Raw genomic sequence first — 109218 nt, 5'->3', positions numbered from 1 at the left:
CGGGCCGATGAACTGGCCCGCGTGGTGGCGGACCGCCTGAACCGCATCGAGGCCCAGGCCGCCCAGGCGGCCGGCAATGCCGGCGAGGGCGCCACCGTGGGCGTGGGCGCCTGGCAGGGTGAGCGCGCGCGCGAGGGCGGCCTCATGCTGTTCCGCACCAGCCGCGGCGTCACCCACCGCCACATCCTGGACGCCGACGTGCTGAAGAGTGTGGAGGCCCGCCGCCTGGACGCCATGGCCGACTTCCTGAAGACGGTCTTCACCGACGCCGCCACCCTGACCTACCGCGGCCGCACCACCCGCACCATCGTCGGCCCCACTGGCCTGATGGACGCGGTGCTGGAACAGGGCCGCCAGGGCCTGGCCATCCAGCGCTACAAGGGCCTGGGCGAGATGAACCCGGACCAGCTGTGGGAAACCACGCTGGACCCCAAGATCCGCTCGCTGCTGCAAGTCAAGGTCACCCACGTGGACGAGGCGGAAGAGGTGTTCTCCACCCTCATGGGCGACATCGTCGAACCCCGCCGCGACTTCATCCAGGAAAACGCGCTGAAGGTGGCGAACCTAGACGTGTAAGGCTGCAGGTTTTGTGAGCTGACCCATAAAATGAGAAAGTTTGACCCATAGCGTGAGAATCGGCAGTTTTTCTCACGGCTATGGGTCAGATGAGGCGTTGCTCAGTCGACGACCAGATTTCCCAGAAACTCCACACACGTCGGTCACCATCAAGCGATCACGGGCACGGGTGCAGGCGACATAAAACAAGTGCCGCTCGGTTTCATTGATCGCTTCCAGGTCGGCGACGCCGCCGATGGCAGCCAGCCGCGTGAGTTGACCCATAAAACGAGAATCTATGACCCATAGCCGTGAGAATTGGGGCCTCACGCTGTGGGTTGGGGTCTCCGAGGCCGGTTCTTCGCCGCCATACTCATTGCGGCCGAAGAGAACGCCGGGGAAGTCGGCGCTCACGGCATGGGTTCGGAGCCGGCGGGCTGACGCCCGATTTTTGTCGTGGGGCCTGCATCCACCAAGTCTGGCCGGGCGTAAGGCGTAGGACGCCAATCCGTAGCGGCCAGATTCCGGGAGACACGCCATGCGCCACCTTATCGCCGTTGTTTGGACTTTGAGCTTGGGCTTGGGGACGGCCCAGGCGGCCACCGTGATCGTGACGCAGAAGAACCACGCCTTCGTGCCGAGCAAGATTGAGATCGCCGTAGGTGACACGGTTATTTTCCGGAACGAGGATACGGTGCCGCACCAGGTCGTTTCCCACACGCCGGCATTTCAATTTGACCTAGATCTTGAGCGCCCCGGCGAGGAGCGGTCCCAGGTTTTCACCCAGTCGGGGGTGATCGTCGTTGGCTGCGATCTCCACAGCACTATGGAAGTAATCGTCACCGTTACACCCGGCCCCGCGAGCAAATAGGCGAGGCGCTGTCTCTCATCGGAGGCGGCGCATGGCACCGGAATATAGGACCGGCCCAGTGGGCGCACCCGTTGGTGAACCGCCCTTGGGCTCCAGGCTGATGGCTAAAACCAGCTTGCCGCCAGCCAGGACCTTGCCGGCGACCGGCAGGACCCGCCCTGGCGCTATCAGTCCCACCGGTTGCGGGGGGGCGCCATCGGCGATCAGCCATAGTTCGAGATCCCGATCGGATGGTGTGGTCACGCCCGCCAAAGCCACAGGCTCCAGCACCCGCCCCCTGCCTTCCACCAGCCAGCCGGCGCGGCCATCGCCGATGGCCGTCAAAATCGCCATGTAGCGGGGGCCGTCATCACGCAGGGCTGCAGGTATGGTCAATGTGATGGCCAGCAGTCCGGCGACGGCGCCCGTGGTCATCCACCGCCAGACAGGTGGGGCGTCCCACTGTCGCCTCAGCCAGGCCCGCCATCCGGATTCTGCCGCCGCTGGAAGCTGCGCTTCAATTCTCCGCCATAGCGTCGGCGGCGGCGGTACAGCCGGCACCGCCGCCAGCAGGGGGGCCAGCAGCCTTTCCCAATCGGCCACCGCGTAGCGCAAGGCGCCGTGGCTCGGCAGGGCCTCCGCCACCACCTTGGCCTGCTGGGCGCCCAAAGTGCCCAGCACATATTCGCCGGCCAGAAGATCCAGTTCGTCAAAATCATCTGGAATCATGCCGCCAAACACTCCTTCAAAGAAGCGAGCCCGCGCCTTATCCATGACTTGACCGTTCCCAGGGGAATGGCCAGGTGCTCGGCCACTTGCGCGTGGGACAGGCCGTTGATGAAAGCCAGGGTGATGGCGCGGCGGCCTTTGTCATCCAGGCGTTCCAGACAGCGCCGCAACCGTACGGCGTCACGGGCGGTTTCCAGGTGCTCCAGGGGGCTGGGGCTTTCATCGATGCTATCGGGGATGGCGTCCGTCAAGGTCTCGCGTCCCAGGCGCCTGGCCATGTCCAGCGCGCGGTAGCGGACGATGGAGGCCATCCAGCCGCCGCCCGAGCCCATGGCCGGGCTGAAGCTGGCGGCGTTCCGCCAGATCTGCACAAAGGCGTCCTGCACGGCATCGGCCGCCGCATCCGGGCGACGCACGATGCGGAGGGCCAGGCCGTACAGGCGGGGCGATTCCCGTTCATATAGGTGCCGCAGGGCCACGCGATCGCCACCGGCGACCTGCCTGATCAGCGCGTCCAGCGCACCCCCGGCCGCCAGGTCCCTCGGTGTCATGCCGCCCCCGTCACCGGGATTGGGGTGGCAGGATGCCGCCACCGCGTCGTTCCCCATCAGTCGGCCCCTTCGCGATCCGTTTCTTCGTCGTCCGCCCCCTGGAATGCCCTTCGGCGCAAGGAGGCCTCGTTCCACACCATTACGACGCGGGGGCACTTTTGGATGCGCACGTGCTGCATCCAATCAACCGGTCCAGGCGTATGGGCAGGAAACCACCGCAACACCAGGGAGCCTGCTCCGATGAAGTTCCGTTTATTGATCACCTTGTTGGGGGGGATGCTGGCATGCGGCCTGCCGGCGATGGCCGCATCCGACATAGGTGCCGGCGGCAAGTTGACGGCAACTGGCGGCGTGACCCAGCTTGAAGGAGCGGCCGGCGGCGGTCTGACGCCCTGGGCCCTCATCGGGGGCTATGACACGGGCGATCAGGTCCGGCCCAATGCCTTCTACACGCGGGTGCAATCAGGCAGCTATAACCTCAACGCCTATGGGGCCATGGTCGGGCTGTATGACCGCGTGGAGCTGTCCTTCGCCCGCCAGTCCTTCGATACGGAGGACGTCGGCGGCCTGTTGGGGTTGGGCAAGGGATACACGTTCAACCAGAACATTATCGGCGCCAAGATCCGCGTCGCCGGCGACGCTATTCTTGATCAAGACAGTTGGCTGCCGCAGGTCGCCGTCGGTCTGCAATACAAGCATAACGACAGGGGCGCCATCCTGCAGGCGATCGGTGCCCGCCACGACAGCGGCACGGACTTTTATGTCTCCGCCACCAAGCTTTTCCTGGCCCAAAGCCTGCTGGTGGACGCCACTGTGCGGTTCACCAAGGCCAACCAGATCGGCATTCTCGGCTTCGGCGGCAAGGACGACGACTACCACGTCGAACCGGAAGGCAGCGTCGCCTACCTTCTGTCTCGCAACTTCCTGGTGGGCGCCGAGTATCGCAAGAAGCCTGACAACCTGGCCATCGCCCATGAGGACGACTGGTACGACCTGTTCGTCGCCTGGGTTCCGACCAAGAACGTCTCGCTGACCCTGGCCTTCGCGCCGCTGGGCAACATCGTCATCCGCGACCATCAGAACGCGGCCTACCTGTCACTTCAGGTCGGATTCTGAGCACCGTCACCCAAAAGGAAATTCAAATGAGCCATCCCGCCCGCCTGACCAAACCCATGGCCATCCTTTGTCTCGCCCTGTCCCTCACCGGCGTCGTGACCGGGCCCACGGCCCGGGCCGACGAGGCCACCTTCCAAGCATTCGGTGGCAAGGCCGGCCTGCAAAGCCTCATGGAGGATTTCATGGCCAACCTGTTGGCAGACCCCCGGACGCGGCCCTTCTTTGAAAAGGCTAACCAGACGCGCGTCAAGGCGCAGCTGGTTGACCAATTCTGCCAGGCTCTTGGAGGGCCATGCCAATACAAGGGCTTGGACATGAAATCCGCCCACCAGGGCCTGCCTCCCATCACGCGGGAGCATTTCAACGCCCTGGTGGAAGACCTGCAGGATGCCATGGATAAGCACAAGGTCCCGTTCAGCGCCCAGAACAAGCTACTGGCCGAATTGGCCCCGCTGCATCGCGATATTGAGCACTAAGCCAATCGCCGTGCTACCGAGTGCCGGCCTTCTCGCCTTGGCGGCGAGGAGGCCGCTAGGGTCGCGGCGGGGTGGAGGCGGCCAACCCTTCCGCCCCTGGCCGGCCTGACGACCAATAGGGGAAACAGGTCAGCCGACGGACACCAGCAAAAGGCAGCCTCTTTGGCTGACAGCGGTGGCATGCCAGGTCGTGTGCCGCGCGACATGGAAATCGCCAGCCTCCAGATTAAGCTCGCCGAAACGCAGGTCCCCTTCAATCACCAGGCATTCCTCATCGCCACCGATATGGGCATGGGATTGATAGGGCGCGCCCGGTTCCATGCGGATGAGCATGGTGCGGCGTCCCGTACGCGCGTCCACGCGCAGAAGCTTGGATCGGACTCCCGGTGATAGCGCCAGCCAGACGCCATCTTGGTGACGCACGGTGTCGGTTCCGGGTGCTGCCGCTTGGTCCGCCGCCTCACGGTCGATGCGGGCGAGGATGGTATCCAACAAATCGGCGGGCGGCGCCTCCGCCAAAGCCAAATCCAGGGCCCCCAGTCGCGATTCGATTCGCGCCATATCCTGGGCGGCGATCCGGGACAGGCGCGACCGGCGGTCACCCCGCATCACGCCCAACAGATAGTCGGCGATATCGACATCCGCGCTTTTCACGCCAAGCACTCCTTGAGCTTCAGGACGGCGCGACGGACCCAGCTTTTGACCGATCCCAAGGGCGCGCCGACGCGCTCAGCCAGTTCTTCGAAAGTCAAACCCTGAAGATACGTCAATAGCACCAGTCGTCGCGACCGTTCCGTCAGCAACCCGAGGCAGCGCTCCAGGTCCAAAGCCAGCCCGGGATCCGGCTGTTGGGCCAGCCGGCCATCAACGGCCGCCAGAACGGCCTCGTCGTCCAGGGACATGGTGTCGCCAATGGGTTTATCCAAGAGCGACAGGACATGGTTTCGGGTGAGTACGGCCATCCAAGCGAAAGCGCTGCCGCGCGTGGGATCGAACAGCGGCGCCTTTTGCCAGATGCGAACGAACACGTCCTGGAGCAGGTCCGTCGCCCGGTCGCGATCACGCGTCAAGCGCAGGCAAATACCGTAAAGGATCGGCGCCGCCGCCTGGTAAAGGGCCCCGAAGGCGGCACGGTCGCCCGTGGCTGTAGACAAAAGCAGGGCCGTGACGGCCGATGCCTCATCAATCGCCTGAGCGCTGGAAGACTGTGGCATGGGCTGAGCATTTCCGGCGCATCAATGGATAGCCAACTATAATATATCTTTCGGGATAGGCAATTACGCGCCACGCTCGGCCGCTGGATATAAATCTTTCAATGCCATTTTTCGTGACGTCACCGTGCATCCGAAGCTGCCCGTCGTCGGTAAAGCTTCCATGTGGTCCGGTCAGGGCCGCAACAATTAACCCGGGATGCATTATGCCGAGTCACAAAGCCTTCTTCGCCTTGGTCATGGCCGCTGGCATGACCACCGTGTTTGTCGCTGGCCAGGGTCAGGCCGCCACCATCGTGGTGATCGAGAAGGACCGGGCCTTGGCGCCCACCCATCTGCAAATTGTTCAGGGCGATACTGTCGTGTTCCGAAATGAGGATGGCATGCCGCACCGGCTTACCTTGCGCGCTGCCGGACGGACCTGGAGCCTTGATATCCAACGCCAGGGACAGGAGAGGACACAGGATTTCGCTGAGGCGGGGCATATTGACGTGATGTGCGATTTCCATCCGCAAATGACCATGACCATTGATGTCGTCAAAGACATCCCGGGACAGGCTCCGGGGCGGTATTGAGCCCGCTGCGGATGGCGGCTCAGCGGGAACTGGACTGACTAACCTGACGGTCCTGGAACGAATGCGCACGGCGAAGGGGGCGGACATTGGCCACACCGGCCCACTCCAACCGCCCCGGGATGCGCATCCCGGGGCGTTTTCCTTTGGTGCGGTCGAGCCTCACGCCAGCTGCAATTCTACGTCGATGTTGCCGCGGGTGGCCTTGGAGTAAGGGCAGAGCTGGTGGGCTTGCTCGATCACTTGGTTCGCCACGGCGCGGTCCAGGCCGGGCAGGCTGATGGTCAGGCGGGCCTGCAGGAAGAAGGCGTCGCCGCCCTTGCCCAGGTCGACCTCCGCATCCACGGCGGTCTCGCCCGGCAGGCTGATCTTCAGCAGCTGGGCGGCGCGGTTCATGGCGCCGATGAAGCAGGCGGACCAGCCGGCGGCGAACAGCTGTTCCGGGTTGGTGCCGGGGCGGCCGGAACCCGGGGGCGACAGGGTGACGTCCAACTGGCCGTCGCTGCTGCGGGCATGGCCGTTGCGGCCGCCCTGGGTATGGGTCTTGCCGGTGTACAGGACGGTGTCGATCTGGCTCATGGTCTGGATTCCTTCAGGGATGGGGGTGAAAAGCGGGGAGGATATTTAAATCGTGTCCGATCTAATCGGACGATCGGAAGATGGCTCGGGCGGCGCCCGTTGTCAACATATCCGATTAGATCGCGTACGATTTTTCCTTGGAAAAGAAAGCCCCCTCGGATGCGAGCCTTGGCCCGGTCTGACGGGGCGTTGATCGGAGGCGTAAGGGCGGCGGGGGCGGGGCTTCAGCCGTGGCGGCGGGCGTAGGCCAATTCTGCCGCCAGTTCGGCGACGATCTGCGCCGCTGGCAGGAAGCGGGCCAGCGGGGCACCCTGGCCGGCCCATTGCGCGCCATAGCCGGTGTCGCCGGCGGCCTTGGCGGCGGCGTTCAGGGCCTTGCCGGCGTTGTAGGTCACCGGATAGGCCGGCACCGCGTCCGGCGGCAGGCGTTCGCCGAGGCGCGTGAAGGCGTTGGCCAGGCTGCGCGCCGGCCGGCCGGAAATGGCGCGGGTCATGGTGGTGTGGTGAGCCGCCGCGCCCTTCAACGCGGCGCGATAGCCGGCGTCGGCCGCCGATTCGTCGGCGCCGACGAAGGCGGTACCCAACTGCGCCGCGCCGGCACCCAGGGCCAGGACGGCGGCGATGCCGGCGCCGTCCATGATGCCGCCGGCGGCGATGACCGGCACGGCCAAGTCGCGCGCCAGCAGGCGGGTGAGGGCCAGGGTGCCCAGCCGGTCGTCCGGGGCGTCCGGATCGAACACGCCGCGATGGCCGCCGGCCTCATAGCCCTGGGCCACCACCGCGTCCATGCCGGCCGCCACCGCCTGGCGCGCCTCATCCAGGCTGGTGGCGCTGGCGACCAAGGTGATGCCGGCGGCGCGCAGGGCGCGGATGCGGCCGGCGTCCGGCAGGCCGAAATGAAAGCTGACCACGGCCGGCCGTTCCTCCAGCAGCATGGCCAGCATGGCGTCATCGGTGCGGAAGGTGGGGTAGATCTCGCGCAGTTCGGCCGGCGGGCTGGCGCCGAAGCGGTCGAACAGCGGTCGCAGATGCTCGATCCAGGCGGCCTCGCGTGCGGCGTCGCGCCGGGCCGGCTGGTGGACGAACAGGTTGACGCCGAAGGGGCGGCTGCTCCGCTCCCGCACCGCGCGGATCATGGCGCGGGCCTGGTCGGGCGTGCTGGCGCCCAGGCCCAGGGACCCCAAGGCACCCGCCCCCGACACCGCCGCCGCCATGACGGGGGTGGAGACGCCGGCCATCGGGGCCTGGATGAGGGGGATGTCGATCTTCAGCAGGTCCAGCAGGCGGCCTGCGGCGGCGGGGGTGGACATGGATGTCTCCTATCCGGAACGGCTGAGGAAAAGCGGTCGGGGGAAAAGATATACCGAGAATGCCTCATTTGGCATTCCCGGTCGTGCCGTCAGGTCATGGGATCAGGCGATGGCCGCCTTGCTCCGGCGGTACTCCGGCACCGGCAGGCCGCCCCAACCCCAGTTTTCCAGCGGCACCTCCTCGATGACCACGAAGGTGCTGTCCAGCGGCTTGCCCAGGACCTGCAGCATCAGCTCGCTGGCGCCCTTGATCAGGGCGGCCTTCTGTTCCGCCGTGGTGGCGTCGGCGCCGGGCGTGGTGCCTTCGCGGGTGATCTGGATGGTGACGACAGGCATGACGGCTCTCCCACCTTTGAGTATTCGGTGTTCGGGATTAGTGACCAGCGCTCTGGCCGCCGTCGACGTGCAGGATCTCGCCCGTCACGAAGGGGGCGTTATCCAGGTAGAGGATGGCGTTCACGATGTCGGCCATCTCTCCCATGCGGCCCACCGGATGCTGCTTGCCCAGCCACTCGTGGGTAGACGGGTCGTGCATCGGGGTCTTGATGATGCCGGGGGAGACGGCGTTGACGCGGACGCCCCGGCTGGCGAACTCGATGGCCAGCGACTTGGTGGCCGCGTTCAGCCCGCCCTTGGTCAGCGAGGCCAGGACCGAGGGGACGCCGGAATTGGCGTGGTCCACCAGGCTGGTGGTGACCTGCACCACATGGCCGCCATTGCCTTGCTTCAGCAGCTGGGCGATGACCAGCCGGGTGATGTGGTGGAAACCGTTCAGGTTGGTGGACAGGACGCGGGCGTAGTCCTCGTCCGTGTAGTCGGTGTAGGGCTTGGCGATGAAGATGCCGGCGTTGTTGACCAGGCTGTCGATGCGGCCGAAGCGCTCCAGCGCCGTGGCGACCACGCGTTCCGCCGTTTCATGGCTGCCGATGTCGCCGGCCACGGTGGCCACGTTCGGATTCTGCGAGGGCTGGATGGTGCGCGAGGTGGCGACGACACGGTAGCCCTGGGCGATGAGGCCGGCGACGGTGGCGGCGCCGATGCCCTGCGAGGCGCCGGTGACGATGGCGACTTTTCCAGTGGTGCTCATGACGGGAACTCCTTCGGGATCGGTGGCGGGCGATCGTCTCTGTCGACGACGTTGCCCTGTGGATGACCCGAAAGATGCGCCCCGCCTGGTTGCGGGTGAACGCCCGGCCGGCGGCAGACATTCGTGCGCCGCGCGGAAGAGTGCCGTGTTTAAAGGGACTTGAGAGGCGGCGGGCACAGCTGGGCGAAATGGGCCCGCAGGCGCGGCACGGCATAATCGACGAAGGCGCGCACCTTGGGCACGGACAGGCGCCCCGGCGGCGCGATCAGGTGCACCGGCACCGGTTCATGCTCATCCCGATCCAGGATGACTTTCAGGCTGCCGGCCGCCAGCTCCGCCGCGATGTGGTAGGAGAACAGGCGGGTCACGCCCCGCCCTTCCACCGCCGCCGTGGCCGCCGCGCGGATGGTGTTGACCACCAGGCGGGGGGTGAAGCTGACGGTGCGGGGCACGGCCGACCCGGGCGCCGGCGGGAAGCTCCATGTCTCCAGCCCGAAATGGGTCATGGCCACGATGGCATGGCGGGCCAGGTCCGACGGCTGTTCGATGGCCGGATGGCTTTCCAGGTAGCTGGGCGAGGCCGCCACCACCCGGCGCACCTCCCCCACCCGGGTGGCGACCAGCGCCGAGTCCGCCAGGTGGGAGATGCGTAGGGCCAGGTCCATACCCTCATCGATCAGGCTGACCGGGTGGTCGATCATGTTCAGGCGGACGGACACCTCGGGATAGGCGTCCATGAAGCCCGCCAGGATGGGGCCCAGCACATTCTCCCCCGCCGCCACCGGGGCGGTGACGGTCAGCAGGCCGCGCGGGGCCGAGCGTTCGCCGGCGGCCAGCATGTCGGCTTCGTCCAGTTCGGCCAGCACGCGGCGGCAGGCGGCGGCATACCGCTCCCCCGCCTCGCTCAGGTGCAGGGACCGCGTGGTCCGGTGCAGCAGGGCCGTGCCCACGTGCCCTTCCAGGAAGGCGATGGCCCGGCTGACGGCCGCGGCCGAGCGGCGCATGCGGCGGGCGGCGCCGGCCAGGCTGCCCTCATCCACGGCGGCCACGAACACCCTCATCGCGTCGATACGGTCCATGGGCAAGCTCTGGCAGGCGGGTGGGGTTGGCTCCCACGATAGGGCCGGAACGCAACGGTTGGAATGGGGCATCGTCCGGGGCGCTTATGCTATTGATGCGCCCGACGCTTTCGTCCCTTGGGAGCCCCGTGCCGCCGTGACCACCCTGATCCTGTTCATCGTCCTGGCCTTCGCCTACCGCTTCGCCATGCTGGCCGTCTCCATCCGGCATGAAAAGGCACTGCGCGCCGCCGGTGCTGTGGAGCACGGCGCCCGCAACACCCTGGCGCTGACCATCGCCCACATCGCCTTCTACCTGTCGGCGACGGTGGAGGGGCTGGTGCGCGCCGCGCCCATCGATGCCGTCAGCGGCTTCGGCTTCGCCATCTACCTGTTCGGTGCCGCCATGCTGCTGGTGGTTGTTCGGCTGCTGGGCCGGCTGTGGACGGTGAAGTTGCTGATCGCCCGCGACCACCACCTCGTGACCCACCCGCTGTTCCGCCTGGTGCGGCATCCGAACTATTTCCTGAACATCCTGCCGGAACTGGTGGGATTCGCCCTGACGCTGCATGCCTACTGCACCCTGGTCGCCGGCCTGGTCGTCTATCTGGTTCCCCTGACCATCCGCATCCGGCAGGAGGAACGGGCCATGCGCGAGACCTTCGCCGCCTACTGATCCGGTGCGCCGGGGAAAAATCGCTGGACCCAGGGACGCGTCGACCCCACCTCCATGGGCGCAAGGCCATTGGGATGGGATCAGAGGAACAGCATGACCGTGGGCGATGCTCCCAATACCCATGCGGCCAACATCCACGCCGCCGACGCCCCCCGGCCCCACAAGGTTTCCGATATCCTGCAGGCCCTGGCGGCGGATGAGACCAGGGAGCGGGTGGCCATCGGCGACCTGCTGACGGCGCTCAGCGACCGCGCGGTGGGGGCGCTGATCTTCGTCTTCGCCCTGCCCAACGCCCTGCCCATGCCGCCCGGCACCTCCGCCGTACTGGGCCTGCCGCTGGTGTTCCTGACGGCGCAGCTGGCCTTGGGGCGCAAGCCTTGGCTACCCCGCTTCATCTCCAGCCGGTCGCTGGCGCGCAAGGACTTCGCCGCCATGATGGCCAAGGTGGCGCCCTGGCTGGCCAAGGCGGAACGCATGCTGAAGCCCCGCCTGGGCGTGCTGGCCCGCCCACCGGTGGAACACGCGGTGGGGCTGGTCTGCTTCCTGCTGGCGCTGATCCTGTTCCTGCCCATACCGCTCGGCAACATGCTGCCGGCCGTGGCCATCAGCCTGGTGGCCCTGGGGGTGCTGGAACGGGACGGGGTGTGGGTGCTGCTGGGCCTGGGCACGGCGGTGACATCCGTGGCCGTCGTCTGGGGCGTGCTGGTCGCCCTGCTGAAAAGCGGGCTGTTCCTGCTGGAACATACGCTGGGGATGTGAGCTCAGGCGGTGCCGGCGGCCGACTTCTCGATCCGGCTGATATGGTCCAGGCCGGGCAGAATTTCCGACCGCACGAATTCCACCCGCTTCATCGGGCCGCCGCCGCCGTGGGGGAAGCGGGCCTTCCACAGGGCCATCTTGACCGCCAGGCCGCACAGCACGCCGCCGATGGTGACATGGTGGGCGGACAATTGGGCGCGGACGGAGCGGAAGCTGTCGGCGTTGATGTCGTGCCAGAAATCCTTGCTGCGCCGGTCAAAGGCTTCGAAGCGCCCGGTGATGGAGGTGGTGATGCCCGTCAGCATGCGCATGACGTCGCTGATCATCTTCATCAGCAGACGATCGCGGGTGATCATCTCGCTCTTGGTCGCCTCGTTCACCCAGGCCATGAAGCGCTGCACTTCCGGCACCAGACCGTCCAGGCAGCTGCGGAAATAGGCCAGCGACAGGAAGACGTCGCCGTATTCCTCCAGGAAGTTGGGGATGTCCTGCAGCTGGATGTTCAGCTTCTGCGACAACAGGGTCAGGTTGCGCAGCGCCTCTTCCCGGTCGGGGTTGGCCAGCAGCTGGAACAGGTCGGCGATGTCGTTGATGGGGCGCTGTTCCGACCCGTAGACCTGCTGGATCAGGGGCAGGGTGAAGTCGCGCATATAGGTGGTCAGCTCCAGCCGCTTGCCGGCGGACAGGCGCAGGTAGTTGACGTCCTCCACCGGGATGCCCAGGCGGCGCAGCTCGATGCGCAGGCTGTAGACGTCATAGCTGTTCAGTTGGGTCAGCCGGTGGATCTGCGCCATGTCGGTGCGCATTTCCTTGGCGTGCGAGGGGTACATGGTGGCCAGGTGTTCCGGGTTCACCTGGCCGCTGCCGGCCGACCGGTCCTGGAACACCTCCACCACCGTCTCCAGCCGCGCGTTCTTGATCAGCCGCGCCCGCTTCAGGCCCGGCGTCTGTACCGGGATCATGCCCAGCGGCAGGATGTGCAGCGCGTCGCGGTCATCGTCGGCGAACGGGCCATCGTCGCCCGCCGGCGAGATCGTGGGCGGGAATTCCTCGGCGGCGGCCTCGCTGTCGGAAGGGGCGGGTGAAGACGTCAACGGGGCGGGATCCGGGAGGGCAGCGGTGTAGCGGTAACGGCGCCCTGGGTCGGCCGCCTCGACCCTGCGTCAGGTATAGACGACGCGGGGTGTGGTCAAGGGTGCCCGCACAAGGATTTGGGCGGCGCCGGACATGCCCGCCCTGTGTTGCACCCACCCCCGGACTTGGGATGGTACCCCACCCCCCTGGATATTTGCGCGGGGGCCTCGGCCTCGCATACAGTGGGCCACAGGTACAAGGTGTGGGCCTTGGGATCATTTCTCCAATGAGCTGCTTTGTGAACAGATGGGCCGGGTCGGTGCTATGCGCCAGTCGGTGATGGGCGCCCTTGCCGGCCTGGCGGCCCTGCAACTGGGGCTGGCGGTCGTGGACATGCGGACGGCCTGGGTCCAGGCGCGCGACGCGCAGGACGGCCACGCCCTGGTGCTGGCCGCGCGTGGGCTGGCGGGTGCGCTGGATGTCCAGTCGGCGCAGTGGACCGCGTCATACCTGGCCTTGCGGGCGCCGGGGACTTTGCCCGCGCCCCCCGCCGTCCCCCCCCCTGCAGCAACCCCTAGCGCGGATGATCTGGCGGAAAAACGGCGGCAGGCGGACCAGGCATTGGACGCGGCGCTGGAGGCGCTGCCCGCCAATGCCGCGCTGGATAACGCACGCCAGCGCCTGGCCGGGATACGCCAGGAACTGGCGGGGCCGCGCCGCGCGGTGGACCAGATGCTGCATCAGGCCGGCGGCGACCGTGACCTGCCCCTGCTGCGCAACTGGCTGGCGGGGGAAAAGGCGCTGGCCACGGCGGAAGGCCGTTTGGCGCGTGGGGTCGTGGCCATCGCTGCCCGCAGCCTGCCCAGCGCCGACGCCGTCCTGGCCGGCGACGCGCTGGCGGCCCGCCGCGACGCCGACCTGGCGTGGGCGGACGCGCTGACCCAGCCACCCGCCGCCACGACCGCCCCGCTGTTGGACTGGCCCGCCCCTTCTCGGCCCGACGATGGCTTGGCCGTGGCCATGGCGCGTTTCACCGCCGCCTTGAATGGCCGGCGGGCGCCGGAGGAGGTGGTGGCGGCGCTCACCGGCATCGGTGCCGTGGCCGGCGGGGCGCTGGACCGCTGGGCGGCGGTGCCCGTTCCCGCTGCCGGCTGGGCGGCGGTCAAGGCCGGCGCGCCGCTGACCTTGGCGGCCCTGTTGACGCTGGCCATCCTGGGAACCTTGCGCCAGGGCGTGTTCCTTGCCGTGTCGCGCACCGCCCGGCTGATGCGGGACCTGGCGGAGGGGCAGGTGGCCCAGGCGCCGGCGCTGCTGCCCCGCCTGGGGCGCGACCCCCTGGTGGCGGAACTGCATTCGGCGCTGGCCCTCTATTGGTCCCACGCCCGCCGCATCGAACGGGAGACCCAGCGCCGGGAACGGGCGGAGCGGCTGCTGACGGTGGAACGCAAGGTGTTGGGCATGACCGCCGGGCGCGCGGCCCTGTCGGCCGTGCTGTCGGCCCTCTGCTCCGGCATGGAGGCGGAGCTGGAGGGCGGGCTTTGCTCCATCGTGCTGGTGGATGCCGAACGGCGCCACATCCAGACCGGCGCCGCCCCCAGCCTGCCGCCGGCCTTCGTGCGTGCCGTCGACGGGACGGAGGTGGGGGCGTCCGTGGGGTCCTGCGGCACGGCCATCCACCGGGGCGAGCCGGTGATCGTCACCGACATCGCCAGCGACCCGCTGTGGCGGGAGTTCCGGCAGGCCGCGGCGGAGGCCGGCCTGGCCGCCTGCTGGTCCCTGCCTATCCTGGCCGGTGACGGTCATCCCCTGGGCGCCTTCGCCGTCTATTTCCGCACCCCGCGCTCGCCCGAGGGCTGGATGCTGGACCTGGCGCGCCGGGCCAGCCGGCTGGCCACCGTTGCCATATCGGCGGAGCGGGCGGCGGAAGAGGTGGAGCGGGCCAAGGCCGCCGCCGAGCTGGGCAACCGTACCAAGACCGAGTTCCTGGCCAACATGAGCCATGAGCTGCGCACGCCGCTGAACGCCATCATCGGATTCGCCGAGGTGCTGGAGAACGACCTGCGCCGCGTGCCCGACCAGGCGACCAACACCGGCTATGCCGGTGACATCGTGGCCAGCGGCCGCCACCTGCTGGCCATCATCAACGACATCCTGGATGTTTCGAAGATGGAGGCGGGCAAGGTCGAATTGCGGGAACGGGTGTGCGATGTGGGCGCCCTGGTGGCGGGGTGTGAGCGCATCGCCCGCGCCCGCGCCATGGAAAAGCGCATTGACCTGGTGGTGGCCATGGCGCCCGGCCTGCCCCCGCTGTTGGCCGACGACGTGAAGATCAAGCAGATCCTGCTGAACCTTCTGTCCAACGCCGTGAAGTTCACGGACCCGGGCGGCACCGTATCGCTGACCGCCACCATCAATCCCGAGGCCCAGTTGGTCATCGCCGTTACCGACACCGGCATCGGCATCGCGGCGGAAGACCTGTCCAAGGTCTTCGTTCCCTTCCAGCAGATCGACAACGTCTACGCCCGCACGACGCAAGGCACGGGGTTGGGCCTGTCGCTGTCCAAGGGGATGGCCGAACTGCACGGCGGCCGGCTGGACATCGCCTCGCAACTGGGCCAGGGCACCACCGTCTCCCTCATCCTGCCCAGCCAGCGCCTGCTGACCGGCGGTGCCGGCGAGGACGGCCGTCCCAGCTTGCCCCCCGGCGTGATGGCGGCGGCGTTGGGGGACAAGGGCGCGTAAAGAATTACGTGGCCGCCGGCGCCTGATGATCGAGGGAAGGTCAAACGAAAAGGCCCGAAAGCGCAGGGCTTCCGGGCCTTTCCCCCGTCGCTTCCGCGACGGACCAGGTTTGGAAAAACCTTAGATGTAGTAGGACGCCAGCGGCGAGAAGCCGTTGAAGTTCACCGCCGAGTAGGTGGTGGTGTAGGCGCCGGTCGCCAGGATGTCGACCTTGTCGCCGATGCGCAGGTCCACCGGCAGGCGATACTCCGTCTTCTCGTACAGCACGTCGGCGCTGTCGCAGGTGGGGCCGGCCAGGATGACGGGCTCAGCAGCGCCGCCATCATGGGGCGTCTGGATCTTGTACTTGATGGCCTCGTCCATGGTTTCGGCCAAGCCGCCGAACTTGCCGATGTCCAGATAGACCCAGCGGCGCTCGTCACGGTGCGACTTGCGCGAGATCAGCACCACTTCCGACCGGATCACGCCGGCGTTGCCCACCATGCTGCGGCCCGGCTCGATGATCGTCTCGGGCAGGCGGTTGCCGAAGTGCTTGCGCAACGAGGCCTCGATGGCGTTGCCATACTCGCCCTCGCTGGGGATGTCCTTCAGGTAGCGGGTGGCGAAGCCGCCGCCCAGGTTCACCATGCGCAGCATCACGCCCTTGTCTTCCAACGCATGGAAGATCTCAGCGGTCTGGGCCAGGGCCTTGTCCCACTGGGTCAGGTCGCGCTGCTGCGAGCCGACGTGGAAGGACACGCCGTAGGGCACGACGTTCATGGTGGCGGCGGCCAGCAGCAGCTCCGTCGCCATCTCAGGCTCGCAGCCGAACTTGCGCGACAGGGGCCAGTCGGCACCCTCGCCCGAGGTCAGGATGCGGCAGAAGACGCGGGCGCCGGGGGCATGCTCCGCGATCTTCTCCAGCTCTTCCATGCTGTCGAAGGCGAACAGGCTGATGCCCAGGGCGTGGGCCCGGGCGATGTCCGACGCCTTCTTGATGGTGTTGCCGAAGCTGATGCGGTCGGCCGTGGCGCCGGCGGTCAGGCAGTACTGGATTTCCGGGATGCTGGCGGTGTCGAAGCAGGACCCCCGCTCGACCAGCAGCTTCAGGATTTCCGGCGCCGGGTTGGCCTTCACGGCGTAGAAGATCCGGGCCTCGGGCAGGGCGTCGTGCAGGTTGGCGTAGTTGTTGGCGACGACGTCCAGGTCGACCACCAGGCAGGGCGTGGCGGGCGTGTTCTCAGCGAAAAAACGAGCGATCTTCTCGGTCATCGATGACTCCGAGGCCAAAAGGCATATCAGGGGATGGATCGGGAATGGGGGCTTAACCGGGCAATGGCCCGGGTCCGTTCAAGCGTGCCAATAAAGCGGCCGGCCCGAACGGGTCAGATACTGGAGATATGCCCAGGCGGCGCCAGAAGCGCGCAAACCACCGGCCCGGTCTGACTGCAGACCGCCTGATCATGGCCCATCCGACTCTGCATCAGAGTGGGGGCGGGGGATCGAGGAAAGGCGGGCGCATGCCCACCGACAACAACATCAACCATCGTAGCCTCCAATTCGCCGCCTTGCTTAAGGGACGGACGAGGATACGCGTTACGTCGTTGCATAACCCTCGGGTGGAACCATTCCGCCCGGGGCCATAGGCACGTGCGCTGCGACTGAGCGCTATATAAGATGGAAAGCCGGGGTTGCACAGCGATTTTTTTTGGTGAACGTCGCCCCTGCGACTTCATGGCCGAATATCCCGCACCGCATGGCTTTGACCTCTAATTCCGCTTGGCGCCCTGCGGGTTCCAGCCTGGGTGCCGTCCTGGGCACAAATCTCAATTTCGCCACTTTTGCGGCCCAAATTGGCCATGTCGCGCTGGCCTTATGCGCATAGAGGACGACGCGACATGATCCCCTGCCGGGGTCGGAAGCACTCCCGCCCGGTCTCCCCCGACCGGCCTACCGGAGGTGTCCTCTCCAGCCTGCCCCGGCTGGTCTACCAAACGGCCACCGCACCTGCCCCCCGCGGTGGCCGTTTTCTTTTAATCGGTTCCCTCAGATGCCGGGCGCGGGCATCCGCCCGCTGGGCTTGCACTGCAATGGTGTGGACGTCTCACGCGATTGCTTCCGGGCGCCGTTGAATTGGGCAATTGATCCAGCGCTTTGTGCCGCCGCCGCCTGCGGCCTATAGTCGGGACCCCTTCGACTCCGGCGCCCAGGGCCCATGACCGCACCTCAGCTTTTTACCGGCCGCGACCTGCTGTGCTTGCGCGGTGGGCGCCTGGTGTTCCAGGACCTGGACTTCCAGCTGGCGGCCGGTGGCTGCCTGACCCTGGTGGGACCCAACGGCAGCGGCAAGTCGACGCTGCTGCGCCTGATGGCCGGCTTGCTGAAGCCCTTGCGCGGCACCATCGCCTGGGACGGCGTGGCCTTGGGCCAGGATCCGGAGGCCCACCGGGCCCGCCTGCATTATGTCGGCCACCTGGACGCGGTGAAGGCCAGCTTCACCTGCCGCGAGATGCTGGCCTTTTGGGCCGGCCTGCGCGGCGGCGGCGGGGTGGATGCGGCCTTGGCCGCCTTCGCCATCGACACGATCGCCGATGTGCCGGGCCGTTTCCTGTCCGCCGGCCAGCGCCGACGCCTGTCGCTCGCCCGCCTGGTGGCGGCACCCGCCCCCCTTTGGCTGCTAGACGAGCCCACCGTGGGCCTGGACCGTGCCTCGGTCGCGCTGCTGGAGGGCGCCATCGCCCGCCATCGGGCCGGCGGCGGGCGGGTCGTGCTGTCCACCCATATCGACCTCGCGACTCCGGACGGCGATATCCTGGACTTGGCCGCCTTCGCACCCCTTGAGGATGATGAAGCTGAGGCGGAGGACGCCGCCTGATGCTGCGCCTCATCCTGCGTGACCTACGCCTGGTGCTGCGCCAGGGCAGCGACGCCACCGCCGCCCTGATGTTCTTCGTGCTGTGCGTGGTGCTATTCCCCTTCGGCGTGGGGCCGGAGCCCAACGTGCTGACCCGCATCGCCCCCGGCGTGCTGCTGATCGCGGCCCTGCTGGCGGCGCTCTTGTCGATGGAGCGGCTGTTCCAGGGTGATTTCGAGGATGGCAGCCTGGAACTGCTGCTGCTCTCGCCCCTGCCGGCGGAGGGGGTGGCCATCGCCAAGGTGGCGGCCCACTGGCTGGTGACGGGCGTGCCCCTGATGATCGTGGCGCCCCTGCTGGCCCTGCTGCTGCGCATGCCGGTGGACCAACTGGGCCTGCTGGTGGGCACGCTGGCCCTGGCGACGCCGCTGCTCAGCCTCATCGGCGCCGTGGGGGCCGCCCTGACCCTGGGCGCCCGGCGCAGCGGCGTGCTGCTGCCCCTGCTGGTGCTGCCGCTCTACATCCCCGTGCTGATCTTCGCCGCCGCCGGCCTGGACGCCGGCCTGTCCGGCCTGTCCCCCCGGCCGCACCTGCTGCTGCTGGGCGGCATGCTGTGCGGCGCGCTGGTTCTGGCCCCGCTTGCCATCGCGGCGGCGCTGCGGGCGGCACATGAGTGAGCAAGGCTGAAGTCAGATACACATTGTGTATTTGGGCGTGTTATGATGGCCCCAATAGAGAGGGCCATCATGACCAAGCCATCCGTGGGAACCCATGCGAAGCCCGTGAACCTGCGCATCCGCGAGGATGTTCGGCGGGTGATAGATCGTGCGGCCGGCTTGCGCGGCAAAACCCGGTCGGACTTCATGATCGAGGCGGCCTATCGCGCCGCTGAAGACACGCTGCTGGACCAGGCGCTGGTGCGGGTCGATGTCGATAGCTATCGGCACTATCTCGCCCTTCTAGACCAGCCACCCGGCGGTGAAGGGTTTGAGCGCCTGATGAAGGCACCCAAGCCTTGGGAAGTATGATGGCGGAGCTTACGTGACGCTGACAGCGCCAACACCGCTGGGCGAAACGCACGACCTCGACCAATTCCAAAGCGGCCATGACACGCTGGACCATTGGCTGCGGCGGCGCGCCCGCGCCAATCAGGTCAATGGCGCTTCCCGCACCTATGTCGTGGCCGAAGGCCGGCGGGTGGTCGGCTATTACTGCCTCGCGTCCGGGGCGCTGGACATATCTGACGCGCCTGGCGCTATCCGGCGCAACATGCCCGATCCTATTCCCATGGCCGTACTCGGCCGGCTGGCCATCGATCGGACCTGGCAGGGCAGAGGCCTGGGTACCGCGTTGTTGCAGGACGCAGTGCTGCGCAGCTCGCAGGCCGCATCGATCCTGGGGATACGCGGTCTGCTCGTCCACGCGATCTCGGATGCGGCTAAGGCGTTTTATGAGCGCTACGGCTTCGTGGGCACGCCCAACCATCCGCTGACGCTCGTGCTGTCGCTCAAGGCCCAAGGTAACTAAGGGGCGATCATTCGCCCCCTACACCATTGGGCCTGATCCATATCAATTTACAGTGTATCCCGATGGCAAAGGCCGGAGGGCGTGATACATAACGGGGGCCATGCATCGCTTCGCCAACCCCGCCCGCTTCCTGAGGATCGCCAACGCCGTGCTGCCGTGGGCGGCGGGTCTGTCGGCGGTCTGTTTCGCGGCCGGGCTGTATCTGGGCCTTTTCGCGTCGCCGCCGGATTATCAGCAGGGCGATACCGTGCGCATCATGTACATCCACGTGCCCGCCGCGTGGATGAGCATGTTCACCTACAGCACCATGGCCGTGGCCGCCGCCGCCGCGCTGGTGTGGAAGCATCCGTTGGCCGAGGTCTACGCCAAGGCGGCCGCGCCCCTGGGCGCCGGCTTCACCGCCCTGTGCCTGCTGACCGGGTCCCTGTGGGGCGCGCCCATGTGGGGCACCTGGTGGGTGTGGGACGCGCGGCTGACCAGCGTGCTGGTGCTGTTCTTCCTGTACCTGGGCTACATGGCCCTGGTGGATGCCTTCGACGATCCGGCGCGGGGGAACAAGGCCGGCAACATCCTGTTGCTGGTGGGCGCTGTGAACGTGCCCATCATCAAGTTTTCGGTGGAGTGGTGGAACACCCTGCACCAGCCGGCCAGTGTCTTCCGCCTGGGCGGACCCACCATCGCCGCCAGCATGCTGTGGCCCCTGCTGCTGATGGCCGTGGCCTTCCAGAGCTATTTTTTCGCCGTGGTCATCCTGCGCATCCGCGCCGGCCTGGCCGCCCGCCGGGTTCAGACCCTGCGACTGGGGCAGGCCAACTGAGCCGGCCGTTGGGGCTTGGGCCGATGGGACAAGAAGACCGAAGGCGGTCATTCCGGGGGCGTGATAACGTAATGGTCGTGCCAACTTCGCGGTCCTTCCGGACCGTCCGGCAGTGGTTGAGAGTGTGATGGACGGGTTCCTGTCGATGGGCGGATACGCCGCCTATGTCTGGTCATCCTACGGGGCCGCGGCCGTGGTCCTGGTGGGCCTGCTGGTGCTGAGCCTGACCGGCCTGCGCCGGGTGGAACGCACCCTGGCCACGCTGGAGGCGGCCAAGCCGCGCCGCAAGCGCGAGCCCAAGGCGGCCCCAGCCCCCACGGCCACCCCTGCCGCCGAGACCACACCATGACCCGCAAACGCCGCCGCCTGATGATCCTGGCGCTGGCCCTGCTGGGCCTGGGCACCGCCACCGCGCTGACCTTGTCGGCCTTCCGCGACAACATCGTCTTCTTCTACAGCCCGTCCGACCTGGCGGCCAAGCCGCCGGGCGGGCGCACGGTGCGCATCGGCGGGCTGGTCGAGGCCGGCAGCCTGAAGCGCGAGGGCGGCATGACCGTCACCTTCCAGGTGACCGACACCGCCAAGTCCCTGCCCGTCACCTACACCGGCATTCTGCCGGATCTGTTCCGCGAGGGGCAGGGCGTGGTGGCCGAGGGCAGGCTGGGTGCCGACGGTGTGTTCTCGGCGACCGAGCTACTGGCCAAGCACGACGAGAAATACATGCCGCCCGACGTGGCCGACGCCCTGAAGCGCGCCGGCCACCCCGGCAAGCCGGGTGACGCGCCGGTCTCGGCGGGGGAGGAGCACCAGACCTCCACCCTGCGCACCAATCCCTGACGACAAGACTGCGGACGACGGCCCATGATCCCCGAGCTTGGACACTACGCGCTGGTTCTGGCGCTGGTCGTCGCCCTGGTGCAGTCGGTCATTCCCCTATGGGGCGCGGCGCGGCGCGACGCCGCGATGATGGAGGTGGGGCGCACGGCGGCCTACTGCCAGTTCGCGGCCCTGGCGCTGGCTTTCGGCGCGCTGACCTACGCCCATGTCGTGTCGGACTTCAGCGTCCTGAACGTGGTGGAGAACAGCCACACCGACAAGCCCATGCTGTACAAGGTGGCCGGCGTCTGGGGCAACCATGAGGGCTCGCTGGTCCTGTGGGTGTTCATCCTGGCCCTGTTCGGCGCGCTGGTGGCCGCCTTCGGCCGCAACCTGCCGGCATCGTTGCGGGCCCGCGTCCTGGCGGTGCAGGGCATGATCGGCGTGGGCTTCCTGTGGTTCATGGTCGCCACCAGCAACCCCTTCACCCGCGTGGATCCGGCACCGCTGAACGGCCATGACCTGAACCCCCTGCTGCAGGATCCGGGGCTGGCTTTCCATCCGCCCTTCCTCTACCTGGGCTATGTCGGTTTCAGCCTCTGCTTCTCCTTCGCCGCCGGCGCGCTGATCGAGGGGCGGGTGGACGCCGCCTGGGCCCGCTGGGTGCGGCCCTGGGCCCTGATCGCCTGGTCGTCGCTGACGCTGGGCATCGCCATGGGCTCATGGTGGTCATACTACACCCTGGGCTGGGGCGGCTGGTGGTTCTGGGACCCGGTGGAAAACGCCAGCCTCATGCCCTGGCTGGCCGGCACGGCGCTGCTGCACTCCGCCATCGTGGTGGAAAAGCGCGACACGCTGAAAAGCTGGACCATCCTGCTGGCCATCGTCACCTTCACCCTGTCGCTCATGGGCACCTTCCTGGTGCGGTCGGGTGTGCTGACCTCCGTCCACGCCTTCGCGTCCGACCCGGCGCGCGGCGTTTTCATCCTGGCGCTGCTGGTGGTGGCGACGGGCGGCAGCCTGCTGCTCTACGCCCTGCGGGCGCCCATCCTGAAAGCTGGCGGCCTGTTCGCGCCCATCAGCCGCGAGGGCGGGCTGGTGCTGAACAACCTGCTCCTATCCACCGCCTGCGCCACCGTCTTCCTGGGCACCCTTTATCCCCTGTTCATGGATGCGGTCGGCGGGGGCAAGATTTCCATCGGCCCGCCCTTCTTCAACGCCACCTTCGTGCCCCTGATGGTGCCGGTGGTGGCGGTCATGGCGATGGGCCCCCTGCTGTCGTGGAAGCGGGCGGACCTGGCCGGCGTGCTGGAGCGGCTGAAGATTGCGGCCCTGGTGGGCGTCTTGGCCGCCCTGGCCGCCCTGTGGCTGGCGGGCACCAAGCCGGTGCTGGCCGTGCTGGCCCTGGGCCTGGCCGGCTGGGCCGTCATGGGCGCCGTGGTGGACGTGGCCGACCGCATCCGCCTGTTCCGCATGCCCCTGGCCGACAGCCTGTCCCGCGCCCGCCATTTGCCACGGGGCGCCTGGGGCACCGCCATCGCCCACGCCGGGCTGGGCGTGGCCGTGGCCGGCATGGTCGGCACCTCCGCCTGGACGACGGAGGCCATCCAGGTGCTGCACATCGGCCAGTCGGTGGACGTGGCCGGCTACAGCTTCCGCCTGGACAGCGTGGCGGAGGCGCCGGGCCCCAACTACACCGCGCGCCGCGCCGTGCTGACCGTCACCCGCCATGGCGACTTCGTGGCGACCCTGGCGCCGGAGCAGCGCTTCTACCCCGTCACCCGCATGACGACGACGGGGGCTGCCATCCACACCAATTTCTTCAGCGACCTCTATGCCGTGGTGGGCGAGCCGGCGCCGGACGGCACCGGCTACAACACCCGCTTCTACCGCCATCCCCTGGTGCCGTGGATCTGGGTGGGCTCCATCCTGATGATGGCTGGCGGCCTGGTCAGCCTGTCCGACCGCCGCTTGCGCGTGGGCGTGCCGCTGAAGCGCGCCGTGCCGCGCGCCGCCGCCGCCATTCCGCCGGCCCCCGCCGAATAAGGTCCCCCGCATGCGCCGCCTGATGTTCCTGATCCCCCTGGTGCTGTTCCTGGGCCTGGCCGGTTGGTTCGCCGTGCGCCTGAAGCAGATCGACCGGGGCGACACGCCCGATCGCCTGCCCTCCGTCATGATCGACAAGCCGGTGCCGGCCTTCGACCTGCCGCCCCTGGTGGAGGGGCAGCCGGGCGTGGCCTCCGCGGAACTAGGGGACGGCAAGGTCCGCCTGGTGAATTTCTGGGCCAGCTGGTGTGCGCCCTGCCGCTCGGAACACCCCATCCTCATGCGTCTGGCGGGGCAGGGGGTGGACATCCGCGGCATCGACTATAAGGACAAGGCGGCGGACGGCCAGGCCATCCTGGCCCGCGACGGCAACCCCTACGCCGCCGTGGCCCGGGATGAGAGTGGCCGCACCGCCATTGACTTCGGCGTCTATGGCGTGCCGGAAACCTATGTCATCGACCGCCAGGGCCGCATTCGCTACCGCCAGGTGGGGCCCATCACCCCGCAGGATTTGCAGAACCGCATCCTGCCGCTGATCAATGAGCTGTCGAAATGAGGCGGGTGCAAAGGATACGCGCGGTGTTTGACCGTAACCGCTCAAACACCGCCCCTCAGGCGCCGGGCGCCTGCATCCGCGGGCTTGGCTTGTCCTCAGTTTCCAGTCCACTGCGTTCCCCGGAAACTTCCGGCGGCCCCCCTGTTTACACGTCCAAGGGGTGGGGCCTACAGCGGCACAAGTTGAAACTTCGTGCCGCTGACGCGAGGCGGGCATTGGCAGCGTTGGTCCTGACGGCCACGCTGCTGTCCGGCCCCTTGGCGCGCGCCGTGCAGCCGGACGAGATGCTGCCCGACCCGGCCATGGAGGCGCGGGCGCGCGCCATCTCCAAGGATCTGCGCTGCCTGGTCTGTCAGAACCAGTCCATCGACGATAGCGACGCCCCCCTGGCGCGTGACCTGCGCCTGCTGTTGCGCGAACGGCTGGTGAAGGGCGACAGCGACGCTCAGGCCGTGGCCTTCCTCACCGACCGCTACGGCGATTATGTCCTGCTGCGCCCGCCGGTTCGGCCATCGACCTACCTGTTATGGTTCGGGCCCTTCGCCCTGCTGGTCGTGGGCGGTGGCATCCTGCTGTGGCGCGGCCGGCACGGCACGGTGGGGGCCGAGGCGGTGGCGCCGCCCCTGTCGGCGGAGGAAAAGGCCCATCTGGCCCTGCTGATGGATGACAAGGACGAAGGGAAGGGGCGGCCATGATGGCGTTCTGGATCGCCGCCGCCCTGCTGACGGCGGGCGTCCTGCTGGCACTGCTGCGCCCGCTGATGGTCGCGCGCAAGACGGAGGCCGCCGGTTCGCCCGAGGTCGACATCTACAAGGACCAACTGGCGGAAATCGAGCGCGACGTGGCGCGCGGCCTGCTGACCGACGACCAGGCGGCCGCGGCGCGGACGGAGGTCGGCCGGCGCCTGCTGGCGGCCGATGCGCGTGCGAAGTCGGCGCCGGTGGCGCCCGCGATGCCGGCGAAGCCCTCCCGCAAGCTGGCCACCGCGCTGCTGGCCGCCGTGCCGCTGCTGGCCATGGGCATCTACCTGCGCCTGGGCAGCCCCGACCTGCCGGGCCAGCCGGCGGGCGGGCGCACCGACCAGACCGCCGGCGTCCAGGCCCAGGCGGTGCTGAAGACCCTGCAGGCCCGGGTCACCGAGAACCCCAAGGATCTGGAGGCGTGGAAGGCTCTGGCCACCGCCCAGGGCATGACCGGCCAAAACGACAAGGCCGCTGCCTCCTGGGCCAAGGCCGTGGACCTGGCCCCCGACGACGCCAACCTGCAAGCCTCGCGCGCCGAGGCGCTGGTGCTGTCGGCCGACGGCGTGGTGGGGCCGGAAGCGAAACAGGCCTTGGGGCGGGCCCTGGCCCTGAACCCCAAGGAGCCGCGCGCCCGTTATTACGACGGCCTGGCCACGCGTCAGGCGGGCGACCTCAAGGGCGCCATCACCCGCTGGTCCGCCCTGCTGGCGGAAAGCCCGGCCGACGCCCCCTGGGTGCCCTTCCTGCGCGGACAGTTGGGTGAGACGGCGACCGAGGCGGGCATGGATCCGGCGGCGGTGACGCCGCAACCCCTGCCGCCCGCCAACCCAACGCCTGCACCTAATGCCGGTACTCCGGGGCCGACAGCCGACGACATGGCTGCCGCCTCCACCATGTCCAGCGGCGATCGCAACGCCATGATCCAGGGCATGGTCCAGCGTCTGGCCGACCGGCTGAAAGCCCAGCCCGACGATGCCGAGGGCTGGTCGCGCCTGGCCCGCGCCTATCGTGTGCTGGGGCAGAACGACAAGGCGGCGGAGGCCGAGGCCAACGCCAAGCGCTACGGCGGCGGCACCGCCGGCGCGCCCACCGGCGCCGTTCCGCCCGGCATGCCCGACCCCGCCACCATGACGCCGGAACAGCGGTCGGCCACGGTGAAGTCGCTGCTGGCCCAGTTCCAGGCGGCGGCGGAGAAGGAACCGGACAAGCCCGAGGGCTGGGCCCGCCTGGCCCAGGCCTATGAGGCGACGGGTGACGTGGCCAAGACGCGGGAAGCCTGGGCCAAGGCCGTGGCCGCAGCACCCGATGATGGCGAGATCAACCTGGCCTATGCCCGCGTGCTGCTGCCGGCCGACGGCGGCCATCCGCCGCCCGCCTTCTTCACCGCCCTGCGCGTGGTGCTGAAGTCCTCCCCCAACAATCCCCAGGCCCTGTGGTACCTGGGCCTGGACGCGGCGGAGGGGGGACGCAAGGCCGAGGCCAAGGATCTGTGGGGCCGCCTGTTGCCCTTGCTGCCCGAGGGCTCCGACGACCGCAAGGAGCTGGAGGGCCGGCTGAAGGCGCTGGGTTCCTGAGGCGTTTAGCGACTTGGCCTACAGGGGTAATTCGAAGGTGCGGGGCAGGGTGCCGTAGGTGCGACATCCTATCCCTCGGGTTGGTGCCAAGGGCGGTGCAAACCGGGGATGAATGACCTAAAGTGCGGGTATTGCCCCGTTTCGCTGGCGCCGCCCTATCCATGCGGCATACGGCCCCGTCTCAGGATCCCCTTTCCGCGATGAACGAATCGTCCCCCTTGCCTTCCGCCGCCGGTCTGGCCGGCGTGGTGGATGAGCATCTCCGGTGGATCGGTCAGTGGCACCGCGCGGCCTTCTTCAGCCTGGGCGACGGCGCCCCCCTGCCCACGCCGGTGGCTTTTCCCGCCTGGGTTCGGGGCGCCTCCGGCAGCGAACTGGCGGACCAGCCGGCCATCGACCGCCTGATCTCCCTGCACGACCAGATGCACCGTATGGCCCGCCTGGTGCACATGCGCGCGGTCGAGGGCCAGCCGCCGTCACTGCAATCCTACGAAGCGGTGATCGAGAAGTTCGACGAGTTCATGTTGCTGCTGCGCCGCATCGAGCGGGCGTTCAGCGTGGCCGGCAGCGGCATCGACCCGCTGACCGGCCTGCGCAACCGCACCGGCCTGCGGGAAGAAATGGAGCGCGAGGTCAACCGCTACCGCCGTACCGGCCGCCCTTTCTGCGTGGCGCTGTGCGACCTCGACAAGTTCAAGTCGGTCAACGACACCTATGGGCATGAGGCCGGCGACCGCGTGCTGATGGCCGCGGCCGGCGCCGTGAACCAGGGCATCCGCAGCTTCGACGAGGCCTTCCGCCTGGGCGGCGAGGAAATCCTGATCCTGCTGAAGGACGCCACCATCATGGACGGCTACGCCGTGGTGGAACGCCTGCGCCAGGATATGGAGACGCTGTCGGTCGCCATCGGCGGCGGGCGCGCCATCCGCTTCACCGCCAGCTTCGGCTTGGCCGAGGCGCGGCCGGATTGCGATCCGGAAGATCTGGTGGCGGAGGCGGACGCCGCCCTCTACACCGCCAAGCGCCAGGGCCGCAACCAGGTGGTGCGCGCGACCCCGCCGGTGTGAGCCGGGCCTGGCGACTTATCCGCGCCCGGGGCCCGCGCACCTGCCATGAGGCTTGACCGCTTGGTCAGGATCACCCGCCTGGGGTAACCGGTCGCCTTATTCGGGCGGTCGGACCTTATTCCTTGCGTCGCCATGGTGGCGCTCGGCTGCCGGGTCCGCTAGCTTGGAACCAATTCCACCGTTTAAATTCCTGGTCTTGCCGCCCATGCGCACCGTCCCCGAATTCCCCAACCTGTTCGTCGCCGACCACCCGCTGATCCAGCACAAGCTGTCGCACATGCGGGATAAGCGGCGGTCCACCATGGGCTTCCGCCAGCTGCTGCGCGAGATCGCGCTGCTGATGGGATATGAGCTGACGCGCGACCTGCCGTTGACCACGGAACGGATCGAGACGCCGTTGGTGGAGATGGACGCGCCCGTGATCGAGGGCAAGAAGGTCGCCGTCGTTCCCATCCTGCGCGCCGGCCTGGTGATGGCCGAGGGCCTGCTGGAGCTGATGCCCGGCGCGCGCGAGGGCCACATCGGCCTGTACCGCGACCATGAGACCAAGCAACCGGTGGAATACTTGGTGAAGCTGCCGGCCGCGGCCGGCCGCACCTTCATCCTGGTCGACCCCATGCTGGCCACCGGCAACTCCGCCGTGCACGCGGTCGACGTGCTGAACCGCCACGGCGTGGCCGACGACCAGATTCGCTTCATGGCCCTGGTGTCGGCGCCGGAAGGCGTGCGCGTCTTCCACGACGCCCACCCCGAGGTGAAGGTCTACACTGCCGCCCTGGACAGCCACCTGACCGACGACGCCTACATCGTTCCCGGCCTGGGTGACGCGGGCGACCGACTGTTCGGGACGAAGTAGTGTCCGTTCCCGCTCGAGCCTGCCCTTCCTCAAGCCTGCCCTTCAAGGTGATCCGGACCTGAGAGCCGGGGGAATCAGCCGGGTGTCGCTGCGACCGGGAACGGTGTCATTGTTCATGGCTGATTTGCCTTGCCGACCGAGTTGCGGGGCCGGCCGAATTGCGGGAAGGATCGTTCACGCCCCTGTGATCATGACCACCGTGTCCATGGTGCATGAACAGGTGCATCAACGGACAGGCCAGCAGCAGCAGATAGGGAAGCAGGCCGAAGACATGGGCCCGGTGCCCGGTGAAGAGGAAAAAGGCCGCCACCGCGGCGAAGCCAAACAGCACGATCCCGCTTCGGGTTTTCCACCAGGGGGCCTCCCCATTCCTATAGTCCATGGCGGCCTCCTTCTCTTGCCTGCGTTACATCGAACCCATCATCGGCCCGGCCATGAGGTCATCGGCCGTCTTCTTTTGCTCCGCATCCAGGGCGGCATATAGCGGTTCGGCGGCGGCACGGATGGATTTGAGGGCTTCGAGATGGGCGGAAAGCATTTTTTCATGCTGGGCCAGCCGCTCCGGCCAAGTGGCCGTGGCGGCGCCCATCATGCTCCCATGCATCATCCGCGCGCCTTTCGCCGCCGCCCGGACGGCGTCGGCGAAGGCGCTCCAGACCTTGCCCTGGGCGTCCGTGATATGCAGTTCCGTTTTCAGGAACGCCAAGCGCCCCTCCATGTGGTCGCCCGTCATCATGCCGGCCATGCCACCCATGCCGCCGGACATCATGCCTGGCATCATCCGGCACTCACCGTTCATCGACGCCCCTGCGGTGTCGCCACCGGGCATGGCCATGCCGGTCTTGGCCGGAGACGGCTGAGCGGCTACGGCCGGGGGCTGGCCGGGATGATGCGCGGTATGGTCTTCGGCATTGCCCTGGGCCAGGGCCCACGGTGCTGGAGCGCATGCCATGGAAGCGGCCAATAGAGCGCTGCGAAGGACACGATGCGGAAAGCGCTGCATGGGATTTCTCCAGTCGCAGGTGCAGTACATGAACAATGCCGCACCGTGCTCAACCTTTCCTTGATTCAACTCAATGGGAGGCCGGCCCGGTTCACTGGCTAAGACCGGACCGTCCGCAAGCGCAGTGCGTTGCCGATCACCGATACGGAGCTCAATGCCATCGCGGCCGCGGCGATGACGGGGCTCAGCAGGATGCCGAAGAAGGGGTAGAGCACCCCGGCCGCGACCGGCACGCCCAGCGCGTTGTAGATGAAGGCCAGGAACAGGTTCTGGCGGATGTTGCGCATGGTGGCCCGGCTAAGCGCCCGCGCCCGCGCGATACCGGCGAGGTCGCCCTTCACCAGCGTCACGCCGGCGCTCTGCATCGCCACGTCGGTGCCGGTGCCCATGGCGATGCCGACATCGGCCTCTGCCAGGGCCGGCGCATCGTTGACCCCGTCGCCAGCCATGGCGACGATGCGACCCTCGCCCCTCAGCCGCCGCACGACGGCGTTCTTGTCCTCCGGGCTCACCTCGGCCACCACCTCATCGATGCCTAGGCGGCGGGCCACGGCCTGGGCCGTGGTCTTGTTATCGCCGGTGAGCATGACGACGCGCACGCCATCCGCTTTCAACATTTTCAATGCGTCGGAGGTGCTCTCCTTCACCGGATCGGCCACGGCGATGATGCCGGCGACCCGGCCGTCGATAGCGAGATACATGGCCGTCGCCCCGTCCCGGCGCTGTGCGTCGGCCTCTTCGGCTAGGCCGCCCACGGTGATGCCCTCCGCCGCCATCAGCTTCGCATTGCCCAGGGCGACGCGGCGGCCGGCGATGGTGGTGCCGACGACGCCCTGGCCGGTCACCGAGCTGAAATCGGCCACCTCCTGCAAAGGCAAACCCTGATCATGGGCGGCGGTCACTATGGCCGCCGCCAGGGGATGTTCGCTGCCTCTCTCAAGCGACGCCGCCAGGGCCAGCAGTTCGGACACCTCAATGCCCGGCGCCGGTACGACGGAAGTGACCTTGGGCCGGCCGACGGTCAGGGTTCCGGTCTTGTCGACCACCAGCGTATCGACCTTCTCGAAACGCTCCAGCGCCTCCGCGTTCTTAATCAGCACGCCTTCCGTCGCCCCCCGGCCTACGCCGACCATGATGCTCACGGGCGTTGCCAAGCCCAACGCGCAGGGACAGGCGATGATCAGCACGGAAACCGCGGCGACCAGCCCGTACGCCAGCGGCGGGCTTGGACCCCATATTGCCCAGGCCGCGAAAGACAGGATGGCGGCGGCGATCACCCCGGGCACGAAATACCCGGATATGGCGTCGGCCAGCCGCTGGATGGGGGCGCGGCTGCGCTGTGCCTCCGCCACCATCTGGACGATACGGGCCAGCACGGTGTCGGTTCCGACTTTGTCTGCCCGCATCACCAGGCTGCCGGTGCCGTTCAGCGTGGCGCCAATCAGGCTGGAACCTGTTTCCTTTTCCACCGGCATGGACTCGCCCGTCACCATGGATTCATCCACGGACGACCGGCCCTCCAACACCGTGCCATCCACGGGCACCGACTCGCCGGGCCGGATCCGGAGGTGGTCGCCTACCCGCACCTGCTCCAGCGTGATTTCTTCATCGTTGCCGGGGGCGACGCGGCGGGCCGTCTTCGGTGCCAGATTCAGCAGGGCGCGGATGGCGCCTCCCGTCCGCTCCCGGGCGCGCAGTTCCAGCACCTGCCCGAGCAGGACCAGGACCACGATGACCGAAGCCGCCTCGAAATACACCGCCACCGTCCCGCCCGGGCCACGGAACCCCTGGGGGAAAAGGTCCGGCGCCAACGCGGCGATCAGGCTGTAGAGATAGGCGGCACCCGTCCCCATGGCGATGAGCGTGAACATGTTGAGGCTGCGGATGCGGACCGACGCCCACCCCCGGGCGAAGAAGGGCCAGCCGGCCCACAGCACGACCGGCGTTCCGAACAGGAACTGTATCCAGGCATTCAGCCGGGCATCCAGCAAATGGGTCAAACCGATGCCGGGCAAGTGGCCGCCCATCTCCAGCAGCAGGACGGGCAGGGTCAGGATTCCGCCTACGACGAAGCGGCGCTGCATGTCCTGAAGTTCGGGGCTTGGCCCGTCGTCAAGGGAGACCTTCAGCAACTCAAGCGTCATGCCGCAAATTGGGCAGTTGCCCGGCCCTGGCTGGCGGATTTGCGGATGCATCGGGCACGTATAGATCGCACCGGGCTGTATCGGTGCTCCCGTCTTCATCTCAGTCGCCGAGACATACTTGCCGGGATCGGCGTGGAACCTGGCGAGGCAGCCGTTCGAGCAGAACCAATAGGTCGTGTCTCCGACCTGAGCCCGGTGGGCGGTTGTCGCGGGGTCCACGGTCATACCGCAGACCGGATCCTTGACGCCCACGCTATCGCGCGGGGGATGGTGGCCCCCTTCTCGCCCGGAAGGCTGATGACCCGTCTGAGGGGACCCTGTCGACATCGCAGTCTGCCCATGATCATGCATCGCTGACCTTCCTGCCGGTGGGGCGGCACGTGACGTCTCACATCGGGGCCATCCTGCATTGCCCGATGGGCATGGTCATTGCGTTCAATCAATCGTTCCGCAGGGAAGCCGTGTCGCGCTTGGCCGTGTCGCTCTTGGGGGGCGCTCAAGGCCGTATGAAGGAACGCACAGGACAATAGGTGTCCATTCCCGATGTTCCATCGGCTGTCTTCGCGAGCATGTCGGACTGGAAACCGGGCGCCGCGAAGGGCCCGGACGGGCCGCCAGCGCCTGAGCGGCTTATTCAGCTGGCGGGATCACCAGGATCTTGTCGATGCGGCGGCCATCCATGTCCACCACCTCGAACCGGTATCCCGCGTGGCTGATGCCTTCGCCCACGCGGGGCAGGTGGCCCAGCTTGAACAGCAGGAAGCCGGCCAGGGTCAGGTAATCGCCACCATCGCGCAGGCCCGGCAGATCCAGGACGTGCGACGCCTCATCGATGTCCATGCGGCCGTCGATAAGCATGGAACCGTCCTCCCGCCGCACGAACTCATCCTCGTCCACGTCGTGGGCTTCCGGCAGGTCGCCGGCGATGGATTCCAGGATGTCGGTCAGGGTGACGATGCCCTCGGCGCTGCCGTACTCGTCCACCACCAGGGCCATCTGCTGGCCGGATGAGCGGAACAGTTCCAGCAGGCGCATGACCTGGGTGCCGTCATGCACGATCAGGGCGGGGTTGGCCAGCTTGCCCAGATCCGGCGTCTCGCCCGCCAGAACGGCGTCCAGAACGGCCTTGGCGTGCAGCACGCCCACCACCTCGTCCAGGCTGCCGCGGCAGATGGGGAAGCGGCTGTGGTGGCTTTCCTGTATTTCCTTGGTCAGCTGGTCCACGTCGTCGTTCAGGTCCAGCCACATGACGTCCAGGCGCGGGGTCATGATGGCGCGCGCCGGCCGGTCGGACAGGCCCAGCACGCCCTCGATCATACGCTTCTCCTCCGGCTCAAACACGCCGGCGGCGGTGCCTTCTGCGATCAGGCTTTTCACCTCTTCCTCGGTGACGGCGTTCTCCGGCTTGCCGGCGGCACCGAACAGCTTCAGCACCAGTTCGGTGGCGGCACCCAGGAACCACGCCACGGGAGAGGCGACGCGCGACAAGCCCAGCAGGAAGGGCGCGGTCAGCACGGCGATGCGCTCGGTCGCGAACAGGGCCAGGCGCTTGGGCACCAACTCACCCACGATGAGCGACAGCAGGGTGATGCACACCACCACCAAGGCCACGGCGATGCTGTCGGCGTGCGGCACCAGGGCCGGGATGGTGGCCAGGCTTTCCGCCAGTGGTCCCGACAGGGTGGCGCTGCCGAAGGCGCCTTCCACGATGGCGATCATGGTGATGCCGATCTGCACCGTGGACAGGAAGTGCGAGGGGCTCTCCTGCAGGGCCAGGGCCGTGCGGGCCCCGCGCTGCCCCTTCTCCGCCAGCGCGGTCAGCCGGCTGCGCCGGGCGGACAGGACGGCCAGTTCGGACATGGCGAAAAAGCCGTTCAGCAGGATCAGCAGAACCAGGATGGCGACTTGCAGGTAAAGCATCAGGGCGGCGTCTGAGCCTGTCGGGGAGGGAAGGTACACGCGGCACGATAGCATGGACGGACAGTCTGTCGCGTCCCACCATCACAGGGGCAGCTAAGTTTTACGGCTTATGCCTTCAAAACGGCGACGGGACCAAGGGCGCGGCCATGACGTTTTCGCGACCATCGCCCCGTCTGCCGCAAGTGTCTTGATTCCCGACCGGACTCGTATTATCTCCGCTAGCACTCACCGGGGTTGAGTGCTAACAGCAGGCTCAGCCCCATAGCTTTTGCCTTTTAAGGGAGAGACCCTATGAAGTTCCGTCCGCTGCACGACCGCGTGGTGGTGCGCCGCGTCGAAAGTGAGCAGAAGACCGCCGGCGGCATCATCATCCCCGACACCGTCAAGGAAAAGCCCCAGGAGGGCGAGGTCGTCGCCGTGGGCCCCGGCGCCCGCGACGAGCAGGGCAAGCTGATCGCCCTGGACGTGAAGGCTGGTGATCGCGTGCTGTTCGGCAAGTGGTCCGGCACCGAGGTCAAGATCGATGGGGCCGAATACCTCATCATGAAGGAATCCGACATCCTGGGCATCGTCGCCTGATTGGATGACCGGGCTGGCCGACCCTGACGGGTCGCCGCCCTGTCGTGTTCCCCTCAAAGCCATCGCGGGCCTCATGAGGCCCCGGAAATTCAAGGAAGAGAGATTATGGCTGCCAAGGAAGTGAAGTTTGGCGTCGACGCGCGCAACCGCATGCTGCGCGGCGTGGACATCCTGGCCGACGCCGTGAAGGTGACCCTGGGCCCCAAGGGCCGCAACGTCGTCATCGAGAAGAGCTTCGGCGCCCCGCGCATCACCAAGGACGGCGTCAGCGTCGCCAAGGAGATCGAGCTGGCCGACAAGTTCGAGAACATGGGCGCCCAGATGGTGCGCGAAGTGGCCTCGAAGACCAACGACATCGCCGGTGACGGCACCACCACCGCCACCGTGCTGGCCCAGGCCATCGTGCGCGAAGGCGCCAAGGCCGTGGCCGCCGGCCTGAACCCGATGGACGTGAAGCGCGGCATCGACCTGGCCGTGACCACCGTTATCAACGACATCAAGAGCCGCTCCAAGAAGATCTCGACCAACGCCGAGATCGCCCAGGTCGGCACCATCTCCGCCAACGGCGAGGCCGAGATCGGCGAGATGATCGCCCGCGCCATGGAAAAGGTGGGCAACGAGGGCGTCATCACGGTGGAAGAGGCCAAGAGCTTCGACACCGAGCTGGAAGTCGTCGAGGGCATGCAGTTCGATCGCGGCTACCTGTCGCCGTACTTCGTGACCAACGCTGACAAGATGACGGCCGAGCTGGAAAGCCCGTACATCCTGCTGCACGAGAAGAAGCTGGGCAGCCTGCAGCCCCTGCTGCCGGTGCTGGAAGCCGTCGTGCAGTCCGGCCGCCCGCTGCTGATCGTGTCGGAAGACGTGGAAGGCGAGGCGCTGGCCACCCTGGTGGTGAACAAGCTGCGCGGCGGCCTGAAGATCGCCGCCGTGAAGGCCCCGGGCTTCGGCGACCGCCGCAAGGCGATGCTGGAGGACATGGCCATCCTGACCGGCGGCCAGGTCATCTCCGAAGACCTGGGCATCAAGCTTGAGAACGTGTCGCTGGACATGCTGGGCACCGCCAAGAAGGTGGTGATCACGAAGGACGCGACCACGATCGTGGACGGCGTCGGCGCCAAGGCCGACATCGAGGCCCGCATCGGCCAGATCAAGGCGCAGATCGAGGAGACCACCTCGGACTACGACCGCGAGAAGCTGCAGGAGCGTCTGGCGAAGCTGGCGGGCGGCGTTGCCGTCATCCGCGTCGGCGGCGCCACCGAGGTCGAGGTGAAGGAGCGCAAGGACCGCGTTGACGACGCCATGCACGCCACCCGCGCCGCGGTGGAAGAGGGCGTGGTGGCCGGCGGCGGCACCGCCCTGCTGTACGCGACCAAGGCCCTGGACGGCCTGAAGCCGGCCAACGACGACCAGCGCGTGGGCGTGGACATCATCCGCAAGGCCCTGCAGGCCCCGGTGCGTCAGATCGCCTTCAACGCCGGCACCGACGGTTCCATCGTCGTCGGCAAGCTGCTGGACCAGTCCAGCGCCGACTTCGGCTACAACGCCCAGACCGGTGAGTTCGGTGACATGTTCGCCTTCGGCGTCATCGACCCGACCAAGGTGGTCCGCACCGCCCTGCAGGACGCGGCCTCCGTGTCCGGCCTGCTGATCACCACCGAGGCGATGGTCGCCGAGAAGCCCGAGAAGAAGGCCGCTCCGGCCGGCGCCCCGGGCATGGGTGACATGGACTTCTAATTCGTCCCCCAGACGAATCGGAAAGAGAGGGCCGTCCCTGGGCAACCGGGGGCGGCTCTTTTCTTTTGGCCGCACTCTTTCAGCGGGCTTGGCAGATGCAGACCGGTGGAGTTTCATTTGTAGGCCCCAACCCCCGCGCGACAGGCGGTGCGCCCATGGCCTTGCTCGACGGTTTCACCCATCACCGCATCGCCACCGGTACGGTGGACATCCACGTGGCCCAGGGCGGCGAGGGGCCGCCCCTGTTGCTGCTGCACGGCTTTCCCGAGACGCACGCCATGTGGCGCCTGGTGGCGCCGGATCTGGCGCGACGATACACGGTTGTCGCCGCGGACCTGCGTGGCTACGGCGACAGCGACAAGCCGGCGGACGCAGGCGACACCGGGCACGCGCTCTATTCCAAGCGGGCGATGGCGGCGGACATGGTGGCGGTGATGACCGCCCTGGGCCATCCCCGCTTCCGCCTGGCGGCGCACGACCGGGGCGCCCGCGTGGCCCATCGCTTGGCGCTGGATCATCCGGAGACGGTGGAGCGGCTGTGCCTCATGGACATCGTGCCCGGTTCCGTCGTCTACGGCACGGTGGACCAGCGGGTGGCCACCGCCTATTGGCATTGGTTCTTCTTGATCCAGCCGGCGCCCTTTCCGGAACGGCTGCTGGGTCTCGACGCCGAATTCGTGCTGACCAGCGCGCTCCGCGGCCTGTCGCCCCATGCCGGCCAAGGAGAGGCGTCGCCTTTTCCACCGGCGGTGATGAAGGAATACCTGCGCTGTTTCCGGGACCCCGCGACCCTGCACGCCATGTGCGAGGACTACCGCGCCGGCGCCGGCATCGACCTGGCGCACGAGGCGGAGGACCGGCGGCTGGGCCGTCGCATCCACTGCCCGACGCTGGTCCTATGGGGGAAGAAGGGCCTCGTGGGCCGCGCCTACGACCCGCTGGCCGTGTGGGGGGAGGTTTGTCGCGACCTCAAGGGCGAGGCCCTGGACTGTGGCCACTTCCTACCCGAAGAGCGCCCGCAGGATGTCCTGCGCGCGCTCTTGGATTTCATGGGTTAGGGGATCAGGCTAGGGGATTGGCACCGCCCTTATTCCCCTTTTTCCCTGGCTCCGACCGGGGCGCCGGGGATGTCCGGGGAGCGTAGCGGACTGGACGGCGAGGAGAAGCCAAGGGAGGCTCGGATGCGCCGCCCGGCGGTTGACGGGGTGCGTGGCTCAATGCACCCGCTGGGGTTCCATGTCGTGCTGGCGGACGGAGGCCAGCGCCACTTCGGGGGAGGCAGCCACGGCCAGCGGCGTGCCGTCGGCGGCGTGGATGGCATAGCCCAGGATGCCCTGGGTCACCACCGGCTTCACATAGGCCAGGACGTTCACGCCGAAGGCGGCGAAATCCTGGGTGGACAGGTGGCGCAGGGCGTCGGGACTCAGTGTCTGGAATTCGGTGTCGAAGCTGTCGGTCATGATGTCACTCGCTTTTCGCAACGTGAGGAAAGACAGGCTTTTGGAAGCCCTGTCAGGGTGAAGGCGGAAAATGGCTCGATCTGGGATCAACCGGGGTTTTTATCGGGCGAAACGTCGATGGTTTGTGGCTCGGGCGTGCCCTCGGCGGCGCCGCTGATCTTGATGGTGCGCACCTTGGGTTCCGGAATGGGCCGGCGCAGGTCGATGTGCAGCAGGCCGTTGTCCAGGCTGGCGCCTAGAACCTCGATGCCGTCGGCCAGGACGAAGCTGCGCTGGAACTGCCGGGCGGCGATGCCGCGGTGCAGATAGATGCGCGACTTGTCGTCCTGCTGGCGACCGCGGATGATCAACTGGTTGTCTTCCGTCTGCACCTGCAGGTCATCGAAGGTGAAGCCGGCCACGGCCAGGGAGATGCGCAAGCCGTCGTCGCCGACCTGCTCGATATTATAGGGGGGATAGCCCTCGGCGGCGGATTTGGAAATCCGGTCGAGCGTGCGTTCGAACTGGTCGAAACCCAGCAGGAAGGGGCTGTTCAGGAACGAGACACGGGTATTCATGATGGCGGCACTCTCCTCCAACGAGCGAGTATGCGGGGGCGGCCTCCGCGCCGGGCTCGATGGGAACCCGGTGCCTTCGGCCCGCTGCTCGGCGGCCCGGAACGGCACCGCCTCACGACATACATGGGTACCGTCTCCGGCGCTTCAAGACAAGCGCCAGCACGGGTGCACAGGCTGTTGGGGGGCTGCGCCCGGATGGCACGTCCCCCTTGTGACGGCCGTCATGGCGGGTGGAGACATGCCTTTCGGCCAGGGGAAAGGGTAGGGAGTCAGATACCCCCAGAAACTGTGGATAAGTCTGTGAAAGGGTGGTGCCGGGGCCAGGAGTCCCGGGGTTCTGCGCTCTTTGCCCAAGAAATAGGCAATAAAAGTAAGTTATTGGAATCAAAAGATATTAATGACAATACGTTTGCGCCACCGGGGGTATTTCCTTATTGCGAAGGGCCATGGCGGACCCTGATTCGCCCTTGACAGACTTGTGGACCGCCGCGCAGCAGGTGCCGCGCCGGGGAGAGGGGCGATTCCTTGAGGCTAGGCCCTCTGTCGGGGGATTCGAGTCGCGTCGGCACGCGTCTTCCCTGCCGTTGGTAGGGGTTTATCTCCGGCGTCGCGCTTGATCAGCCGCCGGGGTCATGACACAAGCATTGCCAGCTACCATTCAGGCTTACCGCCTTTTTCGAGGTGACCCATGCGTCGTCTGTTCTTGGCCCTTGTTCTCGGTCTGCTGGTCGTGGCACCCGCCGGCGTGGTCGCACGGTCCGCCTGGGCCCAGTCGGGGGGGTTCGGCTTTGCCGATGAGACACCCATCACCCTGAACGTGGCCGAGATCGAGGTGGTGAACGACTACGTGTCGCCCATGAAGCCGCCCAACATCGAATACCAGCTGCAGCTGACCCCGGCCGAGGTGGTGCGCCTGTGGGTGCAGGACCGGCTGAAGGCTGCCGGCTCCAGCGGCAAGGCGCGGGTCGTCATCAAGAACGCCAGCATCGTGGAAGTGAACCTGCCACGCACCACCGGCGTGAAGGGCTGGTTCACGACCGACCAATCGCAGCGGTATGACGGCCGGGTGGAGGTGGAGATCCAGGTCGACATGCCGGCCAAGGGCTATGCCGGCAGCACCTCGGTGGTGGTGACCTCCAGCCAGTCGGTGTCCGAAGACGTGACCCTGAATCAGCGGGAAAAGACCTGGTCGCAGCTGGTGCGCGACATGGCCCGCGACATGGACGCCCAACTGGCCAAGGGCATCCGCGACAACCTGTTCGCGGCGATGATTTTGTAAGATGCCCTCATAAGACGCCCTCAAGCGCCGGGCGCGTCCGCGGGCTTGGCTTCCTCCCTTTCCAGTCCGCTCCGCTCCCCGGAAAGGTCCGGCGGCCCGGTCGGGGCCACTGGAAAAATTGGAGGTAGCTGGCCGCTAGGCTCAAATAAAAATGGCCGGTGGCGCTGGGGGCGCCGCCGGCCATTTTTATAGGGATTGATTCGTTGGTGCTAGGGCCCTGGCCTCAGAACATGCTGCCGGCCGGGCTGGGATTGCCGATCATGGCCAGGAACTCGCGGCGGGTGCTGGGATCGTTGCGGAAGGCGCCCAGCATGCGGCTGGTGACCATCGATACGCCGGGCTTGTGCACGCCGCGGGTGGTCATGCACTGGTGCGACGCCTCGATCACCACGGCCACGCCCAGGGGCTGCAGCACCTCGTCGATGGTGTTGGCGATCTGCGAGGTCATCTTCTCCTGGATCTGCAGGCGCTTGGCGTAGACCTCCACCACCCGCGCCAGCTTGGAGATGCCGACCACGCGCGACCGGGGCAGGTACGCCACGTGGGCCACGCCGATGATGGGCACCATGTGGTGCTCGCAATAGCTTTCGAAACGGATGTCGCGCAGCACGACCATCTCGTCGTAGCCGTCGGTCTCCTCAAACGTGCGGGCCAGCAGCTCCATGGGGTCGGACGCATAGCCGGCGAAGAACTCCTCATAGCTGCGGACCACGCGGTCGGGCGTGCCCAGCAGGCCCTCGCGCGTGGGGTCGTCGCCCGCCCAGCGCAGCAGGGTGCGAACCGCCTCTTCCGCTTCCTCCCGGCTGGGGCGGCCTTGGGCGACCACGGTGCGGCGCCCGTGGACCGGCCCGGCCACGATCTTGTCGGCAGGGGTGTTTTTGGCGTGGGTCACGGTGTTTCTCCCTCGGGCGGGCTGGCTTGGTGGTGACGGGGCGTCTAGGCCCTGATTCGGGACCATAGGGTCAGGTTCTGTACAAGCACCGCGCAGGGCCGTCTGTGACAGCGGCCGGCTGGTCTTGCACCTTTATCTACGAGCGGACGGGGCTGTCAGTTCAGCGCCCCGCGTTCATGGGGGCTATCCAGCGAGAAGGCCGGGATGCGCACGTCAAACCGGCTGCCGTCCGTACGTTCCATCTGATAGCTGCCGACCATGATGCCCGACGGCGTGCTCAGCGGCGTGCCGCTGGTGTATTCAAAGGATTGCCCGGGGCTCAGCACCGGCTGCTCGCCCACCACGCCGGCGCCCCGCACTTCCTGCACCCGGCCGCGGGCATCGGTAATGTGCCAGTGGCGGCTGCGCAGTTGCACCGTCTCGCCGCCGGTGTTCTCGATTCGCACGGTGTAGGCCCAGACGTAGTGACCTTCCCCCGGGGACGATTGGTCCTCCAGGAATTCGGGGCGCACGCTGACCCGGATGGCATGGGTGGTTTCACTGTACATGGGTCATGTCTTTCAGGGCGTTCTTCCCGTGCCGCCGGCCGGCGGCTGGTTCGCCCAGCGCCTGGTTGGTCCGCGACAAAATCTCCTGTCCCATCCTTCTTAGGCCTGTTCGCCGCCAATCTCCAGGGTCTTGGGCGGCAGGGAGGGCGGCAGGGAGGAAGGCGTCCCGGGGGCGTCCCCGGGACGTCCGAGGGTGGCTACGGGCCACCTGCGTGCGAGGCGGTGGCCCCAGCATTGCCGTAAGCGGGATGCCGACCCCGAAGCAGCGGGGATCAGGTCCTAAAAAACACGCTTGCGCCCGGGGGGGCTTGGCCTCATATAGGCCCTCAGGTGCAACTACCGACGGCGCGTTACATGTACGCCAGCCTCCTCCTTCGACGACGATCCTCCGGTCGCCTGCCTTGCGGGCGACAGGGTCGTATAACGGCCGGATGCTGACGCGTCGCCCCATTCCTGGCGACGCCCCTCGGTTCCGGTCTCTAGGCGCCCACCGCGCCACTGTTTTAGAGAACCGGGACACCCCAATCGTATGATCCTGACGACTGAGCTGCCGGCGCACGCCGGCGCCATCGAACGCCTGCTCGACACCGCCTTCGGACCGAAGCGCAAAGCCAAGACCGTTTACCGCCTGCGCCGTGGCGTCGCCCCCGTGGCCGACCTGTGCATGGTGGCGCTGGATGAAGAGGCGCCGGGCTACTCCGCCGCCCAGCCGCGCCTGGTGGCGTCCATCCGCTACTGGCCGGTGATGGCCGCCGACGGCACCATGACCCTGATGCTGGGCCCCATCGCCGTGGCCGAGGATTACCGGTCCGCCGGCCTGGGTGGCCAGCTGATCCGCGCCAGCCTGGCCCGGGCCGAGGCGCTGGGCTATGCCAGCGTCCTGCTGGTGGGCGACGCCCCCTATTACAACCGCTTCGGCTTCACCCGCCAGCCGGTGCTGGGCCTGAAGCTGCCCGGCCCGGTGGAACTGGACCGCTTCCTGGGCCTGGAGTTCATCCCCGGCTCGCTCAGCAACGCCCACGGCATGCTGGGCCGCGCCCCGGTGACCCGCACGGCCGTCCCCGCCGCTACGACGGTCGAGGCCGCCGCCGCCGCCGAAACCGGCGTGGCCAAGCTGGCCCGCCCGCGCCGGAGGGCGGTTCGCTGACCCGTCCGGTCCCCCGGCCAATTGCAACGGCCGGGACCCCGATTGATGTGCCCCTGAGGGTCGATGTTTCCCGCGTTTCCAAGCGGCGGCCCTACTGCCGCTTGAACGCCGCCCCGGAAAGCCCTATAAGCTCCTTCCCGGCGCGGGTGTAGCTCAATGGTAGAGCAGAAGCTTCCCAAGCTTACGACGAGGGTTCGATTCCCTTCACCCGCTCCAGTTCCGGCCGACCGGAACCCGCTGCCTTCTGGTGGCGCAATCTTCCCCGATGAGACCATTTCGCGGCCTGCAGGCCCCCGGCAGCGGGGCTGTCGCCTCACTGCCGTCACGGTTCCTCCCCACATTACAAGTGTGTAACCCGTTCGAGGCTCGGTCGCTTTCCCGTTGAATCGCCGAGCCAGTGGGACAATATGGAAATCGCGGCCCATGGGGGTCGCCTGGGTTTAACCTGGGATCATTCGAGGAACGTCATGGCTATTGGACCCTACAATCGTTTTGCGTCGAGCACCGGCGCTTACGACCGGGCCCTGTTCGATGAGGGCCTGCGCCAGCACATGCTGCGCGTTTTCAACTACATGACTGTCGGCCTGATCGTCACCGGCCTTGTCGCCTTCTTCGGGGCCCAGTCCCCGGCCCTGGTGGCGGCCATCTTCGGCACGCCCCTGAAGTGGGTGGTCATGCTGGCGCCGATCGGCTTCGTGTTCGCTTTGTCGGCCGGCATCAACCGCATGTCGTCGGGCACGCTGCGCACCGTCTTCTTCGCCTACTGCGCCGTCATGGGCCTATCGCTCATGAGCCTTTTCCTGGTGTTCACCGGCGCCAGCATCGCCCGCGTGTTCTTCATCTCGGCCGCCACCTTCGCCGGCGCCTCGCTGTATGGCTACACCGCCAAGCGCGACCTGACGCAGTTCGGCTCGTTCCTGATCATGGGCGTCATCGGCCTGGTCATCGCCAGCCTGGTCAACATCTTCCTGGCCTCCAGCGCCCTGCAGTTCGCGGTGTCGGTGCTGGGTGTGCTGATCTTCACGGGCCTGACCGCCTATGATAGCCAGCGCATCAAGGAGATGTACGCCGAGTCCTGGGGTGTCGAGGCTAACACCAAGCTGGCCGTCATGGGCGCGCTGAGCCTGTACCTCGACTTCATCAACATCTTCATCTCCCTGATGCAGCTGATGGGCGCCCGCCGCAACTAAGCGGAACCCACCGTCAACGGGAAGGTTGTGGGGCCGTCCGGGAAACCGGGCGGCCCTTTCCTTTTGGCGCCGCCGCCGGTCATGATCGGGCGGGTCCCGTCCGCCGCCCCCAGAGGTTCGCCGCCATGATCTTCCTCTACACCGATTTCGGCTGGTCCGGCCCTTATGTCGGTCAGATGCGGGCGGTGCTGGCGGCCCGTGCGCCGTCGGGCACCACCGTCATCGACCTGATGCACGACGCCCCCGCCTTCGATCCTCTGGCCGCCGGCCGCCTGCTGGCCGCCATCCTGCCGGCCACCCTGGCGGCCCTGCCGCACACCACCGTGCCGGCCGTTTTCCTGGCCGTGGTCGATCCCGGCGTGGGCACGGCGCGCCGGCCCCTGGCCGTGCGGCTGTCCGGCGGGCAGGGCCGCCCCCAGGGGCGCCCCGTCTGGTTGGTGGGGCCGGACAACGGGCTGTTTCAGCCGCTGATCGCTGATACCACCACCACCGGCGGCCTGGTCGAGGCGTGGGAGGTCACCTGGCGGCCCGAAGCCCTGTCAGCCTCCTTCCATGGCCGCGACCTGTTCGCGCCCGTGGCGGCCCTGGTCGCCGTAGGGCAGGAGCTGGGGGACTGGGCCCGCCCCCTGGCCCTGGCCGACCTTGTCGGCGCCGCCCCCTTGTACGGAACGGGGGATGGCGGGGCGGCCGACAATGGCCGCATCCTTTACATCGACAGCTATGGCAACGGCTGGACCGGCCTGCGGCCCGCCGGGGTGCTGGACGGCGGCGTCGCGCCCGACGCCCGGCTGTGGGTGGGTGGTCCCGGTGGCGGCCGGGCGGTGGAACCCGCCCGCACCTTTGGCGCCGTGCCGCCGGGGACGGCCTTCTGGTACGTGAATTCCAGCGGCCTGGTGGAAATCTCGGTGAACCAGGGCCGCGCCGACGCGGCGCTGGGCTTCACCCTGGGCTCCCCCATCGGCGTGCGCGCGCCTTACATCAAACTATAGGCGGTAAACGATAGGTGGCATGAGGCTTCGACTCATGCCGTAGGACGCGACTGCGCCCGCCGGAGTTTTGCGGAGAGCGAAAGCGGACCGCAAAACGAGGACAGCCAAGGGCCCGGATGGGCCTGCCGGCGCTTGAGGGCGAAAAACTAATGCGCCGTGGGCACCACCGTCGCCTCGTCCATCAGGGCCAGGAAGGGCAGGTCGCTGGGCTGGTTGCCATAGCCCCAGCGCCGGCCGTAGGGGCCCGTCTCCTCCATCCACAGGGCCAGGCGCCGGGCCTTCTCGGCGCGCACGCAATTGCCGGCCACCATCTCGCCCGTCAGCAGGCCGTCCTCGCCCACCGCCATCTCGGTGCCTAGCAGGTCATGCACCGGCAGGTCGGCCAGCAGGACCGGCATGTAAAGGGTGAGCGCGCCGGTGGCCACCAGGATGCGGTGGCCTTGATCGGCGTGGCGCATCAGGGTATCGCGCAAGGGGGTATGCCAGCGGACCCAGGCCCCCATTTCCGCCGCCGCTTCCCGCGCCCGTTCCAGCGGCACGCCCGCCAGGCAGCGGCGCAGCAGCCGGCGCTTGAAGGCCGTCTTGAAATCGTCGTCCGCGTCGCTGGCATCACCGCCTTTCACCAGGGTTTCCCGGCCAGGCAGGTGGCGGCCAGCCAGGGGACGAACCGGGAACCGGCGCGACGCGGCCCCGGCCACACTGCCCGCCAAATGGCGCCGCAGGGTGTCCCCCCCCGCCACCCGCGCCAGGAAGGGCAGCAGGCTGTCACCCCGCGCCAGGGTGCCGTCGAAGTCGAACACCGCCAGGCCCGGCAAGTCGCTTTCCTGGGAAATGTCGCCCGCGCGGGCGGCGGCCACGGGGGCGGCAGTCTTGTGGGCGGTGGACTGGGACATGGGTGGCATGAGGCTCTGTGACAGGCGGATGGGGCGCAACCCCCGGTTCATCCGCGCCATAAAACGGGGTGGGCGGCTTCCTCTCAAGGGTTTTTCGCGTTAAGTGTCGGCCTTTCCGCTCAAGACCGACGGCAGCCCCATGATCACCACCCCCACCACCCTTGCCGCCGCCACCCAAGGTGCGGCCAAGCCCTACAAGATCATCATCGACACCGACCCCGGCCAGGACGACGCCGTGGCCATCCTGCTGGCCTTGGCCAGCCCCGAGGATGTGGAGGTGCTGGGCATCACCGCCGTGGCGGGGAACGCGCCCCTGCCGTGGACGGAGAAGAACGCCCGCCGGGTGTGCGAGCTGGCGGGCCGGCCGGACGTCAAGGTGTATGCCGGTTGCGACCGGCCCATGGTGCGCCTGCTGCACACGGCGCCGGAGGTGCACGGCGATACCGGCCTGGACGGCCCGGTCCTGCCCGAGCCGACCATGCCGCTGCAGGCGCAGCACGCGGTGGATTTCATCATCGAGACAGTGATGCGGGAGGAGCCGGGCACCGTCACCTTGTGCCCGCTGGGACCGCTGACCAATGTCGCCCGCGCCCTGGTGAAGGAACCGGCGATATCCGCCCGCCTGCGCCAGATCGTGCTGATGGGCGGCGCGCAGATGGAGGGGGGCAACTCCACCCCCTGCGCCGAATTCAACATCTATGTCGACCCGCACGCCGCCGACATCGTCTTCAAGTCGGGCGTGCCCATCGTCATGTTCCCGCTGGACGTCACCCACCAGGTCCTGACCGCGCGTCGCCATATGGACCGCATTCAGGCCGTCGGCAACCGTGTGGCCCAGGCGACGTATGAGATGCTGGACTTCTACCAGCGGTATGACGAGCACAAGTACGGCACCGACGGCGGTCCGCTGCATGATCCCTGCGTCATCGCCTGGCTGATCCGGCCGGGCATCTTCGAGGGCAAGACCGTGAATGTGGAGATCGAGACCGGCAGCCCGCTGACCACGGGCCAGACGGTCATCGACCGTTGGAACACCACCGGCCGGCCGCGCAACGCCACCGTCATGCTGAAGGCCGACAGCGACGCCTTCTTCGACCTGCTGGTCGAACGGCTGAAGCGCTTCGGCTGAGCCGCTTGGCGCTTCCGGGCGCGGTGCTGCCCGGAAGCGCAATTTGCGGCTGCACGATATTTGCCACGATATTTGCATGGTTGTCCTCCTCGGCGAAGGGAGCTTCGCCACCCTTGGGCATTGGAGGGCATGAGGATGACCGCGATTTTCGCCACGGATGGTGGGACAGCCACCCACCAGACGGCCGGCGCCAATGGCGCCACGGCGGCCGAGAAGAAAGCCGCCAACCAGAAGACCGACAGCGATTTCGCCACCCTGCTGCGGGGTGGGGACGATGATCCCAAGGCGACGCTGAAGGACATCACATCCGGCGGCATGCCCGGCTATTGGGCCTGGCGCATGAAGGAACTGAAGGCCGAGATCGCCGCGCGCGTCATGGGCAACATGGGTGTGACCCGCCAGGGCCTGTCCCGCATGTCCGAAGACGACCGTGCGGAGGTAGAACGACTGATCATGCGCGAGGTGGCGCGCGTGGTACGGGAAATGACCACGGGGCAGGTGCGCAAGGGGCCGGGGCTGGAGGACGGCGCCGCAATCAGTGCCGCCCCGGTGGACGCCGCCAACCAGCCGGATGCGAAGGCCGGTGACTCTTCCCGGGCGCGGATCGCCGCCGCCCAGGGATCGCCCCGCGTCCCCCTCGGCGCCTCCACGCTGCAAGGCATGCTGTCGGAACAGCAGTCTGATGCCTGAGAAAGGCGGCAAATCGGCAATAATTGCCGATTTGCCGGAATCTTTTGCCCAGGAACGGCAAGCGTTGACCGGCTTGCCGCTGGCGGAGATGGCGCATCGCCAAGGTTCACGCCAATCGGGGTTTCGGCCCGGGTCTTGCTAGGATGGAGACGTTAACCATGACCTCGGTGGTCGCCCGTCATCCGGGGGCCCGCGGCCATGGTCCGTCCGTCACCTCATGGGATAAGGGACCGAAGGCCATGTCGTTCCTGAACACCAGCAACCAGACCCAGTCCACCGCCAACGCCTATGGCGGCTTCGGCACCGCGGGCAGCGGCGGTGTCAACCCCAACGGCTCGACCAATGGCCAGGGCAACAGCCCCCTGTCCAACGCCCAGACCGACAGCGCCTTCGCCGACCTGCTGAAGGGCGACGACGATCCGCAAACCATGCTGAAGGACATGACCACTGGTGGTTACCAGGGGTACTGGTCCTATCAGATCAAGCAGATGAAGCAGAAGATCGCCGAGGACACACTGCAGTCCAAGGGCCTGACCCCCCAGGACGTGGCCAACATGCCCGCCGATCAGCGCGCCGACCTGGAACGCCAGATCATGCGCGAGGTGGAGCAGAAGGTCCGGCAGATGACCGCCTCCGGCAAGGACGGCAAGGGCGGGCTGCAGAACGCCGGCCAGACGGGCGACGGCAGCGGGCAGAACGGCTTCGGCAGCCAGATGGCGGCCAACAGCAACCAGACCGGTGCCCGCAGCGGCGTGCCCATCGCCGGCGGCGACACCCTGCAGGGCATCCTGGCCACCCAGGAGATGAGTGCTTAGCCTTTTGTTGCTTCCGGGGCGGGCCCGCCCCAGCGCAGGGTAGTGACCAGCCGGCCGGCGGTGCCGTCCTCCAACAGGATGCGTTCCCAGCGCATGCGGCTGCGGCGGATCAGCAGGTCGGGGCGGTGGTTGGTCTCCGTCTCCAGATCCAGCACGCCGTCCGGCCGGTCGTACCAGCCGGTACCGGCCAGGCCGGCTTCCGCGTCCAAAATCTGCGGCGTGGCATAGGACAGCAAGGGCTGGCCCAGCACCGTGCTGGCCGACACCGTCCATTCCGCCTCGCGCGCTGCGGATGCCGCCAGCAGGCGGTGGCTGCGATCACAGATCAGATGCACCGGATCGCGGGAGCGCTGGACCAGCCGCTTCAGGGCGGCGTCCTGGCCCGCCCGGCCCGGGCTCAGCAACGCGGCGATACGGGCGGCGTGCGTCTCATCCGGCCAAGCCAAGCCCCGTTCCCAGCGCGACACGGTGGCCTGGGTCACGCCCAGCAACTCCGCCACATGCCCCTGCTTCAGGCCGCGCAGCCGGCGCAGGCGGCGCAAATCCTGACCCACGGTGTGGCTGACCGCGTGCGCGTCCATCCCGGCCTCCCAAAAGCGAAAGGGCGACCCGAAGGCCGCCCCATACCGTACCAACTTCACCAGGACACCGCTCAGTGCGACTTGCCGCTCTGGATGGTGCCGGAGATGGAACCGCCGTCGGCGATGCTGATGCGGCCATAACGGATGGTGCCGTCGACCTGGCCGGTCTCACCGATGGACAGGGTCCCCGTCACCTCGATGGTGCCGGTGGCGCGGCCGGAAACCTTCATGCTCTCCACCACGGCGGTGCCCTCGAAGTGACCCCCCTCGGCCACCTCCAGCACCTTCACCTCGTTCAGCGTCACATCGACCAGGCGGCCGGCGACGTGCAGGGTGTGGCAGTGGGAGATCTTGGCGCCCTCGAGACGGGCCTCGGGCGAGATGGTGGTGACCCCGCCGCCCAGGTCGGGCGTCGATTCCGTCTGCGGTCCGCCGTTCAGGCCCGGCCGCAAAAAGCTGCGCGGATCGAGGATGTCACTGGCCATCGGTCCCCCTCATAGTCCGGCGCAGGCCGGAACCTGGAAATATCCGGCGCGCGGCCGGAAGCTGAAAACACCGGCGCGGGCCGGAGGTCGGAAAATTCCTCGCCCGGGCCGGCGCGCATTCCCCACGACGCACCGCCGCCCCCGCCGAAACGGGCCGGACGCTGCAAAACTCTTAAGCGTTTCTGAGGCTTTTCGCAACATCTCCCGGGTCGGTGAGGTGGGAGACGTCCCCCTTGGCCCGACCGCCGCGCATGTGTCCCGTACCAGGGGCGCATGGCAGGGGATCCGCAGGATAGGGCGGGTTGCGATTGACGGAGGGCCGGCGGCACACAATAGTCGGCGGTTCCAAATTCCGGTTGGCGCGCCGGGGGTGGCCTTGGTTTTATGATAATTCCGTGTAACGCGCCTCAAGAAATAAAGGAGTGTCTGGCCGTGATTCCTGTCGTGATGCCGACCTATTCCCGGATCGACGTTGTGTTCGAGCGGGGTGAGGGCTGCTTCCTTTACGACACCACCGGCCGACGATTCCTGGATTTCACCAGCGGCATCGCGGTGAACGCCCTCGGCCATGCCCACCCCTACCTGGTGGAGAAGCTGACCGAGCAGGCGCACAAGCTGTGGCACACCTCCAACCTGTTCCGCGTGGCGGGGCAGGAGAAGCTGGCCAGCCGCCTGCGGGAACTGACCTTCGCCGACACCATGTTCTTCACCAATTCCGGCGTCGAGGCGTGGGAATGCGGCGTGAAGCTGGTGCGCAAGTATCACTATGAGACCGGCCATCCGGAGAAGACGCGCTTCATCGTCGCCGGCGGCAACTTCCACGGCCGCACCATGACGGCCATCGCCGCCAGCGGCCAGGACAAGATGGTGAAGGGCTTCGGCCCCCTGCTGGACGCCTTCGACCGGGTGGCCTACGACAATTTGAACGAGCTGCGCGCCGCCATCACGCCGGAGACGGCCGCCATCCTGGTTGAGCCCATCCTGGGCGAGGGCGGCATGCGTCCGGCCAGCCTGGACTACCTGCGCGCCCTCCGCGCCATCTGCGACGAGTACGGCCTGCTGCTGTACTTCGACGAGATCCAGAGCGGCATGGGCCGGTCGGGCAAGCTGTTCGCCCATGAATGGGCGGGCATCACCCCGGACGTGATGTGCATCGCCAAGGGCATCGGCGGCGGCTTCCCGCTGGGCGCGTGCCTGGCCACGGAGAAGGCGGCCCAGGGCATGGTGGCCGGCACCCATGGCAGCACCTTCGGCGGCAACCCGCTGGCCATGGCCGTCGGCAATGCCGTGCTGGACGTGATGACGCAGCCGGGCTTCCTGGACAACGTCATCGCCAAGGGCGCCCTGCTGCAGGGCAAGCTGGAAGAGCTGGTGGCGCGCCATCCCACCGTGCTGGACAGCGTGCGCGGCAAGGGCCTGATTCTGGGCGTGAAATGCGTGACTCCGGTGGGCGACCTGGTCACGGCATTGCGCGACAACGGCATGTTGGTGGTCTCCGCCGCCGACAACGTCGTCCGCATCCTGCCACCGCTGATCGTGGGCGAGGCCGAGATCAACGAGGCCGTGGCCATCCTGGACCGCACCTGTGCGGCCCTGGCGGCCTGAGGGGTATCCACATCATGACCGCGACGACCAAGACGGTCCGGCATTTCCTGGACATCAGCGATTTCGATACGGCCACGCTGCGCGAAATCCTGAAGCGGGGCCTGGACCTGAAGCAGACCAACGGTACCGCCCAGCATCCCCAGCCCTTCCGGGGCCTGACGCTGGCCACCATTTTCGAGAAGCCGTCCACCCGCACCCGCGTCTCGTTCGAGGTGGGGATGCGCCAGCTGGGCGGTGATGTCATCACCCTGACGGGGCGCGAGATCCAGCTGGGCCATGGCGAAACCATCGCCGACACGGCCCGGGTGCTGTCGCGCTTCGTCAACGTCATCATGATCCGCACGGATCATGAGACCAAGGTGCATGAGATGGCGGGGGCCGCCAGCATCCCCGTCATCAACGGTCTGACCGACACCTCCCACCCCTGCCAGATCATGGCGGACATCATGACGTTCGAGGAGAAGCGCGGGCCCATCGAGGGCCGTGTGGTCTGCTGGAGCGGCGATGCCAACAACGTCTGCCAGAGCTGGATTCATGCCGCCGCCCGCTTCGGCTTCGAAATGCGCGTGGCGGCGCCGGCCAGCCTGCAGCCCACGGCCGACACCATCGCCTGGGCGGCGCGCGAAGGCGCCCGCCTGGTGGTGACGGAAGATCCCAAGGCCGCGGCCGAGGGCGCCGACATCGTGGTGACGGACACCTGGGTGTCCATGCATCACAAGGATGCGCCTGCGCGCATGGCATTGCTGGCCCCCTTCCAGGTCAATGACACGCTGATGAAACTGGCCTCCCCCGACGCCATATTCATGCATTGCCTGCCGGCCCATCGGGAGGAGGAGGTGACCTCCTCCGTCATCGATGGTCCGCAGTCCGTCGTCTGGGACGAGGCGGAAAACCGCCTGCACGCCCAGAAGGGCATCCTGGCCTGGTGCCTGAACGCCTGATCGTTCCGGTACCGGACCCGTGGTGTCCGGCCTTGAGGTATTCCATAAGGCCCCGATCGGTTGACCCCGGTCGGGCGCCTTTGTTTTTGGGGTAAGCGATCATGACCACCGCCGCCGTTTCCACCCTCGCCTCCGCCCTTGTTTCCCGGGACATCGACGTGGTGCAGCCCTTCCAGCTGGACCGGTCCAACCTGCGCGGCCGCATGGTGCGCCTGGGCCCCGTGCTGGACGAGATCCTGGGCCGCCACGCCTATCCGGGCCCCGTCGCCCAGATGCTGGCGGAAACGATCACGCTGGCGACGACGCTGGCGGCGGCGCTGAAGTATGAGGGCGTTTTCACCCTGCAGACCAAGGGCGACGGCCCCATCAACCTGATGGTGGCCGACGTCACCAGCGCCGGCGCCGTGCGCGGCTACGCTCAGTTCGACGAGGACGCGCTGAAGGCCGCCCTGGCCGGCGAGGTCGAGACGGCCCCCGTGCCCGCCCTGCTGGGCAAGGGCTACCTGGCCTTCACCGTCGACCAGGGCGAGCATACCCAGCGCTACCAGGGCATCGTCGGCCTGGACGGGGATCGCATGGATGATTGCGTGCGCCACTATTTCACCCAGTCGGAACAGCTGGCCACGGGCATCGTCGTCCATGCCGGCCGCAGTGACGAAGGCAAGTGGGGCGGCGGCGCCATCATGCTGCAGGCCCTCCCCGACGAGGATGCCGGCAGCGTGGCGTCGGACGCCAAGCCCAGCGACCTGGAGGACGATTGGCGCCGGGCCATGGCCCTGCTGTCCACCGTCACCCCGGCCGAGGTGCTGGACCCGGCGCTGCCGGTGAACGACGTGCTGTTCCGCCTGTTCCATGAGGAAGAGGTGCGGGCCTACGACTCGCACGGCCTGGCGGCGCAGTGCCGCTGCTCGCGGGAACGCGTGGTGACGGTGCTGCGGTCCCTGCCGCGCGAGGAAGTGGCCGAACTGAAGGTCGATGGCGCCGTGGATGTCGGGTGCGAGTTCTGCAGCACCCACTATCGCTTCGACGATGCCGAGCTTGAGGCCGTTTACGGCTCGGCTTCCTGAGGTTGCGCCGTTGCTGGCCGGTTTCGCCCGGGCATGACGCCCACGGCGATGCCGGCCAGCACGCCCGCCAGCCCCAGGGCGTGGGCCAGGGTCGGCCGCTCACCCAGCAGGAACAGGGACGGCACCAGCACCGTGACCGGCAGCAGGCCGGTGAACAGGCCGCTGCGGCTGGCGGGGATGCGGGCCGCACCGCGCAGCCACAACACCACCGCCACCAGGCCGTTGCCCAGCGAGGCCGCGGCGTACAGCGCCCAGGTGCCTGGCGATAGGGCGCCCCACAGCGCCTCGGGCGTCATTCCCCGCGCCGTCAGGATGGCGAAGGGCAGGGCCAGCACCGCCGCCATCAGATTGGCGAGGAAGGTGACGGCCAGGGGCGATACGCCCGCCAGCCGCCGGGCATAGACGTTGTACAGCCCCTCCGACACCACGGCCCCCAGGACCAGGGCGTTGCCGCGCAGCGTGTCGCTGGCGCCGCCACCACCCTCGTGGCCGCCGGACGCCAGGTTCAGGGCGGCAATGCCGGCCATGGCCAGGGCGATGGCCGCGCCATTCCGCAGGGTCAGCCGCTCGCGCAGGATGGCGGCGGCGCACAGGGCGGTCACAGCGGGGATGGTGCTGGTCAGGATGCCGGCGGTGGTGGCGCTGGTGCCCCGCAGGCCGTACATCAGGAAGACGTTGAACAACACCATGCCGAACAGCGACAGCAGGGCCAGGCTGGCCCAGTCGCCGCCCGTGGCCGGCAGGGCGCGGCGTCCATGGCGTATGGCCCAGGGGCTGAGCGCCAGGGCCACCAGGGCGAAGCGCACGTCGGCGGCCACCAGGGGCGGCACGGTGGCCACCGCCATCTTGCTGATGGGCACGGACAGGCCGACCAGGACCATGGCGGCGGTGAGGGAGAGATAGGCAGCGCGCATGGGCGCCACTGTAGCCGCCCGCCACCCTGGCCGACACCCCGGCAACATCGCTCCGGCAACATCGCTGTTGAAGCCGGGCCCGCCAGCGCTTACTTGCAGTGCCTGACTGTTTGCCTTTCCCAGGGATGACGACAATGACGACCGAAACCGCGACGCTGGCTGGTGGCTGCTTCTGGGGTATGGAAGATCTGATCCGCAAGGTGCCGGGCGTGGTGGATACCCGCGTGGGCTACATCGGCGGTGAGCTGCGGAACCCGACCTACAAGGACGTGAAGACCGGCACCACCGGCCACGCCGAAGCCATCGAGATCACCTTCGATCCGGCCAGGCTGACCTACCGCCGCCTGATCGAGTTCTTCTTCCAGATCCACGACCCGACGACCACCAACCGCCAGGGCAACGACATCGCCAGCCAGTACCGCAGCGCCATCTTCTACGCCTCGCCCGAGCAGAAGGCCGCGGCCGAGGAAGTGACGGCCGAGGTCGACGCGTCGGGCCGCTGGCCCGGCAAGGTCGTCACCCAGATCGTTCCCGCCGGCACCTTCTGGGAGGCGGAGGACTATCACCAGGACTATTTGGAAAAGAACATCGGCGGCTACACCTGCCACTGGGTCCGTCCCGACTGGGTGTTGACCGGCAAGTAAACCCGCGCCGGCACGCTGAACCGAAGAAAGGCCGCCTCCATCCCCGGGGGCGGCCTTTTTTCCGTCAGCGCCCCATCTCCCGCCCCACGGGATAGCGCAGGTAGGCGGCGTCGCTGTAGGGCGTACGCTCATAGAACCAGGCCAGGCGCTGGTCCGGGTTTGTGGCGAAGCCGGGGTCGGCCTTCAGCTTGGCCTCGAAGGCGGCTTTCAGGGCCGGGTCGGTGGCCAGCATGCGCTCGGCCAGCGGGGCGATGGCATAGGGCTCGATATACTCCGTGCGCTGCAGGATTTCGGGGAAGAAGCCCCAGGCCAGGAACGACTCGGTGCTCTCCGCCTCCAGCAGTTGGCCGGCCAGGTCGCCCAGGGGCTGGTCGGTGGGCACGCGCACGCTGCCCTTGGGGTAGAGCACCGTGCGCGTCTCGTGCACATACCCGGCCGTGTCCAGCATGACGTGGCCCTCGTTGGTCTCGGTGGCCAGCTTGGGCTCCGTCAGGCGCACGGCGTCCACCGTGACCTCGCGCGGCCGGTCCTGCGTTTCCATCACCAGGCCGTGCAGGCGCAGCCGCGCGATGATCTCCGGCTTGGTCGCCGGCACCCAATAGGCCTCGGGCCGCGCGACGGTGACGCTGGGGTGATCCAGGTAGACGGGCATGCGCACCGTGGCGCCCGGCCGGCCCAGCCAGCGCACCTCCACCCCGCCCGAGGCGGGGGAGATGTAGCTCTCGTGCCGCATGGTCCGGAACTCCACGCTGGCGCTGGGCGTCTTCTCCGTCTCGAACGCCACGGGCAGGGTGACGGGGCGGCGGGCGCGGTCGGACGCCACGGCCTGGCGCAGGGCGGCGCCCTGTTCCGCCAGCAGGGTCAGCGACCGCTCGATCAGCACATAGGTGCCCAGCACCCGCTGGCGGTAGGGCTTCAGCGAGTGGTTCTCCACCAGCACGGTTGGGATGTGCGCCAGGTTGCCGTAGCCGGTGGAATAGCGCAGGGGTGTGGTGCTGCCGGCGATGCCGCCCTCCGGCTTGCGGCCGTCGGCCTCCGTCACCAGGGGGCCGGGGATGTGGCCGGCCTTGATCAGGGCTTGGCCCACCTCCGTCTTGAAGGGGCCCGCCAGCCAGCGGTCGATGGCGGGGGAGAACAGGTCGCCGGCGGCGCCTTCGTCATTGCCGAAGGTGATGTCGTAGGCGTAGTCCATGCCGTCGGTGACATGGATGTCCAGGTACAGGTCCGGCTGATAGCGGCGGATCAGGGCGATCATGGCCCGCATCTCGGGCGTGTCCAGCTTGCCGTAGTCGCGGTTGAGGTTCAGGTTCTGTGCCGTGGTGCGCCAGCCCTGGTTCATGGGGCCGCGCTGGTTGGGCCGGTTGTAGGCGCCGGCGCGCTCATGGCCATCGACGTTGAAGATGGGCACGAACAGCAGGTTCACGCGGTCGAGCAGGCTGTCCTTCCCCCGCTGGGTGATGTCGCGCAACAGCATCAGCCCGGCGTCCTTGCCGTCGATCTCGCCGGCGTGGATGCCGGCCTGCACCAGCAGCAGGGGCTTGGCCGGATCCGGTTTGCCGTCGATCATGCCCTTGGCCGCCAGCACCGCCACCATCTCCCGCCCCTCAGGGGATACACCGAACACCTCCTGCCGCAGCAGGGGGGACGCCGTGACCAGCCGGTCGATGAAGGCGCGGGTCTCGTCATAGCTGGGCGTGGCGGTCAGGCCGGTCAGCTCCGCCGGGGTGGCCCAGGGATCAGCCGCCGGCACCACCAGCTTTTCCGACGCGCCGTGCCAGGGCGGCAGCGGCGGCAGGAAATCCGTGTCCCAGGGGCCGGTCTGGGGGCCGGTCTGGAGGCCGGGCGCGGCCGCCAAGGCGGGTGCGGCGACGGACAGCATCAGGATGGCGCAGAGCGCCAGGCGATGGGGGCGGGGCATGGGCGGGACTCGGGGGAGGGGCGATGAGTTTAGGATCGACCATCACCCGGCGGACAGGTGCTTTCAAGAATGCTTTCGCCAGAACCCCGAAAGCGCGAAAGCCCGGCTGGACGGGCCAGCCGGGCTTTCGGATTTGGTGGAGCTAAGCGGGATCGAACCGCTGACCTCTACAATGCCATTGCATGCAACTTCCAACGAAATCAAAGGCTTGATCCGGCCGGCAAGAGCAAACGCACGCAACGCCATCAAAGGCTTAGCAGGCTATGCGTGTCACTTGCGTTCGAGACCAAAGCGCTCAGACCCCGCTTTCCTGGGCCGGCCCCAACCCTAGCGCCGGCCTCTCCCCTGTCAATAGGCTACGCTGGCTGGAGCAGGTTCAGGACGCCGACCTGGGCGGAATCGTCGTCGCCGTGGCGGCGGCGCTGATTCGCTTCCACAACTCCCAAACCGGCCTGACCTGCCCCAGCCTGGACAGCATCGTCCGCGTTGCCGGCTTCTGCGAGCGGTCGGTGCGCAAGGCCATCACCGCGCTGGTGGACGGCGGGTTCCTGCGGGTGACGCGGCGCCAAGCGCGGTCCTCGCACTACGGCCTGGCGCTCAAACCGGCACCTGATGCCGGTCAGGTTCCGGCGGAGGCGGCGAGTGATGGCCTGGCCCGGTTATGCCGAGCGGCAGGAGGTGCCGGCCTTACCGGCACCAGGTGCCGCTAAACCAGGGAAAGAAACCTCCTGTACCGGCCGGGGGATTACGCCAGGGGCAACGGACCTGGAGGTGGAGCGCTTGGCCCGTCGCATCCAGCAGGCGAGCGCCACGCCCTGGCGGCTGGAGAACGCACGGCGCGACGTGCTGGACGCCGTGGGCCGAGTGGGCGCCGACCTGGTGCGAGCCTTGGCTGAGCGCCTGGTGGGGTGTGGGCTTCAGGCTTGGGAGGTGAGGCGGGAGCTTGAGGGGCTGGGGGGCGCACATCAGCAACGAGAGGGTTCGGCCGATCCGGCAAGCGGCGCACGTCCCCTTGATCCCGTTTCCGCCTATGCGATTCAAGCGATGGAAGGCCTTGATGCCTCGCGCCGGCTCAGATGGCATGGCTGCGCCCGGAGTGCCGGTGTGCGGGCGCCGATGTTTGATCTACGGGAATGGGTGCCGGTGATCGCCGGCGAGTTTTTGGCTACGGAGCAACCGCGCGTTTGGGCGCGGTTGCAGGGCAAAGGCAGCTTCTAGGAACTATTTCACAACTCTGAGATGGGCGCGCGAAGGTGATGAGACGCTAGCCTCCCCTTGCCAGACAGTAGGCACAAGTCCGAATAGAAGTTCATCTAGATCACTCGGGAATATGTGCAGATTTTCCGCGATCTGGGCTCGAGATATCCTGTCTTCGCGGAGTGCGCTAAAGACCTTTTCTAAGCGAGACGACGTCTCGTGCGGCAGACCGGCTGGTTCATGAGTTCGATCCCCCTTCTTGGACATCTCAATACACAAATTCCTGTAGTGCCAGTCAGTAATGAATTCCAGCTGGTGAAGCCTATATGCAAGCGCGGTTACAGAGACGCCCCACCGCTTCTTCGCCTGAATCAGGGTAGCGCGCGACGGCGTTCGCATCGCATGTGCTAGAATGTCACGATGCGGCATCAAGAAAGCGGAGGCGAATCGGTCGGCTTCTCGCTCGATCTGACGAGCATCAGCATCATTAGGGTCAATATCTCGATGAAGAACTAAATGCGCTAGTTCATGAGCCAATGCGAAGCGAATATGCTCAGCAGATTTAGTGTAGTTCAGAAATACAAATGGCACGCCGTCGTGCCACAGAGCGTATGCAGATACCTCTCTCGGCTGGTTGCCAAGAGAATAAATCCTGATCCCCTTCGCTTCCAAGAGCTTAAGGACGTTTTTTATCGGCTGCTCACCCAACCCCCAGTGATGGCGGAGACTCAGTGCCGCAACGTCAGGAAGCTCCGATGGCATTAGTGGTACATCGGCCGTCGGCTGCTCAAATTGAATATCGATCCACTTATCAAGCGCAAAGCCAAATGCGCCCATGGCAAGAACAGAATGCTGCCTCGCAGCGCTCATGCTCTTCATTGCCCTAAAGCTAGCCGTATCGGAGGTCGGTTGATCAAGGGTATCGGCTAAAAAGAAAGACACCGGAAACCGCAATGTCTCCGCAAGAAGCTGCAATGTCTCATCGGACGGTGAGAAATCTAACTGATTCTCAAAATTAGAAATAGACCGGGCTGTCAGCCCGGTCTTTTCCGCCAAAACTAGCTTCGTCCACCCGCGCCGTTCTCGCGCAAGTGTGAGGCGTGAAGGATTAAACATGCCACCACCTTAGGTTCGGCGATTCACCGGTACCTCGAAATCGGGGGCGTCATTAACGTCATCAAACCCTGCGGGATCAATGGAAATAGGCGGCAGAGGGATACGTTCAATCCACCCATCCGGCCGACGGTTTATTTCGCAAAACGAGCCCGGTAGCGAAAGCTCGGCATAAACCAAATTATTCTTCCTCTCGTAGAGCAAGAACCAGGTCGCCCCCACTTCCGGCTCACGAACAAAATCAAACGCGCCCTGCCCCCGATTGCTGTTGGCGTGAATTGCGGCAATGGTTCGGGGGCCCTTCTTTGAACGAGTTGTGGGGGTCACCGCCGGGTTAGGGTCACCCACCCCACTGATCCCCCTACCGCATGCAATCCGAACCGCTTTACAGGGAGAGACAACAGTCGAGAAGCACTCGGCGTCGCACGCTTCCCAACCTCGCGGCAGGAGTTCTTCTCGCAAATGGCTTACTGCCTCACCCCAGAAATTTGTCCCAGGAACCGTGGGAGGTGCCAACGGCGAAGTGCTATCAAACCCGATAACAGCCGCCTGAATGGTCCGGACGAGCACCTCCAACGACAGCCCTTCTGCCAAGGAGGCTAGTCGAGAGGGAACATCTTGTGGCTGGATGACCTTTGCGCTCAACATCTCGCGCTCCGCCGTATAGTTGCTTCTCGTTTTATCGCTCAAATTGAGGCGAAAAACAAGAAGCCTTCCATGCTAGCCGCCGTCTAAGGCTGGCAACTTCCCGCACTTGGTAGGCGGGCGGCCAATCGATCCGCTCGGAGGTGAGTGTATCGCGCTACCATATCCGGTCGCAGATGCCCGGATATCGGCATGACCGGTTGATGAGGAGGTTGCCGCAACCGTCGTCGAGCCCATCCATCCACCATACGGCTGATGAATCTGCCGCGAGCTCTCCCTCGTGCCGTTTCCGTCCAGGGCAATATGTAACTCGGTGGCTCTCGGCGTAGGCTTGGCCGGGCGTGCGACGCCCGTTTGTGGGCGGGGCCTTGTGCTATGCGTGGCAAACACTAAATGCATATAATTCACTTATTGCACTTGCTGGCTTTATGATATCGAACCAACGAAAAGAAGGGGATGATCATGACCGCGCTTGCCCACCGCCAACCACCACCCACCGAGCAAGAGGCGGCGCTTGCCCGCCGCTCGGGCCAGAACCTGTCGCGCTTCGTTGCCAAGGGCCGGCCCCTGACGCTGCGGGTGAAGGACGCTGAACAGGAACAGCCCATCGAATTGCCCGCCGGCGCCGTGCGGATGCTGATGGACATCCTGGAGGCGATGGCGGCCGGACGCGGCGTGACCATCATCCCGGAGAATGCGGAACTGACGACGGTGCAGGCGGCCGACACCCTCAACGTCTCCCGCCCCTTCCTCATCGGCTTGCTGGAGGGCAAGGCCATCCCCTATCGCATGGTGGGGAAGCATCGCCGCATCCGCATGGAAGACGTCATGGCCTATAAGGCCCGCATTGATGCGGATCGGGAGCGGGTGCTGGACCAGTTGGTCGCGGACGCCCAGGAGAACGACATGGGTTATGGTGCGTCGTGACGGTGTACACGGCGCTTCTTGACGCCAATGTCCTGTATCCCGCGCCCATGCGGGACCTGCTGATGCAGCTCGCGGTGATGGACGTCTTCCATGCCAAATGGAGCGCCGACATCCACCGCGAATGGATCGAGGCGCTGATGCGCACCCAACCCCACCGCGACCGCGCCAAGCTGGAGCACACGCGCGACCAGATGGACCGGCATACCCGGGACGGCCTGGTGACCGGCTATCAGGGCCTGATCGCGTCGCTGACCCTTCCCGACCCCGATGACCGGCATGTGCTGGCCGCCGCCATCAAGGGGCGCTGCGACGCCATCGTGACGCAGAACCTGGCGGACTTCCCCGAGGCGGCCCTGGCCCCCTATGGCATAGAGGCCCTGCACCCCGACGATTTCCTTCTCAACCAGATGAGCTTGGACCCCGCCGCTTTCTGCACGGCCGTCGCCAAGGTCCGCGCCCGCCTCAAGAATCCGCCCTACAGCGTTGAGAACTATCTGGCCACCTTGACCCGCCAAGGGCTGGTGGCCACCGCAGGTGAGCTACGGCAGTACGCCGCCTTGCTGTAGGCGCGTGCCCTACAGGTCGTTGGGTAACAGCACCAGATCGATCAGGCCGGCGATTTCCCGCTGCATCATCACCAGTCGCTGACGCTCCATGATGAAAAACTCGGGGCAGGGGACCGCCTCGGTGAAGGTCATCCCTTCTTTCAGCATGTCCTGAAGGGCGCGGCCGAACATGGTGTTGTGTCGGGTGCGGAGGGTGACGAGCCCGAACAGGCGGTGATGGTGTTCCGCGTAAACCCGCTACCACGGTGCGTGCGACTGGCGTGCAACCCGGTTAGCAAAAAGGGGTTGCGTGTGTGCGCAACCCCTTGAGCAATTTGGTGGAGCTAAGCGGGATCGAACCGCTGACCTCTACAATGCCATTGTAGCGCTCTCCCAGCTGAGCTATAGCCCCGAACCTTTGAATTCGGTCGCCGCCCTCTGGGGCCCATTGATCTGGGCAGCGGCGGTGAGGCCGGGAATATGCGCAGATGCGGGGCGGAGATCAAGCGCGCAATTCCTTCCGCGACCCTGGCATGTCTTTCAGTCATGTGACAGGTGCCGTCGCCATCGGTGCCCAAGTCGGTTAACGATGACGCGTGCATTGGAAAGAAAAAGTGGCGGCAGGGTCAGTCAATCCGGCCAGAAACACGAAAGGCCGGCTGAGTCGTCAGCCGGCCTTTCGGATTTGGTGGAGCTAAGCGGGATCGAACCGCTGACCTCTACAATGCCATTGTAGCGCTCTCCCAGCTGAGCTATAGCCCCAAACCATTTTTAACTCGATCCGCGCCGCCTGGGGGCTGGCGTGGTGTGGGCGGGAATATGCTCAGATGCGCCGGCCGGATCAAGAGAAAAATTCGGGATTTCCCAACTTTTTTCCGGAACGGCCAACGCCCTGAAATTCCTCAGACTTTAGCGGTCCTCGTCGCCACCTTCGACGTCGACCACTTCACCCACGTCATCTTCGTCGCCCAGTTCCTCGGCGTCCTCCAGCAGGACGTCCTCGTCATCGTCGCCGGGCACCTCGTCGGCGGTCTCGGCTTCCTCCAGGTCATCGACCTCCAGGTCGACCTCGGCCTCTTCCAAGACCTCTTCCTTCTCCTCGTCCTCGACTTCGACGCCGGTGTCCTCGTCATCCAGGACCGGCTTCTTGGTGTCGTCGGCCAGGATGGGACGGGCGCGGCGGGACTTCAGCAGGGCCTCAGGATCGAACACCGTCGAGCACGAGGGGCAGGTCGGCGGATTCTTCCGCATGTCGTAATAGCGGGTGCCGCAGTTCGGGCAGATCCGCTTGGTGCCCCATTCCGGTTTCGCCACGGCAATCCTCCGTCAAAAACACGCGTGGCGACGGCCCGGGCCGGCCATGTCCACGCTCCATATAAAAAGGTACAGGAGCGGGCGTTTGCCATGAAGCCCGCCCCCTGTCAAACGTGAATCCTCGAAGACACCCACAAGGGGGCGCTTTCGCCCCATGCGGCGGCGCCCGCCGGGGTCCTCATAGCCCCAACGCCTTGCGCGGCGGCGGGGGTGGGGCCATCCTGGACGCTGTTCCACCCCGTCATTCCAGGGACTCCAATCCCCATGTCCGCGCCCGCCTTGTCCACCTGGATCTCATCCCCGACCCCGCCGCTGGGCGGCACGGCGGCGGTACCGGGCGACGCCGCCATCGCGGCGCGCGCCCTGGTGCTGGCGGCGCTGGCCGTGGGGGAAAGCCGGGTGACGGGCGCCCCCGTCGGGCTGGAGCCGCTGGTGCGGGTCCTACGCACGCTGGGGGCCCACCTTGAGCCGATGGGCGAGGGCGCCTGGCGGGTCCACGGCGTGGGCGTTGGCGGCCTGCGCCAGGCCCCGGGCCTGCTGGACGTCGGCCCCGATGGCCTGGCCTTCGCCTTGCTGGCCGGCCTCTTGGCCACGCAAGGGGGCGAGACCTTCCTCACCACCAGCCATCCCGCCGCCACCCCTTTCCTGAAGGCGGCGCTGCCTCCGTTGGCGCACATGGGGGCGGCGTTCACTCCCGCTGGTGACGGGCTGGGCGGCATCCACCCCCCGCTGCTGGTGCGCGGCACGGCCCGGCCGGTGCCGGTGGATCACCGCCCGCTGGAGCCGGTGGTGTGCGAGGTGAAGTCCGCCCTGCTGCTGGCCGCGCTCAATGTCGCCGGCCGCACCACGGTGGTGGAGGAAACACCCACCGCCGACCATACCGAACGCCTGTTGCGCCAGTTCGGCGCCGCCGTCACCGCCCGCCACCAGCCGGACGGTGCCTGGGCCGTCAGCGTCAACGGGCAGCGGGAACTGCGGCCGGCCCGGGTGGCGGTGCCGGGCGACGCCTCCCTGGCGGGCGCTGCCCTGGTGGCCGCCGCCCTGCGCCCCGGCCCCGGCATCGCGCTGCCCCATATCGGTGTCAATGAGCACCGCATCGCCCTGTTTCCCGTGTTGCGCGACATGGGGGTGGGCGACATGGGCGCCGGCCTGACGGCGGCGGGCCGGCCCGCCGGCGAGGGCGAACCCGTGGCCGACCTGCGGCTGCACCCGCCGGCGCATCCCTTGCGCGGGGTGGAGGTCGCGGCCGCATCCCTCAGCGCCGGTGAGCTGGCACTGGTGGCGGTGGCGGCGTCCTGCGCCCGGGGCACGACGGTGCTGCACGGCCTGACCCCCCGCCTGGCCCGGGCGGTGCCGCCCCTGGTGGCGGCCTTCGGCGCCTGCGGTGTCACGGCGTCGGCGGGGACGGATGTCCTGACCATCACAGGCGACGGCCAGCCGCCGCAAGGTGGGGCGACGGTGGATGTCGATGCCGATCTGGCGCCGGCCTTCCTGGCGCTGGGCACCGCCGCCGCGCATCCCATAGCCGTGCGGGCCAGCCTGGGCCCGGCGGCCGCCTCTTTGCTGAACGCCCTTGGCGCCGCCATCACGCAAGCGTGAGGGGCGGGCGGGGCCGGCTTGCCAGGCGGGGCGGGCGGTGTTAGGCCACCGGCCTGTCCCTCTTCCGGTCCCCCCTTGCTTGGCGAAGGCGCCCGATCCCATGACCTCTTCCTTCATCGTCGCCATTGACGGCCCGGCCGCCAGCGGCAAGGGCACGCTGGCCCGCCGCCTGGCCGCCACCCTGGGCTTCGCCCATCTGGACACGGGCGCGCTGTACCGCGCGGTGGGGTTGACGCTGTTGCGGACCGGCCATGCGCCGGATGACGCCGTCGCTGCCACCGCGGCCGCCCAGGGCCTGGACGCAGCCACCGTGCTGCCCCTGATGAACGACCCGGCGCTGCGCCAGGACGCGGTGGCGGTCGCCGCCTCCAAGGTGTCGGTGGTGCCCGAGGTGCGGGCCGCCCTGTTGGATTTCCAGCGGAATTTCGCCAACCACCCGCCCGGCGGGGCGAAGGGCGCGGTGCTGGACGGGCGTGATGTCGGCACCGTGGTCTGCCCCGACGCGCCCGCCAAGCTCTACGTGACCGCCGATGTTGAGGTTCGCGCCCGGCGCCGTTTGTCGGAGTTGCGGAATACTGGCGCTGAGGCTATATACGAGGCCGTCCTGGAGGACATGAAAGTTCGTGATGCGCGTGACAGTCAACGGGCGGTGGCACCGCTGAAGCCCGCTGTCGACGCGTTTTTGCTTGATACGTCCATGATGGATGCCGAACAGGCGTTCGTCGCCGCCACGGACTTCATCCGCTCCAGACCCGCGTTTCCCGGCTTCCTTTAAAACGGACGGTTAGGCCGCGCGGCCCCCAACTCAACCCAAGTCGCCGGGCATGGTGTCCGACGCCATGGGCCAAGTTAACCTCCTGTCGGCCGGGCGTCTGCCGGGGGGTTGGAACGGGCCTATGCTGGATCCACTCAAGGAGTTTAAATGGCCCAGGTTTCCGCCGCCAAGTCCCAAGACCGTGGGATGAAGGAAAGTTTCGCCGCCCTTCTGGAAGAGTCGCTCGGCACGAGCGAGAGCCTCGAAGGCACGGTGGTCAAGGGCACCGTTCTCAACATCGAGAACGACATGGTGCTCATCGACGTTGGTCTGAAGTCCGAAGGCCGGGTTGCGCTGAAGGAATTCGCCGTCCCCGGTCAGCCGGTTGAGCTGAAGATCGGCGACACGGTCGAGGTCTACCTCGAGCGCATGGAAGACAAGCACGGCGAAGCCATGCTGTCGCGCGAGAAGGCCAAGCGCGAAGAGGCCTGGACCCAGCTGGAGCGCGCGTTCACCGAACAGCAGCGCGTCACCGGCATCATCTTCGGCCGCGTCAAGGGCGGCTTCACGGTCGACCTGTCGGGCGCCGTGGCCTTCCTGCCGGGCAGCCAGGTGGACATCCGCCCGGTGCGCGACATCTCCCCGCTGATGGGCACCCCGCAGCCCTTCCAGATCCTGAAGATGGACCGCTCGCGCGGCAACATCGTCGTGTCGCGTCGCGCCGTTCTGGAAGAGAGCCGCGCCGAGGCCCGTTCGGAGCTGGTGGCCAACCTCAAGGAAGGCCAGGTTCTGCAGGGCGTGGTCAAGAACATCACCGACTACGGCGCGTTCGTGGATCTGGGTGGCGTCGACGGCCTGCTGCACGTCACCGACATCGCCTGGCGCCGCATCAACCACCCGTCGGAAGCCCTGCAGATCGGCCAGACCGTCACGGTCCAGGTCGTCCGCTTCAACTCCGAAACCCAGCGCATCAGCCTGGGCATGAAGCAGCTTGAGGCTGATCCGTGGGAAGGCGTGGAAGCCAAGTACCCGGTCGGCGCCAAGTTCAAGGGCCGCGTCACCAACATCACCGACTACGGCGCCTTCGTGGAGCTGGAGCCCGGCATCGAGGGTCTGGTGCACGTCTCCGAGATGTCCTGGACCAAGAAGAACGTCCACCCCGGCAAGATCGTCTCCACCTCCCAGGAGGTCGAGGTCATGGTGCTGGACGTGGATCCGCAGAAGCGCCGCATCTCCCTGGGCCTCAAGCAGTGCCTGGACAACCCGTGGGAGACGTTCGTCGACAAGTTCCCGGCCGGCACCGAGCTGGAAGGCGAGGTCAAGAACATCACCGAGTTCGGTCTGTTCGTTGGTCTGCCGGGCGACATCGACGGCATGGTCCACATGTCCGACCTCGACTGGAACAAGTCGGGTGAAGAGGCCATCCAGGACTACAAGAAGGGCGATCACGTCCGCGTGAAGGTCCTGGACGTCGACGTGGAAAAGGAACGCATCAGCCTGGGCATCAAGCAGCTGGCCAGCGATCCGTTCGAAGCCACCGTCGCCGGCGTCAAGAAGAACGACGTCGTCACCTGCACCGTCACCGCCATCACCGAGGGTGGCATCGAGGTGTCGGTCGTCGACGGCTTCACCGGCTTCATCCGCAAGTCCGACCTGTCGCGTGAGCGTTCCGAGCAGCGCCCGGACCGTTTCGCCGTCGGCGAGAAGGTCGACGCCAAGGTCACGCAGATCGATCGCGCCAGCCGCAAGATCGGCCTGTCGATCAAGGCGAAGGAAGTCGAGGAAGAGAAGCAGGCGATGGCCGAGTTCGGTTCGTCCGACTCGGGCGCCTCGCTGGGCGACATCCTGGGCGCCGCGCTGAAGCGCGCCCAGAAGGACAAGGACGAGGTCTGAGATTCGGTCCGTCAGGACTGAGTTTCAGGACCCGTCCGGGTCTTGAGTAGGAAAAGGCCGTCCCCGGGCAACCCGGGGGCGGCTTTTTTTCTTAGGCGTGCCAGCTTAACACCGCTGGGCCGGCGCACCGGAACCGGCGTGGAAAGGCGTTGCCGCGCAAGCTTCGGCGCTTTGCGACGATGGGGAGGTCCCGCATGCGTCTATTTCATTTTAGCGACGATTCGACCATCACCACCTTCACGCCGCGATCGGTCCTTGTGCCGTCGCAACGCGCTCCAGGGATGGAATGGCTCAATGGCCCTCTGGTTTGGGCCATCGAGGAGCCGCTTGATTTCATGTACTTATTTCCCCGGGATTGCCCGCGCATCCTGATATGGGCGACTAATCAGACGCACGACGCTGAAAGGCTAAGATGGCTGGGCGGCCATCGGGCGGCTGCCTACATCGAGCGAGAATGGTATCCGGAAGTCGCCGATGCCACGCTCCACCGCTATGATCTGCCCACCGACAGCTTTGAGCCTTTGCTGGACGCGGGGATGTGGGTCAGCCGGTCGACGGTGATACCGCTGGGCCGCGACACCCTGTGCGACGTGCCGTCGGCCTTTGCCCCGCGCGGCGTGGATCTGCGTGTGGTCGACAGCCTGCTTCCCTTGAAATCCCTGTGGGGAACCACCCTGCATGCCAGCGGGATTAGGCTGCGCAATGCCCAGGCTTGGTAGATGCCATCCCAACACCAGCCCATCGCTTCCTGGTGGGAAGGGGCGGGTGGCGGGGGAGCGGGCCATAGGGGTTAATTCTACGATAATGCAAGAGTATGAAGACCTTACCCTTGCCAGGACCCGTCCGCTCCGGCACAGTTGAGGTAGGATGGGCGGTGATCGAAAACCGTGACCGCCAGGCCAGGGTGGATGTACACCCGGGCCGTCGTCCTGCCGGGAGGCACCAACGACACGATAAAGATAGCGGTCCCGCGAGACCGGGACCGATTGCCCAAGGGGGAATTGCCGATGACCAAGTCGGAACTCATCATGCGGCTGGCGGAACTCAATCCGCACCTCTACCAGCGCGATGTGGAAAAGATCGTCACCACCATCTTCGACGAGATCACCGAGGCCCTGGCCCGGGGTGACCGGGTGGAGTTGCGCGGCTTCGGCGCCTTCTCCGTGAAACGGCGCGACGCCCGCACCGGCCGCAACCCCCGCACGGGCCAGGCGGTGGACGTGGATGAGAAGTTCATTCCCTTCTTCAAGACGGGCAAGCAGCTGCGTGAGCAGTTGAACACCGACTGATAGCCCCCATCTGTGGGACCCGGTCCCGGCGGTTCCGTCGGGACCTCCTCAGCGCCGCCCCCAGGGGCCGCCCCATCCGGGGTGGTCCGGGGCGGCCGTTGCCAGTGGAGCGGCCAGTGCTGCGTTACCTTTCCTGGATCGTGTCCATACCGCTGGCCCTCGTCGCCATCGACTTCGCCATCGTGAATGAGGAGTTGGTGCGCCTGACGCTGTGGCCGCTGGACGGCGCGGTGGTGGCGCCTTCCTTCGCGGTGGTGTTCGTGTCCCTGCTGGTGGGCTTCCTCGCCGGCGGCCTGATTTCCTGGCTGTCGGCCGGCAAGCACCGCCGGGCCCTGCGCAAGGAGCGGGCGCGGGGTGACCAGCTGCAGCGCGACCTGGACGCCGCCCGGCTGCACGCCGCCGACCTGGAAAAGCGCATCGCGGCCGCCGACCGGGCCGCGGGTGCGGCGGCGGCCCCGCCGGCCGATGTGCGGGTGATGTCGCTGCGTTAGTTTGCCCTCAAATGCCGCGCGGCCACATCCCTGGCCTTGGCTTCCTCGATTTCCAGTCCGCCTTCGGCTCCCCAGAAATCTCCGGCGGATGCGGTCGCATCCTACGGCGGCATGTCATGCCGCCAGTTCCAGGCATGGCGGTCCTCAGCGGGCCGCCTTTTCCTTTTCCGTCTTGGCCGCCTCGTCCGCCAGGCGCTTGTCCAGACGGGCGGTCACCGCCTCGCCGTATCGATGGCAGGCGGTCTCGTCCACCAGGGGCTGGGTGGCGTTGGGGCCCAGGCGCTTCCACATCTGCGAGGCGTCGGGGTGGGGCGTCAGCAGGATGTCGCAGGGCAGGGCGGCCATGGTGGCGATGGCTTGGCGGAAGCTGGCCAGCACGCCGGGGTGTGCCGCCTCGTCCGAATAGCGGTAGACGTCGTCGGTGTAGGCGCTGAGGCTGTCGGCATAGACGATGTGGTGGCAGCGCCCATCCTGGCAGCTGTCCCAGGTCCAGGTGGTGGCGCCCGGCGTGTGGCCCGGCGTGGCGTGGGCCGTCAGGCGGATGGGCCCCAGGGTCACCTCTTCCCCATCCTTCAGGCGCTTCACATGCGGGATGGCGGGGAAAGCCTCGATGCTCAGGTATTGCGGGTCGCCCCGATCGCCCTTGCCGTGCTCCAGCGCGCCGGCCGCGGCCGACAGGGCCATGACCGTGGCGCCCGAGTCCCGCTGCAACTGGGCGATGCCGCCGGCATGGTCCAGGTGCTCATGGCTGTTCAGGATGATGCGCAAATCCTCCACCTTGAAACCCAGGGCGCGGATATTGGCCTCGATCAGCGGCGCCGCCTTCTCTGTGGCGCCGTCGATCAGCACATGGCCTTGCGGCGAGGTGATGAGGATGGAGGACAGGCCGCAGGTGCCGACGTACCAGGTGTCGGCATAGATGTGCAGCGGCGCCGCCGGCATGTTCCAGTCCGCCCCCTCCGGACAGGTGGCTGCCGGCTGCGTCGTCGTCCGCGGCGTCGGCTCGGCAGCCCTGACCTCGGTAGCCATGATGGGGGCGGTGACGCCGCACAACAGAAGGGCGGCGAGGGCGAGGCGCAGGGTCATGGGAGGCGGTCCGAGGTCCTGGGGGAAGGGAAACTTCCGCGTGTGTGAGCGCCAATTCTGGCTAAAAGAGGGCCAGGGGGCCGCCGGCCCCGCACCAGATGGTAGCGCTTGCCGCTACCGGGGCCGACGCTTGCGGCCGCGCCAGTCGGGCTTGCGGGTGCCCTCGCCGGATGGCCGGTTGGCGGCGGCCTTGGGCGGGCGGTTGCCGCGCACGGCGCGGTAGCGGGCCACCAGGGCGACGAAGGGCGCGCGCAACCGCTCCACCAGCGTGTCGTCCCCCTCCAGCTTGGCCAGGGCGAAGGCGCCGGCCTCCAGCGTCGACACGCTTTCGCGCCGGGGCTCGCGGCGCAGGTTGCCATAGGCGGAGACGAAATCGGGATGGACGATCAGGCGGCGCAGCTTCAACAGCCAGGCGTTGCGCCACCACAGGGCCTTGGCCTGCGACCACGACCCGTCCAGCAGGATGATGCCCTCCAAGTCGGCCAGCACGGTGGGGTCCTCCACCGTCTGCCCCTTCTTGTCCACCAGGCGCAGGGTACCGGGCTGGGTGGCGACGGCGTCGTCGCCCGAGCCCATGTACAGCACGGCCCAGCGGCGCGGGTCGGGTTCACGGCCACCCTTTTCCGTGCCCAGTGCCTTGGCCAGGTTGGGCCAGGACAGGCCCACCTTCAGCCGGCCGCGCGCCAGGCCCAGGGTCAGCAGCCGGGCGCTGCCCAGCTCCACGTCCTGTTCCTGGGGATGCTGCAGCACCAGCACCTCCAGCCGGGTCTCGATGGGCATGATGCCTTCGCAAACGCAGAGGTCCAGGGGCTTGGCGCAGCGGGGACAGGCGGCCAGGGCGGCGGCGGAGGGCTGGGGGGTGGCGTCTTCCGCCGGCGGTACGGTGTCGTCAGTCATCTCAACCAGCGCTCTCTTCCATGAAACGGGCCATGCGCATGGGCGTCGGGTTCCGCGCCATGGTGTCTTCCTTCCGCAGCCGCCTTCCGGCCCAGGGTCTATCGGGGCGATAATGGGGTTAAGTCGCCTGCGACGATGACGCCTGAGCGCTGGGGCTTGACGGCGGGGGCCGACAAGCGTTGACGTGGACCCGACGGGGCCTTCCCGTCAAGATTCTAGCACAGCCTACCCCGGTATAGAGCCATGGCCACCGTCACCGTCCTGCCCCGCCGCTTCACCTCCCCGCCCACGCTGGAAGAGATTGAACGCCTGGCCATCGACGCCATCGCGTCCATCCCGCCCGAGCTGCGGGTGCACATGGGCAACCTGGTGGTCCATGTCGCCGAATTCCCGGATGAGGAGACGGAGCGGGAGATGGGGCTGGAAACCCCGTTCGACATCCTGGGCCTCTACCGTGGCGTCTCCCTGCCCCAGCGCGGCGCCAACGACGCCAGCCACGGGCCGGACATGATCTTCCTCTACCGCCGGCCGCTGCTGGACTATTGGTGCGAAACAGGGGAGGATCTGGGCGATCTGGTGCTGAACGTCATGATCCACGAGATCGGCCACCATTTCGGCTTCACGGATGACGACATGTACGGCATCGAGGCCAACGACCCCTGAATTCAGGGGGTACCGGTATGGGGGGCGGGCACCGGTATAAGAAACGAGGGGCGGGCGGCCTTGGCGCCGCCGGCCGAAAGAAGGGGATGGGGTTATGGCGGCCTTCGTGTGGACCGGTCTGGTCACGCTTCTGGCGTTGTTCGTCTATTTCTGGACCATCGGACAGGTCAGCCGGGCGCGTACCCGGCATGGGGTGGAGGCGCCGTCGACTGACGGCCCGCCGGCATTCCAGCGGGTGCTGCGCGTTCAGGTGAATACCCTGGAACAGATCGTGCTGTTCCTTCCCGGCCTGTGGCTGTTCGCCAACATTTGGGGTGACCACCAGGCGGCGCTGATCGGGCTCGCTTGGCCCATCGGCCGCGTGCTGTACGCCGTGACCTACTACGCCGATGCCAAGAAGCGCGCCGCCGGCTTCGGCCTGGCGCTGTTCGGAACCTCGGTGCTGCTGGTTGGCAGTCTCATCGGCCTGGTGCGCTACCTGCTGGGGATTTAACTTCCTGCCTGCAGCGTGGCGTCCGCCAGGCGGTAGTACAGGCCGTTGTCGTCATCGCCCACCATGTGCAACGTGCCTGTCAGGGTGATGGGCTCGTTGGTCATGGCGATGGGGGCGCTGGTCTTCACCTCCATCAGGTCGGCGGGGCCGGGCGGCGGGCAGAAGGGGCAGCTGGGCGCCATGGCGCTCAGCAGGAAATGGCCGGACTTCTCCTTCTGCTCCAGTGGGATGATGAAGCCGGCGATGGTCAGGGGCTTGCCCTCCAGCGCTTGCACCGCCGGCCCGAAGGCGGCGCGCACGCGCAGCAGGCCGTTGTCCATGCTGTGCACTTCCTTGACGTCGGCCAGCTTGTCCCAGCCCAGAGTGGCCTTGGGGATGTTGGCCTGCACGGATGCCGCCGTGCCCGGCGCCGGTGCCGCGGGCGTGGCCGACGCCACCTTCTTGTCGGCCGCCAGGGCGGGCGCCCCGGCGACGGCCCCGGTGACAATGACCGCCATCATCAGGGCGGCGGCGAATGTGCGCTTGGCCTGAACCGTCATGGCGAAATCCTTTCTCTCAACTGCCAAATGCTTTGTTGGCCCCCAATCGTGGCCGATTGAGGGCTGGGTGTGGAGCGGGGGTCACCCCCGCGACAGCACCGCCGACACGTCCGTGCGATAGGCCTGGACCGCCGGGACCAGGGCGGCCAGCACCGACAGGCCGGCCGCCAGGACAAGAAGATAGGGTTCCGTAGCCGGAAACTGGAGTCCCGTGATGCCCATGTCGCGGGCCTGGGGCACCAGGCGGCCCGCCAGTTCCACCGCGCCATGGCCCAGCGCCAGGCCCAGGGCGGTGCCGGCCGCCCCCATGGCCAGCGCCTCGGTCAGCAGCAGGCAGGAGATGCGCATGCGCGTGGCGCCCAGGGCGCGCATGACCGCCAGGTCATAGCGCCGCGCCTGGGTGGCGTTGTAGAGCGCGACAAAGATGCTGAGCGCGGAGGACGCGACCAGCAGCAGGCCGAAGCCACGCACCGTGTCCGTGCCGATGCCCACCAGGGACAGCAGCCGCGTCATCTCCGCCGCTGGTGAGGCTGCCTGCAGGACGCTGCCGGTGTTGATCCGCCGGGGCAGCAGCGCGGCCGCGATGGGGGAGCGGTAGCGCAGCAGGACGGAGGTCACCTCGCGTTCGGGTGGCTGCTGGGCGGGCTGGGCGCCTCCTTGTGCGCCCCCCGCCCCATGCTCGTGCTCGTCGGCATCGCCGTCGTGGTGATGGTGGTGGGCGTCGTGCACCGCCCACACGCTGTCGATGGGGGTCAGCACCAGGCGATCCACCACGCCGCCGGTGGGGGCCAGGATCCCCACCACGGTATAGGGCATGCCCTCATGCACTGCCCCGCCGGCCGACAGGCCATGGTTGCTGTTGAACTGGTCGCCCACCTTCAGGCCGGCGGCCTGCGCCACCTGGGCACCCACCGTCGCCTCCATGGGCGCCTGCCATAGCCGGCCCGTCGCCACCTGGGCATGGCGCAGGGCGACGAAGGCCGGGTCGGTGCCGACGATGCGGTATCCCCGGAAGCTGTCGCCCAGGGCCAGGGGGACGGCCTGGGCCACCAACGGGTCGGACGCCAGGGCCTGCGCCTGGGACAGCGGGATGTTCCCCGTGGGAATGTCGATCTGATACAGCGCGGACAGGATCAGCTGCAGCGGGCTGCCCTTGGCGCCCACCACCAGGTCGACCCCGGCGGCGTCCCTGGCCAGGCGGTCCTGCACCTGCGTGCCCGCCAGGATCAGCACGACGATGGTGCCGGTGCCCAGCGCCAGCAGCGCCACGTTGAGCGTGGTGGTGAGGGCCGCGCGTTTCAGGTAGGCCCAGGCCAAGCCGAGGATGGTCATGCGGCGCGACCTTCCGTTTGGGCGCTAAGCTTGGGCAGATCCAGCCGGTCGGATATCCGGGCGCGGGTGCGCTCGTCATGGGTGGCGACCAGCAGGGTGGCACTGCACACATCCGCCTGTTCCAGCAAAAGGTCCATCACCAGGGCGCAGTTCTCGTCATCCAGGGCCGACGTCGGCTCATCCGCCAGGATCAGCTTAGGCTGGGTGACCACGGCGCGGGCGATGGCCACGCGCTGCTTCTCCCCCTGGCTCAGATGCTCTGGCTTGGCGGCCAGGCGGTTGCCCAGGCCCACGCGGTCCAGCGCCCGGGCCACGGCCCCCGCGTCGCGCGGCAGGCCGGCCAGCCAGCGCGCCAGATGCAGATTCTGGCCCACGTCCAGCGCCGCGACCAGGTGCAGGGTCTGGAAGACGATGCCGATCAGGCGCCCCCGCAGATGGTCGCGGGCGGCGGCGTCCAGGTCCCACACCGCCTGGCCGTCCAGAAGGATGCGGCCCCCGTCCGGCCGCTTCAGGCCGGCCAGGGCATGGATCAGGGTGGTCTTGCCGCTGCCGCTGGGGCCCAGCAGCAGGCAATGCCGGCCCGTCTCCACCGACCACTGGGGAATATCCAGCACCGGCCGGCCCGCGATGGCGTGGCGCAGACCGGTGACGTCGATAAGGGGCATGGGACCTGTATCCTGCCGCGTTGCCGAACCCCGGCGGCTGCCACCGGCGGGACGGGCGCATCTTGGGCGGCGCCGCGACGTCCGGCAAGCGGGAAGGGGTGGGCCGGATGTCGCGGCCCTACCTTCTTGGAGAGGGGGACCGGGTGAGCATTTGATTCCCGTGTCCGAGGTTGCTACAGTCGCCGCAGATGTCTTGGCACTCCCGGAATAAGGGTAAGGCATTGGAAAATAATCGGAAAATTTCAATCCTGTTCGTTTGCACGGGCAACATCTGCCGTTCCCCCACGGCGGAGGGCGTGATGCGCCGCCGCCTGGCCATGGATGGCCTGGCCGACGATGTGACGGTGGCCAGCGCCGGCACCCACGGCTATCACGTGGGGGAGGCGCCGGACATCCGGGCGGTCGAGGCGGCGCGCCATCGCGGCGTCGACCTGTCGGCGCTGCGGGCCCGCCGCGTGGACGCGGATGATTTCGAGCGGTACGACATGGTTCTGGCCATGGACCGTGATCATCTGGATTTCCTGCGCCGCCTGGCGCCACCCAAGCACCGCGACCGGGTGCAGCTGTTCCTGGACTACGCCCCCGACCATAAGGGTCATGACGTGCCCGATCCCTATTATGGGTCGGAGGACCAGTTCGACACCGTGCTGGACATGATCGAGGCCGCGGCCGACGGCCTGCTGGACGAGGTCCACCGCCGGCTGGGGCGCAAGGCGGGCTAGGGAAACGGACTCGGCTTGGCGGGCCGGGGGCGCTATACCTAAGGGCCCCATCGTTCCCGTCCTACCGGATTTAGTGCCGTGCCCGATACCACCGATACCGCATCCTCGGCGTCCTCCGCCCAGGGCGTAACGCCCATGATGGCGCAGTACCTGGAGATCAAGGCCCAGCACCCGGGCGCCCTGCTGTTCTACCGCATGGGTGATTTTTACGAGATGTTCTTCGACGACGCGGTGGCCGCCGCTCGCGCGCTGGACATCACGCTGACCAAGCGCGGCCTGCATCTGGGGGAAGAGATCCCCATGTGCGGCGTGCCGGTGCATTCGCACGAGAACTATCTGTCACGCCTCATCCGCCTGGGCTTCCGCGTCGCCATCTGCGAGCAGACCGAGGAACCGGCGGAGGCGCGCAAGCGCGGTGGCAAGGCGGTGGTGCGGCGCGAGGTGGTGCGCGTCGTCACCCCCGGCACCATCACCGAGGACGGCCTGCTGGACGCCCGGTCCAACAACTACCTGGCGGCATTGGCCGAGGTGGGCGGCGCCCTGGGCCTGGCCTGGCTGGACCTGTCGACCGGGGAGCTGACCCTGCAGCCGGTGGAACGCGCGGCCCTGCCGGCCGCCCTGGCCCGCCTGGCGCCGGGTGAGCTGCTGGTGTCCGAACGCCTGACGCAGCAGCCGGAACTGTTCGAGCTGTGGGCCGAGTGGCGCGACCAGCTGACGGTGCAGCCCAACGCCCGATTCGACAGCGAGAACGGCCGCCAGCGCCTGCTGGACCTGTATGGCGTGGGCACACTGGACGCCTTCGGCAGCTTCAGCCGGGCGGAGGTGGCGGCCGCCGGCTCCCTGGTCGATTATGTGGAACTGACGCAAAAGGGCCGGGTGCCCCGCCTGGACCGGCCGCGCCGCCTGGCGCTGGGCGCGGTCATGGAGATCGACCCGGCTTCCCGCCGCAACCTGGAACTCAGCCGCACGCTGACGGGGGAAAAGCGCGGCAGCCTCCTGGGCGCTATCGACCGCACGGTCACCGGCGCCGGCGCCCGCCTGCTGGCGGCCCACTTGGCCTCCCCCCTCACCGATCCCATCGCCATCGGCCGGCGCCTGGACACGGTGGCCTATTTCGTGGAGCAGGGCGGTTTGCGGGCCGACATCCGCGCGCACCTGGGCCGGGCGCCGGATATCGAGCGCGCGCTGTCCCGCCTCAGCCTGGGCCGGGGCAGCCCGCGCGACCTGGCGGGGGTGCGCGACGGCCTGGGCCGCGCCCGTGACATCTGCGACACCTTCCCGGCCGAGGCGCTGCGCGGCGCCCTGGAGCCGCCGCTGCCCCCGGGGCTTCTCGATGCCCTGCACGGCGTGAAGGTGCCGGCCGACCTGGTGTCCATGCTGGCGGCGGCCCTGGGCCCGGACCTGCCGCTGAACGCCCGCGACGGTGGCTTCATCGCCCAGGGCTATTCGGCCCCCCTGGACGAACTGAAGGAGTTGCGCGACGACTCGCGCCGCCTGATCGCCAACCTCCAGGCCCGCTACGCCGGGGACACGGGCATCAACACCCTGAAGATCCGGCACAACAACGTGCTGGGCTATTACATCGAGGTCACCGCCCAGCACGGCGACAAGCTGATGGCGGCGGAACAGCGCGGCACCTACATCCATCGCCAGACCCTGGCCAACGCCATGCGCTTCACCACGGTGGAGCTGTCGGACCTGGAACGCCGCGTGGCGGAGGCGGGCGACAAGGCGCTGGCCCTGGAACTGGCCCTGTTCGAGGAGCTGACCCAGGCGGTCCTGGCCAGGGCCGACGACATCGCCTCGACCGCCCAGGCGCTGGCGTCGCTGGATGTGGCGACCTCGCTGGCCGACATCGCGGTGGAATGCCGCTGGTGCCGCCCGGTGGTGGACGACAGCCGCGAATTCCGCATCGTGCGCGGCCGGCACCCGGTGGTGGAGGCGGCGCTGGTGGCCGCCGCCAGCGGCCCCTTCGTCGCCAATGACTGCGACCTGTCGGATGCCAACCGCCTGTGGCTGCTGACCGGCCCCAACATGGCCGGTAAGTCGACTTTCCTGCGTCAGAACGCCCTGGTGGCCGTGCTGGCGCAGATGGGCAGCTTCGTGCCCGCCGACGCCGCCCACATCGGTGCCGTCGACCGGCTGTTCAGCCGCGTGGGTGCCGCCGACGACCTGGCGCGCGGCCGCTCCACCTTCATGGTGGAGATGGTGGAGACGGCGGCCATCCTGAACCAGGCCACGGGCCGCAGCCTGGTCATCCTGGATGAGATCGGGCGCGGTACCGCCACCTTCGACGGCCTGTCCATCGCCTGGGCGGCGGTGGAGCATCTGCACGAGGTCACGCGCTGCCGTGCCTTGTTCGCCACCCACTACCATGAGCTGACGACCCTGTCGTCCAAGCTGCCGTCCCTGGCCTGCCACACCATGCGCATCAAGGAGTGGCAGGGCGACGTGGTGTTCCTGCATGAGGTCGCCGCCGGCGCCGCCGACCGCAGCTATGGCATCCATGTGGCCCGCCTGGCCGGGCTGCCGGCCACGGTCATCAGCCGGGCGGAGGAGGTGCTGGCCATTCTGGAAGCGGGCGACCAGGGCAGCGCCGTGACGCGTCTGGCCGACGACCTGCCCCTGTTCAGCGCCCCCGTGCGCCGCGCGCCGGAACCCACCGCCGCACCCGCGCCGGAATCGCCGGCGCTGGCCGCGCTGAAGTCCGTCAGCCCGGATGAACTGACGCCGCGCCAGGCGCTGGAAGAGCTGTACAGGCTGAAGGGGCTGTTGCAGGGCGCCCACTGAGGCCGGGCGGGCGCCTCATTCCTTGGGTAGCGTGGGGCCCTGGTCCGGCTTGGTGACATCCACGAAGTCGCCGTCGATGACGGTGGTGGGGCGGGCCGGGCTGCCATAGGTGCCGCCCCCATTCATCCCGCCGCCAGCCGTCCGCACGGTAAAGCGGGTGCCCGACAGCCGCTGGGCCTGGCCCAGCAGGGCGCGGCGTACCGGCGGGACCAGCAGGGCGATGCCGGCCAAATCGCTGATGAAGCCGGGTACGGCGAACAGCACGCCGGCCGTGGCCAGGCACAGGCCGTCCCATGCCACCACCGGTGCCTCGCCTGGGGTCGCCCTCGCCACCTTGCGCAGGGCGTCCAGCCCCTGGCGCTGCACCAGCCACAGGCCGACGATGGTGGATAGCACCACCAGGGCCACGGTGCCCAGCACGCCCACCTTCTCCCCCACCCAGGCGAAGGCGGCGATTTCCGCCAGAAGATACGCGATGAGGAAAAGGGGAAGGCGCATAAGCTTGCTCTTTCTTCGGGCGCCGCCTATCTACAGCGAGAGGGCCGCCCGTAATGACAACCGGGTGTTCGGTCTTAACATGGTGGGGCGAGGGCCCCGTATCCAGGTGCCGATTGGGCCTGGAGCGCGGGCTTATTTCAAGCGCCGGAGGTTCGAAGTCTGCAATGGGTGACAACTCCTACTTCTTCGAAATCATCATCTTCGCGATGATCGCCGTGTTCCTGGCCTATCAGCTGCACAAGGCGCTGGGCCGCAAGACGGGGGAGGAGCGTGAGCGCCCCAACCCCTTCACCGCCGTTCCGCCAGCGCAAGGGCCGACCACCCAGGGGCAGCAGGGCCAGGGGCAGCAGGGCGTGCGCCCGCCGGCCTTCCAGGGGGTGCAGCCCAAGGTGATCGAGGGCACCGCGCGCGATGTCACCCCGCCCGACTATGACGGCCCGCTGTCGCTGGAAGCCGGCCTCGCCCGCATCCACCAGGCTGATCCCAGCTTTGACGAGCGGCGTTTCCTGAAGGGCGCGGAAAGCGCCTTCGGCATCATCGTCGACGCCTTCGCCCGGGGCGATACCGGCGCCCTGCGCCCGCTGCTGGCCGACGCCGTCTACACCGACTTCGCCAAGGCCATCGAGGCGCGCGCCCAGGCTGGCGAGACGCTGGAGGCGCACATCCAGGCCTTCGACACCGTGGATCTGGTGCAGGCCCGCCTGCTGGAAGGCCAGGCCCTGTGCACGGTGAAGTTCATCACCCACCAGACCAACGTCACGCGCGATGCCCAGGGGCGGGTGGTGGACGGCGACGCCGAGCATCCGGCCGAGGTGGTGGACATCTGGACCTTCGCCCGCGACACCAAGTCGTCCGACCCCAACTGGCGCCTGGTCGAAACCCGCGTCCCGCATTAAGCGGGTTCTTCCAGATCGGGCCACAAGGCCCGGCCTGGAAGAACCTGCGGACTTCTATGGTTTTGCAGATTTTCCGAGCCCGCTCATGCGTGGGCGGAGTTCGGCAAATCTGCTTAGGCGGGCGAATGGCGGCGCAAATCGCGATGCGCCCCGCATCCGGTGTTTCCTTCCGGCGGTGATCCGTTTTAAGGTCCGGCTCGACCTGACGATCCAGCCGCCCCGCGAGGAACCATTGCCCATGCCGTGCCGGCCCATTTTCGCCCGCGCGGCGCGCGGCGTGGCGGGCGCCCTGCTGCTGCTGACCGCCGCCTGTTCCCTGTTCACCTCTGAAGAGCCGCCGCCCCCGGCCCCGGCGCCAGGGGCCAAGCTGGTGCTGCAGCCGGCCGCTTATGCCGACCTGCCCGGGTGGCAGGCTGACAGGGTGGTGGAGGCCGTGCCCGCCATCCTGCGCTCTTGCGACAAGATGTTGCGCCAGACCTCGGGCGTCGCGGGCAAGCCCCAGGACTGGAACGCCCCTTGCTCGGCCCTGAAGAACCTGCCGCCGGGGAACGAGGCCATGGCCCGCGCCGCGCTGGAACGCTGGTTCCAGCCCTGGCGCGCCACCGACAACGGCAATCCCGAGGGTTTGTTCACCGGATACTATGAGGCGGATCTGCGCGGCAGCCGCACGCGCCACGGCCGCTACACGGTGCCGCTCTATCGCCGTCCGCCCGACCTGGTGATGGTCGATTTGGGCGAGTTCCGCGACAGCCTGAAAGGCCAGCGCATCGCTGGCCGCGTGACGGACGGCAAGCTGAAGCCCTATGAGGATCGCCGCCGCATCGATGCCGGCGCCCTGACCGGCAAGGGTTTGGAGCTGGTGTGGCTGGACGACGCGGTCGACGCCTTCTTCCTGCACATCCAAGGCTCCGGCCGGGTGGTGCTGGAGGAGGGGGGCGAGATGCGCGTGGCCTATGACGGGCAGAACGGCTGGCCCTATGTCGCCATCGGCCGCCAGATGGCCGCGGACGGCAAGCTGGACCGCGACGCCGTCACCATGCAGTCCATCCGCGCCTGGCTGGCCGCCAACCCCGCGCAGGCCCAGGCCACCATGGAAGGCAATCCATCCTACGTCTTCTTCAAGCCGCTGGAGGGTGACGGCCCCCTGGGGGCCCAAGGCGTGGCGCTGATCCCCGGCCGCTCGCTGGCGGTGGATCACACCTATGTTCCCTACGGCCTGCCCGTCTGGCTGGACGTCACCGATCCGGAGGACGGGGACAAGCGCCTGTCCCGCCTGATGGTGGTGCAGGACACCGGCGGCGCCATCCAGGGGCCGGTGCGCGGTGACGTGTTCTGGGGCCATGGCGCCCAGGCGGAACACCGGGCGGGCCTGATGAAAAGCCGGGGCGGCTATTGGCTGCTGCTGCCACGCACGGTGACGCCGGCCAATATCGGCGCCGGGCCCGGACCGTCTTCATGAACCGCCAGCGCCGCAGTCCGACGTCGGAGGAAATCCGCCTGTGGCGCGAGGTCATGCGCGACGCCGCCCCGCTGCGCCGGGGCGCCCCCCTGCCGCCCCCGCCCCCCGCGGCGGTGGAGGCCGCCCCCGCCGTGCCCGCCGCCCCGCCGCTGGTGCCGGCGCCGGCGGCCAGGCCGGTTCCCGCCGCCCCCCTGGTCCATCCCCCGCTGGTCTTCGGCGCCCGCGCCGGCCTGGACCGCCGCACCGACGACCGCTTGCGCCGGGGCCAGCTGGTCATCGACGGCCGGCTGGATCTGCACGGCATGACCCAGGCCGAGGCGCACGGCGCCCTGAACGCCTTCGTCGCCCGCGCCCACCGCGAGGGCCGGCGCACCCTGCTGATCATCACCGGCAAGGGCTCCGGCGGCGGCGTCCACATGGGTACCGACCGGGAGAAGGGCATCCTGCGCGTGGCGGTGCCCCGCTGGCTGGGGGAGGCGCCCTTGCGCCCCCTGGTGCTGGCCATCCGCCAGGCCCAGCCGCAGCATGGCGGCGGCGGCGCGCTCTACGTGCTCCTGAAGCGGCAGCGTCCATGAAACTGCTCAAGCGGCAACGTCCATGACCCCCTTCGGCCAGCGGATGCGTGAGCTGCGCGAGCAGCACGGCCTGGCCCTGAAGGACATGGCCGCCGCCCTGCACATCTCCTCCGCCTACCTGTCGGCCCTGGAGCACGGCCGCAAGGGTACGCCCTCGCCCATGCTGGTGCGGCAGATTTGCGGCTATTTCGGCATCATCTGGGATGAGGCGGAGGAGATGGAACGCCTGGCCCAGATGTCGGATCCCCGGGTGGTGGTCGACACCAGCGGCCTGCACCCCAAGGCCACCCTGGCGGCCAACCGCTTGGCGCAGCGCATCGGCCAGATGGATGAGGCCGCGTTGGACCGGCTGCTGGCGCTGATCGGGCCCGCCTGACCGGATGCCCTCTTTCCCGCCGCTGCTGTTTCATGCGACGAAACAGGCCGCGCGGCCAAACGGGGCAGCCCTGCGGTCGATTCCACTCGAACCGGGCGGGGCGCTCGGTTTAGAATGTTTATAGTTTCCCGTCCTCACCGGCAGCGTCCTCACTGGCGGCCGGTTCACCATTTCCGTCTTTTGGGAGCGTCCCTATGCCATCGCGTCTTGAACAGCTTTGCATCCAGAAGGGCCTCAAGATGACCGAGCAGCGGCGGGTGATCAGCCGCGTGCTGTCCGAGGCCATGGACCATCCGGATGTGGAGCAGGTGTACCGCCGCGCGGTGGAGATCGATCCCAACATCTCCATCGCCACGGTCTACCGCACCATGCGGCTATTCGAAGAGGCCAACGTCATCGAGCGGCTGGACTTCGGCGACGGCCGCGCGCGGTACGAGGAAATCCGGGACGAGCACCACCACCACCTGATCGACCTGCAATCGGGCGAGGTGATCGAGTTCCGCAATGAGGAGCTGGAGCGCCTGAAGGAAAAGGTGGCGGCGGAGCTGGGCTATGAGCTGATCGGTCACCGCCTGGAACTGTACGGCGTGCCGCTGAACCGCGCCAAGCGCTCCTGAGGTCCCGTCCCATGGCTTGCCGCGAGGACGCCACGTCCGACTGTTGCCGCCCCGCCGTCGTGCGGGCGTACCAGGAGATGCGCGGCAAGGGCCAGCCGGAGAAGTTCTGCCTGGAGGCGGCGATCACCGTTTACCGCTGGCACCACCCCAGCCCGGACAATCTGCCACCCGAGGTCATGGCCATGGTGACCGGCTGGGTGCACGACGGCCTGCGGCACTGATTCGCGTGGCCCTTGGTGCCGGCCGGTAACGCCGCCCACCCCTTGGAACAGATCGTCCAAAGGTGGAATCACCTTTGGACGTGAAGCTGCTCCCGGACAGACTCAGCTATAGCCGGCTGCGTGTGGTTTAACGCGGACGGCTATAGCACCCTGCCCCTGCGCCCCTTGCACTGGTCAAGGCGTCCGGCCGCCCGTATGGTCCGGCGCCATCAGCAGCCCCCCAGCAGAGGCGACGCCCCATGATTCCGCGCTACAGCCGCCCCCAGATGGTCAAGATTTGGGAACCGGAGAACCGGTTCCGGATCTGGTTCGAGATCGAGGCCCACGCCTGCGACGCGCAGGCCGAGCTGGGCGTCATCCCCAAGGAGGCCGCCGCCGCTGTGTGGGAGCGCGCGAAGTGGGACGTGGCCCGCATCGACGAGATCGAGCGCGAGACCAAGCACGACGTCATCGCCTTCCTGACCAACCTGGCGGAGCATGTCGGCCCCGAGGCCCGCTTCGTCCACCAGGGCATGACCTCCAGCGACGTGCTGGACACCTGCCTGGCGGTGCAGCTGAAAGAGGCGACCGACCTGCTGCTGGCGGATATGGACGCCCTGCTGGCCGCCCTGGCGCGCCGGGCGCAGGAACACAAGTACACCCCCAGCATCGGCCGCAGCCACGGCATCCATGCCGAGCCGGTGACCTTCGGCCTGAAGCTGGCCGGCCACTACGCCGCCTTCAAGCGCGGCCGTGATCGCCTGGCCGCCGCCCGGGATGAGATCGCCACCTGCGCCATCTCCGGCGCCGTCGGTACCTTCGCCAACATCGACCCCCGGGTCGAGGAGCATGTGGCCGCCAAGCTGGGCCTGACGGTGGAGCCGATGTCCACCCAGGTGATCCCGCGCGACCGCCACGCCATGTACTTCGCCGTCCTGGCCGTCATCGCCGCCAGCATCGACAACCTGGCCACGGAAGTCCGTCACCTGCAGCGCAGCGAGGTGCGTGAGGCTGAGGAATATTTCAGCCCGGGCCAGAAAGGCTCGTCGGCCATGCCGCACAAGCGCAACCCGGTGCTGTCGGAAAACCTGTCGGGCCTGTCCCGCCTGATCCGCAGCCATGTGGTGCCGGCGCTGGAGAACGTGACCCTATGGCATGAGCGCGACATCAGCCATTCCTCGGTGGAGCGCGTCATCGCGCCCGACGCCACCATCGCCCTGGACTTCGCCCTGTCCCGCCTGACCGGCATGATCGACAAGCTGGTGGTCTATCCGGAAAACATGCAGCGCAACCTGGACATGCTGGGCGGCCTGCACAACAGCCAGCGCGTCCTGCTGGCCCTGACCCAGGCCGGCATGAGCCGCGAGGACGCCTACCGCGCCGTGCAGCGCAACGCCATGCCGGTGTGGCTGGAGGGCAAGGACTTCCGCACCCTGCTGAAGGCCGACGCCGACGTTGCCCGGCACCTGACGGCCGAGCAGATCGACGGCGCCTTCGACCTCGACTACCACACCAAGCACGTCGACACGGTCTTCAAGCGCGTATTTGGTGAATGAAGCAATGCCAGCGGCGTGAGGTCCGGCCTCATGCCGGTATAGGACGCGACCGCGTCCGCCGGAGCGTTTTGGGAAGCGAAGCGGACTGAAACGCGAGGAAGCCAAGCCGGCGGATGCCGGCGCCCGGCGTCTGAGGGACATGAAAAATGGGGCGCTCCCGCGCGGGGGGGCGCCCCTTTTCCTATTCCCGTGATCCTGCAGGGGATCAGTCGGTCATCACCTGTTCGCGGGCCACTTCCAGCGTGTGCTCCATCTCCTTCTCTACGCGGTGGACGGAGATGTCGACGCCCTTGGCGGTGAAGTCGGCCATGATGCGGGCCAGGATGTCCTGGTGGCCAGGCTCCTTCAGGTCTTCCGACACCATTTCCTTGGCGTAGGCGGCGGCCTCGTCGCCCGTCAGGCCCAGGTGCTCGGCGGCCCACTCGCCCATCAGGCGGGCGCGGCGGACGTAGATGCGGAACAGCAGTTCCTCGTCATGCTTGAACTTGGCCTCGAAAGCCTGTTCGCGTTCGTCAAAGGTCGTCATCGCTATTCCTCGAAGCACAGCTCTGGGTGGTTTCGATTTCCCCCGGCAGCCTTATATATCGGGTGGTCGCTTGCGGTCTACAGCCCCCGGGGCAATACGCCGCCCCCGGAGCCCTTCCCGAAGCGGCGCCAATACTCTATCAGGTGCCTTCATCCCATGTGCAGCGTCATCCTCCTCCGCCGTCCCGGCCACGCCTGGCCCCTGATCGTCGCCGCCAACCGGGACGAGATGAACAACCGTCCCTGGCTGCCCCCCGGCCGCCACTGGCCCGACCGGCCGGAGGTGGTGGCCGGCAAGGATGAATTGGCCGACGGCAGCTGGTGCGGCCTGAACGACACCGGCGTGCTGGCCGCCGTGCTGAACCGCGAGGGCACGCTGGGCCCGGCGGCCGGCAAGCGGTCGCGCGGGGAGCTGGTGCTGGAGGCGTTGGACCATGCCGACGCCCCGGTGGAGGCGCTGTCGGATTTGGACACCCGCGCCTACCGCCCCTTCAACCTGCTGCTGGCCGACAACCGCGACGCCTGGCTGCTGGAACATATGGGGGAGGCGGGGCGCAACCGGGTGCGGGTGACGCCCATTCCCGAGGGCGTGTCCATGATCACGGCCAAGGGCATGAACGCGCCGGACTGCCCGCGCACCCGGCGCTACCGCCCCCTGTTCGCCGCCGCCCCGGCACCGGACCCGGAAACCAACCATTGGGCGGAGTGGGAGATGCTGCTGGCTAGCCGCGTCAGCGGCGCGGGCGATGATCCGCGCGAAGCGATGTGCATCATGACCCATCAGGGTTTCGAGACCACCAGCAGCTCGATCATCGCCCTGCCGGCCATGGACCGTGCCGGGGTGCTTCCCCGCTGGCGCTTCGCCGCCGGCCGGCCGGACGAGGCACCCTTTCTTGACGTGGATCTGGGAGGTGGATCTGGGCCGGTAAATCCGACCGTATAGGCGCCCGGCGTGGGGCGAGGGGTCCCTGACATTGTACAGGACCCCATTGCTTGCTATATCCTCGCCATCAGGGCCGGCCCTCGGGCGCGGGCGTTCCGCTATGCGCACGTCTGCCCGATGCCGCCCGCATCCGTTCGTTCGAAAGAAGTGATCCCATGTCTCGACGCCGGCGGATCTACGAAGGCAAGGCCAAAGACCTGTTTGAAGGGCCTGAGCCCGGCACGCTGGTTCAGTACTTCAAGGATGATACGTCCCATGAGCAGAAGAAGGGCGTCATCACCGGCAAGGGCGTGCTGAACAACCGCATCTCCGAATACCTGATGACCCGCCTGGGCGAGATGGGGGTGCCCACCCATTTCGTCCGCCGCCTGAACATGCGCGAGCAGCTGGTGCGCGAGGTGGAGATCATCCCGGTCGAGGTGGTGGTGCGCAATGTCGCCGCCGGCTCGCTCAGCAAGCGCTTCGGCATTCCCGAAGGCACGCAGCTGCCCCGCTCCATCATCGAGTTCTATTACAAGTCCGATGAGCTGGGCTGCCCCATGGTGTCGGAGGAGCACATCACCGCTTTCGGCTGGGCGGGGCCCCAGGACCTGGACGACATGCTGTCGCTCAGCCTGCGCATCAATGACTACCTGTCCGGCCTGTTCCTGGGCACGGGCCTGAAGCTGGTGGATTTCAAGGTGGAGTTCGGCCGGCTGTGGGATAATGACGAGATGCGCATCGTCCTGGCCGATGAGATCAGCCCGGACAATTGCCGCCTGTGGGACATCAAGACCAACGAGAAGCTGGACAAGGACCGCTTCCGCCAGGACCTGGGCAAGGTTGAGGAAGCCTACCAGGAAGTGGCCCGCCGCCTGGGCATCCTGCCCGAGGGCGGCCCCGGCGACGTCAAGGCGCCCAAGCTGATGCAGTGAGTTCCGGTCCCGGGGGCGATTTCGCCCCCGGGCCTTTTCATATCCCTCGTTTTGCGTAGAACCAACCAGGAAGCATCGATCATGAAGGCCAAGGTTACCGTCACGCTGAAGCACGGCGTCCTCGATCCCCAGGGCAAGGCCATCGGCCACGCCCTGCAGACCCTGGGCTTCGACGGCGTGGGCGAAGTCCGTCAGGGCAAGCTGATCGAGCTGGAACTGGAAGAGACCGACCCCGCCAAGGCCAAGGCGGCGGTGGAGGCGATGTGCCAGCGCCTGCTGTCCAACACGGTCATCGAGAACTACGCCATCGAGCTGGTCTGAGTTCCGGTCCGGGGCGGCACCCGGCCGCCCCGGTATCCCTTATTCCGCCGGCTTCAGGCCGGCGATGAAATAGCCCAGCGCCCGGTCGAACGCGGCGTCCGGGCTGTCCCCCAGGATGCCGGCCATCGCCGCCGCCATCAGCGGCGCCTCCGGCCCCAACTCCGGCTGGGTCTGGCCGGTGCGATCGGCCGCGTCCGTGGCCCGCGCCTGTTCCTCCAGCACCCACCCCACGACGAAGCGCGACAGCGCGATCATGATGCACAACGCATCCGCCGGGGTGAAGCCGTGCCGGCACAGCAGGCCCACCTGCGCCTCCGCCAACGGCATCTGTTCCGCCAGCGGGCCGGTGCCGGCGTGCACGCGGGCGCCATCGCGATAGGCCAGCAAGGCGTGGCGGAAACTGCGGACGTTCAGCGTCAGCCACGCCCGCCAGTCCATCTCCCCCTCGGGCGGCCACACATGCTTGTGCCGCGCCAGCATGGCCACGGCCATGGCGTCCAACAGCGCGCGCTTATTGCGGAAATGCCAATACAGGGTGGGCGACTGCACGCCCAGGCGCGCCGCCAGCAGGCGGGTGCTGAGCCCGTCCATCCCCACCTCGTTCAGCAGATCCAAGGCCGCGCGCACCACCGTGTCGCGGGTCAATTTGCCCTCTGGCCGCATGCCGTCCTCCATTCGCGCTTGACTCTCTATCATCGATAGGGAAAATGCAACCCTATCAGTGATAGGGATTTGAAGGCGTGGTGTCATGAACAAGGCGTTGTATGTGGTTTTCCTGGCCATGGCGCTGGATGCGGTGGGCATCGGCATCATCATGCCCATCCTGCCGGGTTTGTTGCGCGAGGTGACCGGCACGGACGACGTGGCGCCGCTCTATGGCCTGCTGCTGGCGATCTTCGCCCTGATGCAGTTCTTTTGCGCCCCGGTGCTGGGCGCGCTCAGCGACCGCTACGGACGGCGGCCCATCCTGCTGCTGTCGCTGATCGGCGGGGCGCTGGATTATCTGGCCCTGGCCTGGTCCCCCAACATCTGGGTGGTGGCCGGCGGCCGCATCCTGGCCGGCGTCACCTCCGCCAACATGGCGGTCATCACCGCCTACATCACCGACACGACGGAAGAGGCGGGGCGGGCCAAGCAGTTCGGACGCATGAGCGCCGCCTTCGGCGTCGGCTTCATCGCCGGCCCGGCCCTGGGTGGCCTGCTGGGCATGGTTTCGCTGCGGGCGCCCTTCCTGCTGGCGGCCGGCTTGAACGGCCTCAACTTCCTGCTGGCGCTGCTGGTGCTGCCGGAATCGCGACCGGCGACGACGGAGCGCACGCCCATCAAGCTTGGCGCCCTGAACGCCTTCGGCTCCCTGCGCTGGGCGGCTGGCGTGCCGGTGCTGGCGCGGCTGTTGGTGGTTTATGTCCTGGCGGAGGGGGCGGGCCAGTTGGCGGCGTCCCTCTGGGTGCTGAACGGCCAGGACCGATTCGCGTGGGACGCGTCGGTGGTGGGCTGGTCGCTGGCGGCCTTTGGCTTCCTGCACGCCATCGCCCAGACCTTCGTGACGGAACCGGTGACCCGCCGACTGGGCGAACGGGGCGCCTTCATCCTGGCGGCGGTGGCGGACGGCGTGGCCTACACCGTCATGGCCTTCGCCACCCACGGCCTGGCCGTCTTCCTCATCATGCCGCTGCTGTCCCTGGGCGGCATTGTCGGGCCGGCCCTGCAGGCGCTGATGTCCTTCCGTGTCGGCCAGGACCGGCAGGGGGAACTGCAGGGCACGTTGGCAGCGCTGGGCAGCCTGGTGGGCATCGTCGGCCCGTTGCTCTTCACCGCCGTCTATGGCGCCACCCGGACCACCATGCCGGGTGCCGTCTGGCTGTTGGGCGTGGCGGCTTACGCCATCGCCGTTCCGCTGCTGCCCAGCCGCCAGGCCCTGGCGCCCGCTGGAACGCCCGCCGGCGCGCCGGCGGGGGAATGAGGCGCGCGCTTCGCCCGCGCATTCAGTCGGCTTTCGGTCCCGCCCTCTCCGCCTCGTCCCGATCCGCCTGGCTGGCGCCGGCGTGGACCAGCAGGTTGTCGCGCAGGCGGCTGACCGTCTTCTGGATCACCTTGAACTCTTCCGGCGTCAGGCCGCTGGCCTTCACCAGATTGCGCTGCCCCCCCTTTTCCCGCAGCTGGCGGCCGGCCGGTGTCAGGCTGACCCGCACCTGGCGTTCATCCGCCGGATCGCGGCGGCGCTGCAGATAGCCCAGCGACTCCAGCTTCTTCAGGATGGGGGTCAGGGTGTTCGATTCCAGGAACAGCTTCTCACCCAGGCCGCTGACCGTCTGGTCGTCCTGCTCCCACAGGGCGACGATCGCGATCCACTGGGTATAAGTCACGCCCAGTTCATCCAAGATCGCCTTGTAGGCGCGGCCGTACGCTAAGTTCGCGGAATAGACGGCGAAGCACAGGAAATCTGCCAGCTTCGGCTGGGGGGCGGCGGGCGCGGCGCTGTCTGGCGCCGGGGCGTCAGGGGGTGTCATCGGCGTTCCTTCCGATAAGGGTATCGAGGGGGCCTTCCGGCCTGTCGCATCCTATATAGCACGTATGCGATTAAATCGGGAATTGACTCTACATTGGAACAGACGCATTAATCACGCATCCGATCTAAACGGACACGATTGAAATGGGAACCATCATCATGGCCTCAGTCCTTCTGGCGTATCTGGCGGGTGTGTTGACCATCACCGCCCCCTGCATCCTGCCGCTGCTGCCCATCGTGCTGGCCCCGGCCCTGACGGCCGGTGCCGGCTTCCGCCGGCGGGGGCTGCCCCTGCTGCTGGGGCTGGCGGCGGCCTTCGCCGTGACGGCCAGCCTGGCGGCGGCGGGCGGCTGGGCGGTGGCGGCCAACCAGTACGGTCGCGCGGCGGGCCTGGCCTTCGTGGCCCTGTTCGGCCTGGCCATGATGTGGCCGGCGCTGGCCGCCCGGCTGACGGCGCCGCTGGCGGCGGCGGGGTCGCGGCTGGCTGAACGGTTCAGCCCCGCCGCGGCTTCCGGAGGCGACAGCACCGTCGTCTCGTCGCTGGCCCTGGGCCTGGCCACCGGGCTGATGTGGGCGCCCTGCGCCGGGCCCATCCTGGGCTTGATCCTCAGCGCCGCCGCCCTGCATGGGCCGGGCCCCGGTACCACGGTGGCGCTGTTCTTCTATGCCCTGGGCGCCGCCACCCCGCTGGCCGTCGTCATGATCGGGGGTGGCCGCCTGGTGCGCGCCCTGCCGCAGGACGCCCTGCGCTGGGCCGAGGGCATGCGCCGGGTGGCGGGCGGTGCCGTGGTCGCCACGGCGGTCATCAGCGCCGCCGGCTTCGATACCCGCCTGTTCCTGGGGGTGCCGGCCCTGCCCACCGACCGGGTGGAACGTGCCCTGGTGAAGGTGCTGAGCGCCCATGACCCCGGCGTGGCCCATGCCGCGACCCTGCCCGCTACCCAGCCGCCGCTGACCGGCCCCCTGGCCGATGTGCTGAAGGCCAGGGCCTGGGTCAACACCCCCGGCCTGGCGTCCGGTGACCTGCGCGGCCACGTGGTGCTGGTGAACTTCTGGACGTATTCCTGCATCAACTGCCTGCGCACCTTGCCCCATGTCCGCCAGTGGGCGGCGCAGTACAAGGACCAGGGCCTGGTGGTGGTGGGCGTCCACACCCCGGAGTTCGCGTTCGAGCGGGATGTCGACAACATCACCAAGGCTGCCGCTACGCTGGACGTGACCTACCCGGTGGCGGTGGACAACGACTATCGCATCTGGCGCGCCTTCGACAACCAGGCCTGGCCCGCCCTGTACCTGGTCAACGCCGATGGCCGTGTCATCTACCAGGCCTTTGGTGAGGGCGATTACGACAAGACGGAACGCGTCATCCGCAAGGCGCTGGCGGACGCCCAGGCCACGCCCGCGGCTCAGGGGCCCGTTGCCCAGGGTCCCGCTGCCCAGGGTCCCGCTGCACAGGTGAAGGTCGAGGGCACCCAGGCTGCCGCCGACCTCAACGACCTGGGCTCCCCCGAAACCTATATCGGTTATGGCGAGGGCCAGCGCTATTCCGGTGGCGACGACATCGTGGCCGACGCCCCCGCCCGCTACCGCCCGGCCGGCAGCCTGCGCCTGAACCGCTGGACCCTGGGCGGCGACTGGACGGTGGGCCGGGAATTCGCCACGGCCGGTCAGGCCGGGGCCCGCATCGCCTACCGCTTCCACGCCCGCGACCTGCACCTGGTGCTGGCGCCGGGCGCCGACGGCCAGCCCGTTCGCTTCAGGGTGCGCATCGATGGCGCCGCCCCCGGCACCGACCACGGCACCGACGTGGACGCCGACGGCGTGGGCACGGTGCGCGTCGCCAAGCTGTACCAGCTGGTCCGCCAGGCCGGCCCGGTGGCCGACCACACCTTCGAGATCGAGTTCCTGGACCCCGGCGCCCGCGCCTACGCCTTCACCTTCGGCTGATCCGCCGGCTCCTATCCCCCATCGCCGGGTGGGCAATGCACAACCTGCCGCAGCAGGCGCTCTTGGCCTTCGCTCAGGCGGTACAGGACGTGGCGGCGCTCTAAACCAGGCCCTGGGCGCGAAAGCTGAAGTGCCGGCCCCGGCCGATGACCAGGTGGTCATGCACCGATATCTCCAGGGCCTTGGCGGCGTCGGCGATGGCCTTGGTCATCTGGATGTCCGCCCGGCTGGGGCTGGGATCGCCGCTGGGGTGGTTGTGCACCAGGATGATGCCACTGGCACCCAGTTCCAGCGCGCGCTTCAGTACCTCGCGCGGGTAGGCCGCCGTTTGGTTGACCGTGCCGCGCTGCTGCACCTCATCACGCAGCAGCGCGTGGCGGCCGTCCAGGAACAGCACGCGGAACTGTTCCACCGGCTCATGCGCCAGGGCGCCCTGGCAGTAATCCAGCAGCTTCTGCCAGGACGACAGCACGGGGCGGTCCAGCAGTTCCCGTCGCGCCATGCGCAGGGCGGCGGCGGCCACCACCTTGATGGCGCCGATGGCGGCGTCGCTCAGCTTGAACTCGTCACGCAAGGTAGCCACCGGCGCCGACACCAGCCCCCAGAAAGAGCCGAAACGGTCCAGCAACTGCTTGGCCAGGGGCTTCACGTCGCGCCGGGGAATGGCCTGGAACAGCAGCAGCTCCACCAGCTCATAATCCTGCAGGGCTTCCGGCCCCTGGTTCAGAAAACGCTCGCGCAGGCGGTCGCGGTGGCCGTGGTAATGGGGCGGCGGTTCCTTTTCGGCGGCCGGCGAGGGCAGGTCCAATTCCAGTACGGCGTTCTTGTCGTGCTCGCGGCCCATGCCCATCCCCCGTTACCCGCGCAGGCAGTATAGGCGGGGCGCGATGCACCTGCCAGAGGCGGCGCCGGGGTTTCGGTGGGGAGTCCAGGGGGGAGAATCGTCCCGGCAAAACCTGCCCTTCGCAAAGCGGATCGAAAGGGCTTGCCGGGTGGGTGCGGCCGGGTTCCGGCCGCGACTCGCGGGAATCCCTAATCCATTCGCCCAGCCGTTGCCTGGCATATCTATTGCTTTGGGGTTACTTCGCCTGACCAGAGGAGTCCAGCCGCGATGTCTCATCTCATTCCCCTGTCCGTCGTCAAGACGGCGCGTGCCGACAAATCCCCGGCCGACAAGTCTCTGGGTGACAAATCCCACGGGCCGTGGGACGAGCGCGGCCTTGAGCCCTTGCCCGGCATTCCCCTGGTGGAGGAAGAACGGCTGCGCCGCTACGCCCTGTCGCTGGGGGACGGCGCGCTGTCCGAGATTTTGACGCTCTACGCGGAATGCCTGGTGGACGCCGGCGGCGCCCTGGACCTGGCGCTGCAGCGCGGCGCCGTCGACGGCGTGCGCCACTACGCCTATCTGCTGACCGGCACCGCCGCGGAGATGGGGACGCCCCGGCTGGCCCACATCAGCCGCTTCCTGGCGCGCCGCGCGGGGCAAGGGGTGGCGGAGGCTGGCGCTCTGGCCTCCTTGCGCCAGGTGCTGACCCAGACCCAGGCGGCGGTGGGCGATGTGCTGGAACACCATCTGCAGGTGGTGCAGGGACCGCACGTCGCCCGTGCGTGATCCCGAAATCCAAAAGAAAACCCCGCCCGGGGCGACCTGGGCGGGGTTTTCTTTTCCGGCACAGGGCCGGTGATCAGGCCTTGGCCGCGTAGGGCGGCTGGTGGAAACCCGCCGGGGACAGGGTGAAGATCTCACAGCCGTCCTTGGTCACGCCCACCGTGTGCTCGAACTGCGCCGACAGGCTCTTGTCCTTGGTCACGGCGGTCCAGCCATCGGACAGGATCTTCACGTCATAGCGGCCGATGTTGATCATGGGCTCGATGGTGAAGATCATGCCTTCCTTCAGCTCCGTGCCCTGGCCGGGCTTGCCGAAGTGCAGGACGGACGGGGCGGTGTGGAACACCTTGCCCACGCCGTGACCGCAGAAGTCGCGCACGACGGAGAAGCGGTTACCCTCGGCGAAGGTCTGGATGGCGTGGCCGATGTCGCCCAGGGTGGCGCCGGGGCGCACCGCCTGGATGCCGCGCATCATGGCCTCATACGTCACGTCCACCAGCTTGCGCGCCTTCAGGGGGATGTCGTCACCCACGAAGAACATGCGGCTGGTGTCGCCGTACCAGCCGTCGACGATGACGGTGACGTCGATGTTGGCGATATCGCCCTTCTGCAGGCGCTTGTCGCTGGGGATGCCGTGGCAGACCACATGGTTGACGGAGATGCAGCAGGACTTGGGATAGCCGCGATAGCCCAAGGTGGCGGACTTGGCGCCGTGGGCCTGCGTCCATTCCTCGCACAGCCGGTCGATCTCCTCCGTCGCCACGCCGGGCACGACGAAGGGGGTCAGGTAGTCCAGCAGGGCCGCGGCCGTCTGGCCGGCCTTGCGCATGGCGGCGAAGCCTTCTTCGCCATGGATGACGATGCCGCGGTCTTCCAGTTCGTACTCTTCATCCGCGGCGGCGGCCGCTTCGCCTCTGTTCATGCTCTAAAATCCATCTGTCGGGCGGCCAGCCGGCCGAGCCCAGCCAATTACCGGCGTCCGGCGATCCCATGGGCATGGTGAACAGTGCCGGCACACACGGTTCCGAACTTAGGCGCGCCACCGTTCCACGGCAAGGCAATCCAGGGCAGGGCAGGGCTCCGAATCCGTGTCAGGGACGGTTGGCGGCGGGACATTTCCCCCTATAATCGCGCGGCCTATCCCGTCCCGCGACGAAAGCCCGCCTCGAATGACCGCCCCTACCGCCGCGCCCACTGGCTGCCTCATCATCATCGGCAATGAGATCCTGTCCGGCCGCACCCAGGACGTGAACCTGAACCACCTGGCCAAGGTGCTGGGCGGCATGGGCGTGCGCCTGAGGGAGGCGCGGGTGGTGGCGGATGACGAGGCCGCGATCATCGAGGCGGTGAACCAGACCCGCGCCCGCTACACCTACGTCTTCACCACCGGCGGCATCGGCCCCACCCACGACGACATCACTGCCGCCTGCGTCGCCAAGGCCTTCGGCGTGCCGCTGCTGCGCGATCCCGAGGCCGTGCGCCGGCTGGAGGCACACTACGCCGGCACGGGGCGGGAGCTGAACGAGGCGCGGCTGCGCATGGCCAACGTGCCGCAAGGCGGCATCCTGATCGACAACCCGGTCTCCGCCGCCCCCGGCTTCCAGATCGGCAATGTCTTCGTCATGGCGGGGGTGCCGGCCATCATGCAGGCCATGCTGGCCAGCCTGACCAACCGCCTGGTGGGCGGCCCGGTGGTGCTGGCCCGCACCGTGCGCTGCTTGGTGGGGGAAGGCGAGCTGGCCGGCGGCCTCAGCGCCATCCAGGACCGCCATGCCGACGTGGACATCGGCAGCTACCCCACCTATCGCGAGGGCCGCTTCGCCACCAGCCTGGTGCTGCGCAGCCCGGACGCGGCGCGCCTGGCCGCCGCCACTGAGGAGGTCGCGGCCCTAGTGCGCGGCATGGGGGCGGAGGCCGAGGTGGTGGAGGGGGCCGCCTGACAGGAAGACTGGAAGTGGCGGCCCCGCACGCGTTACTGGTCTTGCCCTGCCGGCCCCACCTCCGCTAGGGTCCCTCCCGGCCTCGACCCTGGATGCCCGCTTGGCGGAATTGGTAGACGCAAGGGACTTAAAATCCCTCGCCCTCACGGGCGTGCCGGTTCGATCCCGGCAGCGGGCACCATGGGTGGGGCCGTTATCCTAAATCACTGCTCCCGGTCTTCCGCCATGTCCTCGGCCAGTTCGCTGGCCAGATCCACGAACAGGCCGGGGTCGACGGTCAGGCCCTGGGCTTCGTTGATGCGCACGAAGATGCGCCAGGCATGCAGGATGGCCACGTCCAGGATGGTGTCGTCGGCCTCCTCCGAATGCTTGTCGGTGATGCCCCGCTCCTCCAGGGCCACCTTGATATCCAGGTCGGCGGCTTCCAGCACGGCTTCCATGGCGCGCTTGTGGGGGGTGGACATGATGGCAACTCCTTGAATAACAATCATATGCTTGGGACATGACATCCGCCGCCGGCGCCGTGCCGGCGGGGTGTTCGGAAACCATCATAGCGGATGGCGCGGACGCGAAGCCATGCGCGGGTTTAAGCGGTGTTTCAAGCCGAAACTTAAGCGGTTTTAGGGGGAAGGACGTGGCGCCTGCCTTGCGTTTCCTGGCCGGGCCCGAGGCTATGGCCCGCCTGCGCCGCGACGGCGTGTCGGATGAGCTGTTCGGCACGGTGGCGGGCGCCTCCGGCGGGCCGAAATGGCTGGCGCTGACCCGGCTGGACCGGGCCATTCTATCGCGCTGGTTCCAGGGCCGCACCCGGCCGCTGGCCATGGTGGGCAGTTCCATTGGCAGCTGGCGCTTCGCCGCCATGGCGCGCCAGGACCCGGCCGGTGTGCTGCGCCGGTTCGAGGAGGCCTACCTGGCCTATGTCCCGTCCGATGCCACCATGCCCACCCTGACGCGGGAAAGCCGCGCCTTCCTGGACATCATCCTGGGCTCGCCGTCCGGCGCCAACGAGGGCGGCCGCAAGGGTGCGCGGGAGATCCTGGCCCATCCCGCCATGCGCCTGTCCATCCTGGCCGTGCGGGGGCGCGGGCCGCTCAGCGCGCGCCATCCGGCCTGGGTGGGCGCCGGCATCGGGGCGGCGGGCTTGGCCAACCTGGTCAGCCGCCGCAGCCTGCCCCTGTTCTTCCAGCGCACGCTGTTCGCCGACCCGCGCGCGGCAGATCCCTTCGACCTCACCGCCGGCTTTCCCACCCGCCGCGTGCCGCTGACCCCGGCCAACCTGGGCGATGCCCTGATGGCCTCGGGCGCCATCCCTTTCCTGTTCGAGCTGGTGCGCGACATCGGTGGGGCCAGGCCCGGCGCCTATATGGACGGCGGCATCATGGACTATCACCTGGATATCCCCTTCGTGACGGAGACACCGGGCAGCGACTTGGTACTGTTCCCCCATTTCGGGCCCAAGGTGGTGCCGGGCTGGTTCGACAAGGCCCTGGCCTGGCGCCGCCCGGCGGCGGCCTCGTTGGCCCGCACCCTGCTGCTGTGCCCCTCGGACGAGTTCCTGGCGTCCTTGCCCCATGGCAAGATCCCCGACCGCCGCGACTTCACCGCCCTGCCGCCCGCCGAGCGCCAGTGCTACTGGCGCCAGGCCGTGGCCGAGACCGACCGCCTGGCCGATGAGTTCCTGGACGCCGTCGACCGCGACCGCATCCCGGATTTGCTGGAGCCGCTGCGGGGTTGACGCCCTATTCCTCCGCGCCCCCTAAGCGCCCGGCTTCCCTAGGCCGCGACCGCGGCCGCCGGAGCGAGTACCGCCCATTGAGTATGAAGGAGGGCGCAGCGAGGATAGCCAAAGGGCCGGACGGCCCTGCCGGCGCCTGAGGACCTTAATACCGAGGCATACCCATAGTCTCCACCGGCACGATGGCCTTGCCGATGGGGGCCAGCGCCAGCACGGCGAACTTGAAGTGCTGGATGGCGAAAGGGATGCCGATGATGGTCACGAACCAGAACACGCCGGCGAAGACGTGGTAGAGGGCCAGCCACCAGCCGGCGAACAGGAACCAGACGACATTGCCCAGAAAGCCCAGGGGGCTGGTGCCCAGGTCTTCCCGGCCGGTCAGGACGCGGCGGTCCACCGCCATCTGGCCGAAGGGCCACAGCACGAACAGGCCCATGTTGAAGGCCGCCCGGGCCCAGGGAATGCCGATGATGCTGACCACCATCAGGATCGAGGCCATGAACCAGGCCAGCGCCCCGGTGAACCCGAACAGCACCACCCACAGAATGTTCATCAGCAGACTGATCATGACGCGCAGGCCCCGCTTGTTGCTTCCAGGATCCGATCATTCCCCAACGGGCCCGCGCCGTCCAGGACCACACCGGCCGGGGCGGGGGGAACCACCTCGGGATGGGGCTGTGACGGCGGTGACTTGCGGGGCGCGGCATTCCGGCATATGCCAAGCTGTAGCCTTGCGAACGTGGTTAAAGTCACCGACAGTGACAACGTTATCATCCCCCCGCACATCCGAGCGACCCATGCGCCGCAGCAGCCTTGCCATCCTATCCGCCTTCAGCCTCAGCCTGGGGGCGCTGGCGCCTGCCTGGTCTTCCGCCGGAGCCGCGACCCCGGCCGGCAATCCCGAGCAGAAGGTGGGCCAGCGCATCCAGATTCGCGCCGCCGACCTTCCCGCCCCCTACGCGACCGAGGGTGTGGGCAATTCGTCGGAAGAGGTGCCGCGCCCCGACGGCGCCAGCCTGAACGTGCCCAAGGGCTTCACCGTTTCCGTCTTCGCCACGGGCCTCAGCCGCGCGCGTAACCTGGCGGTGGCGCCGAACGGCGACGTCTTCCTGGCCCGCCAGGCCACGCCGGGTGAGATCACCCTGCTGCGCGACAGCAAGGGCACCGGCACCGCCGACCAGATCATCACCTTCGCCGCCGGTTTCGACCGCCCCTACGGCATCGAGTTCCACGACGGCTACCTCTGGGTGGGTGACATCAAGGCGGTGTGGAAAATCCCGTATAAGGACGGGGACACCAAGCCGGCGGGCGACCGCATCCAGGTGACGCCGGACGGTGCCCTGGGCCAGCCCAAGGGCCACCCCACCCGCACCCTGGAATTCGCCCCCGACGGCAAGAGCTTCTTCGTCGGCATCGGTTCCATGAGCAACATCGCCGAGGATCCGAAGCCCCACGCCGCCGTGACCGAGTTCAACATGGACGGCACGGTGAAGCGCCTCTACGCCACGGGCACGCGCAACCCCGTGGGCCTGCAGTTCTACCCCGGCACCGACGACCTTTACGCCGTGGTGAACGAGCGCGATGGCCTGGGCGACGGGCTGGTGCCGGATTACTTCACCCGGCTGCAGCCGGAAGGCTTCTACGGCTGGCCCTATTCCTACATCGGCAACCATCCGCAGCCGGACTTCGCCGACAAGCGGCCGGACCTGGTGGCCAAGGCCATCGTGCCCGACCTGCTGTTCGACGCCCATTCGGCCCCGCTGGGCCTGCTGTTCTACACCGGCCACCAGTTCCCGGCCGATTATCAGGGCGGCGCCTTCGTCACCCTGCACGGCTCGTGGAACAAGGCGAAGCCCACGGGCTATAAGATCGTCTACGTGCCCTTCACCCACGGCCGCCCGGCGGGCCATTACGTGAACTTCGCCACCGGCTTCTGGCTGCCCGGCACCAACCCGGCCCAGGTCTGGGGCCGCCCGGTGGGCCTCGCCATGGCGCACGACGGCAGCCTGCTGGTGGCGGACGACGTCGGCGGCACGGTGTGGCGCATCAGCTATCACGCGAAGGGCAAGTCCTAAGCCTTTCTATTTGCAAGACTTGGGGGCTGCCCAGAGTCTAGCGGCAATGAAAGGGCGGTGGCGGTGGGCAATTTCTGCCGCCGCCACCCTTGTCCAATTTGCAAAATGAGCGTATATGTCGGGGTGGCTAAAGGAGGCCATTCCCATGTCCATCGGCGGCATCAACTTCTACAGCTCTGGTTACGGCGCGACGTTCCTGACCTCCGGTGTCGGTTCGACCAGCGACGTTTCCAACTCGCAGGTGCAGTCCATCTCCCCAGTCAAGACCCAGGGGACCTCGGACCAGGGCACCGACCAGGCCAATACCGACAACAACGCGTCCAACAACAGCAGCAGTGGCTTCACGCAGAACTTCAGCCCGACGCAGGACCAGGTGAAGGCGGCCTCCGACACCGGCCGCACCCGTGGCGCATTCGTGAATCTGACAGTCTGAGCCACAACCGATTGCCGGGTGCCTCGGGCGCCCGCTTCCAAGGGTCGACAGCATTCGCTGCCGGCCCTTTTTGTTGCGCGCGCGGCGCCTGCGTTGGGTGCATCAGGCCACCCAGCGGCGAACCTCGTGCAGGTCGGCGGCCACGCGGCACAGGGCCTCGATCTCTTCCGTGGGGGCCAGCAGGTCCGGCACCATCACCGCCATCATGCCAGCGGCGTGCGCCGCGCGGATGCCGTTGTGGCTGTCCTCCAGCGCGATGCAGTGCCGGGGGTCGATACCCAGGGCGGCGGCCGCCTTCAGGTAGGGCTCCGGATGCGGCTTGCCCTGGCTGACGTCGTCGCCGCCGACGACGACGCGGAAGCGCTGGGCGATGCCGGCCTGGGTCAAATGGTGCAGCGCGCGTTCCCGCTGGGTGCTGGTGGCCACCGCCATGGGAATGCCGGCGGCGTCCAGATGGTCCAGCAACTCCACCACCCCGGCCATCAGGGCGATGCCGGCGTCGAAATGCGCCTGGATGGCGCTGCGGTACAGCTCGGTGAAGCGCTCGAACACGGTCTCGCCACCGAAATGGTCCACCAGCATCTGGCGCACCGCCGGGTAGGGCCGGCCGATCAGGGTGCCGTAGAACAGCTCGGTCAGGGGGCAGCCCACCGTCACGGCGGCATCCATCATGGCGCCGCGCAGGGGGCGCTCGCTGTCGATCAGCAGGCCGTCCATGTCGAAGATCGCGGCCTGGATGGCATGGGGAAACGGCATGTCCGTGTCTTCATGGTGCGGTTGGCGTCGTCCTGGGGATAACCCGGCCTTGGCCCCGCCGCCAGTGCCGGGGCGGCATGGCAGGTTCCCCGCCGCTGGCCGTGCCGGGGACATGGCACCCCCCCATTCGGGCCCGCTTGCCGGGTCCACACCCTCGACCATATCGTTGCGATCCGTTTCCGCCGCCTGCCAATCCCGATGCGGGCGGCACAACCATTGGTGTCGCCATCCATGTCCGTCTCTGACGTCCCCTTCCGCCAGTCCGCTTTCGCCAAGCCGCCCGTGGCCCGGGTCTGGCCGGTGGAGAAGACGGCCCACGGCGAGGTTCGCGTCGACCCCTACGATTGGTTGCGCGACCCGGCCTTCCCCGAGGTCAAGGACCCGGACATCCTGTCCTACCTTGAGGCGGAAAACGGCTATATCGAGCAGGTGCTGGGCGGGGAGGGGGACCTGCGTCCCGCCCTGGTGGGCGAGCTGCGCGCCCGCATCAAGGAGGACGACACCGGCGTTCCCTACCGCCGCGACGGCTATTTCTACCAGTCGCGCTTCGCCGCCGGCCAGAACTACCCCGTCTTCGTGCGCTGGGCCGCCGGCACCTCTGAAGAGGAGGTCGTGCTGGATGTGAACGTCCTGGCGGCGCAGCACGACTTCATGCGCGTGGCGGATTTCGAGACGACGCGCGACGGCCGCTACCTGGCCTACACCGCCGACACCGACGGCTCCGAGCGCTATGGCGTGCGGGTGAAGGACCTGTCCACCGGTGACCTGGTGCTGGAGGGGGCGGCTGACGCCACCCCCGGGGTCGCCTGGGCGGCCGACGGCCGGCACCTGTTCTATATCCGCCAGGATGAGTTCCAGCGGCCCAAGACCGTGTGGCGCCACCGCCTGGGCACCGCCCTGACCGAGGACGTGCTGGTCTATGAGGAGGCCGATCCCGCCTGGATGGTCAGCCTGGACCTGACCTTGTCCGGCCGGTTCATCCGCATCGTCGCCCACAACAACGTGTCGACCGAGGTGCGGCTGCTGGACGCCGCGCAGCCGGAGGGTGAGCCGCGCCTGGTCCTGCCCCGCCGCCAGGGGCACGAATACAATGTGGAGGATCAGGGCGATATCGCCTGGATCATCACCAACGACACCCACCGCAACTTCCGCCTGGTGAAGGCGCCGCTGGCCGATACGGCCGAGGCCAACTGGGTGGAGGTCATCGCCCCGGCCGACCGCACCTACCTCACCGGCCACATGGCCTTCCGCGATTGGCTGGTGGTCTATGCCCGGGTGGACGGCGCCCAGGTGGTGCGAGTGCTGGACCCAAAGCAGGCGGATGGCATCGGCGGCACTCACGACATCGCCTTCCCCGACACGGCGTTCGAGGTCGGGCCCGGCGCCAACTTCGACTATGACGGCGGCCTGCTGCGCCTGCGCTACCAGTCGCTGGTGACGCCGCCCACGGTTTATGATTATGACCTGAACGACCGGACCCTGGCCATCCGTAAGGTCCAGGAAATCCCCAGCGGCTATGACGCCGACCAGTATGTCAGCGCCCGCCTGATGGCCCCGGCGCGCGACGGCACGCTGATCCCCGTCTCCATCGTCCACCGCCGCGACTTCCCCAAGGATGGCTCGGGCGCCCTGCACCTCTACGCCTACGGCGCCTACGGCAACGGCATCGACCCCTATTTTTCGGCCAACCGGCTGGGCCTGCTGGATCGGGGTTTCGCCTTCGCCATCGCCCACATCCGCGGCGGTGATGAACTGGGGCGCGGCTGGTACGAGGACGGCAAGCTGGAGAAGAAGATCAACAGCTTCACCGACTTCATCGACGCCGCCCAGTTCCTGGCGGGTCAGGGCTATGCCAAGGCCGGCAACATTTCGGCCGAGGGCGGCAGCGCCGGTGGCCTGCTGATGGGTGCGGTGGCCAACATGGCGCCCGAGGGCCTGTTCCGCGCCATCGTGGCCCAGGTGCCCTTCGTCGACGTGGTCAACACCATGCTGGACGACAGCCTGCCCCTGACGGTCATCGAATATGATGAGTGGGGCAATCCCAACGAGCCCGAGGTCTATCAGCGGCTGAAGTCCTACAGCCCCTACGACAACGTGGCGGCCAAGGCCTATCCCCACCTGCTGATCACCGCGGGCCTCAGCGATCCGCGCGTCACCTATTGGGAACCGGCCAAGTGGACGGCCAAGCTGCGGACGCTCAAGACCGACGACCACGTCCTGCTGTCGCGGACCGAGATGGGGGCAGGTCACGCCGGTGCCGCCGGCCGCTTCGACAAGCTGAAGGAGGTGGCGCTGACCCAGGCCTTCCTGCTGCGGGCCTTCGGCAAGGGGCTGTAAGGGCAATTCGTCCGATGCCGGGCATTTGTAAGGGGGGCTGGGGCGGGCTTATAGTCCGCTCCAGCCCTTTACTTTTCAAAGGTCCCATCCCGTGACCGTCACGCCTTTCCCCACCGCCCGCGCCCGCGCCGCCACCCGCGCGCCGTATCGCGCCATCGGCATCTGGCTGCTGGTCTGCGCCGGCCTGGTCTTCGCCATGGCCGTCATCGGCGCCATCACCCGCCTGACGGAAAGCGGCCTGTCGATCACGGAATGGAAGCCGGTGACGGGCGCCCTGCCGCCCCTGTCGGACGCCGCCTGGGCCGAGGAGTTCGCCAAGTACCAGGCCACGCCGGAATTCGCGCTGAAGCACAGCGGCATGGACCTGGCGCAGTTCAAGGGCATCTTCTTTTGGGAGTGGTTCCACCGCCTGGTGGGGCGTCTGATCGGCATCGTCTTTCTGCTGCCCTTCCTGTTCTTCCTCGCCACCCGCCGCGTGCCGCCCAGCCTGGTGCCGCGCCTGGCCGGCCTGTTCGTGCTGGGCGGACTGCAGGGCGCCTTGGGCTGGTACATGGTCAAGAGCGGCCTGGTGAACCGGCCGGATGTCAGCCACTACCGCCTGGCGGCCCACCTGTCGCTGGCGGTGCTGATCTATGTCGCCATGCTGGCCACGGCCCTGCCGCTGCTGTTCCCTGCCGCCAGTGGTGCCGTGCACCGGGCGCGCGGCAGTTTGCGCCGCCACGCCGGCATTGCCATGGCCCTGGTCGCCACCACCATGGTGTGGGGTGCCTTCACCGCCGGGCTGGACGCCGGCCAGGCCTACAACACCTGGCCGCTGATGAACGGCACCTTCGCGCCGGAGGAGATGTGGAACCTCAGCCCCGCCTGGCTGAATATCCTGGAGAACACGGCGGCTGTGCAGTTCACCCACCGCTGGCTGGCCATCCTGACCGGCCTGGTGGTCTGGTCCTACGCCTTCCGCGCCCTGCGTGCTGATGTCCAGGGCCGGGTACGTGCGTTGGCTATCGCCGTGGCGGTGATGGTGCTGGTGCAGATCAGCCTGGGCATCAGCACCCTGCTGATGTTCGTGCCGGTGCACGTCGCCGCCACCCACCAAGCCGGCGCCCTGGTCCTGCTGGGCTTGTTCACCTGGACGGTGGTGGAGTATCGGCGGGGCTGATATTTTCAGCCTCGGGATGTTTCTTCCCGGAGGGACGTATGGCCGCCGTCGCCCGCGCCTTGACCGCCTTCGTGGCGGAGAGGGTGGTGGAGTTCCTGCTGATCACTGTCGCCTTGGCGGCATTGATGGGGGGCCTGGGGGGCAGGGGCCTGCCGCTGTCTCTGCGCCTAGTCGAATCCTATTACCTCTTGTCCGGCTATCCCGTGGGGGCGCTATTGGCCTGGGTGGTGCGCCGTCGTTGGCCGGTCCATTGGCAGGCGCTGTTGGCTTGTTTCGCCTTCGCGGCCCATCTCGGCATTTTCCTGGCGGTCCGTGGGCTGTTGGAGAGCCGGATCGCCTGGGGCATGTCCTTGTTTCTTGGACTGCCTACCCTAATGGTGGTCGCCTTCTGCGCCGTGTTGGGGGCCCGGATGCGGGCGCGTGGCTTGGTCCTGTTCGCCGGATAGGGGATGGCGCTAACAAAAAGGGCGCGAAGCCGATGCCTCGCGCCCTTCTGCGTTCCGGATGCCGGCCTGGTTTAGGCGGCTGCGGCCTTTTCGGCCTGCAGCTGGCGGCGATACTCGATAGCGTCGGCGAAGACGCGCAGCATGGTGTCGATGAACTCCGGCACCACCTCTTCCGGACCGCGGGCGGTCAGCAGCTGGCGGTCGATGTTCATGTTCTGGCCTTCCTCGGCCACCCAGGTGGCGCCGGCGGCCTCGACGGTCTCGCGGATCGCCTCGTTGCCGGTCACGGTGCGGCCCTTCAGACGCTGGGCCACGGCCAGCAGCTGGACGCCGTGGTTGATGGCGGCGACGCCCTTGCCGGCGTCCATGAAGCTGCCGATGATGCGGCGGGTGTGCGGGTTGGCGGCCAGCTTGGCCACGCTGCGCTCACCACCCGGCAGGACCAGCAGGTCGAAGTCGGCGGCCAGCACCTCGCCAATCTGCTTGTCCGTGGGGAAGTAGTGGCCCCAGGACGTGCCGTGCCAGCCGTTCACCAGGCCCTGTTCGGGCGAGATGATCTTGGGCGCGGCGCCGGCGCGCAGCAGGGCGCGCTGCGCTTCCGTCATTTCCACTTCTTCGAAGCCGTTGGCGATGAGGATGGCAACGGCTTTTCCAGCGAGCGGCTGATCGGTCAAATTACGTCTCCTATGTTGTTTCGGCGGCCCGACACCCGCCCGTCGCCGTTCCCCAGGGGACGGCGCCGTTGGCAAGGCGCGATGGATGCTGCCTCGTGAAAATGGCCGCCCAGGAACAGGCGGCCATGGCAAAGCGTCAGGCGTGGGCGGCTGTCGTGATGCATGCCGGGCCGATGGGATGACGCTCTATTCGCATGGCACCGTAGTTGGCCTCTCCAGCGCCCCAGGTCAATCGCATTAAGATCGAATCGGCGTTGCGGTGCGGCATGGCTGGGTTGCGGCCCGTCCGCCGGCGTCTGGCACGCGTGCGGCCGCCCTGTCCTAAACTTTGGGATTGGTTTTGAGGGAATGCGCGCCCGCCCCATAGGCCCCGACCGGGGCCGCCCTGCGCCTGAGGGCGAACCAACCGAGGCGCGCTAACTAATAGCCGACAGCGCCTCTTCCAACTCGTTGAAGTCGGGCATGTATTCCGTCGGCACCTTTTTTCGCGCCGCCTCGATGGACACCTGAGGCGCGTAGCCCGCGAGGTGGGATGTGATGGCCGCCCGGATGACGTGGTAGAACTGGTTCTCCTCCTCCGCCACGCCCTTCAGCCGCGAGGCGATGGGGGCGATGATGCAGTAGGACAGGAAGATACCCATGAAGGTGCCGACCAGGGCGCCGCCGATCAGCTTGCCCAGCACCTCGGGTGGCTCGGTGATGGACGCCATGGTCTTGATGACGCCCAGCACGGCGGCCACGATGCCCAGGGCGGGCATGGCGTCGGCCATGGTCTGGAAGGCGTGGCTGGAGTGCAGGTCCTCGTGCTTGGCCTTGTCGATCTCCTGCTCCATCAGCGCCTCCAGCTCATGCGGGTTGTCCACGCCGATGGAGAACATGCGCAGGTAGTCCGCGATGAACTTGACCGTGAACGGGTCCTTCATGATCGAGGGGTAGGCGTTGAAGATGTTGCTTTCCAGGGGCTTTTCGATGTGCTGCTCGATGGCCAGCACGCCCTTGGTCTTCATCGTCTTCAGGATTTGATAGAGCAGCGACAGCAGCTCCATATATTCCTTTTTGTGGAACTTCGCGCCGGGGAAGATGCGCTTCACCGCACCCAGCGCCTGCTTGATGGTGTGGGTGCTGTTCGCCACCATGAAGCCGCAGATGGCGGCGCCGCCGATGGTCATGAACTCGCCGGGCAGGGCCTCAAGGATGATGCCGATCTTGCCGCCGAAGATCATGAACGACCCGAACACGCAGATGAACACGCCGAGCAGGCCGATGGCGGCAAACATGAGCAGACCTTGGTAGCTGGACCCCTAAGGTTCGCAGAGTCCAGACAATCGGCCTACTTGTCAAATCCCTGATGGGTTAGGGCGGACGGCACATCGGCGCGCGCGAACGGGTGATGTCGAACGCGGCCCCGTCACCCAGGCATGACGCCAAGACCCTTGAATTCGGACGCCCCGTCCGCCATCGTTCCTGCCATCGACTGGGGTGCCGCCCGCCTGACCATCAGGCCCGCGGCTGAGATCAGACCCATGGAACCTGCTCCGGATCATGCCGGCGAAGGGAGATCGCGAGACCGTGACCTATCATCCGCCTTCGGGCCATCCTTCTACCCATCCATCTGCCGCCAAGCCGTCCGTCGCCCCCCGGGTGATCGTCATCGGCGCCGGCTGCATCGGCCTGTCCATCGCCTGGCGCCTGGCCGCCGCCGGCTGCACGGTCGACATCTATGACCGGGGAACCGCCGGCCGGGGCGCCACCCATGCCGCCGCCGGCATGCTGGCGGCCGCCGTGGAGGCGGAACCGGGGGAGCAGGCGCTGCTGCCCCTGACCCTGGACAGCCAGCGGCGCTGGCCCGCCTTCGCCGCCGAGCTGGAGGCTTACAGCGGCCTGCCCGTCGATCTGCGCACGGACGGGACGGTGCAGGTGGCCCTGACCCGCGACGATGTGGAGGTGCTGCGCAGCGGCTTCGAGTTCCAGCGCGGCCTGGGCCTCAACGTCGCCTGGCTGAACGGCGCCCAGGTGAAGGAGCGGGAGCCGTGGCTGAACCCCCGCGTCGCCGCCGGTGTGCTGGGCGCCGATGACGGCCAGGTGGACAACCGCAAGCTGGCGCTGGCGCTGAAGGCCGCCGCCTTGAAGGCCGGCGCCCGCCTGCACGAGGGCGCCGCCGTGGAGGCCCTGTCGCTGACAGCGGGCCGCGCCGACGGCGTGGTGGTGGACGGCGCGCTAAAGCCCGCCGATGTGGTGGTGCTGGCCGCCGGCGCCTGGTCGCGCCAGCTGGCGGGTCTGCCCGAGGGCGCGGTGCCGCCGGTGCGGCCGGTGAAGGGCCAGATGCTGGCCCTGCGCATGGACCCGGCCCAGCCGCTGTTGCGCCATGTGGTGTGGCCGCCCAAATGCTATCTGGTGCCCCGCCTGGACGGTCGCCTGATCGTGGGCGCCACCACCGAGGACAAGGGCTGGGACGACCATCTGACGGCCGGCGGCGTGCTGGCCCTGCTGGAGGCCGCGTGGCGGGCCCTGCCCGGGGTGGAGGAACTGCCGATCGAGGAGATGTGGGTGGGCCACCGCCCGGGCAGCCGCGACGACGCCCCCATCCTGGGGCCGGTGCCCGATGTCGCCGGCTTGGTCATGGCCACCGGCCACCACCGCAACGGCATCCTGCTGACCCCCGGCACGGCCGACCTGGTCGCCGATCACATCCTGACAGGCCGGGTGGACCCCCTGCTGGCGCCCTTCGGCATCGGGCGGTTCCAGGGGCGGAGTGCCAACGGCATGAGACTTTGATTCAGCCGCTATAGGACGTGACCACGTCCGCCGGAGCTTTACGGGAAGCGCAGCGGACTGGAAAGCGAGGAAGCCAAGCCCCGGACGGGGCGCCCGGCGATTGAGGGACAAGGAAACGCACATGATCACCGTGAACGGCAAGACCCGCGACCACGCGGATGGCCTGGACCTGCCGGCCCTGCTGGGCGAGGCGGGGGTAGAGCTGGGTGCCCGCGGCATCGCCGTGGCCGTCAACGGCACCGTGGTGCCGCGTGCCCGCTGGGCGGAGCGCGCCGTCGCCGATGGCGACGCCATTGAAATCGTGAAGGTGCTGCAAGGTGGCTGAAGACCTGTTCCGCATCGCCGGCAAGGCGTTCACCTCCCGCCTGTTCCTTGGAACCGCGGGTTATCCCAACCAGCAGGTGTTCCTGGACAGCCTGGCGGCGTCAGGTGCTGAAGTGGTCACCGTCTCCATCCGCCGGGTGGACATGGAGGGCGGGGCCGAGGGCATCCTGGACCTGGTGCGCGACAAGGCCTGGCTGCTGCCCAATACCGCGGGCTGCGCCACGGTGAAGGACGCCGTGCTGACCGCCCAGCTGGCGCGCGAGGCCCTGGACACCAGCTGGATCAAGCTGGAGCTGATCGGCGACCGTGAGACGCTGTACCCGGATGTGGAGCAGCTGGTGACGGCGGCGGCCCAGCTGGTAGACGACGGTTTCACCGTCCTGCCCTATTGCACCGACGATCCCATCGTCTGCCGCCGTCTGGCCGACGTCGGCTGCGCCGCCGTCATGCCCCTGGGGGCGCCCATCGGCACGGGGCTGGGAATCCTCAATCCTTACAATATCGAAATGATATGCGCGCGCAGCACGGTGCCGATCATCCTGGACGCCGGCATCGGCACCGCCTCTGACGCCGCCCTGGCCATGGAACTGGGCTGCGACGCTGTGCTGCTGAACACCGCCGTGTCCAAGAGCACCGACCCGGTGCGCATGGCCGCGGCCATGGGCCACGCCGTCGCCGGCGGCCGCCTGGCCCGCCTGGCCGGCCGCATCCCGAAGCGCACGCGGGCGGAGGCCTCCAGCCCCGAGCTGGGGCTGATCGGGGGATAAGGGTGGGATTGCCCAATCCTCCCCTGCTGGTCATCACCGACCGGCGGCAGGCATCCATGCCGCTGCCCCGGTTGCTGGACCGGGTGTTCGCCGCCGGCTGCCGCTGGGTCAGCGTGCGGGAGAAGGATCTGGCCCCCTGCGACCGGCTGGATCTGGTGCGTGAACTACGCCCCATGGCCCGCCATCATGGCGCCCTGCTGACGGTGCATGCCGACCTGGCGGCGGCGGTGCTGTGCGACGGCGTGCATCTGGGGGCGGGCGGCGATGTGGCGGCGGCCCGCGCCCGCCTGGGCCCCCAGGCCCTGGTGGGCCTGTCCCGCCACCATCCGGACGAGGGACGGGGCGGCGCCGACTACGCCACCCTCAGCCCCATTTTCGAGACGGCGTCCAAGCCCGGCTACGGCCCTGCACTGGGCCCCCAGGCCCTGTCCCGCCTGCCCGGCGCTTTGGCCCTGGGCGGCATCACCCCCGCCAACGCGGCGCAGGCCCGCGCCGCCGGTGCCGCTGGCTTGGCCGTCATGGGCACCGTCATGCGCGCAAGCGACCCCGCCGCCGTAGTGCGGGATTTGCTGGTGGCGTGGGGCTAGGCGAGGAAAGTCGAGACAGCGAAGGCTGGCGCCGGCGCCTGAGTCACACGAATCAATGCGCCTCGCCCCAGCTCCGCCCCGTGCCGGCCTCGGCCACCAGGGGCACGGACAGGCTGGCGGCGCCCTCCATCACCTGGCGCACCACGGGGATGGTGGCGTCCACCTCTGCCACCGGCACCTCGAACAACAGTTCGTCATGCACCTGCAGCAGCATGCGGCCGGTCAGCCCGGCGTTGGCCATGGCGGCGGGAACGCGGGCCATGGCGCGGCGGATGATGTCGGCGGCGGTGCCCTGGATGGGGGCGTTGATGGCCTGACGCTCGGCGAAGGCGCGGCGGGCGGCGTTGCTTTCCTTGATGCCCTGGATCCAGCACTGACGGCCGAACAGGGTGGTGACGTAGCCCTTTTCCTTGGCCTCGGCCTTGGTCTTCTCGAAATAGCCCGCCAGCTCCGGGAAGCGTTCGAAGTACTGCTTGATGAAGGCCCCGGCCTCACCCGCGCCGATGCCCAGCTGGCGGCCCAGGCCGAAGCCGGAGATGCCGTAGATGATGCCGAAGTTGATGGCCTTGGCCTTGCGGCGAATCTCACTGGTCATCTGGTCCAGCGGCACGCCGAACACCTGGGACGCCGTCATGGCGTGAATGTCGATGCCCTCGGTGAAGGCCTGCTTCAGGGCCGGCACGCCGGCGATCTCCGCCACCAGCCGCAGCTCGATCTGGCTGTAGTCCACGGACAGCAGGACATGGCCCTCCGGCGCCACGAAGGCGCGGCGGATCTTGCGTCCTTCCTCCGTGCGGATGGGGATGTTCTGCAGGTTGGGGTCGGTGGAGCTGAGGCGCCCGGTGGCGGTGGCGGCCAGGGCGAAGCAGGTGTGCACGCGGCCCGTGCCGGCGTTGATCTCCTCCTGCAGGGCGTCGGTGTAGGTGGATTTCAGCTTGGCCAGCTGGCGGTGGTCCAGCACCTTCTGCGCCACCTCCACCCCCTGTTCGGCCAGGGGTTCCAGCACGCTGCTGTCGGTGGAATAGGCGCCGGTCTTGCCCTTCTTGCCGCCGGGCAGGCCCATCTCGTCGAACAGCACCTCGCCCAGCTGCTTGGGGCTGGCGACGTTGAAGGGGTGGCCCACCAGGGTGTGGATTTCCTGTTCCAGTGCCGCCAGACGGCCGGCGAAATCGCGCGACAGCTCGGCCAGCATGGCGCGGTCCACCAGGATGCCGGCCTCCTCCATGGTCGCCACCACCGGCGTCAGCGGGCGGTCCAGCGTCTCGTACACCGTCACCAGGTGGCGGCGCAGCACGTCGGCCTTCAGCACCTGGTGCAGGCGCAGGGTGATGTCCGCGTCCTCCGCCGCATAGGCGCAGGCGCGGTCCAGGGGCACGCGGTCGAAGGTGATGCGGTTCTTGCCGGTGCCCGTCACCTCGTCGAAGGTGATGCAGGTATGGCCCAGGTGGCGCTGCGCCAGCTCATCCATGCCATGGCCGTGGGCGCCGGCGCCCAGGGCGTAGGACAGCAGCATGGTGTCGTCCACGGGCGCGATGGCGGCCGGGCCGGGGGCGAAGCCGTGGCGGGCCAGCACCCGGATGTCGAACTTCAGGTTATGGCCCACCTTCAGCACCGACGGGTCGGCCAGCAGCGGCGCCAGCAGGGCGCGGGCCTCCTCCAGCGGGATCTGCGGCGGCGGGGGCGGGGCCTCGCCGAAATCGAAGCCGCCGGCCTGTGGGTTGGGGGCGTCCGGATTGACGTGGGCCAGGGGCACGTAACAGGCGCGGCCCGGCGTGTACGACAGGGAGAAGCCGACCAGCTTGGCCCGGTCGGGGTACAGGCCGTCGGTCTCGGTATCGATGGCCACCGTGCCGGCCAGGGTCGCCTCATCGATCCAGCGCTTCAGCACGGCGGCGTCCTGCACCAGCTCGTACGCGATCTCCGTGGGGGCGGGGATCTTGGGCTCCCCGATGGGGGTGGCCTCGGTGTTGTAGAAGCGGCTGTTATAGGCGGCGCGCACGGCGT

Annotated in this window: 119 protein-coding genes, 4 tRNA genes and 1 riboswitch (2 of these 124 cut by a window edge); of the genes, 75 read left to right on the top strand and 48 right to left on the bottom strand. The window is 67.9% G+C overall.

The genetic code is table 11. The annotated features are described in order from the left end of the window. On the top strand, nt 1-576 hold the 3' portion of the coding sequence (gyrB, locus tag Y958_RS12920) for a DNA topoisomerase (ATP-hydrolyzing) subunit B (RefSeq protein WP_088872294.1). Its footprint begins 1947 nt before the window's first position; the window shows 576 of its 2523 coding nt (coding positions 1948-2523); its start codon lies off the left edge, out of view; it ends in the stop codon at nt 574-576. 78 nt (nt 577-654) lie between these two features. Here gyrB and Y958_RS31405 read toward each other — a convergent pair whose 3' ends face one another. Then, on the bottom strand, nt 655-969 hold the full coding sequence (locus Y958_RS31405) for a hypothetical protein (RefSeq protein WP_145727601.1): 315 nt from the start codon (nt 967-969) through the stop codon (nt 655-657). A 124-nt stretch (nt 970-1093) separates the two neighbouring features. On the opposite strand from Y958_RS31405, the gene Y958_RS12910 reads away from it, so the two are divergent. Next, complete coding sequence (locus tag Y958_RS12910) at nt 1094-1426, top strand: cupredoxin domain-containing protein (protein ID WP_088872292.1); 333 nt, start codon at nt 1094-1096, stop codon at nt 1424-1426. A gap of 15 nt (nt 1427-1441) precedes the next feature. On the opposite strand, the gene Y958_RS12905 is transcribed toward Y958_RS12910, so the two are convergent. Beyond that, on the bottom strand, nt 1442-2134 hold the full coding sequence (locus Y958_RS12905) for an anti-sigma factor (RefSeq protein ID WP_186291188.1): 693 nt from the start codon (nt 2132-2134) through the stop codon (nt 1442-1444). Beyond that, nucleotides 2131-2742, bottom strand: coding sequence for a sigma-70 family RNA polymerase sigma factor (locus Y958_RS12900; protein ID WP_244909297.1), 612 nt, complete (start codon nt 2740-2742; stop codon nt 2131-2133). Before Y958_RS12900 ends, Y958_RS12905 begins: the two co-directional genes overlap by 4 nt. Nucleotides 2743-2925: 183 nt before the next feature. On the opposite strand from Y958_RS12900, the gene Y958_RS12895 reads away from it, so the two are divergent. Then, nucleotides 2926-3801 carry a DUF3034 family protein gene (locus Y958_RS12895; RefSeq protein ID WP_088872291.1) on the top strand — a complete coding sequence of 292 codons (876 nt, stop codon included), beginning with the start codon at nt 2926-2928 and terminating at the stop codon, nt 3799-3801. 26 nt (nt 3802-3827) lie between these two features. Further along, nucleotides 3828-4277 carry a group I truncated hemoglobin gene (locus Y958_RS12890; RefSeq protein ID WP_088872290.1) on the top strand — a complete coding sequence of 150 codons (450 nt, stop codon included), beginning with the start codon at nt 3828-3830 and terminating at the stop codon, nt 4275-4277. A gap of 129 nt (nt 4278-4406) precedes the next feature. On the opposite strand, the gene Y958_RS12885 is transcribed toward Y958_RS12890, so the two are convergent. Together Y958_RS12885 and Y958_RS12880 are read right to left on the bottom strand one after the other, a co-directional pair. Continuing rightward, the gene (locus Y958_RS12885) at nt 4407-4931 is read right to left on the bottom strand and encodes a cupin domain-containing protein (protein WP_088872289.1); all 525 of its coding nucleotides are present in this window, start codon (nt 4929-4931) and stop codon (nt 4407-4409) included. Continuing rightward, on the bottom strand, nt 4928-5491 hold the full coding sequence (locus tag Y958_RS12880; protein ID WP_088872288.1) for a sigma-70 family RNA polymerase sigma factor: 564 nt from the start codon (nt 5489-5491) through the stop codon (nt 4928-4930). The genes Y958_RS12885 and Y958_RS12880 overlap by 4 nt, the downstream gene beginning before the upstream one ends. 248 nt (nt 5492-5739) lie before the next feature. On the opposite strand from Y958_RS12880, the gene Y958_RS12875 reads away from it, so the two are divergent. After that, nucleotides 5740-6063: a cupredoxin domain-containing protein gene (locus Y958_RS12875; RefSeq protein WP_145960796.1), complete on the top strand. Its 324-nt coding sequence runs from the start codon at nt 5740-5742 to the stop codon at nt 6061-6063. Nucleotides 6064-6222: 159 nt separating this feature from the next. Here the strand turns inward: Y958_RS12875 and Y958_RS12870 are convergent, their stop codons facing one another. The 5 genes from Y958_RS12870 to Y958_RS12850 form a co-directional block, all read right to left on the bottom strand. After that, on the bottom strand, nt 6223-6639 hold the full coding sequence (locus Y958_RS12870) for an organic hydroperoxide resistance protein (RefSeq protein ID WP_088872286.1): 417 nt from the start codon (nt 6637-6639) through the stop codon (nt 6223-6225). Nucleotides 6640-6863: 224 nt separating this feature from the next. Beyond that, nucleotides 6864-7949 (bottom strand): NAD(P)H-dependent flavin oxidoreductase, encoded by a 1086-nt coding sequence (locus Y958_RS12865; RefSeq protein ID WP_088872285.1) that lies wholly within the window; start codon nt 7947-7949, stop codon nt 6864-6866. Between the two features lie 102 nt (nt 7950-8051). Further along, entirely contained in the window at nt 8052-8285 is a 234-nt protein-coding gene (locus Y958_RS12860; protein WP_088872284.1) for a tautomerase family protein, read from the bottom strand. A gap of 37 nt (nt 8286-8322) precedes the next feature. Then, nucleotides 8323-9036 carry an SDR family NAD(P)-dependent oxidoreductase gene (locus Y958_RS12855; RefSeq protein WP_088872283.1) on the bottom strand — a complete coding sequence of 238 codons (714 nt, stop codon included), beginning with the start codon at nt 9034-9036 and terminating at the stop codon, nt 8323-8325. A 149-nt stretch (nt 9037-9185) separates the two neighbouring features. Next, nucleotides 9186-10115: a LysR family transcriptional regulator gene (locus tag Y958_RS12850; protein ID WP_088872282.1), complete on the bottom strand. Its 930-nt coding sequence runs from the start codon at nt 10113-10115 to the stop codon at nt 9186-9188. A gap of 136 nt (nt 10116-10251) precedes the next feature. Here Y958_RS12850 and Y958_RS12845 point away from each other — a divergent pair, with 136 nt between their 5' ends. Together Y958_RS12845 and Y958_RS12840 are read left to right on the top strand one after the other, a co-directional pair. After that, nucleotides 10252-10770 carry an isoprenylcysteine carboxyl methyltransferase family protein gene (locus Y958_RS12845; protein WP_211098498.1) on the top strand — a complete coding sequence of 173 codons (519 nt, stop codon included), beginning with the start codon at nt 10252-10254 and terminating at the stop codon, nt 10768-10770. Nucleotides 10771-10863: 93 nt separating this feature from the next. Next, on the top strand, nt 10864-11529 hold the full coding sequence (locus Y958_RS12840; RefSeq protein WP_088872280.1) for an exopolysaccharide biosynthesis protein: 666 nt from the start codon (nt 10864-10866) through the stop codon (nt 11527-11529). A gap of 2 nt (nt 11530-11531) precedes the next feature. Here the strand turns inward: Y958_RS12840 and Y958_RS12835 are convergent, their stop codons facing one another. Beyond that, on the bottom strand, nt 11532-12623 hold the full coding sequence (locus Y958_RS12835) for a hypothetical protein (RefSeq protein WP_244909296.1): 1092 nt from the start codon (nt 12621-12623) through the stop codon (nt 11532-11534). A 304-nt stretch (nt 12624-12927) separates the two neighbouring features. On the opposite strand from Y958_RS12835, the gene Y958_RS12830 reads away from it, so the two are divergent. Beyond that, entirely contained in the window at nt 12928-15345 is a 2418-nt protein-coding gene (locus Y958_RS12830) for an ATP-binding protein (RefSeq protein ID WP_186291187.1), read from the top strand. A 120-nt stretch (nt 15346-15465) separates the two neighbouring features. Here the strand turns inward: Y958_RS12830 and Y958_RS12825 are convergent, their stop codons facing one another. After that, a complete protein-coding gene (locus Y958_RS12825) occupies nt 15466-16596 on the bottom strand; it encodes a type III PLP-dependent enzyme (protein ID WP_088872278.1) in 1131 nt (376 codons plus the stop codon). A 943-nt stretch (nt 16597-17539) separates the two neighbouring features. Here Y958_RS12825 and ccmA point away from each other — a divergent pair. The 13 genes from ccmA (at nt 17540) to upp (ending at nt 28180) form a co-directional block, all read left to right on the top strand. Continuing rightward, nucleotides 17540-18199, top strand: a complete 660-nt coding sequence (gene ccmA / locus Y958_RS12820) for a heme ABC exporter ATP-binding protein CcmA (RefSeq protein WP_088872277.1) — start codon at nt 17540-17542, stop codon at nt 18197-18199. Further along, nucleotides 18199-18855, top strand: coding sequence for a heme exporter protein CcmB (gene ccmB / locus Y958_RS12815; RefSeq protein ID WP_088872276.1), 657 nt, complete (start codon nt 18199-18201; stop codon nt 18853-18855). Before ccmA ends, ccmB begins: the two co-directional genes overlap by 1 nt. Nucleotides 18856-18924: 69 nt before the next feature. Then, nucleotides 18925-19206 (top strand): type II toxin-antitoxin system TacA family antitoxin, encoded by a 282-nt coding sequence (locus Y958_RS12810; RefSeq protein ID WP_211098497.1) that lies wholly within the window; start codon nt 18925-18927, stop codon nt 19204-19206. A 13-nt stretch (nt 19207-19219) separates the two neighbouring features. Beyond that, complete coding sequence (locus Y958_RS12805) at nt 19220-19705, top strand: GNAT family N-acetyltransferase (protein ID WP_186291186.1); 486 nt, start codon at nt 19220-19222, stop codon at nt 19703-19705. 100 nt (nt 19706-19805) lie between these two features. Then, entirely contained in the window at nt 19806-20522 is a 717-nt protein-coding gene (locus tag Y958_RS12800; RefSeq protein WP_088872275.1) for a heme ABC transporter permease, read from the top strand. 127 nt (nt 20523-20649) lie between these two features. Continuing rightward, entirely contained in the window at nt 20650-20871 is a 222-nt protein-coding gene (gene ccmD, locus Y958_RS12795) for a heme exporter protein CcmD (RefSeq protein WP_088872274.1), read from the top strand. Continuing rightward, nucleotides 20868-21359, top strand: a complete 492-nt coding sequence (gene ccmE / locus Y958_RS12790) for a cytochrome c maturation protein CcmE (protein WP_088872273.1) — start codon at nt 20868-20870, stop codon at nt 21357-21359. Before ccmD ends, ccmE begins: the two co-directional genes overlap by 4 nt. Before the next feature lie 24 nt (nt 21360-21383). Continuing rightward, complete coding sequence (locus Y958_RS12785) at nt 21384-23384, top strand: heme lyase CcmF/NrfE family subunit (protein ID WP_088872272.1); 2001 nt, start codon at nt 21384-21386, stop codon at nt 23382-23384. A 10-nt stretch (nt 23385-23394) separates the two neighbouring features. Beyond that, on the top strand, nt 23395-23940 hold the full coding sequence (locus tag Y958_RS12780) for a DsbE family thiol:disulfide interchange protein (RefSeq protein WP_088872271.1): 546 nt from the start codon (nt 23395-23397) through the stop codon (nt 23938-23940). Nucleotides 23941-24155: 215 nt separating this feature from the next. Further along, complete coding sequence (locus tag Y958_RS12775) at nt 24156-24635, top strand: cytochrome c-type biogenesis protein (RefSeq protein ID WP_244909295.1); 480 nt, start codon at nt 24156-24158, stop codon at nt 24633-24635. After that, nucleotides 24632-26257, top strand: a complete 1626-nt coding sequence (gene ccmI, locus Y958_RS12770; RefSeq protein WP_088872269.1) for a c-type cytochrome biogenesis protein CcmI — start codon at nt 24632-24634, stop codon at nt 26255-26257. The genes Y958_RS12775 and ccmI overlap by 4 nt, the downstream gene beginning before the upstream one ends. Before the next feature lie 200 nt (nt 26258-26457). Further along, complete coding sequence (locus Y958_RS12765; RefSeq protein ID WP_050898490.1) at nt 26458-27324, top strand: diguanylate cyclase; 867 nt, start codon at nt 26458-26460, stop codon at nt 27322-27324. Between the two features lie 205 nt (nt 27325-27529). Beyond that, nucleotides 27530-28180 carry a uracil phosphoribosyltransferase gene (gene upp, locus Y958_RS12760; protein WP_040848149.1) on the top strand — a complete coding sequence of 217 codons (651 nt, stop codon included), beginning with the start codon at nt 27530-27532 and terminating at the stop codon, nt 28178-28180. A 106-nt stretch (nt 28181-28286) separates the two neighbouring features. Here upp and Y958_RS12755 read toward each other — a convergent pair whose 3' ends face one another. From Y958_RS12755 to Y958_RS12740, 4 genes are all read right to left on the bottom strand, one after another. Beyond that, complete coding sequence (locus Y958_RS12755; protein ID WP_088872268.1) at nt 28287-28562, bottom strand: DUF2933 domain-containing protein; 276 nt, start codon at nt 28560-28562, stop codon at nt 28287-28289. A gap of 24 nt (nt 28563-28586) precedes the next feature. Beyond that, nucleotides 28587-29183, bottom strand: a complete 597-nt coding sequence (locus tag Y958_RS12750) for a Spy/CpxP family protein refolding chaperone (protein WP_186291185.1) — start codon at nt 29181-29183, stop codon at nt 28587-28589. Nucleotides 29184-29281: 98 nt separating this feature from the next. Next, the gene (locus tag Y958_RS12745) at nt 29282-31552 is read right to left on the bottom strand and encodes a heavy metal translocating P-type ATPase (protein WP_244909294.1); all 2271 of its coding nucleotides are present in this window, start codon (nt 31550-31552) and stop codon (nt 29282-29284) included. A gap of 405 nt (nt 31553-31957) precedes the next feature. Next, a complete protein-coding gene (locus tag Y958_RS12740) occupies nt 31958-33247 on the bottom strand; it encodes a hemolysin family protein (RefSeq protein WP_088872265.1) in 1290 nt (429 codons plus the stop codon). A gap of 291 nt (nt 33248-33538) precedes the next feature. On the opposite strand from Y958_RS12740, the gene groES reads away from it, so the two are divergent. From groES to Y958_RS12725, 3 genes are all read left to right on the top strand, one after another. After that, nucleotides 33539-33826: a co-chaperone GroES gene (gene groES / locus Y958_RS12735; protein ID WP_040848135.1), complete on the top strand. Its 288-nt coding sequence runs from the start codon at nt 33539-33541 to the stop codon at nt 33824-33826. A 105-nt stretch (nt 33827-33931) separates the two neighbouring features. Continuing rightward, nucleotides 33932-35563, top strand: coding sequence for a chaperonin GroEL (gene groL / locus Y958_RS12730; RefSeq protein WP_040848137.1), 1632 nt, complete (start codon nt 33932-33934; stop codon nt 35561-35563). A gap of 155 nt (nt 35564-35718) precedes the next feature. Continuing rightward, a complete protein-coding gene (locus Y958_RS12725; RefSeq protein WP_088872264.1) occupies nt 35719-36621 on the top strand; it encodes an alpha/beta fold hydrolase in 903 nt (300 codons plus the stop codon). A gap of 156 nt (nt 36622-36777) precedes the next feature. On the opposite strand, the gene Y958_RS12720 is transcribed toward Y958_RS12725, so the two are convergent. Both Y958_RS12720 and Y958_RS12715 read right to left on the bottom strand, forming a co-directional pair. After that, nucleotides 36778-37023, bottom strand: a complete 246-nt coding sequence (locus Y958_RS12720; RefSeq protein WP_088872263.1) for a DUF1150 family protein — start codon at nt 37021-37023, stop codon at nt 36778-36780. 86 nt (nt 37024-37109) lie between these two features. Continuing rightward, entirely contained in the window at nt 37110-37580 is a 471-nt protein-coding gene (locus Y958_RS12715) for an Hsp20 family protein (protein ID WP_088872262.1), read from the bottom strand. A gap of 688 nt (nt 37581-38268) precedes the next feature. On the opposite strand from Y958_RS12715, the gene Y958_RS12710 reads away from it, so the two are divergent. Further along, nucleotides 38269-38859, top strand: a complete 591-nt coding sequence (locus Y958_RS12710; RefSeq protein ID WP_050898493.1) for a hypothetical protein — start codon at nt 38269-38271, stop codon at nt 38857-38859. Nucleotides 38860-39082: 223 nt separating this feature from the next. Here Y958_RS12710 and folE read toward each other — a convergent pair whose 3' ends face one another. Together folE and apaG are read right to left on the bottom strand one after the other, a co-directional pair. Then, nucleotides 39083-39718: a GTP cyclohydrolase I FolE gene (gene folE, locus Y958_RS12705; protein ID WP_186291326.1), complete on the bottom strand. Its 636-nt coding sequence runs from the start codon at nt 39716-39718 to the stop codon at nt 39083-39085. Between the two features lie 188 nt (nt 39719-39906). Then, nucleotides 39907-40299: a Co2+/Mg2+ efflux protein ApaG gene (apaG, locus tag Y958_RS12700; RefSeq protein ID WP_040848143.1), complete on the bottom strand. Its 393-nt coding sequence runs from the start codon at nt 40297-40299 to the stop codon at nt 39907-39909. Between the two features lie 529 nt (nt 40300-40828). Between apaG and Y958_RS12695 the strand changes: the two genes are divergently transcribed. From Y958_RS12695 to Y958_RS12680, 4 genes are all read left to right on the top strand, one after another. Next, nucleotides 40829-41446, top strand: a complete 618-nt coding sequence (locus Y958_RS12695; RefSeq protein WP_088872261.1) for a GNAT family N-acetyltransferase — start codon at nt 40829-40831, stop codon at nt 41444-41446. 142 nt (nt 41447-41588) lie between these two features. Then, nucleotides 41589-41662 (top strand) — tRNA-Gly (locus Y958_RS12690). Between the two features lie 251 nt (nt 41663-41913). Continuing rightward, on the top strand, nt 41914-42636 hold the full coding sequence (locus Y958_RS12685; protein WP_088872260.1) for a Bax inhibitor-1/YccA family protein: 723 nt from the start codon (nt 41914-41916) through the stop codon (nt 42634-42636). A 125-nt stretch (nt 42637-42761) separates the two neighbouring features. Further along, nucleotides 42762-43625 carry an SAM hydrolase/SAM-dependent halogenase family protein gene (locus Y958_RS12680; protein ID WP_088872259.1) on the top strand — a complete coding sequence of 288 codons (864 nt, stop codon included), beginning with the start codon at nt 42762-42764 and terminating at the stop codon, nt 43623-43625. Between the two features lie 146 nt (nt 43626-43771). Here the strand turns inward: Y958_RS12680 and Y958_RS12675 are convergent, their stop codons facing one another. Next, complete coding sequence (locus Y958_RS12675; RefSeq protein ID WP_088872642.1) at nt 43772-44518, bottom strand: HAD-IB family phosphatase; 747 nt, start codon at nt 44516-44518, stop codon at nt 43772-43774. A gap of 103 nt (nt 44519-44621) precedes the next feature. Between Y958_RS12675 and Y958_RS12670 the strand changes: the two genes are divergently transcribed. The 3 genes from Y958_RS12670 (at nt 44622) to Y958_RS31980 (ending at nt 47152) form a co-directional block, all read left to right on the top strand. Further along, on the top strand, nt 44622-45647 hold the full coding sequence (locus tag Y958_RS12670) for a nucleoside hydrolase (protein ID WP_425600662.1): 1026 nt from the start codon (nt 44622-44624) through the stop codon (nt 45645-45647). A 135-nt stretch (nt 45648-45782) separates the two neighbouring features. Continuing rightward, the gene (locus Y958_RS12665; protein ID WP_088872258.1) at nt 45783-46337 is read left to right on the top strand and encodes a hypothetical protein; all 555 of its coding nucleotides are present in this window, start codon (nt 45783-45785) and stop codon (nt 46335-46337) included. Between the two features lie 239 nt (nt 46338-46576). After that, nucleotides 46577-47152, top strand: coding sequence for a hypothetical protein (locus Y958_RS31980; protein ID WP_186291184.1), 576 nt, complete (start codon nt 46577-46579; stop codon nt 47150-47152). On the opposite strand, the gene Y958_RS12655 is transcribed toward Y958_RS31980, so the two are convergent. Next, nucleotides 47149-47733 (bottom strand): helix-turn-helix transcriptional regulator, encoded by a 585-nt coding sequence (locus tag Y958_RS12655; RefSeq protein ID WP_088872256.1) that lies wholly within the window; start codon nt 47731-47733, stop codon nt 47149-47151. The two genes, Y958_RS31980 and Y958_RS12655, sit on opposite strands and share 4 nt — an antisense overlap. Nucleotides 47734-47804: 71 nt before the next feature. Continuing rightward, nucleotides 47805-48218 (bottom strand): bactofilin family protein, encoded by a 414-nt coding sequence (locus Y958_RS12650; RefSeq protein ID WP_050898592.1) that lies wholly within the window; start codon nt 48216-48218, stop codon nt 47805-47807. 432 nt (nt 48219-48650) lie between these two features. Here Y958_RS12650 and Y958_RS12645 point away from each other — a divergent pair, with 432 nt between their 5' ends. The 3 genes from Y958_RS12645 to hslO all read left to right on the top strand — a co-directional run bounded on the left by Y958_RS12645 (nt 48651) and on the right by hslO (nt 51831). Further along, nucleotides 48651-49823 carry an aspartate aminotransferase family protein gene (locus Y958_RS12645; protein ID WP_088872255.1) on the top strand — a complete coding sequence of 391 codons (1173 nt, stop codon included), beginning with the start codon at nt 48651-48653 and terminating at the stop codon, nt 49821-49823. Nucleotides 49824-49837: 14 nt separating this feature from the next. Continuing rightward, the gene (argF, locus tag Y958_RS12640; protein ID WP_088872254.1) at nt 49838-50764 is read left to right on the top strand and encodes an ornithine carbamoyltransferase; all 927 of its coding nucleotides are present in this window, start codon (nt 49838-49840) and stop codon (nt 50762-50764) included. A 101-nt stretch (nt 50765-50865) separates the two neighbouring features. Further along, complete coding sequence (gene hslO / locus Y958_RS12635; protein ID WP_088872253.1) at nt 50866-51831, top strand: Hsp33 family molecular chaperone HslO; 966 nt, start codon at nt 50866-50868, stop codon at nt 51829-51831. Here hslO and Y958_RS12630 read toward each other — a convergent pair. Beyond that, a complete protein-coding gene (locus tag Y958_RS12630) occupies nt 51813-52745 on the bottom strand; it encodes a DMT family transporter (RefSeq protein ID WP_088872252.1) in 933 nt (310 codons plus the stop codon). The two genes, hslO and Y958_RS12630, sit on opposite strands and share 19 nt — an antisense overlap. Nucleotides 52746-52879: 134 nt before the next feature. On the opposite strand from Y958_RS12630, the gene msrA reads away from it, so the two are divergent. After that, nucleotides 52880-53389: a peptide-methionine (S)-S-oxide reductase MsrA gene (msrA, locus tag Y958_RS12625; RefSeq protein ID WP_088872251.1), complete on the top strand. Its 510-nt coding sequence runs from the start codon at nt 52880-52882 to the stop codon at nt 53387-53389. 64 nt (nt 53390-53453) lie between these two features. On the opposite strand, the gene Y958_RS12620 is transcribed toward msrA, so the two are convergent. Next, on the bottom strand, nt 53454-55307 hold the full coding sequence (locus tag Y958_RS12620) for a M14 family metallopeptidase (RefSeq protein ID WP_186291183.1): 1854 nt from the start codon (nt 55305-55307) through the stop codon (nt 53454-53456). A 263-nt stretch (nt 55308-55570) separates the two neighbouring features. Between Y958_RS12620 and Y958_RS12615 the strand changes: the two genes are divergently transcribed. Beyond that, a complete protein-coding gene (locus Y958_RS12615) occupies nt 55571-56017 on the top strand; it encodes a helix-turn-helix domain-containing protein (RefSeq protein ID WP_088872250.1) in 447 nt (148 codons plus the stop codon). A gap of 70 nt (nt 56018-56087) precedes the next feature. Beyond that, complete coding sequence (locus tag Y958_RS12610) at nt 56088-56525, top strand: hypothetical protein (RefSeq protein ID WP_088872249.1); 438 nt, start codon at nt 56088-56090, stop codon at nt 56523-56525. Between the two features lie 3 nt (nt 56526-56528). Here Y958_RS12610 and Y958_RS12605 read toward each other — a convergent pair whose 3' ends face one another. Continuing rightward, nucleotides 56529-57560: a helix-turn-helix domain-containing protein gene (locus Y958_RS12605; protein ID WP_244909293.1), complete on the bottom strand. Its 1032-nt coding sequence runs from the start codon at nt 57558-57560 to the stop codon at nt 56529-56531. Nucleotides 57561-57629: 69 nt separating this feature from the next. Then, complete coding sequence (locus Y958_RS31395) at nt 57630-57965, bottom strand: hypothetical protein (RefSeq protein WP_145727603.1); 336 nt, start codon at nt 57963-57965, stop codon at nt 57630-57632. 759 nt (nt 57966-58724) lie between these two features. On the opposite strand from Y958_RS31395, the gene Y958_RS12600 reads away from it, so the two are divergent. Together Y958_RS12600 and Y958_RS12595 are read left to right on the top strand one after the other, a co-directional pair. Continuing rightward, nucleotides 58725-59189 (top strand): excisionase family DNA-binding protein, encoded by a 465-nt coding sequence (locus tag Y958_RS12600; protein WP_088872639.1) that lies wholly within the window; start codon nt 58725-58727, stop codon nt 59187-59189. Next, nucleotides 59186-59755 carry a PIN domain-containing protein gene (locus Y958_RS12595; protein WP_088872247.1) on the top strand — a complete coding sequence of 190 codons (570 nt, stop codon included), beginning with the start codon at nt 59186-59188 and terminating at the stop codon, nt 59753-59755. Before Y958_RS12600 ends, Y958_RS12595 begins: the two co-directional genes overlap by 4 nt. Before the next feature lie 9 nt (nt 59756-59764). Here the strand turns inward: Y958_RS12595 and Y958_RS31975 are convergent, their stop codons facing one another. From Y958_RS31975 to Y958_RS12580, 4 genes are all read right to left on the bottom strand, one after another. Further along, on the bottom strand, nt 59765-59926 hold the full coding sequence (locus Y958_RS31975) for a hypothetical protein (protein ID WP_186291182.1): 162 nt from the start codon (nt 59924-59926) through the stop codon (nt 59765-59767). Between the two features lie 144 nt (nt 59927-60070). Continuing rightward, nucleotides 60071-60146 (bottom strand) — tRNA-Ala (locus Y958_RS12590). Nucleotides 60147-60420: 274 nt separating this feature from the next. Continuing rightward, a tRNA-Ala gene (locus Y958_RS12585) sits at nt 60421-60496 on the bottom strand. Nucleotides 60497-60643: 147 nt separating this feature from the next. Beyond that, nucleotides 60644-61048 (bottom strand): TIGR02300 family protein, encoded by a 405-nt coding sequence (locus Y958_RS12580; RefSeq protein WP_040843019.1) that lies wholly within the window; start codon nt 61046-61048, stop codon nt 60644-60646. 264 nt (nt 61049-61312) lie between these two features. On the opposite strand from Y958_RS12580, the gene Y958_RS12570 reads away from it, so the two are divergent. The 6 genes from Y958_RS12570 (at nt 61313) to Y958_RS12545 (ending at nt 67074) form a co-directional block, all read left to right on the top strand. Beyond that, entirely contained in the window at nt 61313-62647 is a 1335-nt protein-coding gene (locus tag Y958_RS12570) for a 3-phosphoshikimate 1-carboxyvinyltransferase (protein ID WP_088872245.1), read from the top strand. 100 nt (nt 62648-62747) lie between these two features. Beyond that, nucleotides 62748-63422: a (d)CMP kinase gene (gene cmk / locus Y958_RS12565; RefSeq protein WP_088872244.1), complete on the top strand. Its 675-nt coding sequence runs from the start codon at nt 62748-62750 to the stop codon at nt 63420-63422. 147 nt (nt 63423-63569) lie between these two features. Beyond that, nucleotides 63570-65294 carry a 30S ribosomal protein S1 gene (gene rpsA / locus Y958_RS12560; protein ID WP_088872243.1) on the top strand — a complete coding sequence of 575 codons (1725 nt, stop codon included), beginning with the start codon at nt 63570-63572 and terminating at the stop codon, nt 65292-65294. Between the two features lie 194 nt (nt 65295-65488). Next, nucleotides 65489-66013 carry a DUF6886 family protein gene (locus tag Y958_RS12555; protein WP_088872242.1) on the top strand — a complete coding sequence of 175 codons (525 nt, stop codon included), beginning with the start codon at nt 65489-65491 and terminating at the stop codon, nt 66011-66013. A 288-nt stretch (nt 66014-66301) separates the two neighbouring features. Next, nucleotides 66302-66583 carry an integration host factor subunit beta gene (gene ihfB, locus Y958_RS12550; RefSeq protein ID WP_040845205.1) on the top strand — a complete coding sequence of 94 codons (282 nt, stop codon included), beginning with the start codon at nt 66302-66304 and terminating at the stop codon, nt 66581-66583. Between the two features lie 116 nt (nt 66584-66699). Then, a complete protein-coding gene (locus Y958_RS12545; RefSeq protein WP_186291181.1) occupies nt 66700-67074 on the top strand; it encodes a lipopolysaccharide assembly protein LapA domain-containing protein in 375 nt (124 codons plus the stop codon). 144 nt (nt 67075-67218) lie between these two features. On the opposite strand, the gene bla is transcribed toward Y958_RS12545, so the two are convergent. Further along, nucleotides 67219-68160 (bottom strand): subclass B3 metallo-beta-lactamase, encoded by a 942-nt coding sequence (gene bla, locus Y958_RS12540; RefSeq protein WP_088872240.1) that lies wholly within the window; start codon nt 68158-68160, stop codon nt 67219-67221. Nucleotides 68161-68274: 114 nt separating this feature from the next. Continuing rightward, nucleotides 68275-69057, bottom strand: a complete 783-nt coding sequence (locus tag Y958_RS12535; protein WP_088872239.1) for a tRNA-uridine aminocarboxypropyltransferase — start codon at nt 69055-69057, stop codon at nt 68275-68277. A gap of 243 nt (nt 69058-69300) precedes the next feature. On the opposite strand from Y958_RS12535, the gene Y958_RS12530 reads away from it, so the two are divergent. Continuing rightward, a complete protein-coding gene (locus tag Y958_RS12530) occupies nt 69301-69720 on the top strand; it encodes a metallopeptidase family protein (protein WP_088872238.1) in 420 nt (139 codons plus the stop codon). 94 nt (nt 69721-69814) lie between these two features. Next, nucleotides 69815-70213, top strand: coding sequence for an MAPEG family protein (locus Y958_RS12525; RefSeq protein WP_088872237.1), 399 nt, complete (start codon nt 69815-69817; stop codon nt 70211-70213). Here Y958_RS12525 and Y958_RS12520 read toward each other — a convergent pair. The 3 genes from Y958_RS12520 to Y958_RS12510 form a co-directional block, all read right to left on the bottom strand. Further along, nucleotides 70210-70752, bottom strand: a complete 543-nt coding sequence (locus tag Y958_RS12520; protein ID WP_088872236.1) for a DUF3299 domain-containing protein — start codon at nt 70750-70752, stop codon at nt 70210-70212. The two genes, Y958_RS12525 and Y958_RS12520, sit on opposite strands and share 4 nt — an antisense overlap. A gap of 81 nt (nt 70753-70833) precedes the next feature. Continuing rightward, the gene (locus tag Y958_RS12515) at nt 70834-72084 is read right to left on the bottom strand and encodes an ABC transporter permease (protein ID WP_088872235.1); all 1251 of its coding nucleotides are present in this window, start codon (nt 72082-72084) and stop codon (nt 70834-70836) included. Beyond that, entirely contained in the window at nt 72081-72749 is a 669-nt protein-coding gene (locus Y958_RS12510) for an ABC transporter ATP-binding protein (RefSeq protein ID WP_088872234.1), read from the bottom strand. The genes Y958_RS12515 and Y958_RS12510 overlap by 4 nt, the downstream gene beginning before the upstream one ends. 299 nt (nt 72750-73048) lie before the next feature. On the opposite strand from Y958_RS12510, the gene Y958_RS12505 reads away from it, so the two are divergent. Together Y958_RS12505 and mutS are read left to right on the top strand one after the other, a co-directional pair. Then, a complete protein-coding gene (locus tag Y958_RS12505) occupies nt 73049-73471 on the top strand; it encodes a low molecular weight protein-tyrosine-phosphatase (RefSeq protein WP_244909292.1) in 423 nt (140 codons plus the stop codon). 135 nt (nt 73472-73606) lie between these two features. Further along, entirely contained in the window at nt 73607-76261 is a 2655-nt protein-coding gene (mutS, locus tag Y958_RS12500) for a DNA mismatch repair protein MutS (RefSeq protein ID WP_088872232.1), read from the top strand. 15 nt (nt 76262-76276) lie between these two features. Here mutS and Y958_RS12495 read toward each other — a convergent pair whose 3' ends face one another. Next, nucleotides 76277-76759 carry an FxsA family protein gene (locus Y958_RS12495; protein ID WP_088872231.1) on the bottom strand — a complete coding sequence of 161 codons (483 nt, stop codon included), beginning with the start codon at nt 76757-76759 and terminating at the stop codon, nt 76277-76279. A 164-nt stretch (nt 76760-76923) separates the two neighbouring features. Between Y958_RS12495 and Y958_RS12490 the strand changes: the two genes are divergently transcribed. The 7 genes from Y958_RS12490 to purB all read left to right on the top strand — a co-directional run bounded on the left by Y958_RS12490 (nt 76924) and on the right by purB (nt 82438). Next, the gene (locus Y958_RS12490) at nt 76924-77655 is read left to right on the top strand and encodes a Tim44/TimA family putative adaptor protein (RefSeq protein ID WP_088872230.1); all 732 of its coding nucleotides are present in this window, start codon (nt 76924-76926) and stop codon (nt 77653-77655) included. 238 nt (nt 77656-77893) lie between these two features. Beyond that, on the top strand, nt 77894-79114 hold the full coding sequence (gene mltA, locus Y958_RS12485; RefSeq protein ID WP_244909291.1) for a murein transglycosylase A: 1221 nt from the start codon (nt 77894-77896) through the stop codon (nt 79112-79114). Continuing rightward, complete coding sequence (locus Y958_RS12480; RefSeq protein ID WP_088872638.1) at nt 79111-79689, top strand: Smr/MutS family protein; 579 nt, start codon at nt 79111-79113, stop codon at nt 79687-79689. The genes mltA and Y958_RS12480 overlap by 4 nt, the downstream gene beginning before the upstream one ends. Nucleotides 79690-79711: 22 nt before the next feature. Next, nucleotides 79712-80065 (top strand): helix-turn-helix domain-containing protein, encoded by a 354-nt coding sequence (locus Y958_RS12475; protein WP_088872228.1) that lies wholly within the window; start codon nt 79712-79714, stop codon nt 80063-80065. A gap of 194 nt (nt 80066-80259) precedes the next feature. Then, nucleotides 80260-80682, top strand: a complete 423-nt coding sequence (locus tag Y958_RS12470) for a Fur family transcriptional regulator (RefSeq protein WP_004274465.1) — start codon at nt 80260-80262, stop codon at nt 80680-80682. Nucleotides 80683-80693: 11 nt separating this feature from the next. After that, nucleotides 80694-80903 carry a hypothetical protein gene (locus Y958_RS12465; RefSeq protein WP_040850143.1) on the top strand — a complete coding sequence of 70 codons (210 nt, stop codon included), beginning with the start codon at nt 80694-80696 and terminating at the stop codon, nt 80901-80903. Between the two features lie 239 nt (nt 80904-81142). Beyond that, nucleotides 81143-82438 carry an adenylosuccinate lyase gene (purB, locus tag Y958_RS12460; protein WP_004274466.1) on the top strand — a complete coding sequence of 432 codons (1296 nt, stop codon included), beginning with the start codon at nt 81143-81145 and terminating at the stop codon, nt 82436-82438. A 205-nt stretch (nt 82439-82643) separates the two neighbouring features. On the opposite strand, the gene Y958_RS12455 is transcribed toward purB, so the two are convergent. Continuing rightward, entirely contained in the window at nt 82644-82964 is a 321-nt protein-coding gene (locus tag Y958_RS12455) for a DUF1476 domain-containing protein (RefSeq protein ID WP_088872227.1), read from the bottom strand. A gap of 156 nt (nt 82965-83120) precedes the next feature. Between Y958_RS12455 and Y958_RS12450 the strand changes: the two genes are divergently transcribed. The 3 genes from Y958_RS12450 to purS all read left to right on the top strand — a co-directional run bounded on the left by Y958_RS12450 (nt 83121) and on the right by purS (nt 85141). Next, nucleotides 83121-83906: an NRDE family protein gene (locus Y958_RS12450; RefSeq protein ID WP_088872226.1), complete on the top strand. Its 786-nt coding sequence runs from the start codon at nt 83121-83123 to the stop codon at nt 83904-83906. A gap of 155 nt (nt 83907-84061) precedes the next feature. Further along, complete coding sequence (purC, locus tag Y958_RS12445; protein WP_088872225.1) at nt 84062-84820, top strand: phosphoribosylaminoimidazolesuccinocarboxamide synthase; 759 nt, start codon at nt 84062-84064, stop codon at nt 84818-84820. A gap of 81 nt (nt 84821-84901) precedes the next feature. After that, the gene (purS, locus tag Y958_RS12440) at nt 84902-85141 is read left to right on the top strand and encodes a phosphoribosylformylglycinamidine synthase subunit PurS (protein ID WP_040850428.1); all 240 of its coding nucleotides are present in this window, start codon (nt 84902-84904) and stop codon (nt 85139-85141) included. Between the two features lie 39 nt (nt 85142-85180). Here purS and Y958_RS12435 read toward each other — a convergent pair whose 3' ends face one another. Then, nucleotides 85181-85804: a TetR/AcrR family transcriptional regulator C-terminal domain-containing protein gene (locus Y958_RS12435; RefSeq protein ID WP_088872637.1), complete on the bottom strand. Its 624-nt coding sequence runs from the start codon at nt 85802-85804 to the stop codon at nt 85181-85183. Between the two features lie 85 nt (nt 85805-85889). Between Y958_RS12435 and Y958_RS12430 the strand changes: the two genes are divergently transcribed. Then, nucleotides 85890-87104, top strand: a complete 1215-nt coding sequence (locus Y958_RS12430; protein ID WP_088872224.1) for a TCR/Tet family MFS transporter — start codon at nt 85890-85892, stop codon at nt 87102-87104. Between the two features lie 22 nt (nt 87105-87126). Here Y958_RS12430 and Y958_RS12425 read toward each other — a convergent pair whose 3' ends face one another. Continuing rightward, the gene (locus Y958_RS12425; protein ID WP_088872223.1) at nt 87127-87651 is read right to left on the bottom strand and encodes a MarR family winged helix-turn-helix transcriptional regulator; all 525 of its coding nucleotides are present in this window, start codon (nt 87649-87651) and stop codon (nt 87127-87129) included. A gap of 158 nt (nt 87652-87809) precedes the next feature. Between Y958_RS12425 and Y958_RS12420 the strand changes: the two genes are divergently transcribed. Then, nucleotides 87810-89597, top strand: coding sequence for a redoxin family protein (locus tag Y958_RS12420; protein ID WP_088872636.1), 1788 nt, complete (start codon nt 87810-87812; stop codon nt 89595-89597). 100 nt (nt 89598-89697) lie between these two features. On the opposite strand, the gene radC is transcribed toward Y958_RS12420, so the two are convergent. Then, nucleotides 89698-90441: a RadC family protein gene (radC, locus tag Y958_RS12415; RefSeq protein ID WP_244410997.1), complete on the bottom strand. Its 744-nt coding sequence runs from the start codon at nt 90439-90441 to the stop codon at nt 89698-89700. A gap of 267 nt (nt 90442-90708) precedes the next feature. Here radC and Y958_RS12410 point away from each other — a divergent pair, with 267 nt between their 5' ends. After that, complete coding sequence (locus Y958_RS12410) at nt 90709-91209, top strand: hypothetical protein (protein WP_088872222.1); 501 nt, start codon at nt 90709-90711, stop codon at nt 91207-91209. Nucleotides 91210-91282: 73 nt separating this feature from the next. On the opposite strand, the gene map is transcribed toward Y958_RS12410, so the two are convergent. Next, complete coding sequence (gene map / locus Y958_RS12405; RefSeq protein WP_088872221.1) at nt 91283-92128, bottom strand: type I methionyl aminopeptidase; 846 nt, start codon at nt 92126-92128, stop codon at nt 91283-91285. Between the two features lie 247 nt (nt 92129-92375). Between map and Y958_RS12400 the strand changes: the two genes are divergently transcribed. Beyond that, nucleotides 92376-93146, top strand: coding sequence for a competence/damage-inducible protein A (locus tag Y958_RS12400; protein WP_088872220.1), 771 nt, complete (start codon nt 92376-92378; stop codon nt 93144-93146). A 94-nt stretch (nt 93147-93240) separates the two neighbouring features. Continuing rightward, nucleotides 93241-93327: transfer RNA gene (locus Y958_RS12395), tRNA-Leu, on the top strand. Nucleotides 93328-93349: 22 nt separating this feature from the next. Here the strand turns inward: Y958_RS12395 and Y958_RS12390 are convergent. After that, nucleotides 93350-93610: a hypothetical protein gene (locus Y958_RS12390; protein ID WP_088872219.1), complete on the bottom strand. Its 261-nt coding sequence runs from the start codon at nt 93608-93610 to the stop codon at nt 93350-93352. Nucleotides 93611-93780: 170 nt separating this feature from the next. Here Y958_RS12390 and Y958_RS12385 point away from each other — a divergent pair, with 170 nt between their 5' ends. After that, nucleotides 93781-94881, top strand: coding sequence for a patatin-like phospholipase family protein (locus Y958_RS12385; RefSeq protein WP_186291180.1), 1101 nt, complete (start codon nt 93781-93783; stop codon nt 94879-94881). Nucleotides 94882-95026: 145 nt separating this feature from the next. Here Y958_RS12385 and Y958_RS12380 read toward each other — a convergent pair whose 3' ends face one another. After that, nucleotides 95027-95449, bottom strand: coding sequence for a YccF domain-containing protein (locus Y958_RS12380; RefSeq protein WP_088872217.1), 423 nt, complete (start codon nt 95447-95449; stop codon nt 95027-95029). A 229-nt stretch (nt 95450-95678) separates the two neighbouring features. On the opposite strand from Y958_RS12380, the gene Y958_RS12375 reads away from it, so the two are divergent. Together Y958_RS12375 and Y958_RS12370 are read left to right on the top strand one after the other, a co-directional pair. Further along, nucleotides 95679-96956, top strand: coding sequence for a PQQ-dependent sugar dehydrogenase (locus tag Y958_RS12375; protein WP_088872216.1), 1278 nt, complete (start codon nt 95679-95681; stop codon nt 96954-96956). A 115-nt stretch (nt 96957-97071) separates the two neighbouring features. Beyond that, entirely contained in the window at nt 97072-97389 is a 318-nt protein-coding gene (locus Y958_RS12370) for a hypothetical protein (RefSeq protein WP_145727605.1), read from the top strand. Nucleotides 97390-97491: 102 nt separating this feature from the next. On the opposite strand, the gene Y958_RS12365 is transcribed toward Y958_RS12370, so the two are convergent. Beyond that, nucleotides 97492-98145: an HAD family hydrolase gene (locus tag Y958_RS12365; RefSeq protein WP_088872214.1), complete on the bottom strand. Its 654-nt coding sequence runs from the start codon at nt 98143-98145 to the stop codon at nt 97492-97494. A 231-nt stretch (nt 98146-98376) separates the two neighbouring features. On the opposite strand from Y958_RS12365, the gene Y958_RS12360 reads away from it, so the two are divergent. The 3 genes from Y958_RS12360 to Y958_RS12350 all read left to right on the top strand — a co-directional run bounded on the left by Y958_RS12360 (nt 98377) and on the right by Y958_RS12350 (nt 102087). Continuing rightward, the gene (locus Y958_RS12360; protein ID WP_088872213.1) at nt 98377-100482 is read left to right on the top strand and encodes a S9 family peptidase; all 2106 of its coding nucleotides are present in this window, start codon (nt 98377-98379) and stop codon (nt 100480-100482) included. A 91-nt stretch (nt 100483-100573) separates the two neighbouring features. Continuing rightward, entirely contained in the window at nt 100574-101641 is a 1068-nt protein-coding gene (locus Y958_RS12355) for a COX15/CtaA family protein (RefSeq protein ID WP_244909290.1), read from the top strand. 38 nt (nt 101642-101679) lie between these two features. Further along, nucleotides 101680-102087, top strand: a complete 408-nt coding sequence (locus Y958_RS12350) for a hypothetical protein (protein ID WP_088872212.1) — start codon at nt 101680-101682, stop codon at nt 102085-102087. A 71-nt stretch (nt 102088-102158) separates the two neighbouring features. Here Y958_RS12350 and Y958_RS12345 read toward each other — a convergent pair whose 3' ends face one another. Further along, nucleotides 102159-102761, bottom strand: coding sequence for a DJ-1/PfpI family protein (locus Y958_RS12345; protein ID WP_004271406.1), 603 nt, complete (start codon nt 102759-102761; stop codon nt 102159-102161). A 416-nt stretch (nt 102762-103177) separates the two neighbouring features. Continuing rightward, entirely contained in the window at nt 103178-104038 is an 861-nt protein-coding gene (motA, locus tag Y958_RS12340) for a flagellar motor stator protein MotA (RefSeq protein WP_004271405.1), read from the bottom strand. Nucleotides 104039-104226: 188 nt separating this feature from the next. Further along, nucleotides 104227-104336, top strand: a riboswitch (TPP riboswitch). Between motA and thiO the strand changes: the two genes are divergently transcribed. From thiO to Y958_RS12320, 4 genes are all read left to right on the top strand, one after another. After that, nucleotides 104331-105536 (top strand): glycine oxidase ThiO, encoded by a 1206-nt coding sequence (gene thiO / locus Y958_RS12335; RefSeq protein ID WP_088872634.1) that lies wholly within the window; start codon nt 104331-104333, stop codon nt 105534-105536. (Overlaps the previous riboswitch by 6 nt.) A 121-nt stretch (nt 105537-105657) precedes the next feature. Next, nucleotides 105658-105861: a sulfur carrier protein ThiS gene (thiS, locus tag Y958_RS12330; RefSeq protein ID WP_088872211.1), complete on the top strand. Its 204-nt coding sequence runs from the start codon at nt 105658-105660 to the stop codon at nt 105859-105861. Then, nucleotides 105854-106627 carry a thiazole synthase gene (thiG, locus tag Y958_RS12325; RefSeq protein WP_088872210.1) on the top strand — a complete coding sequence of 258 codons (774 nt, stop codon included), beginning with the start codon at nt 105854-105856 and terminating at the stop codon, nt 106625-106627. The genes thiS and thiG overlap by 8 nt, the downstream gene beginning before the upstream one ends. Before the next feature lie 2 nt (nt 106628-106629). Continuing rightward, the gene (locus Y958_RS12320; RefSeq protein ID WP_088872209.1) at nt 106630-107214 is read left to right on the top strand and encodes a thiamine phosphate synthase; all 585 of its coding nucleotides are present in this window, start codon (nt 106630-106632) and stop codon (nt 107212-107214) included. Nucleotides 107215-107266: 52 nt separating this feature from the next. Here the strand turns inward: Y958_RS12320 and polA are convergent, their stop codons facing one another. Next, on the bottom strand, nt 107267-109218 hold the 3' portion of the coding sequence (polA, locus tag Y958_RS12315) for a DNA polymerase I (protein WP_088872633.1). The gene runs 1063 nt beyond the window's last position; 1952 of the gene's 3015 nt are visible here — the last part of the coding sequence; its start codon lies beyond the right edge, outside the window; the stop codon is at nt 107267-107269.

Origin of the sequence: Nitrospirillum viridazoti CBAmc, assembly GCF_000730165.1 — a bacterium.
GTDB classification, from domain to species: Bacteria; Pseudomonadota; Alphaproteobacteria; order Azospirillales; family Azospirillaceae; genus Nitrospirillum; species Nitrospirillum viridazoti.
This window is presented reverse-complemented; position numbering and strand designations above follow the sequence as displayed.

What these genes read in the sequence shown, in the direction of transcription:
- Y958_RS31975 (WP_186291182.1), bottom strand. Translation starts at nt 59,926, where the DNA reads ATGTTCGGCCGCGCCCTTCAGGACATGCTGAAAGAAGGGATGACCTTC.
- groES (WP_040848135.1), top strand. Translation starts at nt 33,539, where the DNA reads ATGAAGTTCCGTCCGCTGCACGACCGCGTGGTGGTGCGCCGCGTCGAA.
- ccmB (WP_088872276.1), top strand. Translation starts at nt 18,199, where the DNA reads ATGCTGCGCCTCATCCTGCGTGACCTACGCCTGGTGCTGCGCCAGGGC.
- ihfB (WP_040845205.1), top strand. Translation starts at nt 66,302, where the DNA reads ATGACCAAGTCGGAACTCATCATGCGGCTGGCGGAACTCAATCCGCAC.
- Y958_RS12910 (WP_088872292.1), top strand. Translation starts at nt 1,094, where the DNA reads ATGCGCCACCTTATCGCCGTTGTTTGGACTTTGAGCTTGGGCTTGGGG.
- Y958_RS12860 (WP_088872284.1), bottom strand. Translation starts at nt 8,285, where the DNA reads ATGCCTGTCGTCACCATCCAGATCACCCGCGAAGGCACCACGCCCGGC.
- mltA (WP_244909291.1), top strand. Translation starts at nt 77,894, where the DNA reads ATGCCGTGCCGGCCCATTTTCGCCCGCGCGGCGCGCGGCGTGGCGGGC.
- Y958_RS12680 (WP_088872259.1), top strand. Translation starts at nt 42,762, where the DNA reads ATGATCTTCCTCTACACCGATTTCGGCTGGTCCGGCCCTTATGTCGGT.
- Y958_RS12390 (WP_088872219.1), bottom strand. Translation starts at nt 93,610, where the DNA reads ATGTCCACCCCCCACAAGCGCGCCATGGAAGCCGTGCTGGAAGCCGCC.
- thiS (WP_088872211.1), top strand. Translation starts at nt 105,658, where the DNA reads ATGATCACCGTGAACGGCAAGACCCGCGACCACGCGGATGGCCTGGAC.
- Y958_RS12510 (WP_088872234.1), bottom strand. Translation starts at nt 72,749, where the DNA reads ATGCCCCTTATCGACGTCACCGGTCTGCGCCACGCCATCGCGGGCCGG.
- Y958_RS12875 (WP_145960796.1), top strand. Translation starts at nt 5,740, where the DNA reads ATGACCACCGTGTTTGTCGCTGGCCAGGGTCAGGCCGCCACCATCGTG.
- Y958_RS12630 (WP_088872252.1), bottom strand. Translation starts at nt 52,745, where the DNA reads ATGCGCGCTGCCTATCTCTCCCTCACCGCCGCCATGGTCCTGGTCGGC.
- ccmA (WP_088872277.1), top strand. Translation starts at nt 17,540, where the DNA reads ATGACCGCACCTCAGCTTTTTACCGGCCGCGACCTGCTGTGCTTGCGC.
- Y958_RS12470 (WP_004274465.1), top strand. Translation starts at nt 80,260, where the DNA reads ATGCCATCGCGTCTTGAACAGCTTTGCATCCAGAAGGGCCTCAAGATG.
- Y958_RS12450 (WP_088872226.1), top strand. Translation starts at nt 83,121, where the DNA reads ATGTGCAGCGTCATCCTCCTCCGCCGTCCCGGCCACGCCTGGCCCCTG.
- Y958_RS12370 (WP_145727605.1), top strand. Translation starts at nt 97,072, where the DNA reads ATGTCGGGGTGGCTAAAGGAGGCCATTCCCATGTCCATCGGCGGCATC.
- Y958_RS12570 (WP_088872245.1), top strand. Translation starts at nt 61,313, where the DNA reads ATGTCCGCGCCCGCCTTGTCCACCTGGATCTCATCCCCGACCCCGCCG.
- Y958_RS12665 (WP_088872258.1), top strand. Translation starts at nt 45,783, where the DNA reads ATGACCGCGATTTTCGCCACGGATGGTGGGACAGCCACCCACCAGACG.
- Y958_RS12800 (WP_088872275.1), top strand. Translation starts at nt 19,806, where the DNA reads ATGCATCGCTTCGCCAACCCCGCCCGCTTCCTGAGGATCGCCAACGCC.
- Y958_RS12830 (WP_186291187.1), top strand. Translation starts at nt 12,928, where the DNA reads ATGCGCCAGTCGGTGATGGGCGCCCTTGCCGGCCTGGCGGCCCTGCAA.
- Y958_RS31980 (WP_186291184.1), top strand. Translation starts at nt 46,577, where the DNA reads ATGTCGTTCCTGAACACCAGCAACCAGACCCAGTCCACCGCCAACGCC.
- Y958_RS12890 (WP_088872290.1), top strand. Translation starts at nt 3,828, where the DNA reads ATGAGCCATCCCGCCCGCCTGACCAAACCCATGGCCATCCTTTGTCTC.
- Y958_RS12425 (WP_088872223.1), bottom strand. Translation starts at nt 87,651, where the DNA reads ATGACACCCCCTGACGCCCCGGCGCCAGACAGCGCCGCGCCCGCCGCC.
- Y958_RS12870 (WP_088872286.1), bottom strand. Translation starts at nt 6,639, where the DNA reads ATGAGCCAGATCGACACCGTCCTGTACACCGGCAAGACCCATACCCAG.
- apaG (WP_040848143.1), bottom strand. Translation starts at nt 40,299, where the DNA reads ATGTACAGTGAAACCACCCATGCCATCCGGGTCAGCGTGCGCCCCGAA.
- Y958_RS12520 (WP_088872236.1), bottom strand. Translation starts at nt 70,752, where the DNA reads ATGACGGTTCAGGCCAAGCGCACATTCGCCGCCGCCCTGATGATGGCG.
- Y958_RS12840 (WP_088872280.1), top strand. Translation starts at nt 10,864, where the DNA reads ATGACCGTGGGCGATGCTCCCAATACCCATGCGGCCAACATCCACGCC.
- Y958_RS12695 (WP_088872261.1), top strand. Translation starts at nt 40,829, where the DNA reads ATGATCCTGACGACTGAGCTGCCGGCGCACGCCGGCGCCATCGAACGC.
- Y958_RS12765 (WP_050898490.1), top strand. Translation starts at nt 26,458, where the DNA reads ATGAACGAATCGTCCCCCTTGCCTTCCGCCGCCGGTCTGGCCGGCGTG.
- Y958_RS12530 (WP_088872238.1), top strand. Translation starts at nt 69,301, where the DNA reads ATGGCCACCGTCACCGTCCTGCCCCGCCGCTTCACCTCCCCGCCCACG.
- purC (WP_088872225.1), top strand. Translation starts at nt 84,062, where the DNA reads ATGTCTCGACGCCGGCGGATCTACGAAGGCAAGGCCAAAGACCTGTTT.
- Y958_RS12350 (WP_088872212.1), top strand. Translation starts at nt 101,680, where the DNA reads ATGGCCGCCGTCGCCCGCGCCTTGACCGCCTTCGTGGCGGAGAGGGTG.
- Y958_RS12855 (WP_088872283.1), bottom strand. Translation starts at nt 9,036, where the DNA reads ATGAGCACCACTGGAAAAGTCGCCATCGTCACCGGCGCCTCGCAGGGC.
- Y958_RS12480 (WP_088872638.1), top strand. Translation starts at nt 79,111, where the DNA reads ATGAACCGCCAGCGCCGCAGTCCGACGTCGGAGGAAATCCGCCTGTGG.
- msrA (WP_088872251.1), top strand. Translation starts at nt 52,880, where the DNA reads ATGACGACCGAAACCGCGACGCTGGCTGGTGGCTGCTTCTGGGGTATG.
- ccmD (WP_088872274.1), top strand. Translation starts at nt 20,650, where the DNA reads ATGGACGGGTTCCTGTCGATGGGCGGATACGCCGCCTATGTCTGGTCA.
- Y958_RS12360 (WP_088872213.1), top strand. Translation starts at nt 98,377, where the DNA reads ATGTCCGTCTCTGACGTCCCCTTCCGCCAGTCCGCTTTCGCCAAGCCG.
- Y958_RS12495 (WP_088872231.1), bottom strand. Translation starts at nt 76,759, where the DNA reads ATGCGCCTTCCCCTTTTCCTCATCGCGTATCTTCTGGCGGAAATCGCC.
- Y958_RS12740 (WP_088872265.1), bottom strand. Translation starts at nt 33,247, where the DNA reads ATGCTTTACCTGCAAGTCGCCATCCTGGTTCTGCTGATCCTGCTGAAC.
- Y958_RS12755 (WP_088872268.1), bottom strand. Translation starts at nt 28,562, where the DNA reads ATGGACTATAGGAATGGGGAGGCCCCCTGGTGGAAAACCCGAAGCGGG.
- Y958_RS12710 (WP_050898493.1), top strand. Translation starts at nt 38,269, where the DNA reads ATGCGTCGTCTGTTCTTGGCCCTTGTTCTCGGTCTGCTGGTCGTGGCA.
- Y958_RS12865 (WP_088872285.1), bottom strand. Translation starts at nt 7,949, where the DNA reads ATGTCCACCCCCGCCGCCGCAGGCCGCCTGCTGGACCTGCTGAAGATC.
- rpsA (WP_088872243.1), top strand. Translation starts at nt 63,570, where the DNA reads ATGGCCCAGGTTTCCGCCGCCAAGTCCCAAGACCGTGGGATGAAGGAA.
- Y958_RS12380 (WP_088872217.1), bottom strand. Translation starts at nt 95,449, where the DNA reads ATGATCAGTCTGCTGATGAACATTCTGTGGGTGGTGCTGTTCGGGTTC.
- bla (WP_088872240.1), bottom strand. Translation starts at nt 68,160, where the DNA reads ATGACCCTGCGCCTCGCCCTCGCCGCCCTTCTGTTGTGCGGCGTCACC.
- Y958_RS12720 (WP_088872263.1), bottom strand. Translation starts at nt 37,023, where the DNA reads ATGACCGACAGCTTCGACACCGAATTCCAGACACTGAGTCCCGACGCC.
- Y958_RS12600 (WP_088872639.1), top strand. Translation starts at nt 58,725, where the DNA reads ATGACCGCGCTTGCCCACCGCCAACCACCACCCACCGAGCAAGAGGCG.
- Y958_RS12375 (WP_088872216.1), top strand. Translation starts at nt 95,679, where the DNA reads ATGCGCCGCAGCAGCCTTGCCATCCTATCCGCCTTCAGCCTCAGCCTG.
- map (WP_088872221.1), bottom strand. Translation starts at nt 92,128, where the DNA reads ATGAACAGAGGCGAAGCGGCCGCCGCCGCGGATGAAGAGTACGAACTG.
- Y958_RS12905 (WP_186291188.1), bottom strand. Translation starts at nt 2,134, where the DNA reads ATGATTCCAGATGATTTTGACGAACTGGATCTTCTGGCCGGCGAATAT.
- Y958_RS12490 (WP_088872230.1), top strand. Translation starts at nt 76,924, where the DNA reads ATGGGTGACAACTCCTACTTCTTCGAAATCATCATCTTCGCGATGATC.
- Y958_RS12420 (WP_088872636.1), top strand. Translation starts at nt 87,810, where the DNA reads ATGGCCTCAGTCCTTCTGGCGTATCTGGCGGGTGTGTTGACCATCACC.
- motA (WP_004271405.1), bottom strand. Translation starts at nt 104,038, where the DNA reads ATGTTTGCCGCCATCGGCCTGCTCGGCGTGTTCATCTGCGTGTTCGGG.
- Y958_RS12675 (WP_088872642.1), bottom strand. Translation starts at nt 44,518, where the DNA reads ATGTCCCAGTCCACCGCCCACAAGACTGCCGCCCCCGTGGCCGCCGCC.
- cmk (WP_088872244.1), top strand. Translation starts at nt 62,748, where the DNA reads ATGACCTCTTCCTTCATCGTCGCCATTGACGGCCCGGCCGCCAGCGGC.
- Y958_RS12900 (WP_244909297.1), bottom strand. Translation starts at nt 2,742, where the DNA reads ATGGGGAACGACGCGGTGGCGGCATCCTGCCACCCCAATCCCGGTGAC.
- Y958_RS12750 (WP_186291185.1), bottom strand. Translation starts at nt 29,183, where the DNA reads ATGCAGCGCTTTCCGCATCGTGTCCTTCGCAGCGCTCTATTGGCCGCT.
- Y958_RS12785 (WP_088872272.1), top strand. Translation starts at nt 21,384, where the DNA reads ATGATCCCCGAGCTTGGACACTACGCGCTGGTTCTGGCGCTGGTCGTC.
- Y958_RS12515 (WP_088872235.1), bottom strand. Translation starts at nt 72,084, where the DNA reads ATGACCATCCTCGGCTTGGCCTGGGCCTACCTGAAACGCGCGGCCCTC.
- Y958_RS12825 (WP_088872278.1), bottom strand. Translation starts at nt 16,596, where the DNA reads ATGACCGAGAAGATCGCTCGTTTTTTCGCTGAGAACACGCCCGCCACG.
- purB (WP_004274466.1), top strand. Translation starts at nt 81,143, where the DNA reads ATGATTCCGCGCTACAGCCGCCCCCAGATGGTCAAGATTTGGGAACCG.
- radC (WP_244410997.1), bottom strand. Translation starts at nt 90,441, where the DNA reads ATGGGCCGCGAGCACGACAAGAACGCCGTACTGGAATTGGACCTGCCC.
- ccmE (WP_088872273.1), top strand. Translation starts at nt 20,868, where the DNA reads ATGACCCGCAAACGCCGCCGCCTGATGATCCTGGCGCTGGCCCTGCTG.
- Y958_RS12475 (WP_088872228.1), top strand. Translation starts at nt 79,712, where the DNA reads ATGACCCCCTTCGGCCAGCGGATGCGTGAGCTGCGCGAGCAGCACGGC.
- Y958_RS12880 (WP_088872288.1), bottom strand. Translation starts at nt 5,491, where the DNA reads ATGCCACAGTCTTCCAGCGCTCAGGCGATTGATGAGGCATCGGCCGTC.
- Y958_RS12895 (WP_088872291.1), top strand. Translation starts at nt 2,926, where the DNA reads ATGAAGTTCCGTTTATTGATCACCTTGTTGGGGGGGATGCTGGCATGC.
- hslO (WP_088872253.1), top strand. Translation starts at nt 50,866, where the DNA reads ATGACCACCGCCGCCGTTTCCACCCTCGCCTCCGCCCTTGTTTCCCGG.
- Y958_RS12525 (WP_088872237.1), top strand. Translation starts at nt 69,815, where the DNA reads ATGGCGGCCTTCGTGTGGACCGGTCTGGTCACGCTTCTGGCGTTGTTC.
- Y958_RS12620 (WP_186291183.1), bottom strand. Translation starts at nt 55,307, where the DNA reads ATGCCCCGCCCCCATCGCCTGGCGCTCTGCGCCATCCTGATGCTGTCC.
- Y958_RS12365 (WP_088872214.1), bottom strand. Translation starts at nt 98,145, where the DNA reads ATGCCGTTTCCCCATGCCATCCAGGCCGCGATCTTCGACATGGACGGC.
- Y958_RS12505 (WP_244909292.1), top strand. Translation starts at nt 73,049, where the DNA reads ATGCGCCGCCGCCTGGCCATGGATGGCCTGGCCGACGATGTGACGGTG.
- Y958_RS12715 (WP_088872262.1), bottom strand. Translation starts at nt 37,580, where the DNA reads ATGAATACCCGTGTCTCGTTCCTGAACAGCCCCTTCCTGCTGGGTTTC.
- mutS (WP_088872232.1), top strand. Translation starts at nt 73,607, where the DNA reads ATGATGGCGCAGTACCTGGAGATCAAGGCCCAGCACCCGGGCGCCCTG.
- Y958_RS12455 (WP_088872227.1), bottom strand. Translation starts at nt 82,964, where the DNA reads ATGACGACCTTTGACGAACGCGAACAGGCTTTCGAGGCCAAGTTCAAG.
- Y958_RS12535 (WP_088872239.1), bottom strand. Translation starts at nt 69,057, where the DNA reads ATGACTGACGACACCGTACCGCCGGCGGAAGACGCCACCCCCCAGCCC.
- Y958_RS12465 (WP_040850143.1), top strand. Translation starts at nt 80,694, where the DNA reads ATGGCTTGCCGCGAGGACGCCACGTCCGACTGTTGCCGCCCCGCCGTC.
- Y958_RS12555 (WP_088872242.1), top strand. Translation starts at nt 65,489, where the DNA reads ATGCGTCTATTTCATTTTAGCGACGATTCGACCATCACCACCTTCACG.
- Y958_RS12850 (WP_088872282.1), bottom strand. Translation starts at nt 10,115, where the DNA reads ATGGACCGTATCGACGCGATGAGGGTGTTCGTGGCCGCCGTGGATGAG.
- Y958_RS12435 (WP_088872637.1), bottom strand. Translation starts at nt 85,804, where the DNA reads ATGCGGCCAGAGGGCAAATTGACCCGCGACACGGTGGTGCGCGCGGCC.
- Y958_RS12780 (WP_088872271.1), top strand. Translation starts at nt 23,395, where the DNA reads ATGCGCCGCCTGATGTTCCTGATCCCCCTGGTGCTGTTCCTGGGCCTG.
- Y958_RS12650 (WP_050898592.1), bottom strand. Translation starts at nt 48,218, where the DNA reads ATGGCCAGTGACATCCTCGATCCGCGCAGCTTTTTGCGGCCGGGCCTG.
- Y958_RS12400 (WP_088872220.1), top strand. Translation starts at nt 92,376, where the DNA reads ATGACCGCCCCTACCGCCGCGCCCACTGGCTGCCTCATCATCATCGGC.
- ccmI (WP_088872269.1), top strand. Translation starts at nt 24,632, where the DNA reads ATGATGGCGTTCTGGATCGCCGCCGCCCTGCTGACGGCGGGCGTCCTG.
- groL (WP_040848137.1), top strand. Translation starts at nt 33,932, where the DNA reads ATGGCTGCCAAGGAAGTGAAGTTTGGCGTCGACGCGCGCAACCGCATG.
- purS (WP_040850428.1), top strand. Translation starts at nt 84,902, where the DNA reads ATGAAGGCCAAGGTTACCGTCACGCTGAAGCACGGCGTCCTCGATCCC.
- Y958_RS12685 (WP_088872260.1), top strand. Translation starts at nt 41,914, where the DNA reads ATGGCTATTGGACCCTACAATCGTTTTGCGTCGAGCACCGGCGCTTAC.
- Y958_RS12745 (WP_244909294.1), bottom strand. Translation starts at nt 31,552, where the DNA reads ATGACCGTGGACCCCGCGACAACCGCCCACCGGGCTCAGGTCGGAGAC.
- Y958_RS12725 (WP_088872264.1), top strand. Translation starts at nt 35,719, where the DNA reads ATGGCCTTGCTCGACGGTTTCACCCATCACCGCATCGCCACCGGTACG.
- argF (WP_088872254.1), top strand. Translation starts at nt 49,838, where the DNA reads ATGACCGCGACGACCAAGACGGTCCGGCATTTCCTGGACATCAGCGAT.
- Y958_RS12410 (WP_088872222.1), top strand. Translation starts at nt 90,709, where the DNA reads ATGTCTCATCTCATTCCCCTGTCCGTCGTCAAGACGGCGCGTGCCGAC.
- Y958_RS12810 (WP_211098497.1), top strand. Translation starts at nt 18,925, where the DNA reads ATGACCAAGCCATCCGTGGGAACCCATGCGAAGCCCGTGAACCTGCGC.
- upp (WP_040848149.1), top strand. Translation starts at nt 27,530, where the DNA reads ATGCGCACCGTCCCCGAATTCCCCAACCTGTTCGTCGCCGACCACCCG.
- Y958_RS12615 (WP_088872250.1), top strand. Translation starts at nt 55,571, where the DNA reads ATGCGTGTCACTTGCGTTCGAGACCAAAGCGCTCAGACCCCGCTTTCC.
- Y958_RS12430 (WP_088872224.1), top strand. Translation starts at nt 85,890, where the DNA reads ATGAACAAGGCGTTGTATGTGGTTTTCCTGGCCATGGCGCTGGATGCG.
- Y958_RS12655 (WP_088872256.1), bottom strand. Translation starts at nt 47,733, where the DNA reads ATGGACGCGCACGCGGTCAGCCACACCGTGGGTCAGGATTTGCGCCGC.